Source organism: Paraburkholderia heleia NBRC 101817, assembly GCF_000739775.1.
Classification (GTDB): domain Bacteria; phylum Pseudomonadota; class Gammaproteobacteria; order Burkholderiales; family Burkholderiaceae; genus Paraburkholderia; species Paraburkholderia heleia.
On sequence record NZ_BBJH01000011.1, the window covers coordinates 56573 to 138994 of the forward strand.

Here is an 82422-nt window from a genome sequence, read left to right on the forward strand (position 1 = left end):
CCGTCGCTCAAGCTGGGCACGAACAGTGCGTTGTGGCGACGCCAGGAAGAAGACATCGACCTGAACTGCGGCCGCATTCTGGACGGCGAGCAAAGCGTGGACGAGACCGGCGCCGCGATCTTCGAGCTGATGCTCGCGACGGCCTCCGGGCAGCGCACGAAGAGCGAACTGCACGGTTACGGCCAGAACGAATTCGTGCCCTGGCATCTGGGGGCGGTCATGTAGGGCGGGGGCGATTCGGACAGGCGCGGCTAGCGCATCAGCATCGCCTCTTGTTTCGCTGCCACATACAGGGTCACGTACATGTCGAATGCCACTGCTGAAAAAGGTTCAGAAGTCGTTATCGAGGCTCGCGCGCTGCATGCCTTCGTCGTCGCCATCTGGCGTGCCGCCGGCAGCGAGGCGCGCGAGGCGACGCTGGTTGCCGATCATCTCGTCGAGGCGAATCTCGCCGGGCACGACTCGCACGGCGTGGGCATGATTCCGCGCTATATGCTGTCGTGCCGCGAAGGCGAACTCAAACTGAACGCGCACGCGCAGGTCGCGCGCGACGCGGGGGCAGTGCTCACGATCGAAGGCGGGCGCGGCTTCGGGCAAGTCACGGCGTTCGAGGCCATGGAGCACGGCATCGAGCGCGCGAAGTCGCTCGGCGTGTGTGCGCTCGGCCTGCGCAACGCCCATCACGTTGGACGTATCGGGCACTGGGCGGAGCAATGCGCGCGCGCCGGGCTCGTGTCGTTCCACTTCGTCAACGTCGCGGGCGACCCGCTCGTCGCGCCGTTCGGCGGCATCGACCGGCGCTTCGGCACCAATCCGTTTTGCGCGGCGTTTCCGCTGGAGGGGCGCTCGCCTCTCGTGCTCGACTTCGCCACGAGCGCGATTGCCGCGGGCAAAGTGCGCGTGGCTTACAACAAAGGCGTGGATGTGCCCGCCGATGCGTTGATCGACAGCGACGGCCGCCCCACGCGCGATCCGGGGGCGCTCTTCAGCGACACGCAGCATGGCGCGCTGCGCGCATTCGGCGGCGCGGTGGCGGGCCACAAGGGTTCGGGGCTCGCCGCGATGTGCGAGATTCTGGCGGGCGCGCTCTCGGGGGGCTTCACGACGCGCGAGCAAACCATCGTCTCCACGCACGCCATCGTCAATTGCATGACGTCGGTGATCGTCGATCCGGCGGCGTTCGACGCGCCCTCGCACGAGCAGGAAGCACTCGCGTTCGTCGAATGGCTGAAGGCCGCGCGGCGGGCGGCGGGTGTCGACGAGATCCTGCTGCCCGGCGAGCGCGAAGACGCGACGCGGCGTGCGCGCGAGGCGCAGGGCATTCCCGTGGATGCAACGAGCTGGTCGCAAATCGTCGATGCCGCGCGCATGGCGGGCGTGACAGAGGCGGAGATCGCGGCGTGCGAGCCACTCGGGCCAACCGCGTCGCGCTAACTACGCGTGTTCACTCGTCGCACTTCACCTCGTTGCTCGGCGCGACGATGATTACCGGGTAGGTGCCGCGATCGAGTTCGACGCGCACGACGATGGCGGTGGTGGCGGGATCGCTGTCGTCATACACGCTCACCTTCTCGTTCTTCAATAGCGTGACGCCGGTGCAGCCGGACGCGTGGCTGTCGTCGTCGGCGATCTTGCATTGAATCTCGTTGTCTTTGAGGTAGCGAATGCGGTCGCGCCCGGGCGTGGCCAGATAGTCGCGCACGCTTTGCGCCGAGCCTGCAACGCCCGTCACATAACCGATTGCGCAGTCGCGCTTCGAATTCGGATTGCCCGCCGACGTTTGGGCAAGGGCGGGCGTGGCGGCCAGCGCCATGGCAGCGAAGGCAGCGAGGACCGGCGAGAGGGTGAGGCACTTCATGAGTGATCGATTGCCGCAAAAGTGGAAGCGCCGATTTTAACGCTTGTGCGATATCCGCTAAGATCGACGCGGAATTCACAGAGCGAAGCGACCGCACGCCAAAACGCGCAATGGACCGAATCGACGCCATGAAGGTTTTCGTCGCCACGCTCGACGAGGGAAGTCTCGCGGGCGCGGGCCGGCGCCTCGGCCGCTCGCCCGCGGCGGTGAGCCGCGCGATTGCGTTCCTCGAGGCGCACACCGGCACGCCGCTGCTGTACCGCACCACGCGCACGATCCGCCTGAGCGAGGCGGGCGAGCGCTATGCGCTGGCGTGCCGGCGCATTCTCGCCGATCTCGAAGAAGCCGACCTGCTCGCCGCCGACGAGCGTTCCGCGCCGCGCGGGCTGCTGGGTTTAACGGCGGCAGTGGCCGTGGGCGAGGAGGTGCTGCGCCCGATGATCGAGGAGTTCATCGACCGCCACCCCGAGGTGTCGATCCGCCTGCACCTGCTCGACCGGCCCGCGAGCCTCATCGACGAGGGCATCGACGTGGCGTTGCGCATCGCGCATCTGCAGGATTCGACGCTCGTGGCCCTTCCGGTGGGCGAGGTGCGGCGCGTGGTGGTGGCCTCGCCCGGCTATCTCGCCACGCATCCGGCCATCGAGACGCCCGCCGACCTCGCGAGCCACCCGATCATTTCGATGACGCATTTCGGGCTCGACTCGTGGAGCTTCCCGGCTGCGCGCCAGACCGCGCTGCCCCAGGTCGTGCAGTTCTCGCCGCGCTTCATCGTCAATACGATACGCGCGGCGCGGGCTTCGGCCGTGGCGGGGCATGGCGTCACGCGGCTCTTTTCGTATCACGTGGCCGAAGAGGTCGAGGCGGGCCGGCTGCGGATCGTGCTGCGCGACAGCGAGCATGCGCCGCTGCCCGTGAATCTCGTCACGCCGCACGGGCGTCTTTCGGTGCCCAAGGTGCGCAGTTTCGTCGACTTCGCCGCGCCCCGGCTGCGCGAGTACTTCGAGCAGGCGCGGCGCATTACCGACTCGGATTGAGCGGGAGTCGGCCTGAGCGACATCCGCCCATCCGTTCGACACGCGGAAGAATGACTTACGCACCGCGGCGATTCTCGCGCCGGGCGATCTAATCTAGACTGACTTCCATTTTCAGCGGACGCTTCATTGTCTCGCTTGCCGGGAGTCGTCATGCATCAAGCCGTCTCGAATCCTTCCGCGCCTGCGCTGCGGCAAACAAAGCCGCAGCCTCGCGGCTACGCGGAGCGCAATGCGCAGTACTGGCGGCGCAATCTCGTGGTGTGCGTGATCGGCTCGTTCACGACGCTCGTGAGCCTCAGCATGCTGCTGCCGTTCCTGCCGCTCTATGTGCGGCAGCTCGGCGTGACCTCGCAGTCCGCCGTGATCCAGTGGTCTGGCGTGGCATTCGGCGCGACCTTCCTCGGCACGGCGCTCACCGCGCCCATCTGGGGACGCCTCGCCGACCGCTATGGCCGCAAGCCCATGCTCGTGCGCGCGGCCATCGGTATGGCCGTGGTGATGTCGTTGATCGGCGTGGCGCACAATGTGTACGAGCTCGTCGCGCTGCGTCTGATCGCCGGCCTCGTGGGTGGCTACGCGTCGGCCTCGACGGTGATGGTCGGCACCCAGGCGCCGCGCGAGCGCGCGGGCTGGGCGCTCGGTATTCTTTCCACGGGGGCGCTCGCGGGCAATCTCGTCGGACCGCTCGTGGGCGGCGTGCTGCCCGGCTGGATCGGCATTCGCGGCACCTTTTTCGCCGGCGGCGCGATGATCGCCGTGGCGGCGCTCCTGACCATCTTCGTGGTGAAGGAAGCGTTTGATCCGGAAAGCGACGCGAAACCGCACGCACGCCACGCGGCGGCCGTTTCGGGCGGCGGCGTGCGCCGCCCCGATTATGCGGTGGTGGCCGCGCTGCTCGTGACCGCGATGATGGTGCTGCTCGCCAACATGTCGATCGAACCCGTCATCACGGTGTATATCGGCAGTCTGGGCGTGGGCGCGGCGCATCTCGCGCGCGTGGCGGGCGTGGTCATGGCATGCTCGGCGCTTGGCAGCATGCTCACGGCGGCGCGCCTGGGCGCATTGGCCGACCGCTTCGGGAGCTGGCGCGTGATCGTCGCCTGCCTCGTGCTCACGGGGCTCGCGATGGTGCCGCAAGCGTTCGTCACACACTGGTGGCAGCTCGCGGGCCTGCGCGTGGTGATGGGCATGACGCTCGCGGGACTCCTGCCTTCCATCGGCAAGCTCGCGCGGCAGTCGGTGGACGAAAGCAAGACGGGCCGCATGCTCGGCTATTTGCAGTCGGCGCAATTCAGCGGCCAGGTAGTGGGCCCGGTGATCGGCGGCGTGATCGGCGTTCACTTCGGCCTGCACGCCGTATTCTTCGCGACCGGCGCGCTGCTGGTCGCATGCGGTGGGCTCGCGCACTGGGCGCAGCGCCGCGCTCACGCCTGAAACGGGAACGCATCCGGAGGGAACGCAACATGAGCACTCAAGTGGACGAACGGGCGTTGCTGCGCTCGCTCGGCATCCAGAAGCCGATTATTCAGGCGCCGATGGCGGGCACCACTACGCCGGCGCTGGCCGCCGCCGTGTCGAATGCGGGTGCGCTGGGCTCGCTGGGCGTGGCCGCGATGAACGCGGAGAACGCGCGCCGCGCGATCCACCAGACGCGCGAGCTGACGGCGAGGCCGTTCAACGTCAACGTGTTCTGCCATCGCCCGGCCACCCCAGACGCGGCCGTGGAGCGTGCATGGCTCGACTGGCTCGCGCCGGTGTTCGAGCAATACGGCGCGCAGCCGCCTGCGTCGCTCTCGGAGATCTATACGAGTTTTGTCGTGGACAAGGCCATGCAAACCATGCTGCTGGAAGAGAAGCCGGCGGTGGTGAGTTTCCATTTCGGCCTGCCGCCCGATGCGGTGATCGCCGAACTCAGGCACGCCGGCATTCGTTTGTTTGCGAGCGCAACGAATCTCGACGAAGCGGCCGCAGCGGTGGAGGCGGGGGTGGATGCGATCGTCGCTCAGGGTGTGGAGGCGGGCGGCCATCGCGGCGTGTTCGATCAGCATGCCCGCGACGACGGCCTCGGCACGTTCGCGCTCACGCGCCTGCTGGTGAGCGAATTCGACGTGCCCGTGATCGCCGCGGGCGGGATCATGGACGGCGCGGGTATTGCGGCCGCACTCGCGCTGGGCGCGCAGGCGGCGCAACTGGGCACGGCGTTCGTGGCCTGTCCGGAGAGCGCCGCCGACGAAGGCTATCGCGCCGCCTTGCTCGGCGACGCGGCGCGCCATACCACGTTCACATCGGCGATCTCGGGACGCCTGGCGCGCAGCATCGTCAACCGCTTCACCGCACTTGGCGAAGACCCGAAGGCGCCGCGCATTCCGTCTTATCCGATTACGTACGACGCTGGCAAGGCGCTGATCGCGGCGGCGAAGGCCAAGGGCGAATTCGGCTACGGCGCGCAGTGGGCGGGCCAGGCCGCACCGCTCGCGCGTGCGTTGCCGGCGGCGGAACTGGTGGCGCAACTGGAGCGTGAAACGCGCGAGAGCATCGCACGGTTGCAGTCGGTGTGGGCTTGAGCGGCATTTGATCGGCGCAAACGGGAACATCGGCACGCGCGGGTGGCTGCGCGTGCCGATGTTCCTTTACGTGACGGACAAGACGCCCTCAGGCAGGCAGAATCTGCGCGATCACCACGAGTTCGACGGGCAAATCGAGAGGCAGTCGCGGGTGCGAGAACGCGGAGCGCGCATGCCCGGCCTTCTCGCCGAGCACGGCAGGCCGCTCGAAAAAGCCTTCGGCGCTGCTCACGTGGCCCTCCACGCGCACGATGTGATGCAGGCGCTCGAAACTGCCCAAATGCCGCTTGTCAGGAGAAAACGGGCATGCAACGCAAATTCGACGATCTGCTGCTCGGCAGCATCGAACTGTTCTGCCAGGCGGCGGAGCTGGGCAGCTTCACGCTGGCGGCCAATGCGGCGAGCGTCACGCCCGCCGCGGTGAGCCGCTCCGTGGCGCGGCTCGAAGAGCGGCTCGGCGTGCGCCTGTTCGTGCGTACGACGCGGCAGATCCGCCTGACCGATGCGGGGCGGCGCTACTTCGAGCAGTGCCGCCAGGCGCTCTCGCAACTCGTGGACGCCGAGCGCGAAGTCATGGGCGAACAGACCACCCCGGCTGGCGTGCTGCGCATCAGCATGCCCACGCCGTACGGACACTACCGCGTGCTGCCGCTCTTGCCGGCGTTTCGCGAGCGCTATCCGGAGGTGCGGGTCGATACGCATCTGAGCAACCGCAACATCGACTTCGCCGACGAAGGCTTCGACCTGGCGATTCGCGGGCGCGCGCCGGCCGATTCCACCCTGGTGGCGCGCAAGCTGGAAGACGCGGAGATGGTGGTGGTGGCCACGCCCGCTTATCTGAAGCGCGCGGGCGTGCCGAAGACCGTGGCGGATCTGCAGTCGCACGAATGCATACAGTTCGAACTGCCGAGCAGTGGGCGCCATCTTGCGTGGACGTTCGACGGCAATGCCTATGAAGACGGCGATGTGACCACGAGCGGAAGTTACGGAACGTCGGGCGACGCGCTTGCCGGCGTGACGCTCGCGCGAGCGGGGGCGGGGCTCTTCCAGACGTATCGCTTCGTGGTGGCCGACGACCTGCGCGAAGGCAGGCTCGTGGAAGTGTTGCGCGAGGAGGGGGGACGCAGCCGGCCGTTTATCCTGCTGTACCCGCACGCACGTTATTTGACGTCGCGTGTGCGGGCGTTCGTGGATTTTCTCGTGGAGCAGCTGGCGGCGCCTGTGGATGCGCCGCGCGCGAAGCGTGCGCGGTGAGGGGCGCCTGCGAGTGCGGCCAACGGAATAGCCTCGCCGCAGGATCGTTTACGCAAAACGCGGGGCGCGCGAAGCATGGTGCGTTCACTGGCCGCGCGAGTTGTCCCGGCGTTCCGGATCGTCCCCGCGAGAAGGAGGTGTCACATGAAAGCTTCTCGCTCGTTGTCTGCATGTCGTTCATCCATCCGCAGGAACCGGGCAGCGCGCGTGCCGCGAATGCGTTGCCTCGCGCTGGGCGCCGGGCTCCTCGCCCTTGCGCTGGGAACGGTTCGCGCCGAAGCCCAGCAAGCAATCCTGCCGCCGGCCTTCGCGACGTCGTCGACCGTGCCGGCCAATGGCGACGTCAATCCGTATGGCATTGCGTTCGTGCCGGTCGGCGTGCCCTCATGGAGCACGCTCAAGCCCGGCGATGTGGTGGTGTCCAACTTCAATGCGCAATCGAATCTGCAAGGCACCGGCACGACGATCGTGAAGCTCGTACCGAATGACCAGCCGGTGACGTTCTTCCAGGGCGCGCACCTCGGTCTCACGACGGCGCTCGCCGTACTGAGAAGCGGCTTCGTGCTGGTGGGCAACGTGCCGACCACCGACGGCAAGAACGTGATCCCGCCGGGCTCGCTTCTCGTCATTAATCCGCAGGGCCGGCTCGTCAAGGAACTGAAAGATGCGCGCTTGCTCGATGGCCCCTGGGACCTCACCGTGATCGACGGCGGGAAATTCGTGAAGGTCTTCGTCGCGGACGTGTTGAACGGCACGGTAGCGAGAATCGACCTCGCGATGGGCGAGAACGGCGTGACGGAGTTGCCGACCTCGACGATCGTCGCTTCAGGGTACTTGCATCGCACCGATCCGGCCGCGCTGGTCGTCGGCCCGACGGGGCTCGCCTATGACGGCCAGCGCGACGTGCTCTACGTCGCCTCGACGGGCGACAACGCGGTGTTCGCCGTTTACGGCGCGGCGGGTGCGAACCATAGCGGCGGAGTGGGGAGGTTGATCTATCAGGACAACACGCACCTGCATGGACCGCTTGCCCTTGCGCTCGCCCCCAACGGGCATCTCGTCACCGCCAACGGCGACGCCGTGAACGCCGATCCGCAACAGCCCAGCGAGATCGTCGAATTTACCGTGGATGGGCAATTCGTCGCGCAAATGTCGGTCGATCCCACGGCGGGATCGGCGTTCGGGCTTGCGTTCGGCATGGACAGCCAGCGCCACGCGCAGTTTGCCGCGGTCGACGACAACACCAACTCGGCAACGGTCTGGACACTGCGCACCGGCAACTGATCGACAGCGATGCAGCGTCATGACCCACGCCCCGCTCCGAAGCGCCGGAGCGGGGCGGTCAACGGAAATCGACTGGCGTGCCGCGATAGCGTCAGGGCTTCACGGTGTGCCACATCCCTTTGAAGCCGTCGCCGTTCATTTGTCCGGCTTGTGTGTCCTTCGCGTAGCGATAGAGGGGGTGGCCCTTGTAGGTCCATTGATGCTTCCCGTCTGCGGAAGCGATCAGCCCCCAGTCGCCGCTGGCCTTGTCGTAAGGGTCGGCGAGCGCGGCCGGCCACATGGTTGCGCACGCACCGGTGCAGGCGCTTTTGCCTTGTGCCGTATCCTTGTCGAACGTATAGAGCGTCATGCCGTCGTCGTCGACGATCATGCCGTTGGTCACTTTCGGCGCCTCCGCGAACACCGCAATGGGCAGAAGGCAAGCCAGGGCGCACAACACGATTCTGGTCATGATTTCAGTCCTTGTAAAAACCCCGCCGCCGGGATACGTGTTAAACGGCTGGCCGCGGCCTTTCTTCCATTTTCGGTGCGCCTGTCACGAACAGGTCATCGACGCGCCCGACAAGACGCTCATCCCCGGTGCGCAAAACGCCGGGCTGAAAGAAAGCCCGGCTCGTGGAGGTCCGGCGGCGGTCGTCGCAGTGCCCGCCCGCATGCGCCGCGAGGCCCGCCGCCGCCGCAACGAGCGTTGGCAGTGCCGGCCTCGCGCTCCTTCGTTCGCTGCCGAACAAACGCGGGCATATTGCGCACGTCGAGCAGCCGGGCCGAAAGCGGATGCGGCATACTGCAAAGCGAACCATGCGTTTGCCAAAACAGAGAGCCGCGATGATCTTTCGCCAGCTTTTCGACCCCGTATCGTCTACCTACACCTACCTGCTCGGCGACCCCGAAAGCGGCGAGGCGCTGCTGATCGACCCTGTCTACGAACAGGTGCCGCGCGACCTCGCGCTTTTGCAGGAACTGGGCCTGCGCCTGAAGGCGACGCTCGACACCCATGTGCACGCCGATCATGTCACGGGCGCGTGGCGCTTGCGCGAGCGCAGCGGCAGCCAGATCGCGCTCGCCGAAGTGGTGGGCGCCGAGGGCGTGAACCTTCCGTTGCGGCACGGGGATCGCATCGCCTTCGGCAAGCGGTATCTGGAAGTGCGCGCCACGCCCGGCCACACCAGCGGCTGCCTGACCTACGTGCTCGACGACGCAAGCATGGCTTTCACGGGCGACAGCCTGTTGATACGCGGCTGCGGCCGCACCGATTTTCAGGGCGGGAGCGCGGAACAGCTGTTCGCCTCCGTGCGCGAGCAGATCCTCACGCTGCCCGACGACTGTCTGCTCTACCCGGCGCACGACTATCGCGGCATTACGGTCACGAGCGTGGCGGAGGAGCGCCGCTTCAATCCGCGCCTGGGCGGCGACGTCGATCTCGGCGACTTCGCGGGCTATATGCACAACCTGAATTTGCCGCACCCGAAGCAGATGGCCGTCGCGGTGCCGGCCAACCTGCGCTGCGGCAAGCCCGAAGGCGACGCGCCGATTCTGGACACGCCCGACTGGGCGCCGCTCACGCTGCGCTTTAGCGGCGTATGGGAAATCGAGCCCATGGCGCTGCTGGAGCATGCGGCCCGGATGCAGATTGTCGACGTGCGCGAGGCGCCCGAGTTCATCGACCCACTCGGGCATCTGCAGGATGCGAAGCTCGTGCCGCTCTCGCAGCTCATGTCGCGCATCGACGAACTCGATCGAGACCGGCCGGTCGTGGCGGTGTGCCGCTCGGGCGTGCGTTCGGCGCAGGCAAGCGTATTGCTGACCAAGGCGGGCTTCGGCAAGGTGGCCAATCTCGCCGGCGGCATGTTGCGCTGGAAGGCCGAGGGATTGCCCGTCGCGCCGTGCAGTCCCTGATGACGCCCTGGAGGAGACGACCATGACAGCCCACGACTTCGCCGAGTTTTCCTGGGACGAACAGGAAGACGTCAAGGCCGTGCTCGCGAGCCGGGGGCTCGACCTGCGCGAGTTCCGGATCTCGGACAACGAGAAAACCGCCGCCGCAGGCGAGCGCGCGGCGATCCGGCAGGTGTCCGTCATGCGGATCGCAAACGGCAAGACGGCCACCTACGACACCGACCACTTCGCCCCGTGGATCGCGGATTTCGACGAAGCGCTGAAGGCCGGCGAATTCGACGACTGAGCGACGACTAAACGCGGCTGAAAGGGCGCCGAGGCCACGTTCTGTCCTCCGCGCATGGCTGGCGTACACTCGTGGCCTTGGGAAAAGGAACCTGGAGCGAGACTGGCCATGACGAACGCCACGGTGGCTGAGGGCCGGAACGATCACTGGCTCGTCGCGCGGCGCGATGCGCAGACGGGCATCGAGAGTCTGCGCGCGCATTTCAGCGGCCACGCCTACGACCCCCACGATCACGACGACATGCTGATCGGCTATACGGAGCAGGGGGTGCAGCGCTTTCAGTGTCACCGTTCGCTGCATACGAGCGTCCCGGGCCGGGCGATCCTGATCGAGCCGGGCGCGCTGCACGACGGCCATGCGCCCGAGCCGGGCGGCTTCACCTACGCGATGTTGTACCTGCCGCAGCCGTGGGTCGAACGCGCGGCGCGCAGGCTGAACATTGCGGGCCTCGCCGGCGTGGAGGCCGCCTTCGGCCAGACGCTCGTCGACGACCCGCGCCTGATTGACGCGATCCGCCGCGCGTTTCTCGCGCTATACGGCGAGGAAGGCCGGCTCGCGCGCGACGAGGCGCTTGACCGCTTGCTGGAGCGCCTGGGCGGCCATCTGCTCGATACGGCCGCGGCGGCGGCGCCCGCTTCGCCCGCGCTTGCCCGCGTGCGCGATCTGCTGCACGAACACATGAGCGCGAACATCGGGCTAGATGAACTCGTCGACAGCTCGGGTATCGACCGGTTTCGTCTGACGCGTTTGTTCCAGCGCGAGTTCGGCACGTCGCCCCACGCGTACCTGGTGCGCTTGCGCCTGCGCGCCGCGCGCAGGCTGCTGGCGGCGGGCCACACGCCTGCCCGGGTCGCCGCGGAAGTGGGTTTCGCCGACCAGAGCCATCTCGGCCGCTGGTTTCGCCGCGCGTACCGCATGACGCCGGCCACTTACCGGCGCATGTGCGTGCGCATGGACACGGGCACGCCCGACTAAACGCATCCCCCAAGCAATGTCATATCGATTCCGGGCTCGATGACCGGCGCACACCATGACACCGCAGCGCTGCCTGGCGCGGCGATAGAAGCTGCACCACCGACGGGGTTTTTCCCTGGCGCCGCGTTTTCGGCGATTCCCGTCTGGCTGCTCACTGCCTTCTCGCGGGAAGGTCTGCGCTATCGGCTCAGCGCGGCCTGCGCCCGTTGCAGCCACTCGCTGTTGTGCTCGCGGGCGTGACGCGGCCAGTGCTTTGCGTCGTGCACGATGTCGGCATAAAGCTCGCGCGAGCGCTGGCGATCGGCGTCGCCTGGCTGCCTTGCCAGCCAGTCGGCGAAGAGGCATCGCGGGGCGGCGTCGCTCGCGCACGAGAGTGCGGCTTCGAATGCGGCGCGCGTGCCCGCAGCGCCATTCGCGGCGAGCGCGCGGGCATACAGCAAAGTGGGATCCGGCTGCTGGCGGGCAACGGGCTGGACGGCGAACAGCTTTTCCAGCGTCTCCTGGGTGGCCGCGGCATTGCCGTTGGCAAACTGCGCGCGTGCGAGGCCCTCGAGCAACGCGGGATCGGATGCAAACGGCCCGGTGGCCGCGGCCTGGTAATGCTCCAGCGCTTCGCCGGCGTTGCCCGCGTCGAGTAGCGCAGCGCCGAGGCGCATACGGTGCGCAACGGTCGGCGCGCGGTCGAAATCGTTGCGCGCTTCGCGAACCGCGCGGTTGGGATCGACCAGTTGCGAGATGGCGCGGCCAGTCGCCCTCGCGCCGCGCGACTGACGCAGGCCCGGCAGATAAATGACAAAGAAGTAGACGAGGCTGCCAAGGCCCGGAAACAGAAACAGGATCAGCAGCCAGTACATGTTCTGCTGGTTGCGGATGGCATGCACTGCAAAGAGCAGGGCGACGATGACGTAAAGGCTGATTCCGAAAATGCGCATTGACGAGAGGGCCCGTTGTGGTGGGGGGGTGTGTTTTTTCAATGATACCCGCCGGCAGCTTGCGTTCGCGCGCAGCCGCCATGTTATCGCGGGCTTTCGGGTCGGCAATGGATGGGCCGGTTCCCGCGTCGATCAACAACGCGGGCGTGGCGAGTCGGAAATCGGTCTGCCGCCGGTACGGCGGGCGCGGTCCCGGCGTGCGGCGAGCACAGCGGTCATGAGCGTCAGCGCAAAGAGCGCCAGCGCCACGGCGCCTGCAATGCCGCCTGCCTTGCGCAGCCAGAACAGTCCGGCGAGACCGCCCGTCAAGCGCATGGCGAGGCCCGCGTGGAGCAGGGCGAGCGGCGCATAGAACAACGGATGGTATTTCACGGACAGCCGCGTGAGCGCGGGCACGATGACCGGCGCATGACCAAACACCATGGAAAACACGAAGCCGAGCGTGAGTGCATGGAGGGCGGCGTCATGCCACGGATGGTCAGGCATCAATGCACCGGCCAGACCCAGCACGCCGCTCAGCGCGAGCCAGCCGTAGCCGCCGAGCAGACACACCGCGATGAAGCGTGTGAGCGCGCGCTGCCGCACCGTGCGGCGCGCAATATCGTATTTGGCCAGCCACACGGCGAGCAGGACGATTCCCGCCGCGAAGAGGCGGGTTCCTTCCTCGGGTTTGAACAGCGCCCAGGGCAGGCTCGCGGTCATCGAGGCGACCGGCACGAAAAACGCATAGCGTGCGGCGCGCGGCAAACGCAGCATGCGGGTGAGTTCGAGCCGCTCGGCGGCGATCGTCAAAACCAGAAACGAGAGCCAGCACGGCACGGAAGACGCGACATCGTTCGTCATCGCCCAGACCAGATTGCCGGACCACCAGCCAGACACCGCGAGCGCAAGCACGCCCAGATGGCGGGCGGGCTGCTTGCGCAACACCTGCAGGCTCGCCACGAGAGACACGCTCGCCGCCGCGATGAGCAGCCATTGCGCGGCCACGGACGCAGCGCCTGCGATCAGCACGACGCCCGCAGCGAGCGCGCAGGCCGGCGCCAGCAGATAAACCGCTCGTTGCAGCGCGACCGCGCGTTCGAGGCTGACGAGCGCGCCGAAAAAGACCGGCAGCATCAGCACGCCATGCCACGCGACACGCGTCATCGCGTGATCGGGTACCTGAACGCCGAGCCGTGCGAGTCCCGCCATCACCGCGCAAACGAGTACGAGGACGATCGTCAACGCGGCGACGAGCTTCCCGAGGTGGCGCAGTGACGGGGCGGCGTTCATGATGTGGGCTTGCGTGCCGCGAGCATGACTAAGGCGCTTGCGCAGTCAATCAGTTGGGCTCCCAGCCGAGCACGGCGCGCGCCGCCTCGCTCATCATGGCGGGCTCCCACGCGGGCTCCCACACGAGCGCGACTTCGATGGATACGCCCTCGGGCACCGACTCCCCGGCCACGGCCTGCACTTCGTTCATGATGAGCTGCCCCATCGGGCACGCGGGCGAGGTCATGGTGATTTCGATCTTCAGACCTTCGGCGCCGAACTCAATGCCATAAACGAGCCCGAGGTCGACGATGTTCACGCCCACTTCGGGGTCGATCACACAGCGCAGCGCGTCGCGGACCTCGCGTTCTTCGTCCGTGTCGTCGAGTTTGAGGCGGGTCGTGTTCATGAAAAACTCGTGGTAAACGACGGGATAACCCATCACGTGTACAGGGCGGCATAAAACATTCATCGTAGATGAATGTTTTGGTCATCATAACGCCCTGGCGCATTCCAGCCCTGTGCTAATCGGCCGCACAGGGGCCGAGTCGCACAGGGCTCTGGCGGTGAAGCCCGCGCACCTATTAGTGCGCACCACGCTCAACGGTCGGACCGCGGCAGGCTGAGATTTCAGCCTGCGGCCCGGACCGATTCTGAAATTTCGGAGCGGTAGTGGCCTGGCCGCAGTGGCATTCCGGAAAATGACAAACAAATCAATGCGTTGCGGATTCTTCTCAGCGCCGGCGCGCACTGGCACGGCTACTGCTTTATAGAGGCCCGGCGGTCTATCCCTCGATGGCCCGCAGCCCTCATTAAACAAGCACCGGAGACGCGACGCAGTCCGGTCGCGAATACGAAGGAGACATCCCGTGCAGAACAGCGCATCCGTACCCGCCGCCTCGCAGGTGAGCCAGGCGGTTCCCGAGTCATCCCCGACGACCCAAACCCGCTTCTGGCCCGAAGGCTGGTGGAAGCTGATGGAAATCCGCATCGGCATCATTCCGCTGCCGATCTACGTGATCCTGTTTGCGCTGATCGCGGGCTTCGCGGTCACCGGCAAGGTGCCCGGCGAGATCTCGATGGCCATCGCCGTGCTCGCCTTTTGCGGCTTCACGTGCGCCGAGCTCGGCAAGCGCTTGCCGCTGCTGCGCAATATCGGCGCGGCGGCGATTCTCGCGACCTTCGTGCCGTCTGCGCTCGTGTACTACCACGTGCTGCCCAAGCCCGTGCAGCACCTCACGGTCGAGTTCACGAAGCAGACCAACTTCCTGTATCTCTTCATCGCCTCGATCATCGTCGGCAGTATTCTCAGCATGGACCGGCGCGTGCTGATCCAGGGGTTCCTGAAGATCTTCATTCCGCTTGCGGCCGGCACGGTGGCGGCGACCATCGTGGGCACCGCCGTAGGCGCAGCGCTCGGACTCGGCGTCAAGCACACGCTGCTCTATATCGTCGTGCCGATCATGGCCGGCGGCGTGGGCGAAGGCGCGATTCCGCTTTCCGTGGGCTACTCGGAAATCATGCACGTCGCGCAAGGCGACCTGTTCGCGCAGGTCCTGCCGCCCGTGATGCTCGGCAGCCTCATGGCGATCATCCTTTCGGGCATGCTCGACATGCTGGGCAAGCGCATGCCGCATCTCACCGGCAATGGCCGTCTGCAAGTCGGCGCGAGCGATGAACTGGCGTCGTCGGACGACGAAGTCCGCGCTCAAGTGGACGTGAGCCACATCGCGGCGGCCGGCATCACGGCGATCACGCTGTATCTCATCGGCCTGATGGCGCACAAGCTGTTCGGTCTGCCCGCGCCGGTGGCGATGCTGTTCCTCGCGGTGCTCGTGAAGCTCGCGCGCGCGGTTTCGCCGCCGCTGCAGGAAGGCGCGTTCGTGGTCTACAAGTTCTTCTCGACCGCGGTCACCTACCCGCTGCTGTTCGCGATCGGCGTGGCGATGACGCCGTGGGACAAGCTCGTGGCCGCGTTCACGCTCGCCAATGTCGTGACGATCGCCGCGACCGTGGTCACGCTCATGGGCACGGGCTTCGTGGTGGGCCGCCTGATGAAGATGTACCCTATCGACACCGCAATCGTGAACGCGTGCCACAGCGGCCAGGGCGGCACCGGCGACGTGGCGATCCTCACCGCCGCTAACCGCATGCAGCTCATGCCGTTCGCGCAGATCGCCACGCGTATCGGCGGCGCCATCGTCGTGACCGTGACGCTCATCCTGCTCGCCCATTTCGGCGCATGACGCGCGGGTGCGCGCCCCTCGCTCGCGCCTTCGCGATGGCAGTGCCGGTGCGTCCGGCGCGCGGTATCCGCTGAACCCGCCTTCCGGCGGCAGCCAATCGACGAGGGCGAACGTGCAGATGCGTTACAAGGGCATTCCATGGTGGGGATGGGCGGCGGCGGCCGTACTGTATGTCGGTGCGGCCGCCGCCGCGGTGGAGTTCGCATGGAACCGCGCGATCGACGCGTTGGCCGACCTCGGCGAACATCGGCTCGATCTCTACTCGGCAAGCCTGAAAAGCGAGCTGGGACGCTTCGAGATGGTCCCGGCGCTGGTGGCGCGGCAGGACAGCGTGCGTGCGTTGCTCAAGGCTTCGCCCGATGAAGCGCATGGCATGTTGCGCGCAGTCGATACGTACCTCGAAGCCGTCAACCGCGACGTCGGCAGCGGCGCGGTGGACGTGATCGACGCGCACGGCACGGTGGTGGCCGCGAGCAACTGGAACCAGCCGGTCAGCTTCGTCGGCACCAACGTGTCGTACCGCCCGTACTTCAAGGACGCGCTCGCACAGGGCCGCGGCCGCTTCTTCGGCATCGGCACGAACACCGGCGTTCCGGGGCTGTATTTCGCGAATGCGATCCACGATGGCGACACGGCAATCGGCGCTGCAGCCGTGAAGGTCAGCGTCGACGCGCTCGAATCCGCGTGGCGTACGCCCGGCGAGGCGGCGATCGTCGTCGACAGCAACGGCGTCATCGTGATCTCGACCCAGCCCGAATGGAAATTCACGGCCATGCGTGCGATGACCGAGCCGCAACAGCGCGGTATCCAGGCGTCGCGCCAATACGCGGGCCGCATCGTCGAGGCGCTCCCATACCGGCGCGTGGGCGACTGGAATGACAACGCGTGGCTCGGCATCTTTCCCGACCTGCGCCGCGCGGGCCGCACGGCCCGCTTTCTCGTGATGTCGCGCCCCGCGCCGCAAGGGCAGGACGCGATCATGGTGCTGCTCGACACGGCGGGCGCGCGGCGGCAGCAACGGCTCGCGTTCGCGTTCGTGACGAGCGTGTTTCTGATCGCCGCGCTCTATGCGCTGTATGCGGTGCAGCGGCGCCGCGTGATCGTGGAAAAGCTCAGGTCGCAAGAAGCCTTGCGGCGCGCGAACGACCAGCTGGAAACGACCGTGGCGCAGCGCACCGCCGCGCTAAGGGAAGCAAACGCCCAGATGCAGCGCGAGATCGCCGAGCGCGAGCGCACCGAGCAGCGCTTGCGCGCCACCCAGCAGGAGGTGGTGCATGCCGGCAAGCTCGCCGTGATCGGCCAGATGGCGGCAGGGCTCACGCACGAGTTGAACCAGCCGCTCGTCGCGATCCGCACGCTCTGCGACAATGCGCGTACCTTCTTCGAGCGCAATCAGGGCGCACAGGCGAACGCCAATCTCGAACGCGTCGGGCGCCTCGTGGACAGCATGGCAGTGCTCACGAGCGAGTTGAAGGCGTTCGCGCGCAAGCCGGAAGTCGAGCGCGTGGCGGTGTCGCTTGGCGAGGCCGTCGCGCATGCGCGGCTCATCTACGAGTCGCGCATCCGCGACGAAGCGGTGCGGCTCGACGTGCGGATTGCGCCGGGCACGACGGTGTATGCGGAGTCGAGTCAACTGCAACAGGTGATCGTCAATCTGCTCGGCAATGCGCTCGACGCCGTGCGCGACGCGGGCACGCGCGTGATCGCGATTCAGGCGAGCGAGCCTGACGCGCAAGGCCGCGTGCGCTTCACGATCGAAGACAGCGGCCCCGGCATCGCGCCGGATGTGCTGGCGCACGTGTTCGAGCCGTTCGTGACGACCAAGCCGCGCGGGCAAGGCCTCGGGCTCGGGCTCGCAATCACGTCGCGCATCGTCGAAGGCTTTGGCGCGAAAATCATCGCAACGAATCGCGACGAAGGCGGCGCCCGCTTCACGATCGAATTCGCGGCAGCCGGGCCACAAAGGACAGAACATGGCAGATGAGATTCGGGTGCTGGTCGTTGAGGATGACGAAAATGTCCGCATCGGCGTCGAGCAGGCGGTGGCGCTGGCGGGCTTTCCGGTGAGCGCGTATGCGTCGGCGGCCGATGCGTATGCTGACATCGCGCCGGGCGCGCCGATCGTGATCGTCTCGGACGTGCGTATGCCGGGCATCGACGGATTGCAACTGCTCGATCACGTGATGGCGATCGACCCGCAAATTCCCGTGTTGCTGATCAGCGGCCATGCGGACATTTCGACGGCGGTCAGCGCGATGCGCGTGGGCGCGTACGACTTCATCGAAAAGCCGTTTTCGTCCGACGTGATCGCGGGCCGCGTGGCGCGTGCGGTCGAAAAGCGGCGGCTCACGCTCGAAGTCGAGGGCCTGCGCGCGTCGCTGCACAACTGGCAGGGGATCGAGGCGCTCGTGCTTGGCAAGTCGCCGGCCATGGCGGAGGTCCGCAAAAAGATTCTGCGCCTGGCGGATACCTCCGTGTCGGTGCTGATCACCGGCGAAACGGGTACCGGAAAGGAACTGATCGCACGCAGCCTGCACGACTTCAGCGCGCGGCGCGATGCGCATTTCGTGGCGCTGAACTGCGGTGGTCTGCCCGAGCAGGTGTTCGAGAGCGAACTGTTCGGGCATGAGGCGGGCGCGTTCACGGGCGCGATCAAGAAGCGCGTCGGCAAGATCGAATGGGCGAATGGCGGCACGCTCTTTCTCGACGAGATCGAAACGATGTCGATGCCGCTGCAGATCAAGATGCTGCGCGTGTTGCAGGAGCGCGTGGTCGAACGCCTCGGCGCAAACGAGCTGATTCCGGTGGATTGCCGGATCGTTGCCGCTTCGAAGGCCGACCTCGCCGAAGTGTCTGCGCAAGGAGGCTTTCGCGCCGACCTGCTGTACCGGCTGAACGTCGCGCAGATCGAATTGCCGCCGCTGCGCGAGCGGCGCGAGGACGTGCCCCTGCTGTTCGAGCATTTCGTGCTCGCGGGCGCACGGCGTTTCGGCATGCCGGCGCCGGTCGTGACGGCTGCGCAGGTCTCCGAACTCATGACGCACGCATGGCCCGGCAACGTGCGCGAGCTGCAGAATGTCGCCGACCGCTTCGTGCTCGGGCTGACCGGCGACAGCTTGCTTTCCGAAGGTGCGGCTTCCGTGAAAGGGGAGGCACTGGCGGACCAGCTGGCGTATTTCGAGCGGATGCTGATCGAGAACACGCTGCGCCGTCATCACGGCAACGTCGCCCAGGCGAGCGAGGAGCTTGGGATGCCGAAGAAAACGCTCTATCACAAGCTGCGGCAGCTGAAGATCGCGGACCGCGACTCGCAGGGCGACGAGAAGGATGTCTAACCGGGTTAGTTGGTGCGGTACGTGGTCGTCGACGACTGCAGCCTGGTGAGCGCGCCGTTTTTGAGCCGGAACCAGCCTTCCGAGCCTTGCATGACGACTTCGTCGGGTTGCCAGAACACGCGCTTGATCGTCATGTGTGCGCTCACGTGCCGCACGAGCGGCGGATTGTGGCGAAAGTCATACAGCACCGGGCCGTAGGCGGTCTGCACGAGCATGCGCGTAATCGTGCTGTTGTCGTGGCCCACTTCGTCGAAATGCGCGAGCGTCTTCGCGTCGAAGCGGTCGAAGATATCCTTGCCGAGGACCGCCACGAAGTCGCGGTCGTCGCGCACGAATTGTACCGTGCCTGCGGGGGTGGAGAACGAGCCGGTCGCGTCGCTTTGTGCGTGAGCGCAGGTTGCGAACGAGGCGGCGGCGAGTGCGGCGAGTAACAGTCGTTTCATGTTTCTATCCAGTGGGTTCGCAGCATTTTCGTTCATTTCTGTCGTTGCGTCGCAAGTTTACCGCGGCAAGCGTGCTCCGCCGGCCGTAAACGGAAGAGGCGCCCGGCCCGCGGAACAGTGTCCGCGGGCCGGGCGCCTCAAGGTGCAGCCCTTGCGTGCGGCCAGGTGGCCGCCCGGTTCGATTAGTTCGCCACGTAGCCCGTGGGCAGCGTCGCATTGGTGCTCGCGACCGTTGCGTTCTGCGAAATCACATACACCGGCGATTCGGTCAGGCTCAGCGCGACCTTGCCGTTGCTGTAGCTCTTCGTCGTCGGATTGCCCATTTCGTCGAGCACGGTGACCGTGCCGCTCGTGCCGGGCGCATCCACCGCGAGGCTGTAGCCCACGCTATACGTCGAGCTGTAGCCGGCGCTCGCGCTCCACACGCTGTTGTTGTGCGTCCAGAGGGCCGTGATGACCGCGCCGTTGTTCAATTGCCGGAACGCATAGGCGTAGACGCCCGAGGACGTGCTCTTCACCGGGCCGAGCGTGTTGGTGCCGTCGAGAATGCGCGTCATCGCCGCGACGGCCATGGCGGCCGGCTTCGGGCTGATGTTCTGCGCACCATATTGGCCCTGCGCGTCGGCGAGATCGAAGAACGTGCCGTAGCCCACGAGACCCGGGAAGTCCGCACCATAGAAGATCCAGCTCTGATCGGCGCCTTCGCCCAGGATGATCACATGGCTGCGCGCCACCAGTGCGCCTTGTGCGTACAGGACATTGCCAGTCGGATAGCTGGCGCTGTACGTCGTGCCATTGTCATAGCTGATGCCAAGCTCCGTGCTGAACAGCTTCATGCCCGGCTTGTAGTCGGCCGCCATTTCGCTGCGCAGCGCGCGCATTTGCCCCATCAGCGAGCCGGATGCGTTGGCCGGATCGGTGTCGAGACGCTCGGGCGGAAACGAAGGCGAGCTGCCGTTGATGTCGTAGTAGCCGTGCGTCGTCACGCCGTCGATGTCCTGCGCGTAGCCGAGCGGCGCGAGAGCCTTCAGATGGTCGGCGGTGCCGGACGGCGCGGTATCGGTCGGTCCCATTACGACTGCGTGAGGATCGGTCGAATGGATGCCCTGATAGACGGCTTGGTAGAGCTGCACGAACTGCGTGTTCGTGCCTTGCCATTGGGCATCCGGTTCCCACGTCAGCTGGTAGTAGTTGGCCGCCTGCTTCGGAAAGTAAGTCGTCCGAATGAGGTTCGATTCCGTCCCGATGCGGGCCATGTAGTTCTGGTAGTAGCCGAGATCGGCAGGCGGGAGCGATTCGTCCTCGAACGCGCCCGTCGGGCTCGCCCAGGCGGGAATACCGTCCAGACGCACGAGGCGCATCACGTTGCCCGCGGTGTAGAACGGGTCGAGGTTGTTCGCGTTCGGATTGAAGGTGTTGGGGCCGCCCGGCTCCATGTTGTACAACTCGCGGTGGTCATAGGTCCACGAGATGCCGAGCGAGGAGAGCACGGACGTGTTGTCGTCTTCGCCTTGCATGCCGAAACGGTGCAAGTCCTGATGCGGATACGTCACCGTCGGCACGATGCCGGCCAGATTGGGCAGCACGCCGAAGGTCGCCGTACCGGCGGGGCGGGTGCCCAGTTCCGGGAGCTGACCGCCGGCAGCGGCGAGCTTCGCGCTCACGGCGAAGTAGCCTGCGAGCGTCGACGTGCAGCTCAGCGTGGTCGTCACCGGTCCTGCCGTCACGCGCAGGCTGCCGCTCGTGACCACCTTGCCGACGTGGTCGGTGATCGACCAGTTCAGCATGTCGGCCGCGGGCGCGTTGGTGGTGAACGCGAGGGGAAACGCCGTACCCGAGGCGAAGATACGGCCGCTTTGTGTGGTCGGCGTATCGGCGCTCACCAGTTCGCTGCTGGAGCTTGCGCCCGATTTCACGGCGGAGCCGCAGTGCAGCGTGCCGCGCGTGCTGGTGGCCGCGTTCGCGGCGGCGTCCGCGGCGGTCGCGTCACTCGCGCTTTGTGCCGTGCCCGAGGCATTGGTCGCATCCGTCCCGGAGCTTCCGGAACCGCCACCGCCGCACGCCGCGAGGAAGAGCGACGACGACAGCAAAAGATAGAAGAGTCTCATCGATCGAAAAAAATGGACAAAACGACGCCCAGCCGGCGACGGCGCGTAATGCGCGCTCAGATGCTGGCTAAGGTCTGAAGAATGAGATTTAACGGACGCTGCACAACGGCTCGCGGAGCCCTGCGCCCGCTACGTGCGCCGCGCTGCTCGCGCTATTGCGCGAACGTGCGTATCTGTCCTTTTGCTTTCGCGCGGGTAAATATTGCCCCCTCGCTACGGCTGCCCCGTCGGGTATTTCGGCCCTGCGCTGGATCCCTGAAGGAGGGGAGACGTGCGCAATTTTTTCGGACGAAGATTACGAAGTCACTGCTTGAAGTCAGACGCGCGGCGGATGTTACCGATAATTCCCCCTGGCATGTGAAAATCAGACGTAACAAAATGTCACACGAATTGCCTCGAGTTTCAATTACCGAAACTTAGTCAATTTCCGCCAATAGCAAGGTATGAATTACCTCAAATGCAGAAGGTAATGCTTACTGCATGGATTGCGTGTTTCACCTGCTATTGCCCGCTATATCGGCAGTTTCCGGATGGGCTGAAGTGGGCGGATGTAATTTATTCTTTATTCTATATTTCCCTTTTAAATCCCTTTCTGATTTATTCGGGTCGGACGTTAATTGACTCTAATGGTGGGATTGGGGCACGCGAATCGAGCCGTAAAAGCTTCGTGGTGCCAGGAACAGGAATGGGCACGATACGGCAGACATGGCTGATGCTGCACCGCAGCGCAAGCCCCAGACGTGAAAGGACGGGCTGAAACGAACCCGCCTGCAATGTATTGTGTCCCGCGCCCAAGCCGATACAGTGAGATACAAAGCCTCTCGCGGCATGCGGTATAAACCCTTCATTCCCTGCACACGGAGTCCGAACATGCACGCCGAAGGATTTGCGGTCCGCCGCCGCGCACCGGTGGTTTCGCGGATGGCGCCGCCATGAGCGCCCTGCACTGGCCGCGCACGCTGTTCGCGCGCCTCGCCCTGATCCTTTGCGTCGGCCTCGCGCTCGCGCAGGGGCTGTCGTTCAAGCTCACGATGACCGAGCGTAACGACGCCACCGCGAGCATGATGACCAATTACATCGCGCGCGAGGTCGCCATTTCCGTGGCGCTGCTCGACCATCTGCCCTCCGCCGAGCGCGCGGCGTGGCTGCCGCAGCTCGCGCGGCGCACCTACAGCTTCATCCTCGGTCCCGGCACGCCCGGTGAGCCGCCCGACGCGAGCCGCTCGAAGAGCGTGGCCGCGGCCATCGCGGCGGGCCTCGGCGAGAAGTACGCGCTCACGGCCAATTCGGTGCCCGGCAAGGGCGAGCGTCTGCAAATCCACCTGCGGCTTTCGGACGGCTCGCCGCTCACCATCGATTACCGCCCGGGTCCCGCGCTGCCCCTGTCGGGCTGGCTGCCGGCCGTGCTCATCGCCCAGCTGTTCGTGCTGGCGGCGTGCTGCTGGTTCGCGGTGCGCACTGCCACGCGGCCGCTGCACGAACTCGCGCGCGTGGCCGACGCGCTCGGTCCGGACCTGAAGGCGGAGCGCCTCGAGGAAGACGGGCCTTCCGAAGTGGCGCGCGCGGCGCGTGCGTTCAACGCAATGCAGCAGCGCATCTCGGCGCACGTGGCGGAGCGCATGCAGATACTCGCGGCCATCTCCCACGATCTGCAGACGCCGATCACGCGCATGCGGCTGCGCGTGGACCAGATGGACGACGAAGCGCAAGCGGACAAGCTCGCGCAGGACCTGCACGAGATGGAGCAACTGGTGAAGGAGGGCGTGGCCTACGCGCGCACGCTGCACGGCACCGGCGAAGCGCCCGCCCGCGTCGACCTCGACGCGCTGCTCGACAGCCTCGTGTGCGATTACGTGGATGCGGGCTCGCCCGTCACCTTCGAGCGCCGCCTGAACGTGGCGATCGTCACGCGCGTGCAGGCGCTGCGCCGCATTGTCGGCAATCTCGTGGATAACGCGCTGAAGTATGGGCGCACGGCGGCCATCGAGGTGAGCGAGTCGCCGCGGGACAAGACCGTCACGATCTCGGTGCTCGACAGCGGCCCCGGCATTCCCGAGGATGCGCTCGGAAAAGTGTTCGAGCCGTTCTACCGGCTCGAGACCTCGCGCAACCGGGGCACGGGCGGCACGGGCCTCGGCCTCGCGATCTCGCGCCAGCTTGCCGTGGCGATGGGCGCGGAGCTCACGCTGCGCAACCGGCCCGAAGGCGGACTGGAAGGGCGGCTCGTGCTGGTCGTCGCGGATGCATGATGGGCAGCGCGCCACGAGCGCCGGGTCGTGCGAGGCGAGCTTTTGCTCAAGCGAGCGGAATGAACACGTTGAATTGGCCTTCGTCGGGATGGCGCGAGCGATGGCCTTTGCCCACGGTGTCTTCGCACAGCACGACCGTGCCCGGCTCGCAGTGGCGCGTGTCGCCGTCGCTCGTTTCGAACTCGACCCAGCCGGTCATCCAGATCACGAACTGACGAACCGGCGTGGTGTGCCAGTCTGCCTCCTTGAGGCCCGCCGGCACCCAGCCAAAGCGCACCGCCTTCGCCTGCTCCCACGTCGAAAGATAGATGGGCGGGATATTGGGGAAAAGCTCGAGCGGCGTAAGCGGGATATCGATGTCCTCGAAATGGGACTCGCCCTGGGCGTCGGCGTAGATGCGCAGACATTTCATGGGGACCTCCTGGAGCCGTTCTCGCTCGCTTCGCGCGTACATTGTCGTCCCGAATCGGGCCGGGCGGTTCCAGGTTGTACGCGGCGGGTGGCGCGCTATCCATCGCCCTGCCAGATCAATCGAACGGAGAGCAAAATGAGCACGTCGACAAGCACGGCCAGCTGGAAGGCTTCCGGTCATTGCGGTGCGATACCGTTCGAAGTCGATCCCGGCTGCCTGGAGGGCGTGGACGTCTGCGCGCTCGAAGCGCCGGTTGCCGACGGTGCCAGCCTTTCCGTAGCGGAGGACGCGTGAAACGCCTGCTCGCCATGCTGTTCTTCGCGGCGAGTGGCCTGGCTGCGGAGATTGTGCATCCGGTGTACTGTTCGTGCATCGCGGAAACCCGTTCACGCCTCGCGCGCAAGGAGAAAAACACCAATGACGGAGAAGATGGATCACGTTCTGATCGTCGATGACGATCGCGGCATACGTGAGTTGGTCGGAGCCTACCTCGAGAAGAACGGCATGCGCGTGTCGCTGGCCGCGAACGGCCGCGAAATGCGCTCGGTTCTGGAGGGCGGTGCGCCCGACCTGATCGTGCTCGACCTCATGATGCCCGGCGACGACGGGCTCGTGCTGTGCCGCGAACTGCGCGCGGGCAAATTCCGCGCCGTGCCCGTGGTGATGCTCACCGCGCGCAACGAGGAGACGGATCGCATCGTGGGCCTCGAAATGGGCGCCGACGACTACCTGCCCAAGCCCTTCGCCGTGCGCGAACTGTTCGCGCGTATCCGCTCGGTGCTGCGCCGCACACGCATGCTGCCACCGGGCATGGAAGTGAGCGAGTCGGCACAACTGCTCGCGTTCGGCGACTGGCGGCTCGACACCACCGCGCGGCACCTGCTCGACGCCGAGGGGACGATCGTCGCGTTGAGCGGCGCGGAATACCGGCTGTTGCGTGTATTTCTCGACCATCCGCAGCGCGTGCTCACGCGCGACCAGCTGCTGAGCCTCACGCAGGGCCGCCAGGCCGACGCGTTCGACCGCTCGATCGACCTGCTCGTGAGCCGGCTGCGCCAGCGCCTGCGTGACGAGGCGCGCGAGCCGCGTTACATCAAGACGCTGCGCAGCGAGGGGTATGTGTTTTCCTCGGCGGTGACCACGGTCGAGGCGCCGGAGTAACGCCGGTCCGGGTCAGGGCGGCCCGCGTCAGGGTTGGCCGAAGAAGCGCAGCAGTTCTTCGGCCACGGCTGCGGGCTGCTCCTCCGGCAGGAAGTGACCGCACCAGGCGATCGTCGCGCCTCGCACTTCATCGGCGTAGTCGCGCAGCGGACCCGCCATGTCCGCAATCGAGCCCTGATCGGCGCTCAGCGCGAGAATGGGCATTCGCAATTTCCCGCGCGTGCTCAACTCACGATTCTGGCGCGCCGAAACATCGGCCGCGCGATAGTAGGCCAGCCCCGCGCGCAATCCGCCTTCCCTGGTGAATACGCGCAGATATTCGTCGATATCGGCATCCGCGAAGGTTTGCGGATTTGCCGTCTTGCGGCGCAAAAACCACTCCAGATACGCGCGCTCCTTGCCCGCTATCAGCAACTCCGGCAGATCGGGAACCGCATGGAAGGCGAAGTGCCAGGTGCGCCACGCGCGCTCGGGCGCGACGGGCAGCGCTTCCGGTAGCGTGATGCCCGGAATGCCGGCGTCGAGCAACGCGAGCTTCGACACTTCGTCGCCGAATAGCGCCGCATAAGGGTAAGCGACCCATGCGCCGACGTCGTGGGCGGCCAGGCGGTAGCGGCGTACTTCGAGCTTTTCCAGCAATGCATGCAGCGAAGTGGCAAGCGACTGCGTGTCGTAGCCGCCTTGCGGGCGATCCGAATCGCCCTGGCCCGGCAGGTCGGGCGCGATCACACGGTATCGCGCGGCAAGGAGCGGCATGACCTTGCGCCACGCGAACCAGCTTTCCGGATAGCCGGCCAGCAGAACGACTGTTTCGCCATCCTTATTTCCTCCGATTACGTAGTGGAGTCGTATGCCTTCGATGGTCGCGAAGCGATGCGTGAAACCGGGCAGGATGGGGTCGGCCAGCGAGACTGGACCGTGGTCGATGATGTGTGGGGCCCTGTTCATGACTTTAAGCTCCTGTGGGTGCAGAGGAATATCGGCATAGATTGGAAATAATCATTTCCAAATTGGCCAAAAAAATTTCAACGCAGCAAACGCATGGCTTCTTCAGCGGCGGCCAGCATGTCGCGCTGCGTGCGGCCGGATTTGCCGATCAAACGAAAACCGTGGAGCAGGGCGAGCAACGTGCGCGCCATGGCCGGGACGTGGATTTGCGGGGCAACCGAACCGTCTTTCTGGCCTTGCTGGAGAAGTTCGCGCAGCATCTCTTCGGTGCGCCGCATCGTGGTTTCGATGCGCGTGGCGATTTCGTCGTCGAAAGTGGCGAGCGCCGTTGCGCTCGATACGACGAGGCACCCGCGCCGGCCCTCGGTGCCATGGGACGATTCGGCGTAGAAGAGGAGGATTACGCGGATCTTCTCGCTTGCTTTGGACTGCTTGTCGAGTCGGTGGCGCAATTCGGCGTTGCGCGTGGTGACGTAGTGATCGAACGCGGCGAGAAAAACACCGCGCTTGTCGCCGAACGCTTTGTAGAGGCTGCCTGCGGTCAGCCCCGTTGCTTCGCTGAGGTCGCCTACGGAAGTAGCGTGGTAGCCGCGCTCGCGGAATACGCGCTCGGCGCCGTCCACGACGGTTTGCATGTCGAATTCGCGTGGGCGGCCGGGGCTGCGGGCCACGGGTTGGGACGGGGACTCGGATGTCATGGGGGGGATTATAGGAAATGTTCGTTTCCTAATCAACAGCCCCATTTCAAACACCCTCACTCCACACTCTCCCCCCGCCCCTTATGCTGCGCCGCGAGCCTTTCCTGGTGCGTCGGCGGCACCGGATCATAATGGCTTAGCTGAATGCTGTAATTCCCATGCCCGCCCGCGAGCGAATTCAACCGCGACTGATAATCGTTGAGTTCGGCTAGCGGCACCTTTCCCGCAATGACCATGGCCTGCCCGCCCATCGTGCGCGTGCCATGCACCTGCCCGCGCCGCGAAGAAAGATCGCCGATGATGTCGCCCATCGCGGCTTCGGGCGTCATCACTTCGATATCGACAATCGGTTCGAGCACGATAGGCTGAGCCTTCAAAACCGCATCGATAAACGCCTTGCGCCCCGCGGTAACGAACGCCACTTCCTTGGAATCGACCGGATGGTGCTTGCCGTCGTACACGATCACGCGCACGTCCTGCATGGGAAAGCCCGCGAGCGGCCCGCTGTCGATCACCTGCAAGATGCCCTTTTCCACCGCAGGCATGAACTGCGAAGGAATCGCGCCGCCTTTCACGGCATCCACGAATTCGAATCCCGCACCGCGCGGCAACGGCTCGACGCGCAACATGACTTCGCCGAACTGGCCCGCGCCGCCCGTCTGCTTTTTGTGACGGCAATGGCCCTCGGCTTTGCCGCCTATCGTCTCGCGCCACGCAATCGTAGGCGGCCGCGTCACGACTTCGAGCTTGTACTGATCGGTGAGTCGCTCCAGCATATAGCGCAAGTGCAGTTCGCCCAGCCCACGGACAACGGTTTCGTTAGTGCCTTCGGGGTGATCGATCTGCAGGCAGGGATCTTCCGCCGCGAGCTTTTGCAGCACTTCCCACACGCGTTGTTCGTTGCCAGGCCGCGCCGGCTCGATAGCGAGACCGTAAATCGGATTAGGAAACGCGGGCGGCGTGAGGTGGATGTTGCCGTCCTCGGGCGCGTCGTGCAGCACGGCGTCGAAGCCGATGTCGTCGGCCTTCGCCACCGCGCAGATATTGCCGGGCCCCGCTCGCTGCACCTCCGTATGCTCCTTGCCCTGCAGCATCAGCAGATGCGCCACCTTGAACGGCTGCCGCGCGTTGCCGATATAAAGCTGACTGTCGCGCGTCACCGTGCCCTGATGAATGCGAAACACGGCCACCTTGCCGATATACGGGTCCATCACGATCTTGAACACATGCGCGAGCACGTGCTTGTCGGCATCCGGCTCGGCGTGCACGGGCTCCTTACCTTCCTTGCCGTCCAGCTCGCGGTAGAACAGCGGCGGATTGCCCTCGGTGACATTGGGCAGGAGCTTCACGAACACCTCGAGCAGTTGCGCGATGCCTGCACCCGTCGCCGTGGACGTGAAGCACACCGGCACGAGATGCCCTTCGCGCAACGCGCGTTCGAACGGTGCGTGCAGTTGCTCGGGGCTGATGGCTTCGCCTTGTTCGAGGTACAACTCCATCAACTCGGGATCGAGTTCGATCACCTGGTCCACGAGCGCGTTGTGCGCGGCCTCCACCGAATAAAAATCGGCCTCGCCAGCTGGATTGAAAAAGCAGTCCACCACTTCGCGGCCACCCTGCGCAGGCAGATTGATCGGCAGGCAGGTCTTGCCGAAGGTCTCCTGGATCTGCTCGAGCAGTCCCGGCAAATCGACCTTTTCCGCGTCAATGCCGTTCACGATGATCATCCTGCACAGCTTGCGCTGCTGCGCATACATCATCATGCGGGTCGTCGTCATCTCGATGCCGGTGCGCGCGTTGATGACGATGGCCGCCGTTTCCACCGCGGGCAGCGCGCTCATCGACATGCCGGCGAAGTCGGGGTAGCCGGGTGTGTCGAGCAGGTAAATGCGCGTGTCCTCGTGGTCGAAATGAGCGATGGCGGAATTGAGGGAGTGGTGGTACTTGCGTTCGAGGGGATCGAAATCGCAGAGGGCGGTGCCGCGATTCACGTTGCCTGGCGCATGCAGCGCGCCGCCCTGGTGCAGGAGCGCTTCGGCAAGCGAGGTCTTGCCGCAGCCGGCATGGCCGACCAGAGCGATCGTGCGGATGGCTTCGGGACTGTAATCCATTTGTCGACCCCTTTTTACGCGGGTTCATCCAGTGCGGCCTACCATCTTTCTGTCATTCCACTGTGTAATCAAGACGTTGTCAACGCGATCAGCCTGATTGGCTCCATTTTGATCCGACTGCTGCCAGGTATCCTGGTGGGCCAGGTGGCGGGTCAAAGTCTTGGGGGAATGCCCTATGCCCATGCTTACCGACCGCGTTACGCAACCTGAAACCCGACGATGGGCCGCTCACCGATAGTCAGGTACCCGGACTGATGATCCGCCCCAATGCCAACGGCGGCAAGTGGGCGTTGCGCTACGTGAGTCCTGCGACACGGAAGCGCCGTGAAATGGGATTGGGCGTGTACCCGTCTACGTCGCTGCGCGACGCCCGGGTGCGCGCGCCGGCGATGCGCAGGCAGACCGGTTACGCGCGCGTGCACGTTCGTACTGCTGCACACGGCTGTTCGCCCGCCCGAGGCGCGCGGCATGGAGTGGGACGAGAACCGTACGTGCAGGTTTCCCCACATACGGCTCGTGCACGGCAGGAAGCCTCTCACTGATGCCGGTTGTGTCAGCAACAACACAACCTTCGTTGCATCGCCGACTTATCCCGCCGATCGGCACAGCGCTGCTTCTTCCTGATTTACCCGATGTTCAAGCAACGCGCATCGTCGAAACTGCTGCGCCGCACCATCGCTCCTCCGCGTTTTCCCTGGCAGAAATAGCCGTTGACAAGCCAGTGCCGGACTTCTATCTTTCGAATCACAAATGTGATTTGAGTGCACATTTGTGATTCGAGAAGCCAGGCAAGACAACACTCAGCGAAATAACGAAAAACCAGGAGACAACGCATGTTCAAGGAAAAAGCGGGGCTGCGGCGGGCCGTGGCCGTCTTGGCCGTGGCGGCTGCGGCGTTCGGCGCGATGTCGGCGGCGCAGGCGAAGGGGCTCAAGATCGGCTTCAGCCAGGTGACGTTGCAATCGCCGTTCTACGTGCAGTTGAAGGAAGGCGCGCAAGCTGCTGCTGCGGCGGACGGCGACGAGCTGATCTTTCTCGACGCCAATGGCGACGTGAACAAGCAGAACAACGACATCCAGGATCTGCTCACGCGCAAGGTCAACGTGCTGATCGTCGATCCCGTGAATCCCGACGCCATCGCGCCGTCGCTCGACGCCGCGAAGCGCGCGAACGTGCCGGTCATCACCGTCGATCGTGCTGTGCACGGCCAGGTTGCCGCGTACATCGGCCGCGACAACGTGAAGATGGGCGAACTGTCCGGCAAGGCGCTCGTGGCGGCGCTCAAGGCGAAGGGCGTGACGAGCGGCAAGATCGTCGAAATTCAGGGCGACGCGGGCGGCACGGTCATGATGGATCGCCGCAAGGGCTTCCATCAGGCGCTCGCGGGCACCGGCTTCAAGGTGGTCGAAGGCCCGTACAGCGAGTACATCCGCGCCAATGCCGTCACGGCGATGCAGGACTTGCTGCAGGCGAATCCCGACATGAAGGCCGTGTTCGCGCACAACGACGACATGGCGCTCGGCGCGATGCAGGTGCTTCAGGAAGGCAATCGCAAGGACGTGCTGGTCGCGGGCGTGGACGGCCTTTCGGAAGCGCTCAACGCGATCGGGAACGGCAACCAGTATGTGGCGACGTCGCTGAACGATCCGCGTTATCTGGGCGACATCACGATCCAGACGGCGCGCCAGGTCGTGGCGGGCAAGAAGGTGCCGGCGTTCGTCGACGCCGGCACGCAGGTCGTGACCAAGGCAAACGTGAAGCAGATCAACCACAGCGGCCTGTTCGGCGAATACCGCCCGAAGGTCTACTGAAATCGCGTCGGCCGCGCCTCGCGCGGCACGTTACCCGCGAGCCGGAACGCCTCGAAACCGGCTTCGCGGCTCCCTTTCCAGTCAAAGCGCAAGGAAACCATCGTGCGAGCAGCAGTCATGCATCGACCCGGCGATATCCGGATTGAAGAAGTGGAAAAACCCGTCGCGCGTGAAGGTCACGCTCTGGTGCGCGTGGCGGCGTGCGGCGTTTGCGGGTCGGACATCCCGCGCATGTTGAGCAAGGGCGCGCACGTCATGCCGCTCATCTGCGGCCACGAATTCTCGGGTTTCGTCGAGGCGCTGGGCGCGGGCGTGAGCGCGCTGGCCGTGGGCGATCTGGTCACGGTGCCGCCGCTCATTCCGTGTCTGAAATGCGATCAATGCCTGCGCGGGCATCCGTCGCGTTGTCTCGATTACGATTACTTCGGCAGCCGCCGCGACGGCGCTTATGCGGAGTTCGTGAGCGTGCCGCTCACCAATCTCGTGAAAGTGCCGCAAGGCATGGACCCGACCGCTGCGTCGCTGGTCGATCCCGCCGCCATCGCGATCCACGCGATCTGGCAAGCGGAGTTCCGCGCGGGTCAAACGGGCGCCGTGGTCGGTTGCGGCCCGATCGGCCTGTTCGCGATTCAGTGGATGAAGCTGATGGGCGCGAAGGACATCGTCGCCATCGACATCTCCGAAGAGAAGCTCGAAATGGCGCGCACGGCGGGCGCGACGCACACGCTCCTGAGCGGCCAGCCCGACGGCGCATTGCCGCGCTGCCATCTCATCATCGAGGCGGCCGGTCATCCGTCGTCGATCAACCAGTCGGTGCAGCTTGCGGTGGCCGGCGGCCATGTGGTGTTCATCGGCATTCCGACCGCGGATGTGTCCGTGACAATGAAGACGTTCTCGCATCTGCTGCGTCAGGAAGTGTCGCTGCATGGGGCGTGGAATTCGTTCTCGGCCCCGTTCCCCGGCGACGAATGGCGTGCCGCGATCGACAAGCTCAACGACGGCTCGCTGCGCTGGGACTTCATGATTACCCACGACCTGCCGCTCGAATCGCTGCCCGAAATGTTCCAGCATTTCGCCGAAAAGAAGGGCGCGGCGAAAGTTGTGTTCCGTCCATCCCGCACTCCTGCGTAATATGCCAATGACAAACCGCGCATAAGCGGCGCCAACGGTGTGACCGGCTCGGCCGGGAAACAGGAGGAGACAGGATGTCGTTATTGCTTGGGCTCGATTTCGGCACGGGCGGGGTGCGCGCGGGCTTGTACGACGCCCGCGCGCACAAGCTGCTGCGCGTGACCGAAGCGCGCTACGCCACGACGTATCCGCGCCCTGGCTGGGCGGAACAGTCGCCGCTCGCGTGGTGGCAGGCGGCGGGCGAGGCGTGCCGCGAGTTGATGGCGCTCGCGGGCAATCCAGCCATCGCGGGCGTGTGCGTGGCGACCACGTCGTCGACGGTGGTGGCCGCGCAGGAGGACGGCACGCCGCTGCGTCCCGCGCTGCTGTGGATGGATTGCCGCGCGGGCGAGGAGGCCAACGGCACGCGCGCCGTGCGTCACCCGATGATGAGCGAAGGCGGCGACGCTGTGGAGTGGCTGGTGCCGAAGGCGATCTGGCTCGCGCGCTATGAACCCGAGGTGTACGCGCGCGCGGCGCGCATCTGCGAAGCCGTCGATCTTGTGAATTACTGGCTCACGGGCCGCTGGGTCGCGTCGCAGCTCAACGCGACCTGCAAGTGGAATTACGATTCGGTGAATCAAACCTTTCCGCTCGATCTCTACGAGCGGCTGGGCGTGCCCGATCTCGCGCAGAAGCTGCCGCCCGAAGTGGTGCGCGTGGGCGCCCGCGTGGGCACGCTCACGGCGGCGGCGGCCGCGCATCTGGGCGTGAGCGGCGCGCCCGTGGTCGCACAAGGCGGCATCGACGCGCACATGGCCATGCTGAGCGCCGGCGCGACGCAGCCCGGCGACATGCTGTTCATCGGCGGCACCTCCATCGTGCAGCTCATGCACATTCCCGAACGCGTGGACGTGCCCGGCATGTGGGGACCCTATCCGAACGCGCTGATCGACGGGCCGTGGCTGCTCGAAGGCGGGCAGGTGTCGGCGGGCTCGATCCTGCACTGGCTCGCGCACCAGATGTTCGGTCTCGACGACGCCGGTCATCAGGCGCTGATCCGCGAAGCCTCGCAGATGGAGCCCGGCGCCACGGGCCTGCTCGTGCTCGATTACTGGATGGGCAATCGCACGCCGTATCGCTCGTCGGAACTGCGCGGCGCGATTCTCGGCCTCTCGCTCAACCACGACCGCAAGGACGTGTATCGCGCGTCGCTCGAAGCCATCGCGCTCGGCTCGGCGAATGTGCTGCACACGCTGCGCCAGTCGGGCATCGGCGTGCGGCGCGTGATCGCGGCGGGCGGCTTCCAGAAGAATCCACTCTGGCTGCGCGCCACCATCGACGCGACCGGGGTTCCGTTCGACGTCGTGGCGCACGACAATCTCACGCTGATCGGCGCAGCGGCTTCGGCTGCGTGCGCCGCAGGCGAATGCGCGCAACTGCGCGAAGCGGTGGAAAGCTTCGCGGCGCACGGCGAGCGCATGAACCCCGACATGGAAGCGTTCGAGCAATATCAGCGGCTGCTCGAGCGTTATCGCGAGGCGACCGATGCCGTCGGCCCGATCGTCTCGCGCCGGCCGCTGGAATTCGACTGCATCAGGACGGCTGCATGAACCAGGCTTCCAGCAACGACGCCTTGCCCGCGCGCCTCGGCACCGACGCCCAGCGCGAGGAACTGATGGCGCAAGTCGCCAAGCTCTATTACGACCTCGAAAAAACCCAGAACGACATCGCGAAGGAAACCGGCCTCACGCGCTGGCAAGTCGCGCGTCTTTTGCGCGAGGCGCGCGAGGTAGGCATCGTGCGCATCGAGATCATCCCGCGCACGCCGCGCCTGCCGCATCTCGAAGCGCAGTTGCAGCGCCGCTTCAATCTGCGCGAAGCCATCGTACTCGCCACCAACGGCGACGAAGACGTGCAGCTCAACGTCGTCACGCAGGCGGCGGGACGCTATCTTGCGGCGTTGCAGGCGCCGCTCGTGGGCGTGTCGTGGGGCCGCACGATGATGAAGATGGCGCAATGGCTGCCGCCGCGCTGGAACGACGGCGTGCACGTGGTGCTGCTCAACGGCGCGATCAATATCCGCAACGTGGCCGAGCAGACCAATAACGTGGCCGAGCGCTTCGCGCATGCGGGCAACGGTCACGCCACCTTGCTGCCGGTGCCCGCGATGCTCGGCAGCGAACGCACGCGCGAGGCCATCGAGCAGGACCACATCATCGCCGACGTGCTGCGTCTCGCCGAGGAAACGCCGGTGGCGTGCTTCAGTCTGGGCGAGCTTTCCGAGCGTTCGGTGCTGGTCGAGTCGGGTTACGTGGATGCCGCGATCATGCGCGATCTCGCGAAACGCGGCGCCGTGGGCGACATTCTGGGCCGCTTCATCGACGAGCGCGGCGAAATAGTCGCGCCCGAAATCGACAATCGCACCATCGGCCTGCGCCCCGAGAAACTGCGCGACAAGCCATATGCGATCGGCGTTTGCGTGGGCGCGGGCAAGCATCGCGTGGCGCGTGCGGCGGTGCGCGCGGGCTACGTGAACGTGCTCGCCACCGACGAAGCCACGGCGAACTTTCTCATGGAGCACGGCGATGAGTGATTACGTACTCGATGTGAGCCACGTCGCGAAGCGCTTTCCGCCCAATGTGGCCGCGCTCGTCGACGCCTCGCTGCAAGTGCGCCCCGGCGAGGTGCACTGCCTGCTGGGCGCGAACGGCGCAGGCAAGAGCACGCTGCTCAAGATCGTCGCGGGCGTGCATCGTCCCGACACGGGCACGATGGAAATCGACGGCCGGCGCGTGGATTTGCGCAGCCCGCACGAGGCGAGCGCGAACGGGATCGCCATGATCTACCAGGAACTCGACCTGATTGCGCAGATGACGGTCGAGGAAAACCTGCTGCTCGGGCACACGCCGCGCCGCTTCGGCATCGTCTCGCGCAAGAGGCGGCGCGTGCTCGCGGCGGCCGCGCTCGCTCGCGTGGGCGCCACTTTTCCGCTCACGGCGCGCGTGGAAACGCTGTCCATCGCCAATCAGCAGCTCGCGGCAATCGCGCGCGCGCTCACGGCTTCGGCGCGCATCGTCGTAATGGACGAGCCTTCGGCCGCGCTCAACGAAACGGAACTCGAAAAGGTCTTTCAGGTGATCCGCGAAATCACGGCCGACGGCGTGGCCGTGCTTTACGTGAGCCATCGCCTGAACGAGATTCGCGAGATCGGCGACCGCGTGACGGTGTTGCGTTCGGGCCGCACGGTGGAAACCTTCGACGTGGCCGCCGTCGACGAAGCCGCGCTCGTGAGCGCCGTGGTCGGCGACAGTCATGCGCTGCTCGAACGCGGCGAATTCGCGCCGCCCGAAGAAGCGTTCGCGCTGCGCGTGAAGCGGCTCGACGGTCCTGCCGGCTTGTCGATTCGCGATCTCGAAGTGCGGCGCGGCGAAGTGGTCGGGCTGGCGGGCCTGAACGGCGCGGGGCGCACGACGCTGCTCAAGGCGCTGTTCGGTGTGACGCGCGCGAGCGGCGACGTGGAGCTGTTCGGCGCGCCGTATCGCCCGCGCCACGCGCAGGATGCGATCCGGCGCGGCGTGGGACTCGTGCCCGAGAACCGCAAGACCGAGGGGCTGGTGCTCGACGCGCCGATCTATCGCAATGCAACGCTTGCGCGCATCCGGCGGCAACGCTGGCTTTCGCACCGGCGCATGAAGGCGCAAACGCAGCCCGTGCTGAAGCAGTTGCAAACGCGCTTCGGGTCGGTTGCGCAACCCGTGCGCCAGCTTTCGGGCGGCAATCAGCAGAAGGTCGTGGTGGCGAAGTGGATTCTCGACGGCGCGCAGTTGCTGCTGCTCGACGAACCGAGCCGCGGCCTCGACATCGGCGCAAAAGCGGACCTGTACCGGCTCGCGCGCGGTCTCGCGCAGGAAGGCGCAGCCATTCTCGTGGCCAGCAGCGAACTCGAGGAACTCTACGCGAACTGCAACCGCATATGGGTGATTCACGAAGGCAGGAATACCGTCTGTTTCGATCCGGCCGTGGCAACGAGCCGCGAGATCCAGCAGGCGACCATCACCGGGAGAAGGGCCTGAACATGGATACGACTTCGAAGGACATCATGCCGCCGGGCGGCGAGTCGCAGCGCAGCATCGGCACGCGCACGCTGATCGACTGGGCGCTGCGCTACAACTTCATCCTCATCTTTCTGCTTGCGGTAGGCATCGCCACGTCGCTGTCGAGCGACTTTCTCACCTTCGGCAACATCGCCAATCTGTTCCAGCAGGCGGCGGTGGTGGGCATCGTCGCGGTGGGCATGACGTTCGTGATTCTCACCGCGAACATCGACCTTTCGGTGGGCAGCCTTTCGGCGTTCGCAGGCATTGTCGTGGCCGTGCTGCTGCAAGGCGGCATGTCGCCGTGGCTCGCGGTGCCCATCTCGCTCGGCCTCGGTCTCGCGGCGGGCGCGCTGATGGGCGGCATCGCCGTGTATGGCAAGGTGCCCAGCTTCATCATCACGCTCGCGGGTCTGGTTTCGTTTCGCGGCGCGACGTTCCTGCTTTCCGACGGCTCGCCGATCGGCGGCTTGCCCGAAGGCTTCAGCGCGATCGGCTCGGCCATGGTGCCGCTCGTTCCCGGCACGACGCTCATGTTTCCGGTGATGGGTCTGCTGTTCATCGGCGTGGCGATCGTCGGCGGACTCGTGCTGCGCTACACCGTGTTCGGCGAATACGTGCTGGCGACAGGCGGCAACGTGGAAGCCGCGCGGCTCTCGGGCGTGCCGGTGCGCGCCGTGTCGATCGCCGTGTTCGCCATCTCCGGCTTGCTCGCGGCGTTCGGCGGCATCCTGCTCACCTCGCGCCTGCACATCGGCCAGCCGACATCGGCGCAAGGCATGGAGCTCGACGCCATCGCCGCCGTGGTGCTGGGCGGCACGAGCCTCTTCGGCGGCCGCGGCGGCATGCTCGGCACGGCGGTGGCCGTGATGCTGCTGCAAGTGCTGCGCAACATCTTCAATCTGGTGGGACTCGGCTCGTTCTATCAGATGACCATCACCGGCGTGATTATCGTGCTCGCCATTTTGCTCAACCGACTCATCGACCATTACGCGGGGCGCACATGACCGCCAGAGATCGCATGGATCGCCGACGCGCCCCGGCGCCGACGCCTTCCGCTTCCATCGACATTGTATCGGACCACGAATTACATCCGCCGCGCAACGCGGGCATGCCGCTCGCGCTCGACGCAGTGCTGCTGCCGCAGGTGAACGCGCCTGCCGCGCAGCGCCGCAGCGACTCGCTCGGCGCGCGCCGCTCGGTCAAGAAAGTGTGGCAGGCCGCGTGGCAGGTGAGGGCGATTCAATGCATCGACCTCACGACGCTCGCCGGCGACGACACGCCGGGCCGCGTGCGCCGCTTGTGCGCGAAAGCGCGCCGCCCGTTGCGCGACGACATCGTGAGCGCGCTCGGTCTCGAAGACGCGCCGCCCACGACAGGCGCCGTTTGCGTTTATCCGACCATGGTGCGCACAGCCGTGCAGGCGCTCGAAGGTTCGGGCATTCCGGTCGCATCGGTGGCGACGGGTTTTCCGGCGGGGCTCACACCGCTCAAGCAGCGTCTCGAGGAAATTCGCTATGCCGTGAGCGAAGGTGCGCGCGAGATCGATATCGTCATCACGCGCGAATACGTGTTGCTGCAAAACTGGAGCGCGCTTTACGACGAAGTGCGCCAGATGCGCGAAGCGTGCGGCGAGGCGCATCTGAAGGCGATTCTCGCTACCGGCGACCTGAAGACGCTGCGCAACGTGTACCGCGCGAGCATGGTCGCGATGATGGCGGGCGCCGATTTCATCAAGACTTCCACGGGCAAGGAAGATGTGAACGCCACGCTGCCCGTCAGCCTCGTGATGTGCCGCGCGATTCGAGACTACGAAGCGCTCGCCGGCTGCAGGGTGGGATTCAAACCGGCGGGCGGCTTGCGCACCGCGAAGGAAGCCGTGAACTGGCTCGTGCTCATGAAGGAGGAACTGGGCCATGCATGGCTCGACCCGGCGTTATTCCGTATCGGCGCAAGCTCGTTGCTCGCCGATCTCGAACGCCAGCTCGAACATTTCGTGACCGGACATTATTCGGCGCTGCATCGGCACAGCATGGCCTGACGCACCACTCTCGCGCATTGCTCAAGTCTTGACAGGACATCTTCATGAATCATTCATCAGCTATCCTAAAGGATATTTTGGCCACCATGGATTACGGTCCTGCGCCGGAAAGCGCCGATATCGTCCTCGCCTGGCTCGACCGGCATGAGCGGCGCTTCCCGCACTTCATCGACGGCGGGTTTGCCGCGCCCGCACAAGAGGCATGGTTCGAAGTGCGCAATCCCGCCGACGAAACGCTGCTCGCTCACGTGGCGCAAGGCAGCGCCGCCGACGTGGACGCCGCCGTGAGCGCCGCCCGCCGCGCGTTCGCTGGCTGGTCCGCGACGCCGGGCCACGAACGCGCGCGCCTGCTTTACGCGATTGCGCGCCACGTGCAGAAGCACGCGCGCTTTCTCGCCGTGCTGGAAACGCTCGACAACGGCAAGCCGATTCGCGAGTCGCGCGATATCGACGTGCCGCTCGTCGCGCGCCACTTCTATCACCACGCGGGCTGGGCGGAATTGCTCGCGAGCGAGTTCCCGCGCCACGAGGCACTGGGCGTGTGCGGGCAAATCATTCCGTGGAATTTTCCGCTGCTGATGCTCGCATGGAAGATCGCGCCCGCGCTTGCGGCGGGCAACACCGTGGTGCTCAAACCGGCCGAATTCACGCCGCTCACGGCGCTTGCGTTCGCGGAGATTTGCCGCGAAGTGGGCGTGCCGCCGGGCGTCGTCAACGTGGTGACGGGAGACGGCGAAACGGGCGCCGCGCTCGTGCAGCACGCCGATATCGACAAGATCGCGTTCACGGGTTCCACGGAAGTGGGCCGCGCGATTCGCCGCGCGACGGCGGGCACGGGCAAGAAGCTCTCGCTCGAACTGGGCGGCAAGTCGCCGTTCGTCGTGTTCGAGGACGCCGATCTGGACGCGGCCGTGGAAGGCGTGGTGGACTCGGTCTGGTTCAACCAGGGCCAGGTGTGCTGCGCAGGCTCGCGCATTCTCGTGCAGGAAGGCGTGGCGCAGGCATTCCACCACAAGCTCAGGACGCGCATGGGCAGCCTGCGCGTGGGCGATCCGCTCGACAAATCGACGGATATCGGCGCGATTGTCGCGCGCGTGCAACTCGAACGCATCGGCTCGCTCGTGGAGCGCGGCATTGCGGAAGGCGCAAGCTGCTATCAGGCGCCGTACGCCGCGCGCGAAACCGGCTTCTTCTATCCGCCGACTCTCGTCACCGAGGTGGAAACGTCGTCGGTGCTCGTGCGCGAGGAGATCTTCGGGCCGGTGGTGACATCGAGCACGTTTCGGACCTCTGAAGAAGCCGTGGCGCTCGCCAACGACACGCGTTACGGGCTCGCGGCTTCGGTGTGGTCCGAGAACATGACGCGTGCGCTGGCCGTGGCCGCCGCCGCGAAAGCGGGCGTGGTGTGGGTCAACAGCGCGAATCAGTTCGACGCGGCGGCGGGCTTCGGCGGCTATCGCGAGAGCGGTTACGGCCGCGAGGGTGGGCGCGAAGGCATGCTCGAATATCTCGTGGAAAAGGCTTCGCGCGGCGCGCGGGCCAACGCCGCTACCATACCGATGCCTGCGTTGATACCCACACCCGTGCCCGAGGCCCCGTTCGCGGGCGATGGCGTCGATCGCACGGCCAAACTGTATATCGGCGGCAAGCAGACGCGTCCCGATTCGGGCTACAGCTACGCCGTGCGCGACGCGCAAGGCAAGACGCTCGGCTTCGCCCCGCTCGGCGGCCGCAAGGACGTACGCAACGCCGTGGAAGCGGCGCGCAAGGCCGGTGCGTGGTCCTCGATGACGGGACATGCGCGCGCCCAGGTCGTCTACTATCTGGCGGAAAATCTCGCGGCCCGCAAGGATGCATTCACGTCGCTGCTGGCCGCGCACACGTCTTGCAGTGCCGGCGATGCCGCCACCGAAGTCGAGCGCAGCGTGCGCGCGCTGTTCCGCTATGCCGCGCTTGCCGATAAAGTCGATGGCCGTGTGCATTCCACCGTCACGCGCAACGTCACGCTCGCGATGAACGAGCCGTGGGGCGTGATTGGCATCGTCTGCCCGGATGCCGCGCCGCTCGCCGGATTGATCGCGCTGATTGCGCCCGCCATCGCACTCGGCAATCGCGTGGTGGCGGTGACCTCGCGCGCGCATCCGCTCGTCGCCGCCGACGTGTATGCGTGGCTCGAAACGAGCGATGTGCCGGGCGGCGTCGTCAATCTGGTCAGCGGGCCGGCGCCCGAACTCACGCGCGCGCTCGCGGGCCATCAGGACGTGGATGCGCTCTGGTATGCGGGCGAGGCGGCCGGGCTCGCGGCGGCGGAGGCGGAATCGGCGGGCAATCTCAAGCCGGTGTGGGCGAGCGCATTCGACGCCGCGCAGGACGTGTCGACGGCCAGCGAGGAATTTGCGCGGCGCGCGTTGCAGGTGAAAAACATCTGGGTGCCGTATGGCGATTGAGAACGCGGGCGGCGCCGTGCGCGCGGTGATCTTCGACATGGACGGCCTGCTGCTCGACACCGAAGGCATTTACACCGACGTCACGCAAACCATCGCGAGCCGCTTCGGCAAGGTGTTCGGCTGGGAGGTGAAGCAGCATACGATCGGGCGCGGCGCACGCGAACTCGCCGAATACGTGGTAGAGGCGCTCGCGCTGCCGATCACGGCCGACGAATTTCTCGCCGAGCGCGAGCCACTGTTGTGCGCGCAATTCGCGGCCGCGCCCGCGAAGCCGCATGCGGCGGCGCTCGTGCGTCATCTCGCGGCGCACGGCGTGCCCATTGCGGTGGGCACGAGTTCGACGCGCGCGTACTTCGATCTGAAAACGTCGCGGCATCGCGAGTGGTTCGCGCGGTTCGACGCGATCGTGACCGCCGACGACCCCGAGGTGCACGCGGCCAAGCCCGCGCCCGACATCTTTCTTGTCGCGGCGCGGCGGCTGGGCGTGGCGCCGCACGAAGCGCTCGTGCTCGAAGATTCGCCGTTCGGCGTGATGGCCGCGCGCGCGGCGGGCATGCGCGTGATAGCCGTACCCGACCCCGCGATGGACCGCGAGCGTTACGCGAGCGCGGACGCTATTCTCGATGCGCTCGACCGCTTCGACCCGGCCGCGTGGGGCTTGCCCGCGCGCTGAGCCTTACAAACCCAGATGAGCGAGCGATGCGCTGCAACGCCGGCCGCCGCGGCGAATGTCGCGTTGGACCATACGCTAGCGGCATCGCCAGCGGCGAACACGCCAGGAACGCTAGTCTGCTTCCAGTCGTCGCAGCGGATAACGGGGCCTATCGGACCTTCGTCGAACTCGCTGTGAATGCCCACCTTGCGGCGGCATTTCTGGAAGCCGAAGGTGACTGCAACAGGGCCGATGCGGGTCGTCATAGTGCATGCGCCACTGATTCGATCAGTGCTCGCAGCCATTGCTGCGCGAGATTGCCTTCGCTGCGCCGATGCCAGATTACGTGAAAGACGATCTCCGGCAGCGGCATGGGCGGTGCAAACAAGGCGAGCTTGTGGCCCGCGGGCGAATTGAGCGCGATCCGTTTCATGACCGTGGCGGTCATGCCCGTGCGCGCGACAACCGCCGGCACCGCGAACATTTGCGGTAGCGTCAGCGCGAGCGTGCGCTGCTTGCCCTGTTGCGCCAGCGCCTGATCCACCAGACCGTGCCGTTGCCCTTCGGGCGACACCAGCGCATGCGGCAGCGACAGATAGGTCTTCATGTTCATGCCGCGCCGCGCCGCCGGATGATGACTCGCGACGATCGTCACGAACTCGTCGCGCAGGATCGGACGCGTGAGGATCCGGCCCTCCGGGTGCGTGGGCAGCACACCGATGGCCGCATCGATCACGCCCGCGTCGAGCAGGTCCACGGCATGGTCGCGGTCATTGAAAGCATGCACGTTGATTGCGATCCCGGGCGCCTGTTCGCCGAGCGCTTCCAACAGCGCGGGCAGCAGCACGAACGCCGGGTAGTCCGACAATCCCAGGTTGAACGTGAGCACCGCCTCGCCGGGCACGAATGCCGGCTTCTTCACCAGGGTGGCTTCGATCTGCCGCAGCGCCTGCGAAACGGGATCAGCCAGTTCGCGTGCGCGCGGCGTGGGCAGCAGGCCATCCGCGCTGCGCAAAAACAGCGGATCGCCGAGGAGGGTACGAAGCCGGGACAACGCCGCGCTCATCGCCGGCTGACTCACGCCGACCTGCGTGGCCGCACGGGTGACATTGCGCTCGCTCATCAAGGCATCGAAGGCGGCGAGCAGGTTCAGATCGATTCCATGAAAATCCATAAACCGAATAGTGATTCATACAGGTTATTTGTTGGACGGATTTTACCGTGCGTCGCACACTCTCGTCGTTCCCATTCACAACGTCACGACAACGCAACTACGAGAGCAAAACCATGAACACCGTCGAACCGCACTTCGCCGAGCGCCTGCGCATCGAACGCCTGGCCGTGGAAACGCTGTACCGCGCCTTCAGCGACAACGATCCCGATCTTGTCGACACTGTGCTCGCCCCTGATTGGGCCGACATTCCGCTTGCGCCGGGCCAGGGTCCCGGACCGGACGGCATCAAGCCGATCATCCGCAGTTTCGCGCAAGCCTTCCCCGACGTGCGCATCGTCATCCACGACATGATCCAGGTGCCGGGACAGATCGCGGTGCGTGCCGAAATCACCGGCACGCATCGGGGCGAACTGTTCGGCATCGCGCCGACCGGCAAGCAGGTCAGCTTCCGCCTGCACGAATTTCACGCGCTGGACGGCAAGCGCGTGATCACCACGTGGCACATGGAGGACTGGTTCGGCCTGTTCCTTGAACTCGGCCAGTTTCCGGCGCAAGGCTGAACGCCCTCATTCCCGAATTCCTGAACTGCGGAATCCCTGGCAAGAACCCTTGAGCATCGCCATGAAGCCAACCATGAAAGCAGCACTCCTCAACACCTTCGGCGGTCCCGATGTCATCAGCATCGGTGAGACCGCGCTCCGGGACATGCAGCCCGATGAAGCCACTGTCCGTATCGAAGCGGCAGGCGTCAATCCGTTGGACCTCAAGATAGTCGCGGGCTACATGCAGCAGGTCTTCCCCGTCACCCTTCCTCACATTCCCGGCAACGATTTCAGCGGCGTGGTCGAAGCGGTCGGCGCCCAGGTCGCGCATCTGCAACCGGGCGACCGCGTGTTCGGCCGCAGCAAGCCGGGCGCGGGCGGCGCGTTCGGGCAGCGCGTGCTGATCCATGCGGCGGCCGGTGGCGTCGGCAGGCGCCTGACCACGACACCCCGGCATACGTGAAGGCTATGTCGAACGGCCGGACTCGTTGCCAGGCGCGTGCCGCGCGAGATCAACGAATGCCCGCAGCCCGGCGGGTATGTGCCGGCTCCCGGAAAAATACAGGAACAGCCCGGGGACGACTGGGCACCAGTCGTCGAGCACCGCAACGAGCCGCTTGCGAGCCATCGCGTCGCGCGCATAGGTCTCGGGCACGTATGCAATGCCGAGCCCCCTCAATGCTGCCTCGATCATCAACGTATTGCTGTCCATCGTGAGCGCGCCGGGCGGATCGATCGTGAAGGCGTGACCGTGACGCGCGAACTCCCACCGGTAGCGTTTTCCACCCGGCAGGCGTTGGCGAATGCAGCGATGCCACTGCAATTCTTCCGGCGTGCCCGGTTGGCCATATTTGCGCAGGTAACGAGGCGACGCGACTGCAAGAAAGCGAAAGTCCTCGCTGATCCGCACCCCGATCATGTCCTTGGGTACAGCTTCACCGAGCCTCACACCTGCATCGAAGCCTTCCGCCACGATATCGACGAAACGTCCGTCCGAGACGAGATCCAGTTCCATCTGCGGATATTTCGCCATAAAGCGCGGCACGACTGTCTGAAGCAATTGACGAATCGCCCCTTCGCTTCCATTGATGCGCAGTGTCCCGCGAAGCGCCTCATCGTCCCGCGCGACATCGTCGAGTGCGCGATCGAGATCGCTCAGCACAGGATGCAGACGTGCCAGCAGACCGTGCCCCGCTTCAGTCAGCGATACGCTACGCGTGGTCCGGTGCAGCAAGCGCACGTTCAAATCGTTCTCGAGCCCACGCATCGCATGGCTCAGCGCAGAACGCGACACGCCCAGTTCGCCAGCGGCCTGCACAAAACTGCGCCGCGCAGCGACGACCATGAATGCCCGTAAATCGTTGAGAGTCGGCTTTCCCATTGGTGAATTTCCTTCAACACGTGATGCCGATTAACCTGACTTCTCCGACGAATACCGATGTTCTAGCATGAACGGATGATCCTTTCCAACGGAGAAATGGGCATGACGAAGAACTGGCTGATCACGGGCGCATCGAGCGGCCTCGGACGTGGATTGACGGAGAAGCTGCTGGCACGCGGCGACAGCGTGGTCGCGACGCTGCGCACGCATGGCGCATTGGACGTTCTACGCAGGCAACATGGAGACCGCCTGGAGGTCGCCGAATGTGCCCTGACGGACGTCGATGCAACCAGAACTGCCGTCGGGCGGGCGTTTGCTGCTTTCGGACGCATCGATGTCGTCGTCAGCAATGCGGGCTATGGCCTTTTCGGCGCGGCCGAAGAACTCGACGACGCGCAAATCGCACGTCAGATCGAGACGAATCTGACCGGGTCAATCCAGTTGATCCGCGCGGTTATTCCCCGTCTGCGGGAACAGGGCGGCGGACGGATCGTGCAGGTGTCGTCGGAAGGCGGCCGGATCAGCTATCCGGCTTTCAGCCTCTACCACGCGACCAAATGGGGCATCGAAGGATTTGTCGAAGCTGCCGCGCAGGAAGTCGGCCCGTTCGGCATCGACTTTGTGATCATGGAGCCTGGTCCGACGCGCACCAACTTCGGCGCCGGTCTCGACCGCGCGGTGCCAATGCGCGTGTACGACGATACGCCTGTCGGTGAAATACGGCGCGCACTCGAAACCGGTTATTTCGAATTTGCCGACGCGGCCAAAACGGTCGACGCAATGATCGCCGCGATCGATAGTCCTTCCCCGCCGCTACATCTTGCCCTTGGCAAATCCGCTTACGAAGCGATATATGCGTCGCTGACAACGCAGCTCGTGGCTCTGCAGGCGCAAAAGGAGGTCGCGTTTTCGGTGATGGAACGGGCATAGCCGGATCGTGAACCATTCGACAGGCGAGAGACAAAGCGCAGGCGCCCTGCACGATGTGCTCACAGGCATGGGCGGCCGATGTCGCCCGAGCTGCGCGAACTCGCGCCACGCGTTCAAATGAACTTCGCCCGCTTCGGCTTCGTCTCGATACGGACACGCTGTTCATTTTCTGTAGCGACAATGGTCCCGAATTCCGCGTGCCGTATCGGGGTACGGCGGGCCCCTGGACAGGGACTTACCATACTGCGATGGAAGGCAGCCTGCGCGTGCCTTTTACTGCGCGCTGGCCCGGCAGGATTCCGGTCGACGTGAACAATCAGATTGTTCACGTCGTCGATCGTTTGCCGACGATTGCGGAAGTGATCGGTGGCAAGGTGCCTGATGACCGGCCGATCGATGGAGTCTCGCAACTCGATTTTTTACCGGTGCGAAACCGGTATCCAATCGCGAACGATTTCTTTTCTACATCAAGGATGAACTTCACGCCGTGAAGTGGCGCGACTGGAAGCTCCATTCTGTGTACGGGCCTGGTACACGTCAACGAAGACCTGGAATGGGTGCATCCAGGCCGCGAGAAACATCAACCGGGCATTGCGTTTGCTGAGATGAATCGCGCGCTCAGGCCTTGACGTTGATGATCGTTCCGACTTGCTGGCCACTGCTGTTCACGCTCGGCGTTGCCGCCGGCTGCGTGGCGGCTGCCTTGACCGCCTTTGCGCCCGCATCGTCGCCGTCTCCATCGACATCAGGACCGACTTCCCGGGCTTCCGATGACGTCGCGCCGCGTTGTGCCGTTTGCGTGTGCGCGGTCTGAACCGGGAGTTGGAGTTGTTGGTTGCCGCCAACAGAAGAAACGCTCATGTACATCTCCTTTAGGTTGCGAGCATGCGTATCTGCTCACTTTGCTTAACGGCAGTCGAGAGCAGAGGGATTAGGCGGATATACGTAACACTGTATTGAGTTTCTCAGGTAGCGCGCGAAATACTGATGAAACAAAGTCCGCGTTCTGCGGGCGACAAGGCTGGAGAAACATGCGCCGCCCCGTCGGGATCGGCTCCGTGGAGCAACGACATGATGACGAGGCCGCCTTCGTCTAACAGATCAGAGAGGGTGTCCATCCCTCGGTGATGCTGGGCTTCGTCGGGCTGCATCCGTACTGCAGTAACCATGGCAACATTGAACGTGTTACGAGGCAGACTGCTGGAAGACTGTCGTCGAGCCAGCCGAAGTTGGAAGCCGGACAGAAGTGGATCGCAGCAGCCCGTAGTTCGCGACGGGCTCGACCGCTACCAGCGAGTGCCCATCGCTGCCAATGCGGCAGCGTCGCGGCCCATGTCGGCCTCCACGTCGAGGATGCGTGAAGGCGCCTTCAGTATCAGAGGCAGAACTCGTCGGTAGTGGTCTCGGAACGAAATCTTGCTCCAATCGTTAGCCAAGGCCGCGGCATGCTCGACATAACCTTCGGCTCCCGCAACCTCGGTCGGCATTGGTGAATATTGGATTGTCTGGCCGGTTTCACTCACTGAGCTATGACGTCACAAAGCCGCTCGCCAATAACCTGCGGCAAGGTGTTCGACTCCGTTGAACCGGCGCGCGCGGTGCTCTTGCCAAAGGCTCCCAACAATATCCGCCCGGAAGTCAACCGGAACTCGTCTGGTGAGACAAGCACCGCAAGGCCGTGAGCGAGCGCTTCGATACCTGGTTGACCGGTTAAGGCCAAGCGCAAACGCCGGGACGGGACGGTGTCAGCGCAGGATTTCCGTGCGGGCGTCCACAACGCAAAACCGCTAGTCGCCCGCCATGACGCGCCGGGCGACTAGTCGCGGCTTCTCGTAAACCCCCGCCCATCTGATTTCGTCTTGCGTTGGCTTTTTGACACGACTATATTGATATGCACCATCAACTATCGTATAGAGATAATTAATGAGTGAAGAGATTCTGTTGTCGAATCACGGCCGCGTGGCGGTCATCACGCTGAACCGGCCCGAGCGCCTCAATGCGTGGACCACGCCGATGCGCGAACAGATCATCACGGCGCTCGAACAGTTCGATGACGATGACGGCGTGGCGGCCATCGTCATGACTGGCGCGGGCGACCGTGCATTCTCGGCGGGGCAGGATCTCTCCGAGGCGCATGACTTCGACGGCGAGCGCGCGGTGGCGTGGGTCAGGGAGTGGCAGCGTTACTACACCGTCCTGCGCGGCCTGACGAAGCCGCTCGTAATGGCGCTCAACGGCACAGCAGCAGGCTCGGCCTTCCAGGTCGCGCTGCTCGGCGATATTCGCGTGGGCCATGCGGGCGTGCGAATGGGCCAGCCGGAAATCAACGCGGGCATTGCGAGCACGACCGGGCCGTGGATCATGAGCGAAATGCTCGGCATGTCGCGCACGATCGAACTTACGCTCACGGGGCGCCTGATGGACGCCGACGAGTGTCATCGCATCGGTCTCATTCATTACCTCGTGCCGGCCGATCAGGTGTTCAAGCGCGCGCTCGAAATCGCAAGCGATCTCGCGGCCAAGCCACCCGTGGCGATGCGTCTCGACAAGCAGCGTTTTCGCGAGATGACCGAGCCGGGCTTTCGCGACGCGATTGAGTCTGGCATGCGCATCCAGCGCGAGGCGTACGACTCCGGAGAACCCGCGCGCATGATGGAGGCGTTCTTCCGCGCGCGTGCGAAATAACGCAACAGTCGTTCAGTTCATTCAAGACGGGAGTCCAGGCATGACGCAACAGTTCAACCCGGCGCGGCGCCGCATCCTGCAGGGCGCCGGCATGGCCGGCCTTGCGGCTTTCGCTGGCGCACTGCCAGTGGGTGCACTCGCGCAAGGCAAGCAGATCGTCGTGTCGGACCCGGGCGGTCCGTACACCGGCGCTTATCGCAGTGCGTTTTACGATCCATTCGAGAAGGCCACTGGTATCAAGGTGGTGAGCGTCGCGCGCGAGTCGCAACCAGTCGCGCAGTTTGCGGCCATGGTGCAGACGCGCAACTACATGTGGGATGCCACGATCCTGACGCTCTCGGACGATATTCCGTATCTTCAGGCGAACAACTTTCTGGAGCCGATCGGCCTGAAGGCGAGCGACTATCCGCAACTCATCACCAACGCGATCACGCCTGACTGGCTCGGCGTGGACGTGTATGCGACCGTGCTCGCGTATCGGCAGGACAAGTTCGCGCAGAACGGGCCGAAGTCGTGGGCGGACTTCTGGGACGTCAAGCGCTTTCCGGGCCGTCGGTGCCTGCGGCGCAGTCCGATCGACACGCTGGAGCAGGCGCTGCTTGCCGACGGGGTGCCGCTCGACAAGCTCTATCCGCTCGACGTCGATCGCGCTTTTCGCAGCCTCGACAAGATCAAGCCTCACGTCAACATCTGGTGGACCTCGGGCGCGCAGGCCATGCAGGCGATCCAGAGCGGCGACGTCGACATGATCTCGACCTGGAACGGTCGGGCCCAGGCCGCGCGCGACGGCGGCGCGCCGGTGCAGATCGTCTGGAACGAAGGGCTTTATTCGGTGGAAGGCTGGGGCATTCCGAAGGGTACGCCGCGGGCGGACATGGCAAAGCAGTTCGTGCGCTTCTGTGCCGACGCACATCGCCAGGCAATCTTGACCAGGACGCTCGCGTACGGTCCGACCAATCGCGACGCGTTCGCATCGATTCCGGCGGCGCGCGCGGATATTCTCCCCACCGCGCCCGGGAATCTGCGCGACATGCGCCTGCCAAGCCCGCAATGGTGGCAGACAAACCGCCAGAAGGTGACGGAGCGCTTCAACACCTGGATTATTTCCTGATGGAGCGGCGGCGATGAGCGCAAAACTCGAAACGGTGGGCATTGCGAAGCGCTACGGCGAGACGGTGGCGCTGGAGCCCACGGACCTCGTGGTGCAGGCCGGCGAATTTCTCACCCTGCTCGGTCCTTCGGGCTCGGGCAAGACCACGCTGCTGCAGATGATCTCGGGACTCGTCGAGCCGAGCGCGGGGCGCATCGAGATCGACGGCCGCGACGTCACGTATGTCGAGCCCGCCAAGCGCGGCATTGGCATGGTGTTCCAGAGTTACGCGCTCTTTCCGCATATGAGTGTGTGGGACAACGTGGCCTATGGCCTGCGCATGCGCCGCAAGTCGCGCGAGGACACGCGCGTGGCCGTGGACGGCGCGCTCGCCATGGTGCGCATGGGCGAGTACGCGAAGCGCTTTCCTAAGGAGCTTTCGGGCGGCCAGCAGCAACGCATTGCGCTCGCGCGCTGCTTTGCCTACCGGCCTTCTGTGATCCTCCTCGACGAGCCTCTCGGCGCCCTCGACAAGAAGCTGCGCGAGCATATGCAGGTCGAGATCCGCCGCCTGCACCGGGAACTTGGCGCGACCTTCGTCTACGTTACGCACGATCAGGACGAGGCGCTCACGCTGTCCGACCGCATCTGCCTCATGAATCAGGCACGTATCGAACAGGTGGGCACGCCGGTGGATCTCTACGATCGTCCGGCCACGCGCTTTGCGGCAGGCTTCATCGGACATTCGAATCTGCTCGAGGGCGCCGTCGACCACGCGCGCGGACCCAGCGGCGAAGCGATCCTGCTCGCGGCCGGCGGACGTGTGCCGCTACCCGAGCCGGCGCAGCCGGGACTCAAGCGCTGCCTGCTCGTGCGGCCCGAAGCACCACGTCTCGTCGAGCAGAAGGGCGGCTACTTCGACGGCACGATCTCGGACATCGTGTTCTTCGGTAGTGATACGCGCGTGCAACTGACGCTCGCAGACGGCAGCCCGCTCAACGTGCGCTGCGAGCGCAGTCTCGCGCCGCGCCTCGGCGACACGGTCGGACTCACCTGGGACCCGCATCGCACGACGTTGCTGTCGGCTTAAGGCATCGCAAGAGGAACGAACATGACGATGACTCTGGAGGCGCAGCCGCCGCATATCGCCAGCCGGCCGCGCCGCGCCGGATGGCTCACGGGCCTGTTGCGCGTACTGCCGATTGCGCCCACGCTGGTTTTTCTGCTCGTGTTCTTCATCGTGCCCGTGGGCCAGATCCTGCAAGGCGGGCTTTTCGATGCGGACGGCGCGTTTGGCCTCGGGCAATTTGCCCGCATCGCGCACACGCCGGTCTATGCGAAGGTGCTGTGGATCACCTTTTCGATTTCGCTCATGACCGCGGCGTTGTCGGTGGCGCTCGGATACCCGGTGGCGTATCTGCTGAGCGGGTTGCCGGGACGCTCGCGCGAGCGCTGGGTCCTCTGGATCATGCTGCCATTCTGGACCAGCTACCTTGTGAAAACGTACGCGTGGATGCTGCTGCTTTCGAAAACCGGTGTGCTCTCCACGATCGCGCTCGCGCTTGGTCTCGTGCGCGAGACGAATGGCATGATGCCTTCGTTGACCGGGGTGCTGATCGGCATGGTGCACGCGATGCTGCCGCTCGCTGTGATGACCATGCTGCCTGTAATGCGAGGTATCGACGAGCGCCTGACGCAGGCCGCCGAAACGCTCGGCGCCGAGCGCGGCATGAGCTTCTTTACGGTGTTTTTGCCGCTTTCTGCGCCCGGCGTGGCGGCGGCGGGGCTGCTCGTGTTCGTGTCGAGCCTCGGATTCTTTATCGTTCCCACATTGCTTGGGACGCCAAAGGAAACGATGATCGCGCAGCTGGTGATTTCATCGGTGCTGGACCTCTTCGACATGCGTTTCGCCGGCGCGCTTTCCATCGTGCTGCTCGTGTGCGCGGTCGGCATCTTCCTGATTTACGATCGCGTGGTGGGGCTCTCCTCGCTGACAGGCGAGATTTCCGAACGCCGGCGCAGCGCGCGCACGGGAGGCCTGAAACTCGCACTATTACTGGCCGCAGGGCGTATCGCCTCGCCGCTTGCGCGACGCCGCTTCACCCGGCGACACGCATTCGAACTGGGCGCCGGCGTCGGTCCGCTGCGCGTCTATACGTTCGCCGTGCTCGCCTTGCTCGTCGTGCCCGTGCTGTCTGTCATTCCTTATGCGTTCACGCGCGCCAACTATATTGCGTTCCCACCGCGGCTTTTCAGTCTCAAATGGTTCGGCACGTTTCTCGATTCGCCGGTGTGGCAGAGCGCGCTGATACGCTCATTCGAAGTGGGCTTTTTCACGGCTCTGCTTTCGTTGCTGCTCGGCTTCGGCGCGACGCTTGCGTTGGCGCGCATGACACAGCGCGCGAGCAAGCCACTTTTCGCGCTGCTCGTCGCGCCGCTTATCGTTCCACGCATCGTGATCGCCGTGGGGCTGCTCTATCTGTTCGGCACGCTCGGCCTCACCGGCACGAATACGGGGCTCGTGGTGGGCCATACGGTGCTCGCGATTCCCTATGTGGTGGTCACGCTGGCGGCGGGCTTCAGGCAGTTCGACTGGTGCCTTGACGACGCCGCGCGCGTCATGGGCGCTTCGCCGCTGCGCCGCATCGCGACTATCGTGATTCCGCTGTTGATGTCGAGCCTATCGGCTGCATTCCTGTTCGCCTTCATCGTTTCATTCGATGACCTGACGATCGCGATATTCGTGAGCGGTGGCATCAACACGACACTGCCGAAGCAGATGTGGGACGACATCCAGCTGGCCATCACGCCGACGCTCGCAGCCGTTTCGACTACGCTCGTCGTGCTGATTGCGCTGGTGGTGCTCATTTCCTCGCAGCTCAAGCGTCATGCACGTTGAGCGGGACATCCATAGCCATTTTTCATCCATGCATCCATACCCGGAATATTTCGCCCAGCGTCATGCGCTGGACGCGCTCGATTGCGCTCCGCTCATGCTCGCGGGGCTGCGCGGCAACGCCGACCGTCCGCTGTTGCATTTCGACGATTGCGCGGTGAGCGCCGCCGAGGCCACGCAACGCATTGCGCAGTTCCAGCGCTGGTTCCGCGAGCAGGGTCTCATGCCCGGCGATCGCGTGGCTGTCATGCTCGGCAACGGGGTGGGCCATGTGCACCTGATTTATGCGCTAATCGTAAGCGGCCTCGTATGGGTGCCGGTCAACACGAAGCTGCGCCGCGCGGGACTCGACTATCTGATCGGACACGCGAAACCCAGGCGCTTCGTATTCGAACCGGATTTCGACACCGTGCTGAGCGAAGTCGAGTTTGGTGAAACCCGTCCTGTGACGTTGCCCGCGTTTTCGGCCGCTACGGCCCCACTGCAAATTGAGTCACCCACCATTGAACCGCATGCGCCGCTTTGCATCATTTATACGTCGGGCACGACAGGCGCGCCGAAAGGTGTGATATTCACGCATCGGATGATGCGCATCGCGAGTGAGGCCGTACTTACGGTGGCTGACGTGCGCCCGGGCGACCGTTTGCTGCTGTGGGAGCCGCTATGTCATATCGGCGGGGCGCAAATGCTGATGCTGCCGTTTATCGAAGCGGTCGAACTGCACGTCGTGCCGCGCTTTTCGGCTTCGCAGTTCTGGGCGCAGGTGGCGCGCGCGCGCGCGACACAACTGCACTATCTCGGCGGCGTGCTCGATATCCTGATGCAACTGCCACTCGAGGCTCAGCCGGCGCGGCATACGCTGCGTGTGGCATGGGGCGCGGGCGTGAGCGCGGCCGTGTGGCACGCGGTGGAGTCGCGCCTGCGGGTGCGGCTGCGTGAATGCTACGGCATGACCGAGTGCTCGAGCTTCGCAACCGTGAACACGAACGACAAGCCGGGTTCGATCGGGCAGGCCCTGCCGTGGCTCGACGTGGAACTTCTTGATGAAAACGGCAATCCGGTTGGCGTAAACGAACCCGGTGAAATCGTGCTGTCGAGCCGCGTGGAGGGCGCGTTCCTGCCAGGCTACCTCGAGAACGAGGCAGCGAGCCGCGCCGCGCTGCGCAACGGCAAGCTCCACACCGGGGACAGCGCGCGGCGCGATGCGGACGGCGATCTGTTCTTCATCGGCAGGAAAACGGACAGCATGCGCGTGCGGGGCGAGAACGTATCGGCGTGGGAGATCGAGCGGGTATTCGCCGGGCATCCTGCGGTGCGCGCGAGCGCGGCGATTGGCGTGGCTTCATCAGTCGGCGAGCAGGAGATCCTGCTGAACGTGCAGTTCAAGGACGAGCCGGTCGACTGGACTGCCATGCACGAATGGGCCACCACGCAACTCGCCAGTTTTCAGCTTCCGCGCTACTATCGGGCGGTCGAGCGCTTCGAGTTGACGCCAAGCGAGCGTATCAGGAAACACCTGATCCCGCGTGAACTGGGCGACGCGTGGGATCGCTTGAGCGAAGCGGCGGTGTGACTGCCGGCTGAGTGCATGACGGCGTGTGAGGAATATCGCAAGATATCGCATATAGATAGCAAGTTATTTATATGCGATACTTGATTCCAGATACAACTTCGATCCCATTGCCGTGACAGCGCCGTCCAAACTTACCCGCAAAAGCCGCCCTGCTGGCGAGGCCACGCGAGCCGCCGCCGACCCCACGGCGTCGTCGCTCTACGTGCAGTCGGTGGAGAAGGCGATGACCGTGCTCACAGCCTTCGACGGCAGCAAGCGGCAGCTTTCGCTCTCCGAAATCGCGGCGATCACCGGCTTCGACATGAGCGCAACGCAGCGCTTCACCTTCACGCTGGCAACGCTCGGCTATCTGCTCAAGGATCCAGAGAGCCGCAAGTACGAGCTTTCCCCGCGGCTGCTGGACTTTACCTATCACTATCTGACCTCGAACGAACTCGTCAGCCGCGCGACACCGTATCTTCAGCAACTTGGTTCGGAAACCGAAGAGGCAACCAATCTTACCGTTCTCGATGACACCGATATCGTGTTCGTGCTGCGCATCGTGAGCCGTAATGTCTTCAACGCGCACGTCATTACCGGTTCGCGCTTGCCGGCTTACTGCACGGCGCCTGGCCTCGCGATTCTCGCGACGCTCGACGACGGCGAGATCGACGACATCCTTTCGCGCACCAATCTCGTTGCTCATACGGCTTCGACGGTGTACCAGCCGCGCAAGATCAGGGAGCGCATCGCGCAGATCCGCAAGCAGGGCTATGCTCACACCGAGGACGAATACTTCGTGAGCGACATTTCGACGGCGGCGGCCATCACCAACACGCGAGGGCGAGGGATCGGCGCGGTCAACATTGCCGTGGCCCGGTCCAGGTGGCAGCCTGATCGTGACGAACGTCGTTTCGCTGATCTGGTGATCTCGACGGCATCCGCGATTTCCTCGAAGCGCCGTGCGGAGTGAGCTTGCGGATACCCGCCCCGGGGTGCCTTCGCATTTCGTGCATGTTTCCGGTTAGGTGCGCCTAACCCTGGCACGGTTTTGCCTCGTGACCCTGTGTATGTTTCTCTTCTAATCAAGCACGTCCTGACTACGCCGAAATTGCAGATGCTGTCTGCATTATCGATTCGGTGGCCGGGGTTGCGGTTCACCCCGGCGATCGAGCGGTCGCGTCATCTCTTCTTCAGCTGGAACAATTCCGTCCGCCACTGACCTGCTCTGTCAACAGGCTTGCGGACAAATTGCACCCACTGAACCCGCAATCCGTAGGTGCTTCTACCAATATTCGCTCAAAGTAATTGAAATGCAATTAAAAGCATTTCATTGCAATTTTGGCGGAGCTATTCTGGGCCGCATGAATCGACCCGGCAGCAGTCGGCGCAACCTGGCGAGGAATGGGACATGGAAGGTGAGATCGGACTGATCGCGGAACTTCGAGCGGAGTTGGGCGCCGATGCGGTCCTGACGGACGAGGCGGACCTGGCGGGTTTCGTCGAGGACTTCCGCGGGCGATACAAAGGCCGCGCGCTGTGTGTCGTACATCCGTCTTCGACGGAGCAGGTTGCATTCGTCGTGCGCCGATGCGCGGCACAGCGAATTCCAGTCCTGCCGCAAGGCGGCAACACGAGTTTATGCGGCGGCGCGGTCCCGCGCACCACAGGCCCGGCGCCGGTAATCGTGAGTCTCTCGCGCATGCGTCGCATCCGCGTCGTCGACGCCGCCAATCGCTCGATTGAAGTCGAAGCAGGCTGCATTCTGAAGACCGTGCAGGACGAAGCGGCTGTGTTGAACTGCCTGTACCCCGTGAGCCTGGGCGGGGAGGGTTCCTGTCAGATTGGCGGGACGATCTCAACCAATGCGGGGGGCACGAGCGTACTGCGCTACGGCAACACGCGCGACAACGTCCTGGGACTGGAAGTCGTCCTGGCGGACGGCAGCATCTGGAACGGCCTGCGCGGCCTGCGCAAGGACAATACGGGAATCGATCTGAAGCAGGTATTCATCGGTGCGGAGGGCACTCTCGGCATTATCACGGCGGCGACGCTCAAGCTCCATCCGCTGCCCACGCATCATGCGCTCGCGTGGTTCGCCCCGGCCAACCCTGAAGCGGCCTTGCGCGTCTTCGAGATGTTTCAGGCGAACTGCGGGTCGCGCCTTTGCGCCTATGAACTGATGAACGAACGGCAATTGCAACTCGTAGTCGAGCGTGTGCCGGAGCGCCGCAACCCGCTGGCCGATCCTCACGCATGGCACGTGCTGGTCGAATTGTCGGACACACGCGACGGCGCCGGGATGGAGGACATTCTGCAGCGCACGCTCGAAGAAGCGGCCGAAGCGAATTTAATCCAGGACGCTATCATCGCCATGAGCGATACGCAGCGCGCCAACCTCTGGGAGGTTCGCCACAGTGTGACCGAGGCGAACAAGGGCGCGGGTGTCGGTCTGACGACCGACTGTTCGGTGCCGATTTCCGCCGTCCCGGCTTTCATCGATGGCGCCACGCACGCTGTGCGCCAAATCGTGCCGGGGCTCGACATCGTGATCGTCGGGCACATGGGCGACGGCAACATCCATTTCATTCCCATGTTCTCATTCCCCGCGTGGCAGGCGCTTGTCGACGCACGGTCGATGGCCGAGGCGCTGCGCCGCGCGGTCAACGATGTCGCGCATCGGCTTGGCGGCTCGTTCAGCGCAGAGCACGGCATCGGCCAAACCGGGCTTGCGGAAATGGCGCACTACAAGTCACCGGTCGAACTGGCCACCATGCGCGCCATCAAACAGGCACTGGATCCGGAAAACATCATGAATCCGGGGCGCCTCATTCCCTGAGTGTGGCAGATTCGATCAAGACGCAGGATGGCTCGCCAGAGAGGGGTCGCTGCGTTGCACGATTAATACGTTGTACAAAACTTTGGAGTTCACGATGAAGTCGAAGAAATCCGGGCAATGCGCGATCGAGAATCCAGGACGCCGGAGCGCGATGAAAGTTGCAGCGGCTGGCATGGCGTCAGTGGCATTCCCATTTGTCTGGACTCCGGCGCGTGCGGCGAACAAACGCATTGTCGTCCGTGACGACGGCGGGATCTATACCAAGGCCTACAGCGCGGTTTACTACGCGCCGTTCACGAAGGCGACGGGCATCGAAGTCATCGGCGTTCAGGCGAATGCGGAGCCCACGGCACAGATCAAAAGCATGGTGGACGCCGGCAGTTACTCCTGGGACATGGCGAAAATCAGCCAGCCGGCAATCCTGATGCTGACGTCCGGCGGCAAGGACTATCTCGAGCGTCACGGTCTCGAATCGGATCCGGCAGTGTCGAAGATTCCCAGCCAGTATATGTCTGCGTTCGGCGTCGGGACGAACGTGTATTCGACGGTCCTCGCTTATCGCACCGATGCCTTCAAAGGCCGCAAGGCACCCTCATCGTGGGCGGATTTCTGGAACGTTGACCAGTTTCCCGGCCGCCGCTCCATGCGCAAGTATCCCTTCGACACGATCGAAGAAGCGCTGATGGCTACTGGTGTGCCGCCGGCGCAGGTGTATCCCTGCAATCTCGACCACGCGTTTGCGAGCCTCGACAAGATCTCGAAGCACGTCGATGTCTGGTGGACAACCGGCGCGCAGGTCGAACAGATGCTCGGCTCCGGCGAAGTCGCGATGGTCGCGACCTGGGCGTCGCGCGCGCAATCGGCGATGGCCAGCGGCGCGCCGGTGGCCATCGTCTGGAACCAGAACATCTGGGGCTGCGATAGCTGGTCGATCCTGAAGGGCACCCCCAATGCGAACGCCTGCCGTGAATTCATCAAGTTCACGAGCGACCCGAAGCGTCAGGCCGAACTCGTCAACTACTTCCCGGCGGGACTTACGCTTCCCGAAGCCTTTAACTATGTGAAGCCCGAAGTCGCGAAAAACTGTCCGACCTACGCGGACAATATGAAGAACGGTGTCCATATCGATGCGAAGTACTGGCTTCAAAACCAGAGTACGGCACTGGAACGATTCAACGGCTGGATTCTTTCCTGATCTTTCCGCACTTTGGATTTCGAAGCCATGGCAGCCACCAAGCTTACTATCCAGGGGCTCAGCAAACGCTACGGTGATTTCGTCGCGCTTGCCCCGACGGATCTCGATGTCGTCCAGGGCGAATTTCTCACCCTGCTCGGACCAAGCGGATCAGGCAAGACTACCTTGCTCAGCCTGATCGCGGGACTGGCGCACCCCGATAGCGGCAGCGTTCTCATCAACGGCACGGACGTCACTTACGGCGCACCGTACGAACGCGACATCGGCATGGTGTTCCAGAACTATGCGTTGTTCCCGCACATGACGGTGGCTGAAAACATCGCGTTCCCGCTGCAGATGCGCAAGGTGGACGCGGGCGCGACGCGCAAGCGCGTCGCCGAAGCGCTCGAGATGGTTCACCTCCCGCATGTGGCCGGACGTTATCCGCGCGAACTCTCCGGCGGCCAGCAGCAGCGCATCGCGCTCGCACGATGCATGGTGTATCGCCCGTCTATCATCCTGATGGACGAGCCGCTGGGTGCACTCGACAAAAAGCTGCGAGATCATATGCAGCTGGAAATCAAGCGCATTCACCGCGATCTCGGGACGACGATCGTCTACGTGACACACGATCAGGAAGAGGCGATGACCCTGTCCGATCGCATCTGCCTGATGAACGCCGGCTCAATCGCGCAACTCGGTACGCCGGCCGATCTGTACTTCCGCCCGAAGAATGTTTTCGTGGCCGACTTCCTCGGTGAGTCAAATCTGCTCGTCGCCACAGTGGAGTCGCGCGAGGACGACCGCGTTGGCATTGCCATCGGAGGCCGTCATTGCGGTCATGCAATGGCATATGACGGCAGTCTGCGCCCGGGCGGTAAAGCCAGGATCATGATCCGTCCGCAGAATCTCCATGTGGATGCAAGCGACACCATTGCCGATCGCGCCGAGTCGATGCAGGCGCGGCTCACCGACATCATGGTGACCGGCGGCATGACGAAGCTCTATCTGCAGGCGCTCGAGCCCGCGAACGGCGGCACGGAAGTGGTCGCCGCGTTCCCGACCAATCGCCTTGGCGAGCAGTACCAGATCGGCCAGGCGCTACGGCTGCGCTGGTCTGCGTCCGATACCGTTGCGATCGCGGAGTAAGCCATGAATCCTTCCGCACTCACGGTTCCCGCCGAGGCCGCTCGCAGGGGCTTTCAACGGTTGCGCTGGCGCCGTGCGCTGCGCGTGGCTGCAATGCTCGCGCCGATCGCCGTGCTGCTGACGGTGTTCTTGATCTATCCCGTCGGACAACTGCTGTTGCTGAGCATTCGCGATGACAGCGGCTTCTCGCTCGCCGAGTACCGGCGTCTCTTTGCGTCGCCGGTCTACGTCGAAGTGCTGTGGGTGACGCTCAAGATCTCGCTGCTCACGACGTTCTTTTCCGTGCTGACTGCGTATCCCGTTGCGTTCTTCATTTCGACGCTCACGCGCGAACGGAAGACCAAGGTGCTGTACTGGGTGCTGCTGTCGTTCTGGACCAGCTTTCTCGTGCGCACGTTTGCGTGGGTGGTCCTGCTCGGGCGCAACGGTGTCATCAACTGGACGCTGATGCATCTTGGCATCATCGATCAGCCACTGAATCTGCTCTACAACCTCTCCGCCGTGATCGTTGGCATGGTGCATGCATTGATGCCACTCGCGATCCTCACGATGCTCTCGGTGATGGAAAACATCGACCGCCGTTTGCCGACCGCGGCGTCGACGCTCGGCGCGCGTCCCGGCACGGTGTTCTGGAAGGTGTATTTCCCACTCTCGCTGCCGGGTGTGGCTTCGTCGGCGCTGATGGTGTTCGTCACTGCGATCGGCTTCTTCATCACGCCGACGTTGCTCGGCGGTCGCCGCCAGACGATGATCACGCAGCTCATCATCGATCAGGTGATGCAGGCGTTGAACTGGCGCTTTGCCGGAGCGATTTCCGTGCTGCTGCTCGTCGTCGTACTGATGGTCTTCATCGTCTACGATCGCATGGTCGGTCTCTCGACGATGGCGGGCGGCAGCTCCGCCGCGGGTGCGCCGCAGAAGGGCCGCCGATGGAGCCGCAAGGCGGGCGACATGGTGCTGACCGGGCTCGGTAACCTGACGGATATGGCGCTACGTTTCTTGCCGGCGCCGCGGCGCGGAGCGAGCGGCGGCAAGCAACGCTCGCTGCGCGCGGTTGTCTGGCTGATCCTCATTTTCCTCAGCGCACCGGCGTTTCTCATGATTCCGCTATCGTTCGACTCGCTGTCCGGTCTTGCGTGGCCGCCGCACGGTTTCTCGCTGCAGTGGTATCAGCAGGTCGCGGATTCGCCGCTGTGGATGCAGGCCGTCACGCGATCGCTGGCGGTTGGCGTGGGCACTGGCGTGCTGTCGATGGCGATCGGTACGCCTGTCGCGTTCCTGCTCGTGCGCGGTGGCCTCAAGTGGAATGCGACGATGCTGGCCTTCGTGCTCGCGCCGATCGTCGTGCCGCGCATGATTCTCGCCGTCGGGGTGTTCTACTTCTTTGCCCACATTGGCCTCGTCGGCTCGTCGTTCGGCCTGATGCTCGCGCATACGGTCGTCGCTGTGCCGTACGTGGTGATTACGATGATGGCCGTGCTGCGCAACTACGACGTGCGTCTCGATCTCGCCGCGCAGAGCATGGGCGCGCGCCGCTTCACGACGCTGCGCCGGGTGACATTCCCGATTCTGGGTGCGGGTCTCATGTCGTCATTCCTGTTCGCGTTCGCCACGTCGTTCGACGAGCTGACGATTGCCCTGTTCGCCTCGGGCGGTCTGAACACGACGCTGCCAAAGCAGTTCTGGGACGAAACCACCATGCAGATCTCGCCGGTGATCGCCGCGGTATCGACGTGCCTCTTTGTCTTCATTTCGGCGCTGATTACGGTCGCTGACCGCCTGCGCCGCCGCAGTCTCGCCTCCTGATACGCTTCATCTGAGAGATTTATTGAATGATCACTTCGCAAAATCTGCGCGGCATCCTGCCCGCGATTCCGACACCTGTCCATCCGGATGACACGATTAACGTCGAGGCGGCGCACAAACTGCTGCGCTATCTGCTCAAGCAGGGCATAGACGGTCTGGTGCCGCTGGGCGGCACGGGCGAATACGGTGCGCTTGCCCGTGCGGAACGTATCCGCATGGCGGAGTTGTCGGTCAGGGAAACGAACGGCGAGGTGCCGGTCATTGCCGGCGTACTCGACCCGGGCTATCACGATGCGCTTCAGGCCGGCAAGGAATTTGCCGCAGCAGGCGTGGACGGCCTGCTCGTCCTCACGCCGTATTACACGAACCCGACGCAGCAAGGCATTCGCGACTACTTCCTGCGCTATGCGGACGAGTCGCCGGTGCCGATCCTGATCTACGAAATTCCCTACCGCACGCGTATCGCGATCGCGCCCGAAGTGCTGCACGAACTGTCGCGCCACGAACGGATTATCGGCATGAAGGCGTGCAACACCGACATGTGGCATTTCCTGCGCACGGTGGCGGGCGTGGACAAATCGTTCTCCGTGCTGAGCGGCGAAGACACGCTATTCCCGATGCACCTCGCGGCCGGGGCACGCGGCGGCATCGTCGTAACCGCGACGCTGTTGCCGACGGCGTGGCGCAAGATTCAGAGGCACGTCGCGGACGGTCGTATCGCCGACGCCATCGAGCTGCATCGGTCACTGATCCCACTTATGAATCTCGCTTTCGCCGAAACGAACCCGGGTCCGATGAAAGCGGTGATGGATCTGATCGGCGTCGACGCACCGCATATGCTTGCGCCGCTCGTGAAGCCGGATGCAGCGCTCGCGGCGAGCCTGCGTTCAGAACTCACGAAACAGCTCGCCGTGTTCGAACAAGGCACTTAAGCACAGGAGGCTCCGTCAGTATCAGCGGCGGAACGTGGAGAGCCGTGACTTCGAAATCGAGGTCGCGGCGACTTGTATGTGTTTGGCGAGCTCGGCTTCCGCGCGCTCGACAGACCAGCGCGATGTGGGCACGGCGATATTGACGGCGGCAACGGCGGTGCCACCGTGATCGGTGATCGGCGCTGCCACGGAGATATCGCCCAGAACGGTTTCGTTCTCGACGACGACATAGCCGCGGTGCGTAGCGAGCCGAATGCGCTCGAGTAGCTTTTCGGGATTGATCTCCGTGTACGGCGTCATCGGCTCGAGGCGTGTCTGAGCCAGGATGCGCTTCACCTGCGCCTCGGGCAGACGGGACAAAATTGCGGTACCAGAGGCGGTGAACATCGCAGGCAACCGGGCGCCCACGACAATATCCACGTTGACGAGATGGCGGCCGGGGAAGCGTGCGACGAAAACGATCTCGTTGCCGTCGAGTTCCTGAAGGTTGGTTGTCTCGCCGAGTTGCCGGCTAATTTCGAGAAGATACGGCGAAGCCTTGTCGACCAGTTCGTTGGCGCGTATGTAGTTATACGAAAACTGCAGGACCTTCGAGGTCAGGCCATAGTTGCGGGTCTCCGGCACGCGATAGAGATAGCCGAGCTCTTCCAGCGTATGGACGACCCGCTGAGTGGCACTGCGATCCAGATCGGCAACGCGCGCGATGTCACTGAGCGTCATGTGACGGCTCGGTCCGTCGAAGGCGTGCAGTACGCGAAACGTCTTTTCGGTCGAGCCGATGAACAGGGACGAACGCTCGGACTTTCGGGTCGTGTCGGTTTTGCCCGGAGATGCAGAGGTGATTTTCGGCATGAAAGTGGGTAGCGATGCGGCGGTGCTTCAATTGAGATAATTGTAATGCAATTATTTTACTCGCGCATTTTCACTGGGTCAGACATGTTTGCTTGTGTTGACGACTACCGCACGGCGGCTCGACGGCGCCTTACCCGGATCGCCTGGGATTACCTCGAAGGCGCTGCTGAAGATGGCGATTCGATGCGCGCCGCGTGCGACAGCTTTCGACGATGGCAATTTCGCCCGCGCGTCATGACGGATGTATCGGCGTGCTCGCAAACTACGTCGATCTGGGGCCGCGAGGCCGCAGCGCCGATGGCGGTCGGGCCCACGGGGCTCAACGGACTGTTCTGGCCGAGGGCGGACGAACTGCTTGCGGCGGCGGCAGCCGAAGCAGGCCTGCCGTTCGTGATGTCCACGGCGGCGACGTCGCTGCTGGAGGATGTGCGCGCTGCGGCGCCGAACGCAGATTTATGGCTTCAGCTTTATGTGCAGCGTGATCGTGCAATTGCCGAAGACATGATGCGGCGCGCGGGCGAAGCGGGCTTCAGCACGCTTGTCCTGACCGTCGACACGCCGGTCCACGGCAATCGCGATCACGACCTGCGCAACGGCTTTCGCTTGCCGCTCAGACCAACAGCGAAATTGATGCTGGACTGCCTTCGCCATCCGCGCTGGTCGTGCCAGATGCTGAGGCACGGCGTGCCGCAATTGCGCAATATCGCAAAAAGCGTAGGCGAAACCGACAACCTGGCCAGGCACGCGGCCTTGCTCAGCCGGCAGATGGACCTGGCGCTGCAGTGGGGAGATCTTGACTGGATACGATGCCATTGGCGGGGGCGCGTGGTCATCAAAGGCATTCTGGACGTCGAGGATGCCAGGCTGGCACGCGATGCGGGTGCGCATGGCATCGTGCTATCGAATCACGGTGGGAGACAGCTAGCGGGAGCCCCCGCGCCGCTCGACGTCCTGACACAGGTGCATCGGGCTGTAGGGCGCGACCTGTGCATCTTTGTCGATGGCGGCGTGCGGCGCGGCACGGACGTCGTGAAGGCCGTAGCACTTGGCGCGACAGCGGTGCTTCTGGGTCGCGCGCCGCTATACGGGCTAGCTGCAAGCGGGAAGGACGGCGTCGCACATGTTCTTGCGCTAATGAAGTCGGAAATGAACACAACGATGAGGCTGCTCGGACGGGCCGACGTCGCAAGTCTGAACCCAGATTGCCTGCGGAGGGCTGCGACGGCTTTGGTCAGATCAGGCCAGGCTTCCTGTCCATATTCTTTTTTATAAGACTTTGCCAATCGAGTAGTGAGTGCAGCGCGACGATTCGAATGCGAGATCGATGGCATGTTCCGCGGCCTGACCACGCACCGTGAATGCACGCATCTTCATTTTCCGTACACCAAACTATCAGTTTCGCTAATGACCATGACTATGTGATTTGATTTCCTGAATGTGTCACTACACTCGTCTTCAGCGATATGCCATCTAGATGGCTATCCAGCGTTTCACTCTTCCAATCTGGAGACGTTCCGTGAGAGACAACCTTGCTCATATGAGCAACTACCTGCACCGGCTTTTGGCCGGACTTGCGATGTGCCTGTTTTCAGTGGCGCCGGCCGTGGCACAATCCGCATCTCCCGGGGACTTGCCCCACGTTGCGGTACTGGCAACCGGCGGCACGATCGCTGGTACCGCGGGGAGTGAGACGCAAACGACGGGCTACAAGCCGGGTGTACTGACGGCTAATGCGCTTCTCAAATCGGTGCCGTCACTGGGCAAGATTGCACAGGTGTCCGGTGAGCAGATTTCGAATGTCGGAAGTGAGAACATCACGAACGATATCCTCCTGAAACTGGCCAGGCGCGTAAATCAGCTTCTCGCACAGCCGGACATCGCGGGTGTCGTAGTGACCCACGGCACCGATACGCTCGAAGAAACCGCATATTTCCTCGATCTTGTCGTGAAGAGCGACAAACCCGTCGTAGTCACGGGTTCGATGCGACCGTCAACGGCCATCAGTGCCGATGGCCCGAGCAATCTTCTGCAGGCCGTCACGGTTGCCGCCTCGCCGCAGGCGCGTGGCCGCGGCGTGATGATCGTCCTGAACGACCGGATCGGCTCGGCGCGGTTCACCACGAAGACCAATGGCACCACGCTGGATACGTTCAAGGGAAACGACGAAGGCTACCTGGGCACCCTGGTGGACGAGGTGCCTCACTTCGAGACGTCCGTGTTGAAGCGCCACACTACATCGACGCCATTTGACGTGTCGAAGCTCGATGCCTTGCCGGAGGTCGATATTGTCTACGGCTACCAGAACGACGGCGGATTCATGTATGACGCCGCAGTGGCGCACGGCGCAAAGGGCATTGTCGTCGCGGGCGTTGGAGCAGGCAGCGAATCGCTTCTTACTCTTCCCTCAATCAAGAACGCGATTGCCATGGGGGTGATTGTGGTTCGCTCCTCTCGTACGGGGAGCGGATTCATACCGGAGGATCCGGCCTACGTGGGTCTTCTCGGCGACGACCTGAATCCACAGAAGGCCCGCATTCTCCTGATGCTTGCGCTAACCGTGACCAGGGATCCGTCGAGTATCCAGACGATGCTTCACGAGTTCTGAGTCGCTTTTCACCGGCTGAAGGCCGGTGCAGCGACGATTTGTTCCGGCGCGACGGTGCTGCGAGGCACCGCCGCGCCGTGTGCCGTTTAGGGCGCCCCAACGAGTCGCCCCAATTCGAATTGCAGCCCGCCTGGCATCCATTGCGGCCCGCTACTTCAGTCACTGTGTGACATACAATCAGAGTTGCTGATACTGTCGTCCGACATGCTGTTTTATTGATTCTGACTCCCTACACTGGTTTCTGAAGGCGCACGCAGGCGCCTCGCCGATAACCAGAGTTCAGGAGACGAAAGTGAGCAAGCAGATATTGATGGAGGATGTTCCGCTGCGTGGTTTCCACCTGCGCGTGGCGTTCAGCGGTACAGGCGGACAGTTCAGCGACGGTTTCGTGCTGGGCATTATCGGTATCGCCGTGAGCATGGCCGCCGGCGCACTCCACCTGAACGCGATCTGGATGGGGGCGCTCGGTGCGGCGTCTCTTGCCGGCCTCTTTTTTGGAAGCATGTTTGCCGGTCCCGTGGCGGACCGCTATGGCCGACGTACCATCTTTGCCTTCGACATGCTGCTCTTTGCCGTGATATCCGCGGCGCAATATTTCGTGACGTCGCCAGCCCAGCTGCTGGTATTGCGCGTACTGCTGGGGCTCGTTCTCGGCGCCGACTATGTCGTGAGCAAATCGCTTGTCACGGAGTTCGCGCCTCGCCGCTATCGTGGCCGTTTGCTGAGTGTTCTGGCGGCGGCATGGGCGGCGGGTTACGTGTGCGCGTACCTTGCAGGCTTTGCCCTTCGCAATACCGGTCCCGACGCATGGCGGATCATGCTGGCCGCCAGTGGACTGCCGGCACTGTTGATCCTGCCTTTCCGTCTCGGCGTACCCGAGTCCCCGATGTGGCTGATGAAACGCGGCCGCAAGGATGAGGCACTGGGAATCATCCGTGCAAAATTCGGATCGGAGACCATTCTGCGTGCACCGACGGCCACTCCCCAGCGTGGCGCCTGGTCGGAACTGTTCTCGGCGCGCTGGAGAAAGAATACCCTGGTTGGCTGCGTTTTCTACACGTGCCAGGTCATTCCGTACTTTGCGCTCGGCACGTTTTCTCCGAAGGTGCTGCAAGCCCTGCAGGTCAAGGATGGCTTTGTCGGCGGCCTCGTTTATAACGTGCTGCTCCTCGCTGGAGCAATCTTTGGACTGCTGATCGCAGACAGGCTTTCGCGCCGTGCATTTCTGGTCGGCAGCTTCTATCTTGCTGCAATAGGGCTTGCAGTGCTCGCGTACGCGGGATTCGGGCCGCTCGGCACGATACTCGCATTCGGGCTCTTCGCGTGCATTCTCTCGGCCGCGGCGAACCTCGAGTTCATCTATCCGCCGGAGCTTTTCCCTACCCATCTGCGGGCGTCGGGTGTGGGGCTGGCTGTGGCCTCCAGCCGCTTCGGGTCGGCAATCAGCACGTTTCTTCTGCCCGTGGCCGTGCAACAGGTTGGTATTCACGCCGCGCTCGGCGTGTGCGTGGCCGTGCTGCTGTTCGGTGGTGTGTTCTGCCATTTGTTCGCACCGGAAACCGGCAAGGAGAGTCTTTCGGATATGAGTTCCGGTCACGGCAGCAATGAACCGGCGGTCGATGGTGGCCAGAACGCGAGTCTGCATACATCGGCCCATCGCAATGGAAATCCGGGCATCTGACGGTCCGACGCGCATTGGCGCCGCCTGGAGCGTTCGCTGACCGAAACCGGGGGGAGCCGATCATGTCGTCCAACAAGCCAATTGATATGTACGCGGTACAGGTCTTCGTCGCAGTCGCGGAGGAGGGCAGCATGTCTGGGGCTGCCGCACGCATGGGCATTTCCCAATCGGGTGTCTCGCAGATCATCCGCCAACTGGAGGACGAACTGGGGGTTGTGCTGGTCAATCGCACGACCCGTCCCCTCGCGTTGACGCCGTTCGGCATTGCGTTGAGGAATCGTGGCGCGGTACTCAGCGAGGAAATTGCCAATCTGAAGGCTCAGGTTGTCGAAGCGGGGCGGGGAATCAAGCCTGATCTGCGCATTGGACTGGTCGACTCGTTCGCGGCCACATGCGGCTCGGTTTTTACGAAGCGGCTGCTGGGAAAGGTCTCGCAACTGTCCATCCGCACGGGATTGAGCCCGCAGCAAGGCGAGGCGTTGCTGCGGCGCGACCTGGATCTCATCGTCACGAGCGACGCCCTGATAGATGCCAACGACATTGTCCGGTTCCGCCTTTTTTCCGAGAAGTACCTCGTCATCACGCCTCGGGATTTTCGCAAAGCGATCCGAACCGTCGAGGACATCCGGGCATTGGCCAATGCGTTGCCCATTGTGCGCTTTAATCGCAAATCACAGGTCGGCATGCAGATCGAGCGTTATCTGCGACGGATCGAAGTGCGTGCGCCGACCCGGCTCGAACTCGACACCGCCGATGCGCTCACTTCGATGGTTGCAGAAGGCATCGGATGGGCGGTGACCTCGCCGATGTGCCTGCTTCAGGGGGCGGCTTATGCAGACCAGGTGGCCGCCCATGTTGTCCAACGGCTGGGCCTCGAGCGGTCGCTGTACCTGGTGGCGCGCCGGGACGAATACAGTGCTTTTTTTGAGGATGCGTGCGATACCGCATCCGAAGTTATCGAAACCTCATTTCTGCCACGCGTGAAAAAAGCGCTCGGCCAGGAAATCGAACAACTGATTGATGCTGGAAACAGGAACTCAGATGAACAGCCAAGCCAAAGCTGAAACGCGTACCGAACGCGATTACGTCGGTGAAGTCGATATTCCGATCGAAAAATTGTATGGTGTCAACTCGGCAAGAGGTGTCGACAATCTGACGGTTTCGCCGCTCAGCATCGCACACTATCCGGCGTTCGCGGTGGCCTTTGCGCAGTGCAAATGGGCGGCGGCGCTCGCGAATCGCGACACCGATGGGATTACGCCGGAACAATGCGATGCCATCAGTCTGGCATGCCGGGAAATCATCGAAGGCAAGTTTCGTGATTCCCTGATCGTCGATCTGCTCGAGGGCTCGGGTGGAACCTCCACGAACATGAACTTCAATGAGGTGATCGCCAATCGGGCGCAACAGCTTTTGGGCCATGCCCCGGGCTCGTATGACGTGATCCATCCCAACGACCATGTCAACCGCTCGCAGTCCACGAACGACGTGTATCCGGCTGCGCTGAAGATTGCGACGTACGCGATGCTCGGACCGCTTATTGGGGGAGTAGAAAAGCTGGCCGGCCAGTTCGAGAGCCGGGCCGTCGAGTTTGCCGACGTCCTCCACCTCGGTCGTACCTGTCTGCAGGATGCGCAGCCGATGCGTCTCGGTCAGCTTTTCGGCGGTTACGCTTCGCTTGCGCGACGTCTCGCGGAAGAATTGACGGCAGTACGAGACAAGCTGCGGACACTGCCGCTCGGCGGTACGGCGATTGGTACGGGTTTTGGCGCGCCCGCTGGATATCGATCCGCGGTCTACAGGCACCTCTTTGACATCGCGGGCGTCGACTATGTCGCGCCGGTGAACCCGTTCGACGCAATGCAGAATATGGATGTGTTCTCGCGCGTTTCGGGCGAGCTGCGCACCTGCGCAGCATCCCTCGCGAAGATTGCATCGGACCTGACGGTTCTGTCCTCCGGACCTGTCGGTGGCCTGGGGGAACTACGCCTTCCCGAGGCGCAGGCGGGCTCTTCGATCATGCCGGGCAAGGTGAACCCTGTGCTGCCGATGGCCATGATCCAGCTGAGTTTCGCGGTTATCGGCAATGATGTCGCAGTGACCCAGGCTGTCCAGTATGGCGAACTCGAAATCAATCATTTCGAGCCTGTGGTGGCGTCCCGCGTGTTCGACAGCATCACGCTGCTGACCAACGGCATCGAGAGGTTCACGCAGAAGTGTGTTGCCGGCATCACCGCGGACGTTGCATGCAATGAGCGGCACCTGATGGATTCGATGGCTGTGGCCACGGCGCTCGTGCCCAAACTTGGGTATGCTCGTGTCAGCAAGCTGGCGCGCCAGTCGGTTGTGGAAGGTCGGCCACTGGTGGAGATTCTCGATGAATCTGGCCTGCTTTCGCGCGAAGACACCCTGGCGGCAATCGACATGGCCTCGTACCCAGTTTTTGATCCGCGCTGACCGGCTCCTGGCCGGTCCCGCAAGGTCACGGCCGGCCTCTGCAATATTCTGGAGTGCACTGGAAATGATACAAAGGGACGGGCTGCTCAGGCTGCTCGCGCAGCAAGACGTGCCGTTTGAATGCGAGTACCACGAGCAGGTGCTCAACATGGCGGAATCCGGGGCACTCGAGCTTTCTCTCGGCGGCGCACGCTGCAAGAATCTTCTGCTACAGGACAAGCAGGGAGGCTTATACCTCGTCGTCACGACCGCACATAAATCGCTGGACCTGTCCGCGATTGCGAAGACGCTGAACAGCAAACGTCTGTCGTTCGCGTCGGCCGACCGCCTTTTCGATCTGCTTGGCGTGCGGCCCGGATCGTTGAGTCCACTCGCCTTGGTCAACGATCATGCTCATTGTGTTCATCTCGTGATCGACAACGACCTGGCGCACGAACGAGTCTTTCTGTTTCATCCGCTCGATAGCACGGCGACCATCGCGCTGTCGAGGCAAAGTCTCGAAGTTTTTCTGCAGCGCATCGGTCGCGCGCCGTCGTGGCATGCCCTCGAAGCGAGACAGGCGGCTTGAAGCGCCAACTCATGCCGGCAACGATTGGAATGCAGGCGAGCGCAAATCGAGTCGTGCGCGCCATTCGGGAATGAATGGCCATTTTCAGTGAACCGCCATGCCTGCAGGCAGCTAATGGGGCATCGCAACGAGGCGCGCGGCGGGAGCGGAGAGATCTACAGGTTACACCGTCGAAGTCGCTGAAGCGCGATGCCGACAGTTAGCAGCGGCGGAACGTTGCGCCGAATCAGGCAGCCACGCTGAGTAAAAACGGGTCAGTGCTTTCAGTCTCCTCTGAAGGCAGGTGGGCTCCACGCTCTACCAATCCCACGCGTCAAAGAAGCGTTCACGAGCGCGCCGACCCGCTATTTTTTCGCTGCACTGCAATATTCAGGTGAACTGTAGAGGACGCTGGAAGCCGGTAACTGAGGGGACGGATCACTCAAGGTTGGCGCGGCGGACTGGCCCGCTCGATCAGCGCGTTGAGCAGTTCGATCGGCAGCGGGAAGACGATGGTGGAGTTCTTGTCGGCGGCGATGGTAGTAAGTGTCTGCAGATAGCGCAGTTGCATGGCCTGTGGCTGTTTCGCGAGACATTGCGCGGCCTGCAGCAATTTTTCGGACGCCTGCAGTTCGCCTTCCGCATGAATCACCTTTGCGCGGCGCTCGCGTTCGGCTTCGGCCTGGCGGGCGATCGCGCGGATCATGGTCTCGTTGAGGTCCACGTGCTTGATTTCGACGTTCGACACCTTGATGCCCCATGCGTCCGTTTGCGCATCCAGCACTTTCTGGATGTCGGCATTCAGTTGCTCGCGCTCGGCGAGCAGTGCGTCGAGTTCGTGTTTGCCGAGCACGGCGCGCAGCGTGGTTTGCGCGAGCTGGCTCGTCGCCTCGATGTAGCGCGCGACCTGAATCACGGCCTTTTCGGGGTCCACCACGCGAAAATAGACCACGGCGTTGACCTTCACCGAGACGTTGTCGCGCGTGATGACGTCCTGCGAGGGCACATCGAACACCACCGTGCGCAGGTCGATGCGCACCGCCACCTGCACCACGGGAATGATGAGCACGAGGCCCGGTCCCTTGACCTTCCAGAAGCGCCCGAGCATGAACACGACGCCGCGTTCGTACTCCTTGAAGATGCGGATGGACGATAAGGCGATCAGCACCAGCAGCGCGATCAGAAGACCTGTGAAGCCGAACGTGAAGCCGATCATGAAGGTTCTCCCTTGTCGTTTGCGGTGTCGTGTACTGCGCCGTGCAGCGGGGTGACGGTGAGCGTGAGACCGCTGCGCGCGCTCACGCGAACGCGGCTGCCGGCGGCGAGTGGCGTGGCGCATGCGACGCGCCAGCGTTCGCCGTGCACGCGGGCCCAGCCCGTGGACAAGGCTGCGTGGCCGGCCCGCGAGTCGGGATGCAGGCCCTCGTCGATCACTTCGCCAGTGGCGCCGACCATCGCTTCTGCGCCGGTGACCACGGGCCGCCGCCGCGCGCGCAGCGCCACGCTCGAGACGACGGCGACGAACGCCGCACCGCCTAGCGCCAGGCCCGCGATGAGCGGGATGGGGATGCCGTAGCCGGGCGCACCGGTGTCCATCAGCATGAGCGCGCCAATGGCGAACGCCACGATGCCGCCGAAGCCCAGCACGCCAAAGGTCGGCAGAAATGCCTCCGCAATGAGGCACGCGAGCCCGAGCAAAACGAGCCCGAGGCCCGCATAGTTCACGGGCAGCAGCTGCATGGCGAAGAGGCCCACCAGCAGGCAGGTCGCGCCCGCCACGCCGGGCAGCACGAAGCCGGGGTTCGCGAACTCGAAGAAGAGCCCGTAAATGCCGATGGTCAGCAGAATCAGCGCGACGTTCGGGTCGGCGACGATCGAGAGAAAGCGGTTGCGCCAGTCGGGCGCGACGACTTCGAGCGGCGCGTGGGCGGTAGCGACGCGCAGCGTGCCCGCCGTGGTCGTGACCGTGCGGCCGTCGAGCTGGCGCGCGAGATCCGCGGGGTTCTGCGCGATCAGATCGATCACGTGCTGGTCGCGCGCTTCTTCGTCCGAGAGGCTCACGGCGTCGCGCACCGCACGCTCGCCCCACGCCGCGTTGCGCCCGCGCAGCTGCGCGAGGCCGCGAATGTAGGCGGCGGAGTCGTGCATGACCTTGCGGGCTTCCGTCGAGTCGTTGTCGTCAGCGTGCGGGGCCGAGGCGCCGGAGGCGGTTTCGGGGGCGGCCGGCGGACCGCCGGGAAGGCCGCCGCCGCCCGCGCCGAGCTGCACCGGCGACGCCGCGCCGAGGTTGGTCCCCGGCGCCATGGCCGCGAAGTGGCTTGCGTAGACGATATAGGTGCCCGCGCTCGCGGCACGCGCGCCGCTGGGTGCGACGAACGTGGCGACGGGCACCGGCGAGGCGAGAATCGCCTTGATGATCTGGCGCATCGACGTGTCGAGTCCGCCGGGTGTATCCAGTTCGAGGATCGCGAGCGGCGCGCGCTCGCGCGCGGCACGTTCCAGCGAGCGAACGATGAAATCGGCGCTGGCGGGTCCGATCGCGCCGTTCACCGTCATGACGACGACGGGCGGGTTCGCCGCCGCGAACGCACCCGGCGCCGCGCCCACGGCCGCCAGGGCAGCCCATGCGACGAGCAAGGCGACGAACACAACGGCGCGAGCAAGCCGCGCGCAGAGCGGATGGTGCGGGTGAGCGTGCGGCGCGTCGTGCACCGCGGCATGCGAGGGGCGATGATCGCGCATCGGGAGTCCGGAAGGTGGCGCACGTTCCGGTTCACAGATGGGGCAAGAGCCAATACCTCAAGATTAGGCGCTTTCCGCCCAAAGCGCGAACCCGCCGGAATGGCGGGCATCCGCACCGAACGTTGCGCCGCACACTTATTCCGCGGCTCCCAAAGCAATCGAGGAATCGAGATTTGGCGCGCCGGGCTTCGTGGCTAACATTGCACTCCCCTACAGGAGCGCACGCGAACAATGAATAAAGCCAACCGGTCGACGCAAGTTCCCCGCATTCGCCTGACCTGCGCCATCGTCGCGGGCGCTGTGGCGCTGGCTTCGTGCGGCGGCACCCACAGCGGCGGCTCGCCCGCGGCCAGCGCCGCCGCCACGCACAGGCAGCCCAACATCCTCTACATCATGGCGGACGATCTGGGCTACTCGGACATTCATGCGTTCGGCGGCGAGATCAACACGCCAAATCTCGACGCGCTCGTGCAGTCGGGCCGTATTCTCACGAACCATCACGCAGGCACGGTGTGCGCGATCACGCGCGCCATGCTGATTTCGGGCACCGACCATCACCTCGTGGGCGAAGGCACCATGGGCGTGCCCACCGACGAACGGCGCGGCCTGCCCGGTTACGAAGGCTATCTCAACGACCGCGCGCTTTCGGTCGCGCAACTGCTCAAGGACGCCGGGTACCACACCTACATGGCGGGCAAATGGCACCTCGGCTCGGGTATCGTTGGGAGTGCTACGGGTAGCGGGCAAACACCCGACCAGTGGGGCTTCGAGCATAGCTACGCCCTGCTCGGAGGCGCGGCGACCAATCACTTCGCGCACGAACTCGCGGGCTCGAAGAATTACACCGAAGACGGCCAGTACGTGCAGCCCGGACAACCGGGCCAGCCCGGCGGCACTGGCGGCAATCCGGCCGTGTTCTACTCGACGAACTTCTACACGCAGAAGCTCATTTCGTACATCGATTCTAACAAGGGCGACGGCAAACCGTTCTTCGCCTACGCAGCCTATACGTCGCCGCACTGGCCGCTGCAGGTGCCGGACCCGTGGCTGCACAAATATGCGGGCGTGTACGACGCGGGCTACGACGCGATCCGCAACGCGCGCATCGCGCGGCAGAAGGCGCTCGGCCTCATTCCCGCCGACTTCACGCCATTCGAAGGCCTGCCCGAAACGCTCGCTCGCTCGCCTGCCACGGCCAACAGCGGCACGGCGAACGCGAAGTACATCAGCGCCGTGCATCCGGCCTCGGACGGTTACGCCGATTACGGCCAGGGCAACGTCGACAAGGCCTGGTCCAGTCTTTCCGCGGATGAGCGCAAGGCGCAGGCGCGCTACATGGAGATTTACGCCGGTATGGTCGAGAACCTCGACTACAACATCGGACTCCTGATCCAGCATCTGAAGGACATCGGCGAATACGACAACACGTTCATCATGTTCCAGTCCGACAACGGCGCGGAAGGCTGGCCAATCGACTCGGGCGCGGACCCCACCGCCACCGATACGGCGAACGCCCAGGAGCCCGTGTATTCGTCGCTTGGCACGGACAACGGTTTGCAGAACGCTAAGCGCCTGCAATACGGGCTGCGCTGGGCCGAAGTGAGCGCCACGCCGCTGCGTCTCACCAAGGGGTATTCGGCGGAGGGCGGCGTGTCGGTACCGGCCATCGTCCATTTGCCGGGGCAGGCGAGTCAGTTGCCGTCGCTCGGCATCTTCACGCACGTCACCGACAACACGGCTACCTTCCTCGATGTGGCCGGCGTGACGCCGCCGAATCAGCCCGCGCCCGCGCTCATCAACGCGCTCACGGGCGTGGACCAGAACAAGGGCAAGGTGGTCTACAACAACCGCTATGTGTATCCGGTGACGGGCAAGTCGTTGCTGCCGCAACTGAATGGCAAGACGACGGGGGAGGCGCATGCGGACCCTTTCGGCGACGAAGCCTATGGCCGCGCCTACCTGCGCAGCGCGGATGGCCGCTGGAAAGCACTCTGGACGGAGCCGCCGCTCGGACCCGCCGACGGCCACTGGCAGCTTTACGACCTCACGAAGGACCGCGGCGAAACCACGGACGTGTCGACGCAGAATCCCTCGGTGATCCAGAGCCTCGTGAACCAGTGGAACACGTACATGAGCAACGTGGGCGGCGTCGAACCGCTGCGTCCGCAAGGCTATTACTGAGGGCACGGCAATGCGGTATCGACTGACACTCGCGGCGCTGGCAGTGACGGTGTTCGCAGCGGCGTTCGCGGCAACGAGGGCCTCGACCGTCACATCGTCTGCCGATGGCTTCGATTCGCTCAACCGGGGCCGCCCGCTCGCGCCGCTCGGCAGCGAACGGCAGTGCGAGCGCTATACCGGCCTGCCCGCGAACTGGGGCAGCGACCGCAAGGCGGGCATGGTGCATCTGCAAGGCGGCTCGTTCGTGTTCGGCAGCACGGCGGGGTATCCGGACGAGCGCCCCGCGCCCGGCGGCGGCAAGACGCGCGTGACGGGCTTCTGGATCGACCAGACGGATGTGACGGTGGCGCAGTTCGCCGCGTTCGTCGAGGCCACGCAGTACGTTAGCGAAGCGGAGCAGCAGGGCGGCGCGGCGGTGTTTCGCGTGCCGACGGCCGAGCAGATGAACGCGCGCGATCTCGCCTGGTGGTCGTGGGTGCCGGGCGCGTCGTGGCGTCATCCGCAGGGGGCGGGCAGCGGCGTGGAGGGCCATGGCAACCTGCCCGTCACGCTCGTGACGCTGCGCGACGCGCTCGCTTACGCGCACTGGCTGGGCCGCGATCTGCCGACCGAGGCCGAGTGGGAATACGCGGGCAAGGCGGGCCGCGAGGGCGTGGACCTCGACACCGCGCCCGCCGACGCCGACGGCAAGCCCACGGCGAACTACTGGCAAGGCGTGTTTCCGGTGCTCAATACGGCCGAGGACGGCCATGAGGGCCTGGCTCCGGTGGGCTGCTACGCGGCCAACGCGTTTCGCCTCTACGACATGATCGGCAACGCCTGGGAATGGACGCGCGATGTGTACACGGGCCCGCATCAGCCGCACAGCAATGGCGACACCGCGGCGGTGGCGCCTGCGGGGCGGCGCCACGACACGCTCATGGTCATCAAGGGCGGCTCGTTCCTGTGCGCGCGCGACTATTGCGTGCGCTATCGGGCGTCGTCGCGGGAGCAGCAGGAGGCCGATCTTGCGGCTTCGCACATCGGCTTTCGCACGATTGTGAGGGATGCGTCATGAGCTTAAGACGCAGGCCGCTGGCCGCATTAGGGCTTTGCGCGGTGCTGGGCGGCATGGCGCACGCCGCGCCCGAACCGGTACGCGTAGGCGTGACACGCGGCACGCAGGCCGAGATCATGGATGAGGTGCAACGCGTGGCGCGAGCGCGCGGCCTGACCCTGGACGTCGTGGTGTTCGGCGACGCCGCACAGATCGACGGCGCGCTGGCGGCAGGCCGCATCGACGTGGCGAGCTTCGAGGACGAACAGGGCGTGGCCGCTGCGCGCAGTGTGCATGGCTACGCGATCGCGCCGATTGCGCCCACGGTCGCGCTGCCGCTGGCGTTCTATTCGCGCAAACTGCTGAGCCTCAATCAACTGCGCCCCGGCGCGACGATCGCGATTCCCGACGACGCCCGCGGCATGGCTCGCGCGCTGATCCTGCTGCAGAACGACACGCTGGTGACGCTGCGCGAAAGCGCCGGGCTGCACGCCACCACGGCGGACATCACGGGCAACCGGCTGAATCTGAAGATCGTCCGCCTGCCGCACGCACGGCTTGCGCGTGCGCTCGACACGGCGGCCTTCGTGGCGATGGAGAGCGACGACGCGGCGCGCGCCGGGCTTCAGCCCGCGCGCGACAGCATCGGCATCGAAGACGCGCGCTCGCCTTACGCCGACGTGCTCGCTGTGCGCGACGCGGACCGCACGCAGCCCTGGGCGCGTGAACTGGTGGCCGCGTACCACTCGGACGCGGTCGCACATTTCATCCTCACGCGCTACCAGGATTCGGTGCGGCGGCCATGGTAGGGCGCTGTGCGGGGAACTACGCACTCGCATGCACGGCGTGCGGGAAATGCTGCAACAGCCCGCCGTCGATGTCGCTGGCGGAGCTGCTGCGGCATGGGGAGCGTTTTGTCGGGTGCCTCGCCATCGGGCGTCAGCCGGTGCGCCGGGCGGGCGCAGTCGAGCACGCGCTGGACGCCGCCGACACCGCCGCGATCGACGAACTCTCGCAGGCGCTTTTTCACCGCAGTGCGGCGTTCGGAAGCGACTGGATCGTGCTGACGCTGCAGGGCTACGACTACCCGTCGCTGGGCCGCTGTCCGGCGCTGGCCGACGACGGGCGTTGCATGTTGCACGAAACCGGCAAGCCCGCGATGTGCGCGGCGGTACCGCTCGAACCGCTGCTGCCGGATCGTCTGCAAATGCGGGTGCTGGAAGGAAGGCGCGAGAGTGCGCAATGGCTCGGTGCGGATTGCATCCGCAGGAAGGCGGAGGAGGGCGTGCCGCTGGTGCTCGAAGGGAGGGTGGCGGACGCCGGGGCGCTGGTGCGCTTTCGCGGCGCACTGGCGTTCGAGCGCGGCATCTGGCGCGACGCCGTGTTCGCCTCGTTCCACGAGGCGGCCGCGGACCTGCGCGGTGCGTTTGCCCGGCTTGGCGCGGACGGACATCTCACGGTTTCGCTCGTCCCGGCGCTCACGGCGGCGGCGCGTGTGTCGTCGCGCTGCCGCGAGCTTTGCGTGGCGTATATCGACAACCAGATCGCGTTGATCGAGCGCACCGTGGAAGCGGCGATTGCCCGGCGGCGTCTGGACGACCGGCCGGTCACGCGTGAGTTGCGCGGCTTTGCGCAGGCCTATGCCGGCGCACGCGAACTTCTGGCTGCGCCGGGATGGCGGCCCGATGCGGCGCGCGCGGATACCCCAGAAATCGAGGCCTGGCTGGGCGCCGCATGAAACCCGACCGCTCGATGCGGCCGCGTGTTGCTACTCGTCCCGCGCTCGTGCAGACGAGGATGCTTACTGCAGTCAGGCGCGGATTAGTACCAGCGGCGCTGAGCTTCTGCGAGCAGTTCGCAGTATTCGAGGTGACGGTTCAGCGCTTCGGCGCCAAGACGACGCAGTGCAGCCAGAACTTGAGTCAGTTTTTCGACGATTGCACCCATGATTTCCTCTTTTCTAGGGTTAATATCTAAGGGATAACCCTTAGTATAGAGATCTTGGGGGCAGAATTCAAGGTTCGAAGACGCTAAGTGTGCAGTGCAGCAACACTTTTGATTCGCCCCTTATTGGCGTGCTAATGGATCCCGTCCCAGCCGACCGGGCGCGTTCTTGTATCGCACTGTGTCTGGCCGCCCGCCCGACAAGCGCGCTTGCAAAAACGCCGGTGCGCGCAAACAAGCCAGATACATCGCGGCGTTCAAATGTCTCCTACGCAAGGTTGATACACAACAGTGCGCAACCAACCGCCCAACGTCAGGAGAATCACCATGAAGCTCGCACAATCGCTCGCCGCCGCCGCTCTGGCTGCCCTCGTTGCTGTTCCCGCGCTCTCGTTCGCACAGTCGAGCGAACCGGTCACCCGCGCCGAAGTGAAGGCCGAACTCGTGCAACTCCAGAAGGCCGGCTACAACGCCGCCAGCGACTACACGCAATACCCCGTGAACCTGCAAGCCGCGCTCTCGCGCGAGAGCGCCGGGAACGGCGCGGCGGCTTCGGCATTCGGCGGGGTGGTTCAGGGCGCATCCGCAGCAGGCAGCCGCACGCATGCTCGCGCCGTATCGAATGCCGCCGGCGCGAATGCGGTCGATCAGGATGTCGTCGGACTCGGCCCGATCTACGCTCACTCGTAATGCGCGCGGCACGTCGCCGCTAACCGAGCCGCGAAACGTGCCGCACATCGGCAAGCTTCGCGGCTTTGTCTCGTCCATGTGTGGCTCGCTTGTGCCCGCTCGTATCTGCTTGCGCCCGATCACACGCTGCCCTGCTGTTACCATGTGCTTGCGCGCCCACGCGGCGCGCACGAACGCTCGCGTGTTCGAATTCAAGACGCATCCATGCGCATACACCCCGAAGCTCGCACGAGGTCAACATGCCGGGAACCCAGATCCCCACTTTCGCTCGCCCACGCATGATCCTGTTCAGCGCGCGTCAGTACGACGTCGATACGTTCACCGAGGCGAACGCCGCTTTCCAGTACGAATTGCACTACCAGGAATCGCACCTCGATGCCGACACCGCCGTGATCGCCGACGGCTATGACGTGGTCTGCCCGTTCGTCAACGATACGGTCGACGCCGCCACGCTCGAGCGTCTCCACAAGGGCGGCACGCGGCTCGTCGCGCTGCGCTCGGCGGGCTTCAATCACGTCGACCTTCTAGCGGCGCAGCGTCTTGGCATCACCGTCGCGAGAGTGCCTGCGTATTCGCCGCATGCGGTGGCCGAGCATGCCGTCGGGCTGATCCTCGCGCTCAACCGCAAGCTGCCGCGCGCCGTGTCGCGCACGCGCGAAGGCGACTTCTCGCTCGCCGGGCTGCTCGGCTTCGACCTGCATGGGAAGACGGCCGGCGTGATCGGCACGGGCATTATCGGCCGGTGTTTCGCGCGCATCATGGCGGGCTTCGGCATGCAGGTTCTCGCCCACGATCCGGGCCCGCCAGCCGCCGACTTGCTGGCGCTCGGCGCGCGCTACGTGCCGCTCGATACGCTGCTTGCGCAGTCCGACGTGGTGAGCCTGCATTGCCCGCTCGTACCCGCAACCCGTCATCTGATCGACCGTCACGCGCTCGCGAAGATGAAGCGCGGCGCCATGCTCATCAATACCGGCCGCGGCGGCCTCGTGGAAAGCACCGCGCTCGTGGATGCGCTCAAGAGCGGCCAGTTGGGGCATCTCGGCCTCGACGTGTACGAGGAAGAAGGCGGTCTGTTCTTCGAGGACCACTCGGACGCGCCGCTGCAAGACGATGTGCTCGCGCGTCTCCTGATGTTTCCGAATGTGATCGTCACGTCGCACCAGGCGTTCTTCACGCGCGAGGCGATGAACGAGATTGCGCAAACGACGCTGCGCAACGTCGAGGCCTGGCGCAACGGCTCGCCGGACAATCTCGTGGACGTGCCGCACGGCTAGCGCGCAACGCACACGGCAACACGCACAAGCGAAGCGGGGCGCGCAAGCCGCCCCGCTTCTTGACTTTCTACTGCTACGCGATCACGCCTCGACCACGCTGAGCGTGACGTCGATATTGCCACGCGTGGCCTTCGAGTATGGGCAGATCTGATGTGCCGTTTCGACGATGCGCTGCGCCGTCTCGCGATCGACGCCCGGCAGCGTCACGTTCAGGCGGCCGCGCAGCTTGAACGCGTCGTCGGCGTTGACGAGGTCGATCTCGGCGTCGACCGCCACGTCGCGCGGCAGCGTCGTGCCGAGCTTCGTGGCGGCGCGGCCCATGGCGCCGATGAAGCACGCCGACCAGCCCGCCGCGAACATCTGTTCCGGATTCGTGCCCGGCGCGCTCGAACCGGGCGGCGACAGCTTCACGTCCAGACGCCCGTCGTCGCTGCGGGCCGCGCCGTCGCGGCCGCCGGTGGTGTGGGTCTTGCCGGTGTACAGCACTTTTTCTGCCTGCGTCATGGTGTTTATCTCCTGCGGTTAGCGTCGTGAGGGCAATGATTTAGCTGCCGCGATAGAGCTGCTGGATTGCTGCAAGCTGGCCGTCGTGCTGCGCCTGAATCAGTTCCTGGCGAACCTGTGCACGCGTGATCTTTGCGCTCGCCGTATTGCTGGCGGGCGTCCAGGCCTGGCTTTGCTGAACCGGGGATTGCGCTGCGCCCGACTGAGCGGGCATGGCGGCGAAGACCGGGGCGGCGGTGAGGACGGCGGCGCTGGCGGCAAAGGCGAGGGCGAGCTTCGAAACGTTCATGACTTTCTCCTGGGAAGGGTTTGAAATCCGTCCGGGTTTCAGCAAGTTCCGGCGTTGATGCATTACAACCGCCGGACGTATCCGCCGTGTTTCATGAACGCCGCGTTTTGCAAGGGCATGTGTCTGTCGCCGGCGCTTATACATTGCGATACAAACTCGCCGCTTGTGCAATCCGGCCCGCGCCGCGATCGATCCTGGCGCGCCGACGCATTTTTGGTTTGTTTTGTGTACGCGCTCGCAACAGACACATTGGGATACGTGGCGCTTCCTGTCCGGTTATAAATTCACCGTGACGTTCCGCCTGTCGCGGCAAGCGCGATCGACCGATTCGAACGATCTGCTGCCGCCGGCTCTTCAACGAGGCCAAGCCGTCTGGGCGCGGCCTGCATGCATACACATCAAGGAGAAGTGGTCATGTCAGATCCCGTCAACGTCCGGCGCCGTCGCCTGCTCGGCACCTCGCTTGCCGGCCTCACGCTCGCGGACTTCGCATTCGGCGGTCTCGCGCACGCGCAGCCAGCCGGCGGCATGCAAGGCAACACGCGCACGGGCAACAGTGTTTCGTTCGGCCCGCTCAAGCAGATCAACGCGGGCGTGCTCAACGTGGGCTACGCCGAAGCGGGACCGAAAAACGGGCCGGTGGTGATCCTGCTGCACGGCTGGCCGTACGATATCCATAGCTATGTCGAGGTGGCGCCGATGCTGGCCGCGTCGGGCTATCGCGTGCTCGTGCCGTATCTGCGCGGCTACGGCAGCACGCGCATTCTCTCCGATGACACGCCGCGCAACGGCCAGCAGGCCGCCACGGCCGTGGATCTCGTCGCGTTCATGGACGCCCTGAAGATCGGACAGGCCATTCTGGGCGGCTACGACTGGGGCGCGCGCACGGCGAACATCGTCGCGGCGCTGTGGCCCGAGCGCGTGAAGGGGATGGTCTCGGTGAGCGGCTATCTGATCGGCAGCCAGGAGGCGAACCGCAAGCCGCTGCCGCCGCAAGCCGAACTGCAGTGGTGGTACCAGTTCTATTTCGCGACCGAACGCGGCGCGCAGGGTTATGCCGCGAATCGCGACGCGTTCAACAAGCTGATCTGGCAACTCGCCTCGCCAAAGTGGAACTTCGACGACGCGACCTACGAGCGCAGCGCAGCCTCCTTCCAGAATCCGGACCACGTGGCCGTCGTGATCTCCAACTACCGCTGGCGCCTCGGGCTCGTGCAGGGCGAAGCGAAGTACGACAGCCTCGAGCAGCGGCTCGCCGCCTCGCCGGCCATCACGGTGCCAACCATCACGCTAGAAGGCGACGCCAACGGCGCGCCGCATCCCGCGCCGGCCGCCTACGCGAAGCAGTTCACGGGCAAGTATCTGCACCGCGATATCGATGGCGGCATTGGCCACAATCTCCCGCAGGAAGCGCCCAAGGAGTTCGCGCAGGCCGTCCTGCAAGTCACGCATCTGTGAGGGGGCGCGCGCTGCATTGCGCGCCACGCTTCGAAGGCGAAGGAACGCGACTGAGTGATCGCGCTTCGCGTCTTGACAGAATGCAGGGGTTTACGAGAACGCTCGAATTGGCGAAGACTGACCTGGAAAAATGTGCATAAACAACAAGTCCAGCACAAGGCTTTTGCTGTTTATGTGGTCGCTCTGTCGTGCGTAATGACGAGCCTGGGCCGAAGGCGGCACCAACCGGATAGCGTTGCACGTTGCCGGTGGCGCACTGCCTGGCGGGCTGGGAGGCGGCAGCATCGGGACGGCGCTCCAGGGTGCGGCGGGTGCGGGGCTGTCGGCGGCGATGGCGAAGCAACTGGACGATATCTACAAGGGTGTGGGATCGGCCACCGGTTCGGAGCTGCTCGGCAACATCGCTGCGAATGTGGTTGCGGGCGTCGGCGGTGCGCTGGTCGGTGGCGGAGTGGGTGCGACTACGGCATCGAGCGTCGAGTTATATAACCCGTCGGCACACCGCAAGAGGAATGATCTGCTTACGCAGGTGTGTAGCGGCTTGAGTCCGTGCAGTGAATCGCAGGTGATGGCAGTGATCAATGCACAGGGGGCGAATGCGGAGGCGGCACTTGGGGCCATGTCCCCGGATTACATGTCGATTCAGGGCAATATCTATATCGCCTCAGGGGGTATGGTAATTAATTTGCACAATGGCGATACATTTGGAAGTTGGGCGCTCGGTAAGCCGATTCCAACGTATTCGTTCAAGCCAGGACTTTCCGTGACGTTCGGAAGTATCCTTGGCGGCAGCGGTGCAGAAGGTA

Annotated in this window: 76 protein-coding genes and 3 pseudogenes (1 of these 79 running past the window's edge); 57 read left to right on the forward strand and 22 right to left on the reverse strand. The window is 64.5% G+C overall.

The features are described from left to right. Positions 1-225, forward strand: partial view of a UxaA family hydrolase gene (locus BHE01S_RS11730; protein WP_042264026.1) — the final stretch only. Its footprint begins 1323 nt before the window's first position; the window shows 225 of its 1548 coding nt (coding positions 1324-1548); the start codon falls outside the window, past its left edge; its stop codon occupies positions 223-225. A gap of 78 nt (positions 226-303) precedes the next feature. Continuing rightward, positions 304-1434: a malate/lactate/ureidoglycolate dehydrogenase gene (locus tag BHE01S_RS11735; protein ID WP_042264028.1), complete on the forward strand. Its 1131-nt coding sequence runs from the start codon at positions 304-306 to the stop codon at positions 1432-1434. A 10-nt stretch (positions 1435-1444) separates the two neighbouring features. Here the strand turns inward: BHE01S_RS11735 and BHE01S_RS11740 are convergent, their stop codons facing one another. Then, positions 1445-1858: a hypothetical protein gene (locus tag BHE01S_RS11740; RefSeq protein ID WP_042264030.1), complete on the reverse strand. Its 414-nt coding sequence runs from the start codon at positions 1856-1858 to the stop codon at positions 1445-1447. Between the two features lie 110 nt (positions 1859-1968). On the opposite strand from BHE01S_RS11740, the gene BHE01S_RS11745 reads away from it, so the two are divergent. From BHE01S_RS11745 to BHE01S_RS11755, 3 genes are all read left to right on the forward strand, one after another. Continuing rightward, positions 1969-2895 carry a LysR family transcriptional regulator gene (locus tag BHE01S_RS11745; protein ID WP_042264033.1) on the forward strand — a complete coding sequence of 309 codons (927 nt, stop codon included), beginning with the start codon at positions 1969-1971 and terminating at the stop codon, positions 2893-2895. A gap of 150 nt (positions 2896-3045) precedes the next feature. Beyond that, positions 3046-4329, forward strand: a complete 1284-nt coding sequence (locus BHE01S_RS11750; protein WP_174479500.1) for an MFS transporter — start codon at positions 3046-3048, stop codon at positions 4327-4329. Positions 4330-4358: 29 nt separating this feature from the next. After that, positions 4359-5459 carry an NAD(P)H-dependent flavin oxidoreductase gene (locus tag BHE01S_RS11755; RefSeq protein ID WP_042264157.1) on the forward strand — a complete coding sequence of 367 codons (1101 nt, stop codon included), beginning with the start codon at positions 4359-4361 and terminating at the stop codon, positions 5457-5459. Positions 5460-5547: 88 nt separating this feature from the next. Here the strand turns inward: BHE01S_RS11755 and BHE01S_RS11760 are convergent. Beyond that, positions 5548-5745, reverse strand: a pseudogene (locus BHE01S_RS11760) (RidA family protein); the annotation flags it as partial. Between the two features lie 20 nt (positions 5746-5765). Here BHE01S_RS11760 and BHE01S_RS11765 point away from each other — a divergent pair. Continuing rightward, positions 5766-6713: a LysR family transcriptional regulator gene (locus BHE01S_RS11765; protein ID WP_042264035.1), complete on the forward strand. Its 948-nt coding sequence runs from the start codon at positions 5766-5768 to the stop codon at positions 6711-6713. Positions 6714-7037: 324 nt separating this feature from the next. Next, entirely contained in the window at positions 7038-7997 is a 960-nt protein-coding gene (locus BHE01S_RS11770; protein ID WP_042264161.1) for an NHL repeat-containing protein, read from the forward strand. A 91-nt stretch (positions 7998-8088) separates the two neighbouring features. On the opposite strand, the gene BHE01S_RS11775 is transcribed toward BHE01S_RS11770, so the two are convergent. Then, positions 8089-8448: a COG4315 family predicted lipoprotein gene (locus BHE01S_RS11775; protein ID WP_042264038.1), complete on the reverse strand. Its 360-nt coding sequence runs from the start codon at positions 8446-8448 to the stop codon at positions 8089-8091. A 374-nt stretch (positions 8449-8822) separates the two neighbouring features. Here BHE01S_RS11775 and BHE01S_RS11780 point away from each other — a divergent pair, with 374 nt between their 5' ends. The 3 genes from BHE01S_RS11780 to BHE01S_RS11790 all read left to right on the forward strand — a co-directional run bounded on the left by BHE01S_RS11780 (position 8823) and on the right by BHE01S_RS11790 (position 11154). Next, the gene (locus BHE01S_RS11780; RefSeq protein WP_042264039.1) at positions 8823-9893 is read left to right on the forward strand and encodes an MBL fold metallo-hydrolase; all 1071 of its coding nucleotides are present in this window, start codon (positions 8823-8825) and stop codon (positions 9891-9893) included. 22 nt (positions 9894-9915) lie between these two features. Beyond that, positions 9916-10179, forward strand: a complete 264-nt coding sequence (locus tag BHE01S_RS11785) for a hypothetical protein (protein ID WP_042264041.1) — start codon at positions 9916-9918, stop codon at positions 10177-10179. Positions 10180-10287: 108 nt separating this feature from the next. Beyond that, positions 10288-11154: an AraC family transcriptional regulator gene (locus tag BHE01S_RS11790; RefSeq protein WP_042264043.1), complete on the forward strand. Its 867-nt coding sequence runs from the start codon at positions 10288-10290 to the stop codon at positions 11152-11154. A 179-nt stretch (positions 11155-11333) separates the two neighbouring features. On the opposite strand, the gene BHE01S_RS11795 is transcribed toward BHE01S_RS11790, so the two are convergent. The 3 genes from BHE01S_RS11795 to BHE01S_RS11805 form a co-directional block, all read right to left on the reverse strand. Continuing rightward, positions 11334-12086, reverse strand: coding sequence for a membrane protein (locus BHE01S_RS11795; RefSeq protein WP_042264045.1), 753 nt, complete (start codon positions 12084-12086; stop codon positions 11334-11336). A gap of 132 nt (positions 12087-12218) precedes the next feature. After that, complete coding sequence (locus BHE01S_RS11800) at positions 12219-13358, reverse strand: hypothetical protein (RefSeq protein WP_042264048.1); 1140 nt, start codon at positions 13356-13358, stop codon at positions 12219-12221. Positions 13359-13407: 49 nt separating this feature from the next. After that, positions 13408-13746, reverse strand: coding sequence for a metal-sulfur cluster assembly factor (locus BHE01S_RS11805; RefSeq protein WP_042264164.1), 339 nt, complete (start codon positions 13744-13746; stop codon positions 13408-13410). Between the two features lie 496 nt (positions 13747-14242). Here BHE01S_RS11805 and BHE01S_RS11810 point away from each other — a divergent pair, with 496 nt between their 5' ends. The 3 genes from BHE01S_RS11810 (at position 14243) to BHE01S_RS11820 (ending at position 18918) form a co-directional block, all read left to right on the forward strand. After that, positions 14243-15583, forward strand: a complete 1341-nt coding sequence (locus tag BHE01S_RS11810; RefSeq protein WP_157025320.1) for a 2-hydroxycarboxylate transporter family protein — start codon at positions 14243-14245, stop codon at positions 15581-15583. 118 nt (positions 15584-15701) lie between these two features. Next, on the forward strand, positions 15702-17567 hold the full coding sequence (locus BHE01S_RS11815) for an ATP-binding protein (protein ID WP_042264052.1): 1866 nt from the start codon (positions 15702-15704) through the stop codon (positions 17565-17567). After that, entirely contained in the window at positions 17557-18918 is a 1362-nt protein-coding gene (locus BHE01S_RS11820) for a sigma-54-dependent transcriptional regulator (RefSeq protein WP_042264054.1), read from the forward strand. Before BHE01S_RS11815 ends, BHE01S_RS11820 begins: the two co-directional genes overlap by 11 nt. Positions 18919-18923: 5 nt before the next feature. Here the strand turns inward: BHE01S_RS11820 and BHE01S_RS11825 are convergent, their stop codons facing one another. Further along, positions 18924-19361 (reverse strand): hypothetical protein, encoded by a 438-nt coding sequence (locus BHE01S_RS11825; protein ID WP_042264165.1) that lies wholly within the window; start codon positions 19359-19361, stop codon positions 18924-18926. A gap of 182 nt (positions 19362-19543) precedes the next feature. Then, positions 19544-21469 carry a hypothetical protein gene (locus BHE01S_RS11830; protein ID WP_042264056.1) on the reverse strand — a complete coding sequence of 642 codons (1926 nt, stop codon included), beginning with the start codon at positions 21467-21469 and terminating at the stop codon, positions 19544-19546. Between the two features lie 932 nt (positions 21470-22401). Here BHE01S_RS11830 and BHE01S_RS11835 point away from each other — a divergent pair. After that, positions 22402-23718, forward strand: coding sequence for an ATP-binding protein (locus tag BHE01S_RS11835; RefSeq protein ID WP_042264058.1), 1317 nt, complete (start codon positions 22402-22404; stop codon positions 23716-23718). A 46-nt stretch (positions 23719-23764) separates the two neighbouring features. Here BHE01S_RS11835 and BHE01S_RS11840 read toward each other — a convergent pair whose 3' ends face one another. Continuing rightward, positions 23765-24130, reverse strand: a complete 366-nt coding sequence (locus tag BHE01S_RS11840) for a cupin domain-containing protein (RefSeq protein ID WP_042264060.1) — start codon at positions 24128-24130, stop codon at positions 23765-23767. 135 nt (positions 24131-24265) lie between these two features. On the opposite strand from BHE01S_RS11840, the gene BHE01S_RS39800 reads away from it, so the two are divergent. Genes BHE01S_RS39800 through BHE01S_RS11845 form a run of 3 tightly spaced genes read left to right on the forward strand, consistent with a single transcriptional unit; the run spans position 24266 to position 25291 of the window. Continuing rightward, positions 24266-24424 (forward strand): hypothetical protein, encoded by a 159-nt coding sequence (locus BHE01S_RS39800; RefSeq protein WP_407669499.1) that lies wholly within the window; start codon positions 24266-24268, stop codon positions 24422-24424. Then, entirely contained in the window at positions 24421-24585 is a 165-nt protein-coding gene (locus BHE01S_RS38390; RefSeq protein WP_167337679.1) for a hypothetical protein, read from the forward strand. The genes BHE01S_RS39800 and BHE01S_RS38390 overlap by 4 nt, the downstream gene beginning before the upstream one ends. Continuing rightward, positions 24548-25291 (forward strand): response regulator, encoded by a 744-nt coding sequence (locus tag BHE01S_RS11845; protein WP_042264062.1) that lies wholly within the window; start codon positions 24548-24550, stop codon positions 25289-25291. Before BHE01S_RS38390 ends, BHE01S_RS11845 begins: the two co-directional genes overlap by 38 nt. 27 nt (positions 25292-25318) lie before the next feature. Here BHE01S_RS11845 and BHE01S_RS11850 read toward each other — a convergent pair whose 3' ends face one another. The 3 genes from BHE01S_RS11850 to fusA form a co-directional block, all read right to left on the reverse strand. Continuing rightward, positions 25319-26239, reverse strand: a complete 921-nt coding sequence (locus BHE01S_RS11850) for an alpha/beta fold hydrolase (RefSeq protein ID WP_042264063.1) — start codon at positions 26237-26239, stop codon at positions 25319-25321. Between the two features lie 77 nt (positions 26240-26316). Then, positions 26317-26982 carry a TetR/AcrR family transcriptional regulator gene (locus BHE01S_RS11855; protein ID WP_322787293.1) on the reverse strand — a complete coding sequence of 222 codons (666 nt, stop codon included), beginning with the start codon at positions 26980-26982 and terminating at the stop codon, positions 26317-26319. An 11-nt stretch (positions 26983-26993) separates the two neighbouring features. Beyond that, positions 26994-29048 carry an elongation factor G gene (gene fusA / locus BHE01S_RS11860; RefSeq protein WP_042264067.1) on the reverse strand — a complete coding sequence of 685 codons (2055 nt, stop codon included), beginning with the start codon at positions 29046-29048 and terminating at the stop codon, positions 26994-26996. A gap of 206 nt (positions 29049-29254) precedes the next feature. On the opposite strand from fusA, the gene BHE01S_RS39805 reads away from it, so the two are divergent. The 11 genes from BHE01S_RS39805 (at position 29255) to BHE01S_RS11905 (ending at position 41227) form a co-directional block, all read left to right on the forward strand. After that, the gene (locus tag BHE01S_RS39805) at positions 29255-29590 is read left to right on the forward strand and encodes an Arm DNA-binding domain-containing protein (RefSeq protein ID WP_157025322.1); all 336 of its coding nucleotides are present in this window, start codon (positions 29255-29257) and stop codon (positions 29588-29590) included. Further along, complete coding sequence (locus tag BHE01S_RS37725) at positions 29590-29823, forward strand: hypothetical protein (protein WP_157025316.1); 234 nt, start codon at positions 29590-29592, stop codon at positions 29821-29823. The genes BHE01S_RS39805 and BHE01S_RS37725 overlap by 1 nt, the downstream gene beginning before the upstream one ends. Positions 29824-29881: 58 nt before the next feature. Beyond that, positions 29882-30859, forward strand: coding sequence for a substrate-binding domain-containing protein (locus tag BHE01S_RS11865; RefSeq protein ID WP_042264069.1), 978 nt, complete (start codon positions 29882-29884; stop codon positions 30857-30859). Positions 30860-30961: 102 nt separating this feature from the next. Beyond that, positions 30962-31990 carry a galactitol-1-phosphate 5-dehydrogenase gene (locus tag BHE01S_RS11870; protein WP_042264072.1) on the forward strand — a complete coding sequence of 343 codons (1029 nt, stop codon included), beginning with the start codon at positions 30962-30964 and terminating at the stop codon, positions 31988-31990. A 74-nt stretch (positions 31991-32064) separates the two neighbouring features. Then, entirely contained in the window at positions 32065-33582 is a 1518-nt protein-coding gene (locus BHE01S_RS11875) for an FGGY-family carbohydrate kinase (RefSeq protein ID WP_042264074.1), read from the forward strand. Beyond that, a complete protein-coding gene (locus BHE01S_RS11880; protein WP_042264075.1) occupies positions 33579-34565 on the forward strand; it encodes a sugar-binding transcriptional regulator in 987 nt (328 codons plus the stop codon). Before BHE01S_RS11875 ends, BHE01S_RS11880 begins: the two co-directional genes overlap by 4 nt. After that, positions 34558-36045: a sugar ABC transporter ATP-binding protein gene (locus BHE01S_RS11885; RefSeq protein WP_042264076.1), complete on the forward strand. Its 1488-nt coding sequence runs from the start codon at positions 34558-34560 to the stop codon at positions 36043-36045. The genes BHE01S_RS11880 and BHE01S_RS11885 overlap by 8 nt, the downstream gene beginning before the upstream one ends. A 2-nt stretch (positions 36046-36047) precedes the next feature. Further along, positions 36048-37073, forward strand: coding sequence for an ABC transporter permease (locus BHE01S_RS11890; RefSeq protein WP_084068767.1), 1026 nt, complete (start codon positions 36048-36050; stop codon positions 37071-37073). Positions 37074-37087: 14 nt separating this feature from the next. Further along, positions 37088-38107 carry a deoxyribose-phosphate aldolase gene (gene deoC / locus BHE01S_RS11895; RefSeq protein ID WP_084068768.1) on the forward strand — a complete coding sequence of 340 codons (1020 nt, stop codon included), beginning with the start codon at positions 37088-37090 and terminating at the stop codon, positions 38105-38107. 86 nt (positions 38108-38193) lie between these two features. Further along, complete coding sequence (locus tag BHE01S_RS11900) at positions 38194-40554, forward strand: aldehyde dehydrogenase family protein (RefSeq protein ID WP_042264077.1); 2361 nt, start codon at positions 38194-38196, stop codon at positions 40552-40554. Further along, positions 40544-41227 (forward strand): HAD-IA family hydrolase, encoded by a 684-nt coding sequence (locus BHE01S_RS11905; RefSeq protein ID WP_042264079.1) that lies wholly within the window; start codon positions 40544-40546, stop codon positions 41225-41227. The genes BHE01S_RS11900 and BHE01S_RS11905 overlap by 11 nt, the downstream gene beginning before the upstream one ends. Before the next feature lie 11 nt (positions 41228-41238). Here BHE01S_RS11905 and BHE01S_RS39810 read toward each other — a convergent pair. After that, positions 41239-41394 (reverse strand): annotated as a pseudogene (locus BHE01S_RS39810) (NAD(P)/FAD-dependent oxidoreductase); the annotation flags it as partial. Between the two features lie 74 nt (positions 41395-41468). Beyond that, on the reverse strand, positions 41469-42380 hold the full coding sequence (locus tag BHE01S_RS11910; protein ID WP_042264081.1) for a LysR family transcriptional regulator: 912 nt from the start codon (positions 42378-42380) through the stop codon (positions 41469-41471). Positions 42381-42493: 113 nt separating this feature from the next. Here BHE01S_RS11910 and BHE01S_RS11915 point away from each other — a divergent pair, with 113 nt between their 5' ends. Further along, positions 42494-42940 (forward strand): ester cyclase, encoded by a 447-nt coding sequence (locus tag BHE01S_RS11915; protein ID WP_042264082.1) that lies wholly within the window; start codon positions 42494-42496, stop codon positions 42938-42940. Positions 42941-43001: 61 nt separating this feature from the next. After that, complete coding sequence (locus BHE01S_RS11920; protein WP_245639709.1) at positions 43002-43385, forward strand: alcohol dehydrogenase catalytic domain-containing protein; 384 nt, start codon at positions 43002-43004, stop codon at positions 43383-43385. Between the two features lie 3 nt (positions 43386-43388). Here the strand turns inward: BHE01S_RS11920 and BHE01S_RS11925 are convergent, their stop codons facing one another. Beyond that, positions 43389-44303 carry a LysR family transcriptional regulator gene (locus BHE01S_RS11925; protein ID WP_042264084.1) on the reverse strand — a complete coding sequence of 305 codons (915 nt, stop codon included), beginning with the start codon at positions 44301-44303 and terminating at the stop codon, positions 43389-43391. Positions 44304-44405: 102 nt separating this feature from the next. Here BHE01S_RS11925 and BHE01S_RS11930 point away from each other — a divergent pair, with 102 nt between their 5' ends. Both BHE01S_RS11930 and BHE01S_RS36645 read left to right on the forward strand, forming a co-directional pair. Beyond that, entirely contained in the window at positions 44406-45233 is an 828-nt protein-coding gene (locus BHE01S_RS11930; RefSeq protein WP_042264170.1) for an SDR family oxidoreductase, read from the forward strand. Between the two features lie 137 nt (positions 45234-45370). Beyond that, a pseudogene (locus BHE01S_RS36645) lies at positions 45371-45762 on the forward strand (sulfatase-like hydrolase/transferase); the annotation flags it as partial. Between the two features lie 89 nt (positions 45763-45851). On the opposite strand, the gene BHE01S_RS11940 reads toward BHE01S_RS36645, so the two are convergent. After that, entirely contained in the window at positions 45852-46094 is a 243-nt protein-coding gene (locus BHE01S_RS11940) for a hypothetical protein (protein ID WP_042264172.1), read from the reverse strand. Between the two features lie 1062 nt (positions 46095-47156). Here BHE01S_RS11940 and BHE01S_RS11950 point away from each other — a divergent pair. The 11 genes from BHE01S_RS11950 (at position 47157) to dapA (ending at position 61356) form a co-directional block, all read left to right on the forward strand. After that, positions 47157-47918: an enoyl-CoA hydratase/isomerase family protein gene (locus BHE01S_RS11950; protein ID WP_042264087.1), complete on the forward strand. Its 762-nt coding sequence runs from the start codon at positions 47157-47159 to the stop codon at positions 47916-47918. 40 nt (positions 47919-47958) lie between these two features. Beyond that, on the forward strand, positions 47959-49029 hold the full coding sequence (locus tag BHE01S_RS11955; RefSeq protein ID WP_042264089.1) for an ABC transporter substrate-binding protein: 1071 nt from the start codon (positions 47959-47961) through the stop codon (positions 49027-49029). A 13-nt stretch (positions 49030-49042) separates the two neighbouring features. After that, on the forward strand, positions 49043-50098 hold the full coding sequence (locus BHE01S_RS11960) for an ABC transporter ATP-binding protein (RefSeq protein ID WP_042264091.1): 1056 nt from the start codon (positions 49043-49045) through the stop codon (positions 50096-50098). 21 nt (positions 50099-50119) lie between these two features. Then, positions 50120-51907 carry an ABC transporter permease subunit gene (locus BHE01S_RS11965; protein WP_042264093.1) on the forward strand — a complete coding sequence of 596 codons (1788 nt, stop codon included), beginning with the start codon at positions 50120-50122 and terminating at the stop codon, positions 51905-51907. A gap of 28 nt (positions 51908-51935) precedes the next feature. Then, on the forward strand, positions 51936-53477 hold the full coding sequence (locus tag BHE01S_RS11970; protein ID WP_042264096.1) for an AMP-binding protein: 1542 nt from the start codon (positions 51936-51938) through the stop codon (positions 53475-53477). A 112-nt stretch (positions 53478-53589) separates the two neighbouring features. Further along, positions 53590-54429, forward strand: coding sequence for an IclR family transcriptional regulator (locus BHE01S_RS11975; protein WP_042264097.1), 840 nt, complete (start codon positions 53590-53592; stop codon positions 54427-54429). Between the two features lie 438 nt (positions 54430-54867). Next, positions 54868-56295 (forward strand): FAD-binding oxidoreductase, encoded by a 1428-nt coding sequence (locus tag BHE01S_RS11980; RefSeq protein WP_042264098.1) that lies wholly within the window; start codon positions 54868-54870, stop codon positions 56293-56295. Between the two features lie 94 nt (positions 56296-56389). Further along, a complete protein-coding gene (locus BHE01S_RS11985; RefSeq protein WP_042264174.1) occupies positions 56390-57490 on the forward strand; it encodes an ABC transporter substrate-binding protein in 1101 nt (366 codons plus the stop codon). A gap of 27 nt (positions 57491-57517) precedes the next feature. Then, on the forward strand, positions 57518-58618 hold the full coding sequence (locus BHE01S_RS11990; RefSeq protein WP_042264176.1) for an ABC transporter ATP-binding protein: 1101 nt from the start codon (positions 57518-57520) through the stop codon (positions 58616-58618). A gap of 3 nt (positions 58619-58621) precedes the next feature. After that, the gene (locus BHE01S_RS11995; RefSeq protein WP_042264099.1) at positions 58622-60424 is read left to right on the forward strand and encodes an ABC transporter permease subunit; all 1803 of its coding nucleotides are present in this window, start codon (positions 58622-58624) and stop codon (positions 60422-60424) included. Positions 60425-60450: 26 nt separating this feature from the next. Then, entirely contained in the window at positions 60451-61356 is a 906-nt protein-coding gene (dapA, locus tag BHE01S_RS12000; protein ID WP_042264101.1) for a 4-hydroxy-tetrahydrodipicolinate synthase, read from the forward strand. A 21-nt stretch (positions 61357-61377) separates the two neighbouring features. Here the strand turns inward: dapA and BHE01S_RS12005 are convergent, their stop codons facing one another. Next, the gene (locus tag BHE01S_RS12005) at positions 61378-62208 is read right to left on the reverse strand and encodes an IclR family transcriptional regulator (RefSeq protein WP_042264104.1); all 831 of its coding nucleotides are present in this window, start codon (positions 62206-62208) and stop codon (positions 61378-61380) included. 84 nt (positions 62209-62292) lie between these two features. Between BHE01S_RS12005 and BHE01S_RS12010 the strand changes: the two genes are divergently transcribed. From BHE01S_RS12010 to BHE01S_RS12035, 6 genes are all read left to right on the forward strand, one after another. Beyond that, the gene (locus tag BHE01S_RS12010) at positions 62293-63480 is read left to right on the forward strand and encodes an alpha-hydroxy acid oxidase (protein WP_042264178.1); all 1188 of its coding nucleotides are present in this window, start codon (positions 62293-62295) and stop codon (positions 63478-63480) included. A gap of 244 nt (positions 63481-63724) precedes the next feature. Further along, positions 63725-64813, forward strand: a complete 1089-nt coding sequence (locus BHE01S_RS12015; protein WP_281177752.1) for a type II asparaginase — start codon at positions 63725-63727, stop codon at positions 64811-64813. A gap of 292 nt (positions 64814-65105) precedes the next feature. Further along, positions 65106-66494, forward strand: coding sequence for an MFS transporter (locus BHE01S_RS12020; protein ID WP_218000412.1), 1389 nt, complete (start codon positions 65106-65108; stop codon positions 66492-66494). A 62-nt stretch (positions 66495-66556) separates the two neighbouring features. Further along, the gene (locus BHE01S_RS12025) at positions 66557-67558 is read left to right on the forward strand and encodes a LysR family transcriptional regulator (protein ID WP_042264110.1); all 1002 of its coding nucleotides are present in this window, start codon (positions 66557-66559) and stop codon (positions 67556-67558) included. Then, positions 67536-68951, forward strand: a complete 1416-nt coding sequence (locus BHE01S_RS12030) for an aspartate ammonia-lyase (RefSeq protein WP_042264113.1) — start codon at positions 67536-67538, stop codon at positions 68949-68951. Before BHE01S_RS12025 ends, BHE01S_RS12030 begins: the two co-directional genes overlap by 23 nt. Next, a complete protein-coding gene (locus BHE01S_RS12035) occupies positions 68872-69519 on the forward strand; it encodes a prolyl-tRNA synthetase associated domain-containing protein (protein ID WP_084068770.1) in 648 nt (215 codons plus the stop codon). Before BHE01S_RS12030 ends, BHE01S_RS12035 begins: the two co-directional genes overlap by 80 nt. A gap of 421 nt (positions 69520-69940) precedes the next feature. On the opposite strand, the gene BHE01S_RS12040 is transcribed toward BHE01S_RS12035, so the two are convergent. Together BHE01S_RS12040 and BHE01S_RS12045 are read right to left on the reverse strand one after the other, a co-directional pair. Next, entirely contained in the window at positions 69941-70714 is a 774-nt protein-coding gene (locus BHE01S_RS12040) for a slipin family protein (RefSeq protein WP_042264117.1), read from the reverse strand. Beyond that, positions 70711-72240 (reverse strand): NfeD family protein, encoded by a 1530-nt coding sequence (locus tag BHE01S_RS12045; RefSeq protein ID WP_042264119.1) that lies wholly within the window; start codon positions 72238-72240, stop codon positions 70711-70713. The genes BHE01S_RS12040 and BHE01S_RS12045 overlap by 4 nt, the downstream gene beginning before the upstream one ends. Positions 72241-72471: 231 nt before the next feature. On the opposite strand from BHE01S_RS12045, the gene BHE01S_RS12050 reads away from it, so the two are divergent. The 4 genes from BHE01S_RS12050 (at position 72472) to BHE01S_RS12065 (ending at position 77195) form a co-directional block, all read left to right on the forward strand. Then, positions 72472-74421: an arylsulfatase gene (locus BHE01S_RS12050; protein ID WP_042264121.1), complete on the forward strand. Its 1950-nt coding sequence runs from the start codon at positions 72472-72474 to the stop codon at positions 74419-74421. Between the two features lie 10 nt (positions 74422-74431). Then, positions 74432-75478 (forward strand): formylglycine-generating enzyme family protein, encoded by a 1047-nt coding sequence (locus tag BHE01S_RS12055; protein WP_042264123.1) that lies wholly within the window; start codon positions 74432-74434, stop codon positions 75476-75478. Further along, entirely contained in the window at positions 75475-76266 is a 792-nt protein-coding gene (locus tag BHE01S_RS12060) for a MetQ/NlpA family lipoprotein (protein WP_042264125.1), read from the forward strand. The genes BHE01S_RS12055 and BHE01S_RS12060 overlap by 4 nt, the downstream gene beginning before the upstream one ends. Positions 76267-76334: 68 nt before the next feature. Further along, a complete protein-coding gene (locus BHE01S_RS12065) occupies positions 76335-77195 on the forward strand; it encodes a flagellin N-methylase (protein WP_245639711.1) in 861 nt (286 codons plus the stop codon). Between the two features lie 83 nt (positions 77196-77278). Here the strand turns inward: BHE01S_RS12065 and BHE01S_RS39535 are convergent, their stop codons facing one another. Next, a complete protein-coding gene (locus tag BHE01S_RS39535) occupies positions 77279-77404 on the reverse strand; it encodes a hypothetical protein (RefSeq protein WP_256094506.1) in 126 nt (41 codons plus the stop codon). 324 nt (positions 77405-77728) lie between these two features. On the opposite strand from BHE01S_RS39535, the gene BHE01S_RS12075 reads away from it, so the two are divergent. Both BHE01S_RS12075 and BHE01S_RS12080 read left to right on the forward strand, forming a co-directional pair. Further along, positions 77729-78091 (forward strand): DUF4148 domain-containing protein, encoded by a 363-nt coding sequence (locus BHE01S_RS12075; protein ID WP_042264132.1) that lies wholly within the window; start codon positions 77729-77731, stop codon positions 78089-78091. A gap of 239 nt (positions 78092-78330) precedes the next feature. Beyond that, complete coding sequence (locus BHE01S_RS12080; protein ID WP_042264134.1) at positions 78331-79365, forward strand: 2-hydroxyacid dehydrogenase; 1035 nt, start codon at positions 78331-78333, stop codon at positions 79363-79365. Between the two features lie 81 nt (positions 79366-79446). Here BHE01S_RS12080 and BHE01S_RS12085 read toward each other — a convergent pair whose 3' ends face one another. After that, complete coding sequence (locus BHE01S_RS12085) at positions 79447-79869, reverse strand: organic hydroperoxide resistance protein (RefSeq protein WP_042264136.1); 423 nt, start codon at positions 79867-79869, stop codon at positions 79447-79449. A 40-nt stretch (positions 79870-79909) separates the two neighbouring features. Beyond that, positions 79910-80158, reverse strand: coding sequence for a DUF4148 domain-containing protein (locus tag BHE01S_RS12090; protein WP_042264138.1), 249 nt, complete (start codon positions 80156-80158; stop codon positions 79910-79912). Positions 80159-80572: 414 nt separating this feature from the next. On the opposite strand from BHE01S_RS12090, the gene BHE01S_RS12095 reads away from it, so the two are divergent. Then, on the forward strand, positions 80573-81616 hold the full coding sequence (locus BHE01S_RS12095) for an alpha/beta fold hydrolase (RefSeq protein WP_042264140.1): 1044 nt from the start codon (positions 80573-80575) through the stop codon (positions 81614-81616). Between the two features lie 331 nt (positions 81617-81947). Next, positions 81948-82422, forward strand: a 475-nt coding sequence (locus BHE01S_RS37730; RefSeq protein ID WP_157025318.1) for a hypothetical protein, incomplete at its 3' end; no start/stop codon positions are given.

Bases quoted from the DNA above. Each gene is read 5' to 3' on its own strand.
- BHE01S_RS11735 (WP_042264028.1), top strand. From the start codon at position 304: ATGTCGAATGCCACTGCTGAAAAAGGTTCAGAAGTCGTTATCGAGGCT.
- BHE01S_RS11740 (WP_042264030.1), bottom strand. From the start codon at position 1,858: ATGAAGTGCCTCACCCTCTCGCCGGTCCTCGCTGCCTTCGCTGCCATG.
- BHE01S_RS11745 (WP_042264033.1), top strand. From the start codon at position 1,969: ATGGACCGAATCGACGCCATGAAGGTTTTCGTCGCCACGCTCGACGAG.
- BHE01S_RS11750 (WP_174479500.1), top strand. From the start codon at position 3,046: ATGCATCAAGCCGTCTCGAATCCTTCCGCGCCTGCGCTGCGGCAAACA.
- BHE01S_RS11755 (WP_042264157.1), top strand. From the start codon at position 4,359: ATGAGCACTCAAGTGGACGAACGGGCGTTGCTGCGCTCGCTCGGCATC.
- BHE01S_RS11765 (WP_042264035.1), top strand. From the start codon at position 5,766: ATGCAACGCAAATTCGACGATCTGCTGCTCGGCAGCATCGAACTGTTC.
- BHE01S_RS11775 (WP_042264038.1), bottom strand. From the start codon at position 8,448: ATGACCAGAATCGTGTTGTGCGCCCTGGCTTGCCTTCTGCCCATTGCG.
- BHE01S_RS11780 (WP_042264039.1), top strand. From the start codon at position 8,823: ATGATCTTTCGCCAGCTTTTCGACCCCGTATCGTCTACCTACACCTAC.
- BHE01S_RS11785 (WP_042264041.1), top strand. From the start codon at position 9,916: ATGACAGCCCACGACTTCGCCGAGTTTTCCTGGGACGAACAGGAAGAC.
- BHE01S_RS11790 (WP_042264043.1), top strand. From the start codon at position 10,288: ATGACGAACGCCACGGTGGCTGAGGGCCGGAACGATCACTGGCTCGTC.
- BHE01S_RS11795 (WP_042264045.1), bottom strand. From the start codon at position 12,086: ATGCGCATTTTCGGAATCAGCCTTTACGTCATCGTCGCCCTGCTCTTT.
- BHE01S_RS11800 (WP_042264048.1), bottom strand. From the start codon at position 13,358: ATGAACGCCGCCCCGTCACTGCGCCACCTCGGGAAGCTCGTCGCCGCG.
- BHE01S_RS11805 (WP_042264164.1), bottom strand. From the start codon at position 13,746: ATGAACACGACCCGCCTCAAACTCGACGACACGGACGAAGAACGCGAG.
- BHE01S_RS11815 (WP_042264052.1), top strand. From the start codon at position 15,702: ATGCGTTACAAGGGCATTCCATGGTGGGGATGGGCGGCGGCGGCCGTA.
- BHE01S_RS11820 (WP_042264054.1), top strand. From the start codon at position 17,557: ATGGCAGATGAGATTCGGGTGCTGGTCGTTGAGGATGACGAAAATGTC.
- BHE01S_RS11825 (WP_042264165.1), bottom strand. From the start codon at position 19,361: ATGAAACGACTGTTACTCGCCGCACTCGCCGCCGCCTCGTTCGCAACC.
- BHE01S_RS11830 (WP_042264056.1), bottom strand. From the start codon at position 21,469: ATGAGACTCTTCTATCTTTTGCTGTCGTCGTCGCTCTTCCTCGCGGCG.
- BHE01S_RS11835 (WP_042264058.1), top strand. From the start codon at position 22,402: ATGAGCGCCCTGCACTGGCCGCGCACGCTGTTCGCGCGCCTCGCCCTG.
- BHE01S_RS11840 (WP_042264060.1), bottom strand. From the start codon at position 24,130: ATGAAATGTCTGCGCATCTACGCCGACGCCCAGGGCGAGTCCCATTTC.
- BHE01S_RS39800 (WP_407669499.1), top strand. From the start codon at position 24,266: ATGAGCACGTCGACAAGCACGGCCAGCTGGAAGGCTTCCGGTCATTGC.
- BHE01S_RS11845 (WP_042264062.1), top strand. From the start codon at position 24,548: ATGACGGAGAAGATGGATCACGTTCTGATCGTCGATGACGATCGCGGC.
- BHE01S_RS11850 (WP_042264063.1), bottom strand. From the start codon at position 26,239: ATGAACAGGGCCCCACACATCATCGACCACGGTCCAGTCTCGCTGGCC.
- BHE01S_RS11855 (WP_322787293.1), bottom strand. From the start codon at position 26,982: ATGGGGCTGTTGATTAGGAAACGAACATTTCCTATAATCCCCCCCATG.
- fusA (WP_042264067.1), bottom strand. From the start codon at position 29,048: ATGGATTACAGTCCCGAAGCCATCCGCACGATCGCTCTGGTCGGCCAT.
- BHE01S_RS37725 (WP_157025316.1), top strand. From the start codon at position 29,590: ATGCCGGTTGTGTCAGCAACAACACAACCTTCGTTGCATCGCCGACTT.
- BHE01S_RS11865 (WP_042264069.1), top strand. From the start codon at position 29,882: ATGTTCAAGGAAAAAGCGGGGCTGCGGCGGGCCGTGGCCGTCTTGGCC.
- BHE01S_RS11875 (WP_042264074.1), top strand. From the start codon at position 32,065: ATGTCGTTATTGCTTGGGCTCGATTTCGGCACGGGCGGGGTGCGCGCG.
- BHE01S_RS11880 (WP_042264075.1), top strand. From the start codon at position 33,579: ATGAACCAGGCTTCCAGCAACGACGCCTTGCCCGCGCGCCTCGGCACC.
- BHE01S_RS11885 (WP_042264076.1), top strand. From the start codon at position 34,558: ATGAGTGATTACGTACTCGATGTGAGCCACGTCGCGAAGCGCTTTCCG.
- BHE01S_RS11890 (WP_084068767.1), top strand. From the start codon at position 36,048: ATGGATACGACTTCGAAGGACATCATGCCGCCGGGCGGCGAGTCGCAG.
- deoC (WP_084068768.1), top strand. From the start codon at position 37,088: ATGGATCGCCGACGCGCCCCGGCGCCGACGCCTTCCGCTTCCATCGAC.
- BHE01S_RS11900 (WP_042264077.1), top strand. From the start codon at position 38,194: ATGGATTACGGTCCTGCGCCGGAAAGCGCCGATATCGTCCTCGCCTGG.
- BHE01S_RS11905 (WP_042264079.1), top strand. From the start codon at position 40,544: ATGGCGATTGAGAACGCGGGCGGCGCCGTGCGCGCGGTGATCTTCGAC.
- BHE01S_RS11910 (WP_042264081.1), bottom strand. From the start codon at position 42,380: ATGGATTTTCATGGAATCGATCTGAACCTGCTCGCCGCCTTCGATGCC.
- BHE01S_RS11915 (WP_042264082.1), top strand. From the start codon at position 42,494: ATGAACACCGTCGAACCGCACTTCGCCGAGCGCCTGCGCATCGAACGC.
- BHE01S_RS11920 (WP_245639709.1), top strand. From the start codon at position 43,002: ATGAAGCCAACCATGAAAGCAGCACTCCTCAACACCTTCGGCGGTCCC.
- BHE01S_RS11925 (WP_042264084.1), bottom strand. From the start codon at position 44,303: ATGGGAAAGCCGACTCTCAACGATTTACGGGCATTCATGGTCGTCGCT.
- BHE01S_RS11930 (WP_042264170.1), top strand. From the start codon at position 44,406: ATGACGAAGAACTGGCTGATCACGGGCGCATCGAGCGGCCTCGGACGT.
- BHE01S_RS11940 (WP_042264172.1), bottom strand. From the start codon at position 46,094: ATGAGCGTTTCTTCTGTTGGCGGCAACCAACAACTCCAACTCCCGGTT.
- BHE01S_RS11950 (WP_042264087.1), top strand. From the start codon at position 47,157: ATGAGTGAAGAGATTCTGTTGTCGAATCACGGCCGCGTGGCGGTCATC.
- BHE01S_RS11955 (WP_042264089.1), top strand. From the start codon at position 47,959: ATGACGCAACAGTTCAACCCGGCGCGGCGCCGCATCCTGCAGGGCGCC.
- BHE01S_RS11960 (WP_042264091.1), top strand. From the start codon at position 49,043: ATGAGCGCAAAACTCGAAACGGTGGGCATTGCGAAGCGCTACGGCGAG.
- BHE01S_RS11965 (WP_042264093.1), top strand. From the start codon at position 50,120: ATGACGATGACTCTGGAGGCGCAGCCGCCGCATATCGCCAGCCGGCCG.
- BHE01S_RS11970 (WP_042264096.1), top strand. From the start codon at position 51,936: ATGCATCCATACCCGGAATATTTCGCCCAGCGTCATGCGCTGGACGCG.
- BHE01S_RS11980 (WP_042264098.1), top strand. From the start codon at position 54,868: ATGGAAGGTGAGATCGGACTGATCGCGGAACTTCGAGCGGAGTTGGGC.
- BHE01S_RS11985 (WP_042264174.1), top strand. From the start codon at position 56,390: ATGAAGTCGAAGAAATCCGGGCAATGCGCGATCGAGAATCCAGGACGC.
- BHE01S_RS11990 (WP_042264176.1), top strand. From the start codon at position 57,518: ATGGCAGCCACCAAGCTTACTATCCAGGGGCTCAGCAAACGCTACGGT.
- BHE01S_RS11995 (WP_042264099.1), top strand. From the start codon at position 58,622: ATGAATCCTTCCGCACTCACGGTTCCCGCCGAGGCCGCTCGCAGGGGC.
- dapA (WP_042264101.1), top strand. From the start codon at position 60,451: ATGATCACTTCGCAAAATCTGCGCGGCATCCTGCCCGCGATTCCGACA.
- BHE01S_RS12005 (WP_042264104.1), bottom strand. From the start codon at position 62,208: ATGCCGAAAATCACCTCTGCATCTCCGGGCAAAACCGACACGACCCGA.
- BHE01S_RS12010 (WP_042264178.1), top strand. From the start codon at position 62,293: ATGTTTGCTTGTGTTGACGACTACCGCACGGCGGCTCGACGGCGCCTT.
- BHE01S_RS12025 (WP_042264110.1), top strand. From the start codon at position 66,557: ATGTCGTCCAACAAGCCAATTGATATGTACGCGGTACAGGTCTTCGTC.
- BHE01S_RS12030 (WP_042264113.1), top strand. From the start codon at position 67,536: ATGAACAGCCAAGCCAAAGCTGAAACGCGTACCGAACGCGATTACGTC.
- BHE01S_RS12035 (WP_084068770.1), top strand. From the start codon at position 68,872: ATGAATCTGGCCTGCTTTCGCGCGAAGACACCCTGGCGGCAATCGACA.
- BHE01S_RS12040 (WP_042264117.1), bottom strand. From the start codon at position 70,714: ATGATCGGCTTCACGTTCGGCTTCACAGGTCTTCTGATCGCGCTGCTG.
- BHE01S_RS12045 (WP_042264119.1), bottom strand. From the start codon at position 72,240: ATGCGCGATCATCGCCCCTCGCATGCCGCGGTGCACGACGCGCCGCAC.
- BHE01S_RS12050 (WP_042264121.1), top strand. From the start codon at position 72,472: ATGAATAAAGCCAACCGGTCGACGCAAGTTCCCCGCATTCGCCTGACC.
- BHE01S_RS12055 (WP_042264123.1), top strand. From the start codon at position 74,432: ATGCGGTATCGACTGACACTCGCGGCGCTGGCAGTGACGGTGTTCGCA.
- BHE01S_RS12060 (WP_042264125.1), top strand. From the start codon at position 75,475: ATGAGCTTAAGACGCAGGCCGCTGGCCGCATTAGGGCTTTGCGCGGTG.
- BHE01S_RS12065 (WP_245639711.1), top strand. From the start codon at position 76,335: ATGTCGCTGGCGGAGCTGCTGCGGCATGGGGAGCGTTTTGTCGGGTGC.
- BHE01S_RS39535 (WP_256094506.1), bottom strand. From the start codon at position 77,404: ATGGGTGCAATCGTCGAAAAACTGACTCAAGTTCTGGCTGCACTGCGT.
- BHE01S_RS12075 (WP_042264132.1), top strand. From the start codon at position 77,729: ATGAAGCTCGCACAATCGCTCGCCGCCGCCGCTCTGGCTGCCCTCGTT.
- BHE01S_RS12080 (WP_042264134.1), top strand. From the start codon at position 78,331: ATGCCGGGAACCCAGATCCCCACTTTCGCTCGCCCACGCATGATCCTG.
- BHE01S_RS12085 (WP_042264136.1), bottom strand. From the start codon at position 79,869: ATGACGCAGGCAGAAAAAGTGCTGTACACCGGCAAGACCCACACCACC.
- BHE01S_RS12090 (WP_042264138.1), bottom strand. From the start codon at position 80,158: ATGAACGTTTCGAAGCTCGCCCTCGCCTTTGCCGCCAGCGCCGCCGTC.
- BHE01S_RS12095 (WP_042264140.1), top strand. From the start codon at position 80,573: ATGTCAGATCCCGTCAACGTCCGGCGCCGTCGCCTGCTCGGCACCTCG.